At 60.4% G+C, this 115,343-nt stretch carries 98 protein-coding genes and 1 pseudogene (1 of these 99 running past the window's edge); 46 read left to right on the top strand and 53 right to left on the bottom strand.

The window, feature by feature from the left end; translation table 11 throughout:
- Positions 1–2,631, top strand: the 3' portion of a protein-coding gene (locus tag J1777_RS01445) for a bifunctional diguanylate cyclase/phosphodiesterase (RefSeq protein ID WP_207574052.1). The gene continues 513 nt to the left of window position 1, outside the view; 2,631 of the gene's 3,144 nt are visible here — the last part of the coding sequence; its start codon lies off the left edge, out of view; its stop codon occupies positions 2,629–2,631.
- A gap of 26 nt (positions 2,632–2,657) precedes the next feature.
- Here J1777_RS01445 and gatB read toward each other — a convergent pair whose 3' ends face one another.
- The 3 genes from gatB to gatC form a co-directional block, all read right to left on the bottom strand.
- A complete protein-coding gene (gene gatB, locus J1777_RS01440) occupies positions 2,658–4,106 on the bottom strand; it encodes an Asp-tRNA(Asn)/Glu-tRNA(Gln) amidotransferase subunit GatB (RefSeq protein ID WP_207574051.1) in 1,449 nt (482 codons plus the stop codon).
- Positions 4,107–4,205: 99 nt separating this feature from the next.
- Positions 4,206–5,696, bottom strand: a complete 1,491-nt coding sequence (gatA, locus tag J1777_RS01435; protein ID WP_207574050.1) for an Asp-tRNA(Asn)/Glu-tRNA(Gln) amidotransferase subunit GatA — start codon at positions 5,694–5,696, stop codon at positions 4,206–4,208.
- Positions 5,697–5,715: 19 nt separating this feature from the next.
- Entirely contained in the window at positions 5,716–6,015 is a 300-nt protein-coding gene (gene gatC / locus J1777_RS01430; protein WP_207574049.1) for an Asp-tRNA(Asn)/Glu-tRNA(Gln) amidotransferase subunit GatC, read from the bottom strand.
- 224 nt (positions 6,016–6,239) lie between these two features.
- Between gatC and J1777_RS01425 the strand changes: the two genes are divergently transcribed.
- Genes J1777_RS01425 through mrdA form a run of 4 tightly spaced genes read left to right on the top strand, consistent with a single transcriptional unit; the run spans position 6,240 to position 10,911 of the window.
- Positions 6,240–7,286: a rod shape-determining protein gene (locus J1777_RS01425; protein WP_207574048.1), complete on the top strand. Its 1,047-nt coding sequence runs from the start codon at positions 6,240–6,242 to the stop codon at positions 7,284–7,286.
- A complete protein-coding gene (mreC, locus tag J1777_RS01420; protein WP_207574047.1) occupies positions 7,283–8,287 on the top strand; it encodes a rod shape-determining protein MreC in 1,005 nt (334 codons plus the stop codon). Before J1777_RS01425 ends, mreC begins: the two co-directional genes overlap by 4 nt.
- The gene (mreD, locus tag J1777_RS01415; protein ID WP_207574046.1) at positions 8,284–8,802 is read left to right on the top strand and encodes a rod shape-determining protein MreD; all 519 of its coding nucleotides are present in this window, start codon (positions 8,284–8,286) and stop codon (positions 8,800–8,802) included. The genes mreC and mreD overlap by 4 nt, the downstream gene beginning before the upstream one ends.
- Positions 8,803–8,838: 36 nt before the next feature.
- Positions 8,839–10,911 (top strand): penicillin-binding protein 2, encoded by a 2,073-nt coding sequence (gene mrdA, locus J1777_RS01410; protein WP_207574045.1) that lies wholly within the window; start codon positions 8,839–8,841, stop codon positions 10,909–10,911.
- 15 nt (positions 10,912–10,926) lie between these two features.
- On the opposite strand, the gene J1777_RS01405 is transcribed toward mrdA, so the two are convergent.
- Positions 10,927–11,862 (bottom strand): DMT family transporter, encoded by a 936-nt coding sequence (locus tag J1777_RS01405; RefSeq protein WP_207574044.1) that lies wholly within the window; start codon positions 11,860–11,862, stop codon positions 10,927–10,929.
- Positions 11,863–11,967: 105 nt separating this feature from the next.
- A complete protein-coding gene (locus J1777_RS01400) occupies positions 11,968–12,720 on the bottom strand; it encodes a sulfite exporter TauE/SafE family protein (protein ID WP_207574043.1) in 753 nt (250 codons plus the stop codon).
- Positions 12,721–13,008: 288 nt separating this feature from the next.
- Between J1777_RS01400 and J1777_RS01395 the strand changes: the two genes are divergently transcribed.
- The 7 genes from J1777_RS01395 (at position 13,009) to metH (ending at position 20,668) form a co-directional block, all read left to right on the top strand.
- The gene (locus J1777_RS01395; RefSeq protein WP_207574042.1) at positions 13,009–14,130 is read left to right on the top strand and encodes an MlaE family ABC transporter permease; all 1,122 of its coding nucleotides are present in this window, start codon (positions 13,009–13,011) and stop codon (positions 14,128–14,130) included.
- 2 nt (positions 14,131–14,132) lie between these two features.
- Entirely contained in the window at positions 14,133–14,945 is an 813-nt protein-coding gene (locus J1777_RS01390; protein WP_207574041.1) for an ABC transporter ATP-binding protein, read from the top strand.
- Between the two features lie 18 nt (positions 14,946–14,963).
- Positions 14,964–15,902 (top strand): MlaD family protein, encoded by a 939-nt coding sequence (locus J1777_RS01385; protein WP_207574040.1) that lies wholly within the window; start codon positions 14,964–14,966, stop codon positions 15,900–15,902.
- Positions 15,903–15,917: 15 nt separating this feature from the next.
- Positions 15,918–16,556 carry an ABC-type transport auxiliary lipoprotein family protein gene (locus J1777_RS01380; protein WP_207574039.1) on the top strand — a complete coding sequence of 213 codons (639 nt, stop codon included), beginning with the start codon at positions 15,918–15,920 and terminating at the stop codon, positions 16,554–16,556.
- Between the two features lie 42 nt (positions 16,557–16,598).
- Positions 16,599–17,057 (top strand): hemerythrin domain-containing protein, encoded by a 459-nt coding sequence (locus tag J1777_RS01375; RefSeq protein WP_207574038.1) that lies wholly within the window; start codon positions 16,599–16,601, stop codon positions 17,055–17,057.
- A gap of 24 nt (positions 17,058–17,081) precedes the next feature.
- Positions 17,082–17,801, top strand: a complete 720-nt coding sequence (locus J1777_RS01370; protein WP_207574037.1) for a dienelactone hydrolase family protein — start codon at positions 17,082–17,084, stop codon at positions 17,799–17,801.
- A gap of 110 nt (positions 17,802–17,911) precedes the next feature.
- Positions 17,912–20,668, top strand: a complete 2,757-nt coding sequence (gene metH / locus J1777_RS01365; protein ID WP_207574036.1) for a methionine synthase — start codon at positions 17,912–17,914, stop codon at positions 20,666–20,668.
- A 108-nt stretch (positions 20,669–20,776) separates the two neighbouring features.
- Here the strand turns inward: metH and J1777_RS01360 are convergent, their stop codons facing one another.
- Entirely contained in the window at positions 20,777–21,580 is an 804-nt protein-coding gene (locus J1777_RS01360; RefSeq protein WP_207574113.1) for an exodeoxyribonuclease III, read from the bottom strand.
- 16 nt (positions 21,581–21,596) lie between these two features.
- On the opposite strand from J1777_RS01360, the gene pyrE reads away from it, so the two are divergent.
- Positions 21,597–22,301 (top strand): orotate phosphoribosyltransferase, encoded by a 705-nt coding sequence (pyrE, locus tag J1777_RS01355; protein ID WP_207574035.1) that lies wholly within the window; start codon positions 21,597–21,599, stop codon positions 22,299–22,301.
- Between the two features lie 70 nt (positions 22,302–22,371).
- A complete protein-coding gene (locus J1777_RS01350; protein WP_207574034.1) occupies positions 22,372–22,992 on the top strand; it encodes a DUF4124 domain-containing protein in 621 nt (206 codons plus the stop codon).
- Positions 22,993–22,997: 5 nt separating this feature from the next.
- On the opposite strand, the gene J1777_RS01345 is transcribed toward J1777_RS01350, so the two are convergent.
- Both J1777_RS01345 and lplT read right to left on the bottom strand, forming a co-directional pair.
- Complete coding sequence (locus J1777_RS01345; protein WP_207574033.1) at positions 22,998–24,545, bottom strand: sulfatase-like hydrolase/transferase; 1,548 nt, start codon at positions 24,543–24,545, stop codon at positions 22,998–23,000.
- A gap of 77 nt (positions 24,546–24,622) precedes the next feature.
- On the bottom strand, positions 24,623–25,948 hold the full coding sequence (gene lplT / locus J1777_RS01340) for a lysophospholipid transporter LplT (protein ID WP_207574032.1): 1,326 nt from the start codon (positions 25,946–25,948) through the stop codon (positions 24,623–24,625).
- A 109-nt stretch (positions 25,949–26,057) separates the two neighbouring features.
- Here lplT and J1777_RS01335 point away from each other — a divergent pair, with 109 nt between their 5' ends.
- From J1777_RS01335 to J1777_RS01325, 3 genes are all read left to right on the top strand, one after another.
- Positions 26,058–26,720 carry an alanine racemase gene (locus tag J1777_RS01335; RefSeq protein WP_207574031.1) on the top strand — a complete coding sequence of 221 codons (663 nt, stop codon included), beginning with the start codon at positions 26,058–26,060 and terminating at the stop codon, positions 26,718–26,720.
- A gap of 112 nt (positions 26,721–26,832) precedes the next feature.
- Entirely contained in the window at positions 26,833–28,203 is a 1,371-nt protein-coding gene (locus J1777_RS01330) for an FAD-binding oxidoreductase (RefSeq protein ID WP_207574030.1), read from the top strand.
- 401 nt (positions 28,204–28,604) lie between these two features.
- Entirely contained in the window at positions 28,605–29,615 is a 1,011-nt protein-coding gene (locus J1777_RS01325) for an AraC family transcriptional regulator (protein WP_207574029.1), read from the top strand.
- Positions 29,616–29,667: 52 nt separating this feature from the next.
- On the opposite strand, the gene J1777_RS01320 is transcribed toward J1777_RS01325, so the two are convergent.
- From J1777_RS01320 to J1777_RS01280, 9 genes are all read right to left on the bottom strand, one after another.
- Positions 29,668–30,543: an AEC family transporter gene (locus J1777_RS01320; RefSeq protein ID WP_207574028.1), complete on the bottom strand. Its 876-nt coding sequence runs from the start codon at positions 30,541–30,543 to the stop codon at positions 29,668–29,670.
- Between the two features lie 98 nt (positions 30,544–30,641).
- Positions 30,642–31,814 (bottom strand): benzoate/H(+) symporter BenE family transporter, encoded by a 1,173-nt coding sequence (locus tag J1777_RS01315; RefSeq protein ID WP_207574027.1) that lies wholly within the window; start codon positions 31,812–31,814, stop codon positions 30,642–30,644.
- 10 nt (positions 31,815–31,824) lie between these two features.
- Positions 31,825–32,280, bottom strand: coding sequence for a bacteriohemerythrin (locus J1777_RS01310; RefSeq protein WP_341352923.1), 456 nt, complete (start codon positions 32,278–32,280; stop codon positions 31,825–31,827).
- Positions 32,277–32,855, bottom strand: coding sequence for a hemerythrin domain-containing protein (locus tag J1777_RS01305; protein WP_207574026.1), 579 nt, complete (start codon positions 32,853–32,855; stop codon positions 32,277–32,279). The genes J1777_RS01310 and J1777_RS01305 overlap by 4 nt, the downstream gene beginning before the upstream one ends.
- Before the next feature lie 27 nt (positions 32,856–32,882).
- Positions 32,883–33,596 carry an ABC transporter ATP-binding protein gene (locus tag J1777_RS01300; protein WP_207574025.1) on the bottom strand — a complete coding sequence of 238 codons (714 nt, stop codon included), beginning with the start codon at positions 33,594–33,596 and terminating at the stop codon, positions 32,883–32,885.
- Complete coding sequence (locus tag J1777_RS01295; protein ID WP_207574024.1) at positions 33,589–34,365, bottom strand: ABC transporter ATP-binding protein; 777 nt, start codon at positions 34,363–34,365, stop codon at positions 33,589–33,591. The genes J1777_RS01300 and J1777_RS01295 overlap by 8 nt, the downstream gene beginning before the upstream one ends.
- Positions 34,362–35,330, bottom strand: coding sequence for a branched-chain amino acid ABC transporter permease (locus J1777_RS01290; RefSeq protein ID WP_207574023.1), 969 nt, complete (start codon positions 35,328–35,330; stop codon positions 34,362–34,364). The genes J1777_RS01295 and J1777_RS01290 overlap by 4 nt, the downstream gene beginning before the upstream one ends.
- Positions 35,331–35,334: 4 nt before the next feature.
- Positions 35,335–36,201: a branched-chain amino acid ABC transporter permease gene (locus tag J1777_RS01285; RefSeq protein WP_207574022.1), complete on the bottom strand. Its 867-nt coding sequence runs from the start codon at positions 36,199–36,201 to the stop codon at positions 35,335–35,337.
- An 83-nt stretch (positions 36,202–36,284) separates the two neighbouring features.
- On the bottom strand, positions 36,285–37,445 hold the full coding sequence (locus J1777_RS01280) for an ABC transporter substrate-binding protein (RefSeq protein ID WP_207574021.1): 1,161 nt from the start codon (positions 37,443–37,445) through the stop codon (positions 36,285–36,287).
- 217 nt (positions 37,446–37,662) lie between these two features.
- On the opposite strand from J1777_RS01280, the gene benA reads away from it, so the two are divergent.
- The 5 genes from benA to J1777_RS01255 all read left to right on the top strand — a co-directional run bounded on the left by benA (position 37,663) and on the right by J1777_RS01255 (position 42,615).
- Positions 37,663–39,015, top strand: a complete 1,353-nt coding sequence (gene benA, locus J1777_RS01275; RefSeq protein ID WP_207574020.1) for a benzoate 1,2-dioxygenase large subunit — start codon at positions 37,663–37,665, stop codon at positions 39,013–39,015.
- Positions 39,016–39,041: 26 nt separating this feature from the next.
- Positions 39,042–39,530, top strand: coding sequence for a benzoate 1,2-dioxygenase small subunit (gene benB, locus J1777_RS01270; RefSeq protein ID WP_207574019.1), 489 nt, complete (start codon positions 39,042–39,044; stop codon positions 39,528–39,530).
- 120 nt (positions 39,531–39,650) lie between these two features.
- Positions 39,651–40,661, top strand: coding sequence for a benzoate 1,2-dioxygenase electron transfer component BenC (gene benC, locus J1777_RS01265; protein WP_207574018.1), 1,011 nt, complete (start codon positions 39,651–39,653; stop codon positions 40,659–40,661).
- Positions 40,662–40,713: 52 nt separating this feature from the next.
- Positions 40,714–41,799 carry a porin gene (locus J1777_RS01260; RefSeq protein WP_207574017.1) on the top strand — a complete coding sequence of 362 codons (1,086 nt, stop codon included), beginning with the start codon at positions 40,714–40,716 and terminating at the stop codon, positions 41,797–41,799.
- 33 nt (positions 41,800–41,832) lie between these two features.
- A complete protein-coding gene (locus tag J1777_RS01255; protein WP_207574016.1) occupies positions 41,833–42,615 on the top strand; it encodes a 1,6-dihydroxycyclohexa-2,4-diene-1-carboxylate dehydrogenase in 783 nt (260 codons plus the stop codon).
- 81 nt (positions 42,616–42,696) lie between these two features.
- On the opposite strand, the gene J1777_RS01250 is transcribed toward J1777_RS01255, so the two are convergent.
- The 5 genes from J1777_RS01250 to recQ form a co-directional block, all read right to left on the bottom strand.
- A complete protein-coding gene (locus J1777_RS01250) occupies positions 42,697–45,870 on the bottom strand; it encodes a tetrathionate reductase subunit A (RefSeq protein ID WP_207574015.1) in 3,174 nt (1,057 codons plus the stop codon).
- Between the two features lie 84 nt (positions 45,871–45,954).
- A complete protein-coding gene (gene nrfD / locus J1777_RS01245; protein ID WP_207574014.1) occupies positions 45,955–46,998 on the bottom strand; it encodes an NrfD/PsrC family molybdoenzyme membrane anchor subunit in 1,044 nt (347 codons plus the stop codon).
- 10 nt (positions 46,999–47,008) lie between these two features.
- Positions 47,009–47,806: a sulfate reduction electron transfer complex DsrMKJOP subunit DsrO gene (gene dsrO / locus J1777_RS01240; RefSeq protein WP_207574013.1), complete on the bottom strand. Its 798-nt coding sequence runs from the start codon at positions 47,804–47,806 to the stop codon at positions 47,009–47,011.
- A gap of 483 nt (positions 47,807–48,289) precedes the next feature.
- A complete protein-coding gene (locus J1777_RS01235) occupies positions 48,290–48,949 on the bottom strand; it encodes a DUF2799 domain-containing protein (protein ID WP_207574012.1) in 660 nt (219 codons plus the stop codon).
- A gap of 49 nt (positions 48,950–48,998) precedes the next feature.
- Positions 48,999–50,870, bottom strand: coding sequence for a DNA helicase RecQ (gene recQ / locus J1777_RS01230; RefSeq protein WP_207574011.1), 1,872 nt, complete (start codon positions 50,868–50,870; stop codon positions 48,999–49,001).
- A gap of 98 nt (positions 50,871–50,968) precedes the next feature.
- Between recQ and J1777_RS01225 the strand changes: the two genes are divergently transcribed.
- The 7 genes from J1777_RS01225 to J1777_RS01195 all read left to right on the top strand — a co-directional run bounded on the left by J1777_RS01225 (position 50,969) and on the right by J1777_RS01195 (position 57,424).
- Positions 50,969–51,514, top strand: coding sequence for an acyloxyacyl hydrolase (locus tag J1777_RS01225; RefSeq protein WP_207574010.1), 546 nt, complete (start codon positions 50,969–50,971; stop codon positions 51,512–51,514).
- Positions 51,515–51,803: 289 nt separating this feature from the next.
- Positions 51,804–53,189, top strand: a complete 1,386-nt coding sequence (gene radA, locus J1777_RS01220) for a DNA repair protein RadA (protein ID WP_207574009.1) — start codon at positions 51,804–51,806, stop codon at positions 53,187–53,189.
- Positions 53,190–53,274: 85 nt separating this feature from the next.
- Entirely contained in the window at positions 53,275–53,487 is a 213-nt protein-coding gene (locus tag J1777_RS01215) for a zinc-finger domain-containing protein (protein ID WP_207574008.1), read from the top strand.
- Positions 53,488–53,649: 162 nt separating this feature from the next.
- Positions 53,650–54,636, top strand: a complete 987-nt coding sequence (locus tag J1777_RS01210) for a Stealth CR1 domain-containing protein (protein ID WP_207574111.1) — start codon at positions 53,650–53,652, stop codon at positions 54,634–54,636.
- A complete protein-coding gene (locus J1777_RS01205; protein ID WP_207574007.1) occupies positions 54,626–55,393 on the top strand; it encodes a glycosyltransferase family 25 protein in 768 nt (255 codons plus the stop codon). The genes J1777_RS01210 and J1777_RS01205 overlap by 11 nt, the downstream gene beginning before the upstream one ends.
- Positions 55,393–56,181: a glycosyltransferase family 25 protein gene (locus J1777_RS01200; RefSeq protein ID WP_207574006.1), complete on the top strand. Its 789-nt coding sequence runs from the start codon at positions 55,393–55,395 to the stop codon at positions 56,179–56,181. Before J1777_RS01205 ends, J1777_RS01200 begins: the two co-directional genes overlap by 1 nt.
- Entirely contained in the window at positions 56,159–57,424 is a 1,266-nt protein-coding gene (locus J1777_RS01195; protein ID WP_207574005.1) for an O-antigen ligase family protein, read from the top strand. The genes J1777_RS01200 and J1777_RS01195 overlap by 23 nt, the downstream gene beginning before the upstream one ends.
- Positions 57,425–57,527: 103 nt before the next feature.
- On the opposite strand, the gene J1777_RS01190 is transcribed toward J1777_RS01195, so the two are convergent.
- Positions 57,528–57,953 (bottom strand): universal stress protein, encoded by a 426-nt coding sequence (locus J1777_RS01190; protein ID WP_207574004.1) that lies wholly within the window; start codon positions 57,951–57,953, stop codon positions 57,528–57,530.
- Between the two features lie 255 nt (positions 57,954–58,208).
- Here J1777_RS01190 and J1777_RS01185 point away from each other — a divergent pair, with 255 nt between their 5' ends.
- The 4 genes from J1777_RS01185 to J1777_RS01170 all read left to right on the top strand — a co-directional run bounded on the left by J1777_RS01185 (position 58,209) and on the right by J1777_RS01170 (position 65,494).
- Positions 58,209–60,185, top strand: coding sequence for a TonB-dependent receptor plug domain-containing protein (locus tag J1777_RS01185; protein ID WP_207574003.1), 1,977 nt, complete (start codon positions 58,209–58,211; stop codon positions 60,183–60,185).
- A 125-nt stretch (positions 60,186–60,310) separates the two neighbouring features.
- Entirely contained in the window at positions 60,311–64,432 is a 4,122-nt protein-coding gene (gene cobN, locus J1777_RS01180; RefSeq protein ID WP_207574002.1) for a cobaltochelatase subunit CobN, read from the top strand.
- A 127-nt stretch (positions 64,433–64,559) separates the two neighbouring features.
- Positions 64,560–65,105, top strand: a complete 546-nt coding sequence (locus tag J1777_RS01175) for a MotA/TolQ/ExbB proton channel family protein (RefSeq protein WP_207574001.1) — start codon at positions 64,560–64,562, stop codon at positions 65,103–65,105.
- A complete protein-coding gene (locus tag J1777_RS01170; RefSeq protein ID WP_207574000.1) occupies positions 65,102–65,494 on the top strand; it encodes a DUF2149 domain-containing protein in 393 nt (130 codons plus the stop codon). Before J1777_RS01175 ends, J1777_RS01170 begins: the two co-directional genes overlap by 4 nt.
- Positions 65,495–65,514: 20 nt before the next feature.
- Here J1777_RS01170 and J1777_RS01165 read toward each other — a convergent pair whose 3' ends face one another.
- The 7 genes from J1777_RS01165 to rpmH form a co-directional block, all read right to left on the bottom strand.
- On the bottom strand, positions 65,515–67,368 hold the full coding sequence (locus J1777_RS01165; protein ID WP_207573999.1) for a phosphoenolpyruvate carboxykinase (GTP): 1,854 nt from the start codon (positions 67,366–67,368) through the stop codon (positions 65,515–65,517).
- Between the two features lie 154 nt (positions 67,369–67,522).
- Positions 67,523–68,698, bottom strand: coding sequence for a flagellin N-terminal helical domain-containing protein (locus J1777_RS01160; protein ID WP_207573998.1), 1,176 nt, complete (start codon positions 68,696–68,698; stop codon positions 67,523–67,525).
- A gap of 132 nt (positions 68,699–68,830) precedes the next feature.
- Complete coding sequence (gene mnmE, locus J1777_RS01155; protein WP_207573997.1) at positions 68,831–70,246, bottom strand: tRNA uridine-5-carboxymethylaminomethyl(34) synthesis GTPase MnmE; 1,416 nt, start codon at positions 70,244–70,246, stop codon at positions 68,831–68,833.
- A gap of 99 nt (positions 70,247–70,345) precedes the next feature.
- Positions 70,346–72,043, bottom strand: coding sequence for a membrane protein insertase YidC (yidC, locus tag J1777_RS01150; protein ID WP_207573996.1), 1,698 nt, complete (start codon positions 72,041–72,043; stop codon positions 70,346–70,348).
- Positions 72,040–72,327, bottom strand: coding sequence for a membrane protein insertion efficiency factor YidD (yidD, locus tag J1777_RS01145; protein ID WP_207573995.1), 288 nt, complete (start codon positions 72,325–72,327; stop codon positions 72,040–72,042). Before yidD ends, yidC begins: the two co-directional genes overlap by 4 nt.
- Entirely contained in the window at positions 72,324–72,854 is a 531-nt protein-coding gene (locus J1777_RS01140; protein ID WP_423220527.1) for a ribonuclease P protein component, read from the bottom strand. Before J1777_RS01140 ends, yidD begins: the two co-directional genes overlap by 4 nt.
- 52 nt (positions 72,855–72,906) lie before the next feature.
- Entirely contained in the window at positions 72,907–73,041 is a 135-nt protein-coding gene (gene rpmH / locus J1777_RS01135) for a 50S ribosomal protein L34 (RefSeq protein ID WP_003060014.1), read from the bottom strand.
- Positions 73,042–73,312: 271 nt separating this feature from the next.
- On the opposite strand from rpmH, the gene dnaA reads away from it, so the two are divergent.
- The 5 genes and pseudogenes from dnaA (at position 73,313) to galE (ending at position 80,970) form a co-directional block, all read left to right on the top strand.
- Positions 73,313–74,731 (top strand): chromosomal replication initiator protein DnaA, encoded by a 1,419-nt coding sequence (gene dnaA, locus J1777_RS01130; protein WP_207573994.1) that lies wholly within the window; start codon positions 73,313–73,315, stop codon positions 74,729–74,731.
- A gap of 76 nt (positions 74,732–74,807) precedes the next feature.
- A complete protein-coding gene (gene dnaN, locus J1777_RS01125; protein ID WP_207573993.1) occupies positions 74,808–75,929 on the top strand; it encodes a DNA polymerase III subunit beta in 1,122 nt (373 codons plus the stop codon).
- A gap of 162 nt (positions 75,930–76,091) precedes the next feature.
- Positions 76,092–78,617: pseudogene (gene gyrB, locus J1777_RS01120) on the top strand (DNA topoisomerase (ATP-hydrolyzing) subunit B); the annotation flags it as partial.
- Between the two features lie 117 nt (positions 78,618–78,734).
- Positions 78,735–79,856 (top strand): Fic family protein, encoded by a 1,122-nt coding sequence (locus J1777_RS01115; RefSeq protein ID WP_207573991.1) that lies wholly within the window; start codon positions 78,735–78,737, stop codon positions 79,854–79,856.
- A 94-nt stretch (positions 79,857–79,950) separates the two neighbouring features.
- A complete protein-coding gene (gene galE, locus J1777_RS01110; protein ID WP_207573990.1) occupies positions 79,951–80,970 on the top strand; it encodes a UDP-glucose 4-epimerase GalE in 1,020 nt (339 codons plus the stop codon).
- Positions 80,971–81,047: 77 nt separating this feature from the next.
- Here galE and J1777_RS01105 read toward each other — a convergent pair whose 3' ends face one another.
- The 5 genes from J1777_RS01105 to J1777_RS01085 form a co-directional block, all read right to left on the bottom strand.
- On the bottom strand, positions 81,048–81,335 hold the full coding sequence (locus J1777_RS01105; protein WP_207573989.1) for a BrnA antitoxin family protein: 288 nt from the start codon (positions 81,333–81,335) through the stop codon (positions 81,048–81,050).
- On the bottom strand, positions 81,313–81,639 hold the full coding sequence (locus J1777_RS01100) for a type II toxin-antitoxin system RelE/ParE family toxin (protein ID WP_207573988.1): 327 nt from the start codon (positions 81,637–81,639) through the stop codon (positions 81,313–81,315). The genes J1777_RS01105 and J1777_RS01100 overlap by 23 nt, the downstream gene beginning before the upstream one ends.
- A 216-nt stretch (positions 81,640–81,855) precedes the next feature.
- Positions 81,856–82,542, bottom strand: coding sequence for a pilus assembly protein (locus J1777_RS01095; protein WP_242700326.1), 687 nt, complete (start codon positions 82,540–82,542; stop codon positions 81,856–81,858).
- Positions 82,543–82,622: 80 nt separating this feature from the next.
- A complete protein-coding gene (locus tag J1777_RS01090) occupies positions 82,623–84,122 on the bottom strand; it encodes a sulfatase-like hydrolase/transferase (RefSeq protein ID WP_207573987.1) in 1,500 nt (499 codons plus the stop codon).
- A gap of 98 nt (positions 84,123–84,220) precedes the next feature.
- Entirely contained in the window at positions 84,221–84,715 is a 495-nt protein-coding gene (locus J1777_RS01085; protein WP_278253426.1) for a pilin, read from the bottom strand.
- 242 nt (positions 84,716–84,957) lie between these two features.
- Here J1777_RS01085 and J1777_RS01080 point away from each other — a divergent pair, with 242 nt between their 5' ends.
- The 4 genes from J1777_RS01080 to J1777_RS01065 all read left to right on the top strand — a co-directional run bounded on the left by J1777_RS01080 (position 84,958) and on the right by J1777_RS01065 (position 89,160).
- Positions 84,958–85,560, top strand: coding sequence for an SEL1-like repeat protein (locus J1777_RS01080; RefSeq protein ID WP_207573986.1), 603 nt, complete (start codon positions 84,958–84,960; stop codon positions 85,558–85,560).
- Positions 85,561–85,619: 59 nt separating this feature from the next.
- Positions 85,620–86,444, top strand: a complete 825-nt coding sequence (pyrF, locus tag J1777_RS01075) for an orotidine-5'-phosphate decarboxylase (RefSeq protein WP_207573985.1) — start codon at positions 85,620–85,622, stop codon at positions 86,442–86,444.
- Between the two features lie 170 nt (positions 86,445–86,614).
- A complete protein-coding gene (locus J1777_RS01070) occupies positions 86,615–88,294 on the top strand; it encodes a long-chain-fatty-acid--CoA ligase (RefSeq protein ID WP_207573984.1) in 1,680 nt (559 codons plus the stop codon).
- A 116-nt stretch (positions 88,295–88,410) separates the two neighbouring features.
- Positions 88,411–89,160 carry a 5'-methylthioadenosine/adenosylhomocysteine nucleosidase gene (locus tag J1777_RS01065; protein ID WP_207573983.1) on the top strand — a complete coding sequence of 250 codons (750 nt, stop codon included), beginning with the start codon at positions 88,411–88,413 and terminating at the stop codon, positions 89,158–89,160.
- A gap of 75 nt (positions 89,161–89,235) precedes the next feature.
- Here the strand turns inward: J1777_RS01065 and J1777_RS01060 are convergent, their stop codons facing one another.
- The 13 genes from J1777_RS01060 to J1777_RS01000 all read right to left on the bottom strand — a co-directional run bounded on the left by J1777_RS01060 (position 89,236) and on the right by J1777_RS01000 (position 105,028).
- Complete coding sequence (locus J1777_RS01060) at positions 89,236–91,206, bottom strand: methyl-accepting chemotaxis protein (RefSeq protein ID WP_242700325.1); 1,971 nt, start codon at positions 91,204–91,206, stop codon at positions 89,236–89,238.
- 126 nt (positions 91,207–91,332) lie between these two features.
- A complete protein-coding gene (locus tag J1777_RS01055) occupies positions 91,333–92,847 on the bottom strand; it encodes an acetyl-CoA hydrolase/transferase family protein (protein ID WP_207573982.1) in 1,515 nt (504 codons plus the stop codon).
- Positions 92,848–93,004: 157 nt separating this feature from the next.
- Complete coding sequence (locus tag J1777_RS01050; protein ID WP_207573981.1) at positions 93,005–94,615, bottom strand: type I restriction-modification system subunit M; 1,611 nt, start codon at positions 94,613–94,615, stop codon at positions 93,005–93,007.
- A 120-nt stretch (positions 94,616–94,735) separates the two neighbouring features.
- Positions 94,736–94,954, bottom strand: coding sequence for a hypothetical protein (locus tag J1777_RS01045; protein ID WP_207573980.1), 219 nt, complete (start codon positions 94,952–94,954; stop codon positions 94,736–94,738).
- Positions 94,955–95,039: 85 nt separating this feature from the next.
- Positions 95,040–95,213: a hypothetical protein gene (locus tag J1777_RS01040; RefSeq protein WP_423220526.1), complete on the bottom strand. Its 174-nt coding sequence runs from the start codon at positions 95,211–95,213 to the stop codon at positions 95,040–95,042.
- Between the two features lie 6 nt (positions 95,214–95,219).
- Entirely contained in the window at positions 95,220–96,299 is a 1,080-nt protein-coding gene (locus tag J1777_RS01035) for an AAA family ATPase (RefSeq protein ID WP_207573979.1), read from the bottom strand.
- Positions 96,296–97,561: a restriction endonuclease subunit S gene (locus J1777_RS01030; protein ID WP_207573978.1), complete on the bottom strand. Its 1,266-nt coding sequence runs from the start codon at positions 97,559–97,561 to the stop codon at positions 96,296–96,298. The genes J1777_RS01035 and J1777_RS01030 overlap by 4 nt, the downstream gene beginning before the upstream one ends.
- 65 nt (positions 97,562–97,626) lie before the next feature.
- Positions 97,627–98,475 carry a DNA damage-inducible protein D gene (gene dinD / locus J1777_RS01025; RefSeq protein ID WP_207573977.1) on the bottom strand — a complete coding sequence of 283 codons (849 nt, stop codon included), beginning with the start codon at positions 98,473–98,475 and terminating at the stop codon, positions 97,627–97,629.
- A 106-nt stretch (positions 98,476–98,581) separates the two neighbouring features.
- Positions 98,582–101,590: a type I restriction endonuclease subunit R gene (locus J1777_RS01020; RefSeq protein WP_207573976.1), complete on the bottom strand. Its 3,009-nt coding sequence runs from the start codon at positions 101,588–101,590 to the stop codon at positions 98,582–98,584.
- A gap of 141 nt (positions 101,591–101,731) precedes the next feature.
- Positions 101,732–103,024 carry a solute carrier family 23 protein gene (locus J1777_RS01015; protein ID WP_207573975.1) on the bottom strand — a complete coding sequence of 431 codons (1,293 nt, stop codon included), beginning with the start codon at positions 103,022–103,024 and terminating at the stop codon, positions 101,732–101,734.
- Positions 103,025–103,217: 193 nt separating this feature from the next.
- On the bottom strand, positions 103,218–103,787 hold the full coding sequence (locus tag J1777_RS01010; RefSeq protein WP_423220528.1) for a YceI family protein: 570 nt from the start codon (positions 103,785–103,787) through the stop codon (positions 103,218–103,220).
- A gap of 62 nt (positions 103,788–103,849) precedes the next feature.
- Positions 103,850–104,422 (bottom strand): YceI family protein, encoded by a 573-nt coding sequence (locus tag J1777_RS01005; RefSeq protein WP_207573973.1) that lies wholly within the window; start codon positions 104,420–104,422, stop codon positions 103,850–103,852.
- A gap of 60 nt (positions 104,423–104,482) precedes the next feature.
- Positions 104,483–105,028 carry a cytochrome b gene (locus J1777_RS01000; protein ID WP_207573972.1) on the bottom strand — a complete coding sequence of 182 codons (546 nt, stop codon included), beginning with the start codon at positions 105,026–105,028 and terminating at the stop codon, positions 104,483–104,485.
- A gap of 125 nt (positions 105,029–105,153) precedes the next feature.
- Here J1777_RS01000 and J1777_RS00995 point away from each other — a divergent pair, with 125 nt between their 5' ends.
- Entirely contained in the window at positions 105,154–106,035 is an 882-nt protein-coding gene (locus J1777_RS00995) for a LysR family transcriptional regulator (RefSeq protein WP_242700324.1), read from the top strand.
- 180 nt (positions 106,036–106,215) lie between these two features.
- Positions 106,216–107,202, top strand: coding sequence for a magnesium/cobalt transporter CorA (corA, locus tag J1777_RS00990; RefSeq protein WP_207573970.1), 987 nt, complete (start codon positions 106,216–106,218; stop codon positions 107,200–107,202).
- 76 nt (positions 107,203–107,278) lie between these two features.
- Here the strand turns inward: corA and J1777_RS00985 are convergent, their stop codons facing one another.
- The 3 genes from J1777_RS00985 to J1777_RS00975 form a co-directional block, all read right to left on the bottom strand.
- Positions 107,279–108,817 carry a TerC family protein gene (locus J1777_RS00985; protein WP_207574106.1) on the bottom strand — a complete coding sequence of 513 codons (1,539 nt, stop codon included), beginning with the start codon at positions 108,815–108,817 and terminating at the stop codon, positions 107,279–107,281.
- Positions 108,818–109,012: 195 nt separating this feature from the next.
- Positions 109,013–110,227, bottom strand: a complete 1,215-nt coding sequence (gene dprA, locus J1777_RS00980) for a DNA-processing protein DprA (protein ID WP_207573969.1) — start codon at positions 110,225–110,227, stop codon at positions 109,013–109,015.
- 24 nt (positions 110,228–110,251) lie between these two features.
- A complete protein-coding gene (locus J1777_RS00975; RefSeq protein ID WP_207573968.1) occupies positions 110,252–111,457 on the bottom strand; it encodes a LysM peptidoglycan-binding domain-containing protein in 1,206 nt (401 codons plus the stop codon).
- 185 nt (positions 111,458–111,642) lie between these two features.
- Between J1777_RS00975 and def the strand changes: the two genes are divergently transcribed.
- Together def and fmt are read left to right on the top strand one after the other, a co-directional pair.
- The gene (gene def / locus J1777_RS00970) at positions 111,643–112,155 is read left to right on the top strand and encodes a peptide deformylase (RefSeq protein ID WP_207573967.1); all 513 of its coding nucleotides are present in this window, start codon (positions 111,643–111,645) and stop codon (positions 112,153–112,155) included.
- On the top strand, positions 112,152–113,111 hold the full coding sequence (fmt, locus tag J1777_RS00965; protein WP_207573966.1) for a methionyl-tRNA formyltransferase: 960 nt from the start codon (positions 112,152–112,154) through the stop codon (positions 113,109–113,111). The genes def and fmt overlap by 4 nt, the downstream gene beginning before the upstream one ends.
- 56 nt (positions 113,112–113,167) lie before the next feature.
- On the opposite strand, the gene J1777_RS00960 is transcribed toward fmt, so the two are convergent.
- Positions 113,168–113,896, bottom strand: coding sequence for a 16S rRNA (uracil(1498)-N(3))-methyltransferase (locus J1777_RS00960; protein ID WP_207573965.1), 729 nt, complete (start codon positions 113,894–113,896; stop codon positions 113,168–113,170).
- A gap of 93 nt (positions 113,897–113,989) precedes the next feature.
- Positions 113,990–115,102 (bottom strand): aminoglycoside phosphotransferase family protein, encoded by a 1,113-nt coding sequence (locus tag J1777_RS00955; protein ID WP_207573964.1) that lies wholly within the window; start codon positions 115,100–115,102, stop codon positions 113,990–113,992.
- Positions 115,103–115,343: the final 241 nt, after the last annotated feature.

Genomic DNA, 115,343 nt, shown 5'->3' with positions numbered 1-115,343 from the left:
CTGGCTGGGCGGGCCAGCGGCCAGCCGACAATTTCCGCCCCTTTTATCCTGAAGCAAGACAAAGAGCGCTCGGGGTTCATGCTGCGCTTGCCGGTTTTTCTGGAAAACCCCCAGCCCTGGGGCACTGCGCAAGAGCGCGAGTTCCTCGGCTCGGTCGGCTCCGCCGTCGATGTGACAGCAATGCTGGGCAGCCTGGCAGCACAAGGATTTTTCCGGGGTGTGGCCGTGCAGATGCACGATATCGGCCCGCTGCCCCAGAAGCCGGCCACGGCCCCCTTGCTGCTGGGCCAATCCAGCGGTTTTACCTCTGCCCTGCAGATGCGGCACCTGCCACCGCAGGTGCGCATTGTCCAAATCCTTGACCGGCGTTGGCGCTTGGAGTTTTTACCCACCCAACCGCTGCTGTCTGCGGCCGAGCGCATGCAGCCTTGGTGGCTGGGCGCAGGCGGCGGCTTGCTGTCGTTGTTGCTGGGGGGCTTTGTCAGCTGGCTGGTGCGCCGCCATGCGCGGGCCTTGAAGACCAGCGAGGCCAACTTCCAAGCCATCTTTAACCAAGCCACCGTGGGCATCGCGCTGGCCGATACGCAAACTGGGCACTTGCTGCAAACCAACGCCCGCTGCGCCCACATTTTGGGCTACACCGCGCAGGAGCTGGCCACCCGGACTTTCCAAGAATTGGTCGATCCCCAGGACTTGTCCCAGGCCATGGCCCAACAGCAGCGTCTGCTCAAAGGGGAAATTCATGAATACCGCATCGAACAACGCATGCGCCACAAGGATGGGCACACCATCTGGGTCGATGTAAACATCTCCCCCATGTGGCCCACCGGCCAGGCCCCCACCTACCATTTGGCCGTGTTGCAAGACATTACCGCCAAGCACCAAATCCAAGAGATGCTGTGCCAGCGTGAGGCCCAGCAACGCAACATCTTGAACCACATGCCGGTGGGCATTCATTGGGTCGAGAAAAACAACGCCATCACCTTCCGCAATGCACGCTTCATTCAAATTACAGGCTTTGATGCCGCCACCGTTCCGGATCTGCCCACCTGGTGGGCCAGCGCCTACCCCGACCCCGTGCTGCGCGAACAAGTACACACCCAGTGGGATGCGGCCTTGGCACATGCCCGGGACGGGGATGGCTTGATTCCTCCTGCGGAGTACCACATCACCCGGGCCGACGGCAGCCCCTGCATCTTGGAAATTTCCGGCGTGCTGTTGGGCGATGCCCAGCTGGTCATGACCCAGGACCTGACCCAGCGCAAAGCGGCCGAGGAAAAAATCACCTACTTGGAGTACTACGACCCCCTTACCCAACTGCCCAACCGCCGCCAGCTTTTAATGACCTTGCGGCACACCTTGAACGCCAGCGCCGAAGAAAAAACCTATGGTGCGGTTCTGCTGCTGGACATTGACCACTTTAAAACCGTCAATGAAATCAAAGGCCATGAATCGGGCGACACCTTGCTGCAGCAAGTGGCCGAACGTCTGCGCAGTTGCGTGCAAAAAGGCCCCACCGTCGCCCGCCATGGGGATGATGAGTTTGTGGTGCTGCTGGACCATCTCTCCCCCCTGCCGGGCGAGGCCGTCACCCTGGCCGAGCGCATGGGCCAGCGTATTTTGGAAGTCTTTCGCGCCCCCTTTATCTTGAAAGGCGAGCCTTATCACACCACCGCCAGCGTGGGCATCACCTTGTTCCAAGGAACCCAACCATCGGCTGACGAGCTGCTCAAACGCGCCGATCTGGCCATGTACCAAGCCAAAACCGCTGGCCGCAATACGCTGCAGTTCTACTCCCCCAATATGCACATGGCCATTCAAGAGCGTGTGCAAATGGAAGCCGAAATGCGCACCGGCCTGGAGCAAGGGCATTTCGAGCTGTTCTTCCAACCGCAGGTGCATGCCCACCAGGTCATCGGTTGCGAGGCGCTCATTCGCTGGCGCCACCCCGAGCGCGGGTTCATCGCCCCCAGCCTGTTCATTCCCCTGGCCGAAGACAGTGGTCAAATTCTGGCCCTCGGGCAGTGGGTGCTGCACACGGCCTGCGCCCAGCTGGCCGCTTGGGCCAGCAACCCGCACATGGCGCACCTGAGCATCGCCATCAACGTCAGCCCCCGGCAGTTTCACCAGCCCAATTTTGTCGAACAAGTCATTGCTGCCATTACCCAAACCGGGGCCGATCCGCGCGCCCTGGAGTTGGAGCTGACCGAAGGTCTGCTGCTGCACGATGTGGAAGACACCATCGAGAAAATGCTGCAACTCAAACGCCACGGCATCGCGTTTTCACTCGATGACTTTGGCACCGGCTACTCTTCGCTCGCTTATTTGAAGCGCTTACCGCTGGACCAGCTAAAGATTGACCAGGGTTTTGTCCGCGATGTCCTTACAGACGCGAACGATGCTGCTATCGCCCGCACCGTGGTGGCCCTGGGCACCAGCCTGGGCCTGCGCGTGATTGCCGAAGGGGTAGAAACCGCCGCCCAACGCGACTTTTTGCAGCACAACGGCTGCACCACCTGGCAAGGCTACTACTTCAGCCGCCCACTGCCCGTGGCCGAGTTTGCCGAGTGGGTGGCGCAATTTAGCAGCGCGCATCGGCCCTCCAGCGCCCCCACCACCCCACACCGCTAGCCAGCGCACGCGCCAGCCGCGTGCGCTTAGCCGTCGAGCTTGGCTTTCAGCAGCGCATTCACCTGGGCCGGATTGGCCTTGCCCTTGCTCGCCTTCATCACCTGGCCGACCAGGGCGTTAAACGCCTTGTCTTTGCCCGCGCGGTACTGCTCCACGTTGGCGGCATTGGCCGCCACCACCTCGGCAATGATGGCCTCCAGTGCGCCGGTGTCGTTCATCTGTTTCAGGCCCTTGGCGGCGATCACGGCATCCACCTCGCTGCCCTCGCCCACCCACAGCGCCTCAAACACCTGTTTGGCGGCGTTGTTGCTGATGGTGTTGTCGCTGATGCGGCCAATCAGCGCGGCCAGCTGCGCGCTGCTGACTTTGACGGCGTCCATGCCGATTTCTTCGTTGTTCAGACGGCGCGAGATTTCGCCCATCACCCAGTTGCTGGCCAGTTTGGGCTGGCCGCAGGCTTGGGCCGCCTCTTCAAAGTAGGCGGCCATGGCTTGCGACTGGGTCAGCGTGGTCGCGTCGTACTCGGGCAGGCCGTACTGCTGGACAAAGCGCTCGGCCATGGCGCGGGGCAGCTCGGGCATGGCGGCCTTGACCTGCTCAATCCATTCGGGGGCAATGACCAGCGGCGGCAGGTCGGGGTCAGGAAAGTAGCGGTAATCGGCCGCATCTTCCTTGGTGCGCATGGCGCGGGTTTCGCCCGTGTCTGGGTTGAACAGCACGGTGGCCTGCTCGATGGCGTAGCCGTCTTCGAGTTGCTCGATTTGCCAGCGGATTTCGTAATCAATGGCCTGCTGCATGTTGCGAAACGAGTTCAAATTTTTGATCTCGCGGCGCGTGCCCAGCGGCTGGCCCGGCTTGCGCACGCTGACGTTGGCATCGCAGCGAAACGAGCCTTCTTGCATGTTGCCGTCGCAAATGCCGATCCAGGTGACGATTTTGTGCAGCTCTTTGGCGTAGGCCACGGCCTCCAGCGAGGAGCGCATGTCCGGCTCGGTGACAATTTCCAACAGCGGCGTACCGGCGCGGTTCAGGTCAATGCCCGATTCGTTGGGGAACAGGTCGTGGACGGATTTGCCCGCGTCTTCTTCCAGGTGGGCGCGCACCAGGCGCACGGTTTTTTTCTCGTCGCCCAAATAAAAGCTGACCTCGCCGCCCTGCACCACGGGGATTTCAAACTGGCTGATCTGGTAGCCCTTGGGCAGGTCGGGGTAGAAATAATTTTTGCGGGCAAAAATGCTGCGCGGGGCCACGTGCGAGCCCAGGGCCAGGCCCAGCTGGATGGCGCATTCGACCGCCTTTTTGTTCATCACCGGCAGCGTGCCGGGCAAGGCCAGGCAGACGGCGCTGGCCTGGGTGTTGGGCTCGGCGCCAAAGGCGGTGCTGGTGCGGCTGAAGATTTTGCTGGCCGTGGCCAGTTGGGCGTGGGTTTCAAAGCCGATGACGACTTCGTAACCGTTGATCAAAGGGGCAGTCATGGTGTGCAATCTTTAAAGGAGCTGCTGGCGTTTGTTTTTCAATGTTTTCAAACGTTTTTATATTAAAAACAACGAGTATCAAGCGCAAACAGCTATAAATTAAATACTCTTGGGCTCGGCCTGGTGAAAATCGGTGACCTGCTGGAAGCGGTGCGCCACATTCAGCAAGCGGCCCTCTTGCAGGTAGTTGCCAATCAGCTGCAGGCCCACCGGCATCTGGTGGGCCCCCCAACCGACCGGCAGGCTCATGGCCGGCAGCCCGGCCAACGAGGCCGGCAGGGTGAACACATCGGCCAGGTAGCTGGCCAGCGGGTCGGCCTTGTCGCCCAACTGCCAGGCCACGCTGGGGGCCACCGGCCCGGCAATCACGTCGCAATCCTTGAAGGCGGCCTGGAAATCATTGGCAATCAAACGGCGGATTTTTTGCGCCTGCAGGTAGTACGCGTCGTAATAGCCTTCAGACAGCACATAGGCACCAATCATGATGCGCCGCTGCACCTCATCGCCAAAGGCTTCAGCGCGCGATTTTTTGTACAAATCCTGCAAATCCACGGGGTTGGCCGTGCGGTGGCCGTAGCGCACGCCGTCAAAGCGCGAGAGGTTGGAGCTGGCCTCGGCCGGGCTGATGATGTAGTAGGCCGGCACCGACAGCTGGGTGCGCGGCAGTTGCACCGGCACCAGCGTGGCACCGAGTTTTTCGTATTCTTTCAGCGCTGCGTCGATGGCCGTGCGCACATCGTCGGCCAGGCCGTCGGCAAAGAACTGGGCGGGCACACCAATGCGCAGCCCTTCGATGCTGTCACCCAGTTGGCGGGTGAAGTTCTCGGCCGGCACGTCCAGGCTGGTGGCATCGCGCTCGGTATCGGGGCCGCACATCACCGACAGCAGCAGGGCGCAGTCTTCGGCGCTGTGCGCCATGGGGCCGGCCTGGTCGAGGCTGGAGGCGTAAGCAATCATGCCGTAGCGGCTGGCACGGCCATAGGTGGGTTTGATGCCGGTAATGCCGCAAAAGCTGGCCGGCTGGCGGATCGAGCCGCCGGTGTCGGTGCCCGTGGCCGCCGCCACCATGCGGGCGGCCACCGCAGCGGCGCTGCCGCCGGACGAGCCACCGGGCACGCGCTGGGTGTCCCAGGGGTTGCGCACCGGGGCGGGTGCGTCCATGCCCACGGGGGCGATGGCGGCGCTTTCGTTGCCGTTGCCCATGGCAAATTCATCGCAGCTCAATTTGCCCAGCGTGACGCAACCGGCCTCGGCCAGGCGGGTCACCACCGTGGCATCAAACGGTGAGCGGTAACCGGCCAGCATGCGGCTGGAGGCGGTGGTGGGAAAGTCGCGGGTGACAAACACATCTTTGTGCCCAATGGGCACGCCCGCCAGGGGGCCGGCTTGGCCAGCGGCCAAGGCGGCATCTTGCGCCTGGGCTTGGGCCAAGGTGATGTCTTCATCCAGCGCCAAAAATGCGCCCAAGGCCTGCTGGGCTTTGGCGCGCTGCAAAAAGTGCTGGGCCACCTCGGTGGCGCTGGTGTGGCGGTTGCGAATCTGCGCGGCCAGGGCCGCAATGCTTAAATGGTGCAAATCTTGGGTGCTCATAAAACTAGCCAGGCGCTTGTTATTCGATGACTTTGGGAACCAGGAACAGGCCTTGCTCGGCCGCCGGGGCGTTGCGCAAATAGGCATCGCGCTGATTGGTCTCGGTGACCACATCGTCCTGCAGGCGCAGCTGCACGTCCTGCAGCACGGCCACGGGGTGGGTCAGCGGCTCGATGCCCGCCGTATCAACGGTTTGCATCTGCGCAACCATGCCGAAAAAATCATTCAACTGGGTGCGCATTTGCTCGCTTTTTTGCGGGGAGAGTTCCAATCGCGCCAGATGGGCAATGCGGTCAATGTCGTGAGGGGTGAGGGCCATAGTGCAATTCAAAATAAAACGGGCGTGCAACGGGACGTAACGTCTGCTGCAGCAATGCCATTGGGCCTGAGCTGTTCACAGGCGATGCGGTATTATCTTGCCTTTGCGCAAAAAGCCCCTTCTTTGTGCGCGCAAATGCGTAAAACTCCTCCCTCTCTCTCTGACTCTCATGACCCGGCGATGGCAAGCCGAAGCGCGTGCCGTGCCGAAAAGGAACTTTCTCAATGTTCGGAGCTTTCCGCCGATATTTCTCCACCGATTTGGCCATTGACCTCGGTACCGCCAACACCTTGATTTACGCCCGCGACAAAGGCGTGGTGCTCAACGAACCCTCGGTCGTGGCCATCCGCCACGAGGGTGGCCCCCACGGCAAAAAAGTGATTCAAGCCGTGGGCCGCGATGCCAAGGCCATGCTGGGCAAGGTGCCCGGCAACATCGAAGCCATTCGCCCCATGAAAGACGGCGTGATTGCCGACTTTGTCATCACAGAGCAGATGATCAAGCAGTTCATCAAAATGGTGCACCCGCGCAACGTCTTGGCCCCCAGCCCGCGCATCATCATCTGCGTGCCCTGCGGCTCCACCCAGGTGGAGCGCCGCGCCATCAAAGATGCCGCTGAGGCCGCAGGGGCCGCAGGGGTCTTTTTGATTGAAGAGCCCATGGCCGCCGGCATTGGCGCCGGGCTGCCGGTGTCCGAAGCCTCGGGCTCGATGGTGGTCGATATTGGCGGCGGCACCACCGAGGTGGGCGTGATCTCGCTGGGTGGCATGGTCTACAAAGGCAGCGTGCGCGTGGGCGGCGACAAATTTGACGAATCCATCATCAGCTACATCCGCCGCAACTACGGCATGCTGATTGGCGAGCCCACGGCCGAGATGATTAAAAAAGAAATTGGTAGCGCCTTCCCCGGTACCGAGGTCAAAGAAATTGAAGTACGCGGGCGCAACCTGTCTGAAGGCGTGCCGCGCAGCTTCACTATTTCTAGCAACGAAGTGCTCGAAGCCCTGAACGAGCCGCTCAACCAAATCGTCAGCGCGGTCAAAAATGCGCTGGAGCAAACCCCCCCGGAACTGGGCGCGGACATTGCCGAGCGCGGCATGATGCTGACCGGCGGTGGGGCGCTGCTGCGCGATTTGGACCGCTTGCTGTCCGAGGAAACCGGACTGCCCGTACTGGTGGCCGAAGACCCCCTGTCCTGCGTGGTGCGCGGCTGTGGCATGGCGCTGGACCACCTCGATCGCCAAGGCGGCATCTTCACCAGCGAACCATGAGCCTGCGCACCCTGGAAAGGGATGCACCCTCGCTGTTTAAAAACCGCCTGCCTGCGCCTACGCAGTTGGCGGTTTTTTGCGCTCTTTCCCTCGCCCTTATGGTGGCTGATGCCCGGCTACGGATCACGGCCCCGTTGCGCCAGGCGCTGGCCACGGTGCTCTACCCGGTGCAATTGGCACTGCTGCAGCCGCTGCGCTGGATCAGCGACAGCGCCGACTACCTGGAAAAACTGGAAACGGCCCAAAGAGCCGCCCACGAGGCCGAGGCCAAAATCACCGCCATCAGCCTGCAAGCCCACCAAGCCCAACTGCTCGCACAAGAAAACCGGCAGTTGCGCGGCCTGCTCAACCTGCGTGAGCGCTTGCCAGTACCGGCCCAAGCCGCCGAAGTGGTGTACGAATCGCCCGATCGGTATTCCCGCCGCATTATTTTGGACCAGGGCCAAATGGCGGGCATCGTGCCCGGCAGCCCCGTGATGGATGCCGCTGGCGTGTTGGGCCAGGTGGTGCGGGTGCAACCCTTTACCAGCGAAGTGCGCTTGCTGGTGGACCGCGACCAGGCCATCCCGACCGAAGTCAGCCGCACCGGGGTGCGGGGGGTGATGTATGGCCTGGCCTCCAACCTGACCAGCGACACCGTGGAGCTGCGCTACATGCCCAGCGACAGTGATGTGCAGCCTGGCGATGCCTTGGTCACCAGCGGCCTTGATGGCATTTACCCCCCGGGCCTGCCTGTGGCGGTGGTCACGGCGGTCGAGCGCCAAGGTGCCACCGCCTTTTTACGCATTGACAGCCAGCCCCTGGCCAAAATGCAGGGCACCCGCCATGTGCTGGTACTGACCCCGCGCAACAGCGTCTTGGCTGCCGAGCGGCCCATTGCCCAGGAATTGGCCACGCTGAGCCAGTCCAACGCCGATGCCAAGAAAAAAGCCCGCGACGACAAATCCGCCCAGCGCCGGGCCACCCCCGCAGCCCCCCCAGGGCAGGAGAGACAGCCATGATCATGCCGCGTGGCGAGCAGCTTTTGCTCCCAGCCAGCCCTTGGTTTATTGGCCTGAGCTTGTTTTTGGCGCTGGTGGTGAATTTGCTGCCCACCAGCAACTGGATTTGGATGCCGGATCTGTTGCTGCTGGTGCTGGCTTTTTGGGGCATCCACCAGCCCCAGCGCGTGGGCATGGGCGTGGCATTTTTTCTGGGCTTGCTGATCGATGTCCAGCAAACGGCTTTGCTGGGCCAGCATGCGCTGGTGTATGCGCTGGTGGTGTTTGTCGGGCAAAACAGCAGTCGCCGGTTGCTGTGGTTTTCCAGCTGGAAGCAAGCCTTGCAAATGCTGCCCGTATTTTTTGGGGCCCATTTGCTGCAAGTGCTGATTCGCCTGGCCGCTGGCGGAATCTTTCCGGGTTTTGGCCTGGCCTGGGCACCGGTGCTCGAAAGCTTGCTGTGGCCTGTGGCCGTGGCGGTTTTGCTCGCCCCCCAGCGCCGCGCCCCCGTGCACGACAATGAACGGCCTTTGTAAGCTGCGCACAGGACGCGAAGGGATGGGAGCGCCGCCATGGCCAGTCGTTTAAATTTTCGCAGCCTCTACACCCAAGCCGAAACACAAAGCTTTCGCCTGCGGGTGTTTGTGCTGGGGCTGGTCGTCTTGCTGCTGTTTGCGCTACTGGCCTACCGTTTGTCTGTGCTGCAAGTGCAACGCTACGCGGCTTTTTCCGAGCGGGCCGAGAGCAACCGCACCGCCGTGGTGCCCATCGTGCCCAATCGCGGGCGCATTGTGGATCGCAATGGCATTGTGCTGGCCACCAACTACTCGGCCTACACGCTGGAGATCACCCGCTCCCAGGTCGAAGACCTGGAGGCCACCATCCAGGCCATCTCTGAAATCGTCCCCATCAGCGCCCGCGACCGCCGCCAGTTCAAGCGCTTGATGGCCGATAGCAAAAGCTTCGAATCCATCCCCCTGCGCAGCCGGCTGACCGACGAGGAAGTGGCCCGCTTCACCGCCCAGCGCTGGCGCTTTCCCGGGGTGGATGTCAAAGCCCGCTTGTTTCGCACCTACCCCTTGGGGGAAGTGGCTGGCCATGTGGTGGGCTACATCGGCCGCATCAACACCAAAGAGCAGGAGCTGATCGACGAATCCGACGATGCCGCCAACTACCGTGGCACCGAAGTCATCGGCAAACTGGGCATTGAGCAAAGCTACGAAAAACAACTGCACGGCCAAACCGGCTGGGAGCAACTAGAGACCACCGCCGGCGGCTTTGCCGTGCGCCGCCTGAACAGCCGCGATGCCATACCGGGCGACACCTTGGTGCTGAGCCTGGACGTGGGCCTGCAAAAGCTGGTTGAGGACCTGTTTGGCGAGCGCCGGGGGGCCTTGGTCGCCATCGACCCGCGCAATGGCGAAGTGCTGGCCATGGTAAGCAAGCCGGGTTACGACATCAACTTGTTCATTGGCGGCATTGACCAGGAAAACTGGGACCTGCTCAACACCTCCATCGACCGCCCCTTGCTCAACCGGGCCCTGCGGGGCACCTACCCGCCCGGCTCCACCTACAAACCCTTCATGGGCTTGGCGGGGCTGGAATCGGGCAAGCGCAAGATCGACACCACCATCCAGGACAACGGCAGCTGGACCTTTGGTGGCCACACCTTCCGCTCGGGCCACCCCAATGGGCCGACCAATTTGCGCCGCTCCATCATCAAATCGTCCAACGTGTACTACTACATGCTGGCCAACGACATGGGCGTGGACTTGATCCACGACTACCTCTCGCCCATGGGCTTTGGCCGGCCCACCGGCATTGACCTGGAGGGCGAATCCCCCGGCGTGCTGCCCAGCATGCAGTGGAAGCGCAACACCTACAAACGCCCGGAACAAAAACGCTGGTACGCCGGCGAAACCATTTCCCTGGGCATTGGCCAGGGCTACAACCACTTCACCATGCTGCAACTGGCCTACGCCACGGCCATGCTGGCCAACCGGGGCGTGCAACACCAGCCACATTTGGGCCTGGGGCGCATTGATGCCGTCACGCGGCAATACCACGCCTTGCCGCAGCCGCCGGGCCTGTCCCTGGGCTACAAGCCCGAAAACATCGAGGCCGTGCGTGAAGCCACCCAAGCCGTCACGGTAGAAGGCACGGCACGGGGCATTTTTGCCGGCGCACCGTACACCTCGGCGGGCAAAACCGGCACCGCCCAGGCCGTGACTATCGGCCAAAAAGAGCGCTACAACGCCGCCAAACTGGCCGAGCGCCAGCGCGACCATTCGCTGTACATCGCCTATGCCCCCGCAGACCAGCCCGAAATCGCCCTGGCCGTGATTGTGGAAAACGCGGGTTTCGGGGCCACCGCCGCCACCCCCATCGCCCGGCGCGTGTTCGATTACTGGCTGCTGGGCCACTACCCCAGCGAGCAAGACTTGGCCGCCAGCCGCCAAGGCCTGGCCCGCACCCCCATCGGTACCCCACGCCGCGCCGCCGACATGCTCAACCACTACGAGCGCATCAGCGTTCCGGGCCTGTCACCGCGCGCCATCCCCTGGGTGCCCCCTGCGGCTGCGGCCAAGGCACCGCCAGCCCCTGCCCCCGAAGAGGTCGCCCAAGATGGCGCTGCCGAGGACTAAGAACGTATTCACGTTCTAATGGGGGGCCACCGCCGCGCGCCCCCTGGGCTTGGCGGCCTGGGGCGCACTGGCAGGCGCACTCCCCCACTGACTGACCATCAAGGCGCTGACCAACAACGCCGCCCCCAGCATGGCCTGCGCGTGCATGCGCTCACCAATCCACCACCAGGCGGTGATGGCGGCAAACACCGGCTCCAGCCCATAAATAATGGCGCTGCGCGTGGCATCCACCCGCTGCTGGCCCCAGGCTTGCAGCACCACCACGCCCACGCTGGCGACCACCGCCAAATACCCCAGCGAGAGCCAGCTGCCCCAGGGCAAACTGCGGGCCACGCCGAGCAAAGGCTGTGCTTCCATCCCCAGGGCCACCAGCACACTGCAGGCGCACATGGTCAGCGACACCACGGCCGCCAACCGCGTGGCGCGCAGCGGCTGCTGGCGGTTGCGCAGGGCGCACAGCTCCAGCGTCAAAATAAACAAGGCAAAAAACACGGCGCTGGACAGGGTCAGCGTATCGCCCCAGCTCCAGGCGCTGTCCTCAAAAAACATCAGCTGCAAACCGCCCAGCGCCAAGGCACAGGCCAGCGCAATGGCCCAGCCCATCGGGCGGCGCAACACCACCCAGGCCAGCAGCGGCACGATCAACACATTCAAGCCGGTAATAAACGCATTGCGGTTGCTGCTGATCAGCGCCAAGCCCTCGGTCTGCAACCAAAAGGCGATGAAATTAAGCAGCCCCAGCACCAGCCCCCAGCGCCACTCCGCCCCCCGCAGCCGCACAAACAGCGGCAGCAACACCACGCTGGCCAAGCCAAAGCGCAGGGCCAAAATGTGCAACGCCGGCACATCGTTGGCCAGCAATTTCATGGCTGGAAAGGTTGTCCCCCACACCAAGGTCACGCCCAGCAAGGCCAGCACCCCGGCGTAGCGAAAAGAGGCAGTAGCAGTCATACAAGTGGCCAAAATCATCATAAACAATAGCTTTAACCGCTTATTAAATGTCATTTTTTATACAAAACTCAAATAAAACGACTATATACAAGCGGTACCAGCTATTTAAATTGCATCCATCCCCGTTTTCACAATCAGGCCACCGACCACCACAATAAAGATCACCCGCACAAACCCCGTGCCATGGCGCAGGGCCAGCCAACTGCCCAGCACACTGCCCAGCACATTGGCCAGCGCCAAGGGCACGGCAAAGTGCCACCAAATATGGCCCTTGGCGGCAAACAGCAGCAGGGCGGCAATATTGGTCGATAAATTGAGCAACTTGGCACTCACCGAGGCATTGAGAAAGTCATACCCCAAGGTGCGCACCAACAAAAAAACAAAAAAGCTGCCCGTACCCGGCCCAAAAAAGCCATCGTAAAACCCAATCACCGCCCCAATGGCCGCCGTGCGCCACTGCTCTTGGCGGCCCTGAAACAGCGGCGCATGGGTGCGCCCCAGCTCTTTTTTGGCCAGGGTATAGACCAGCAAAACCAGCAAAATCAGCGGCAGCAACTTGCGCAGAAAGCTCGGGTCAATCAGCGTCACGCTCCAGGCCCCGGCAAAGGCCCCGGCAAAGGCCGCCGCAATGCCCGGCCACAGCGCCGGCCAGCGCACCGCAACGCGGCGGCTGTACTGCCACGAGGCCACCGCCGTGCCCCAAATGGCGGCACTTTTATTCGTGCCAAACAACGTCGCTGGTGCCGCCCCCGGAAAAACCGCAAACAACGCCGGCAGCAAAATCAGCCCGCCGCCGCCCACGATGGCATCGACCATGCCCGCCAGGGCCGAGGCCAGGGTAACAACTATCCACTCCATCACGCACCAAAAAGAAAAGCGCCGGATAAACCGGCGCTATGGAAAAAATCTACACCTCATGACGGGCGCTTGGATAAAAATTTCTAGTTATGGATCGAGTTGTCTCCTCGGGCCCTCCACGCGCTGTTGTCTCGCAGCGCTAGAAGTGCCGCCAATGTAACCGCAGACAAGTCTTCTATAAGACAGAGTTTTCCCTAGGGTACAATCGTCAGTAACGATGCCCCAGATCGTCAGCCAGCCAACGGCCAGGTCAGCCCCGCAACAATTTGTGCTAAAACCACTCCCCTGATGACCGACCCCACCCCCCGCCTTGAGCCCCAAACACACGCCGCAGGCCAGCACATTGTGCTGCTGGGCCGCTGGGGGGCCGCCGAATTGGGCCAGCGCGGTCAATGGCAACGCCTGCAGCGCCAGCTGGCCGGGCATGGCACGGCGGCCGTGTGGGATTTGACGCAGCTGGCCTGGCTGGACCACCTCGGGGCCCAGTTGCTGTGGCAGCACTGGCAGGGCCAGTGGCCCGCGCAATTGCACACCCACCCCAGCCAACGCGCCATGCTCGAGCGCGTGGCCCGCTTTGCCAGCGCCACCCCCCCGGCGCAGCGCCCGTATTACTTTGGCCGTTCGATTGAGCATTTGGGCACCTTGGTGCTGGCCGCCTTGGGCCATGGCCGCGACATCTTGCTGCTGATCGGGGGCTTGTGGCTGGATGCCCTGCGCCTGTTGCGGGCCCCCCACAAGGGGCCGTGGCGTGATTTTTCTGGCCACCTGTTCAACATGGGGGCCACGGCCCTGCCAATTACCGCCTTGGTTGGTTTTTTGATTGGCGTGGTGCTGGCCTATTTGATGGCGCTGCAGCTGCGCCAGTTTGGGGCCGAAGCCTTTATCGTAAATATTTTGGGCATCTCGCTGATTCGGGAGCTGGGGCCCCTGCTGGCCGCCATCTTGGTGGCTGGGCGCTCGGGCTCGGCCATCACGGCGCAAATTGGCGTGATGCGCGTCACCGAAGAATTGGATGCCATGCAAGTCATGGGCATTTCGCACGGCTACCGCTTGGTGCTGCCCCGGGCCATGGCCCTGGCACTGGCCATGCCCCTGGTTAGTTTGTGGACCACGCTGGCGACCTTGCTTGGCGGCATTGTGGCGGCCGACCTGACCATGGGCATCTCCCCGGCCTACTTCTGGCAAGCCCTGCCCAGCGCCGTAGAGGTCAGCAACCTGTGGCTGGCCAGCACCAAGGCCATGGTGTTTGGGGTGTGGATTGCGCTGATCGGCTGCCACTGGGGCCTGCGCGTGCAGCCCAACACGCAAAGCCTGGGGGCGGGCACGACCGCCTCGGTGGTCAGCTCGATCACCATGGTGATCATCGTCGATGCGATTTTTGCCGTGGCCTTCAAGGATGTGGGGTTCTAAGCATGACCAGCCCGTCCGACGTGATGATCGACATCGACCAGCTGTGGAGCATTTTTGGCCAAGGCGAGCAGGCCTTTGCCGTCCACCAAGATTTAAACCTGCAGGTACACCGGGGCGAAATGCTGTCCATCGTTGGCGGCTCGGGCACCGGCAAAACCGTGTTGCTGCGGCAAATTTTGGGGCTGCTGCAACCGGGCAAAGGCCGGGTCACCACCTTGGGCCGCCCCGCCGCCGAGTTGTGCCGCGCCGGGGCCTCGGCCCGCGTGGGCATGTTGTTTCAGCACGGGGCGCTGTACTCGGCGTTCAGCGTCCTGGACAACATCGCCTTTGCCCTGCGCGAGCAAGGCGGCCTGCCCGATGCCGTGGTGCGCCAAGCGGCCATGATCAAGCTGCAAATGGTGGGCCTCAAGCCCGAGCACGCCAGCCGCAACCCGGCCGATCTGTCCGGCGGCATGATCAAGCGCGTAGCGCTGGCGCGGGCGCTGATCATGGACCCGCCACTGCTGCTGCTGGATGAACCCACCGCCGGCCTGGACCCCACCAGCTCGGACGAATTTTGCGCACTGCTGCGCCAACTGCAGGCTGATTTGGGCCTAACCGTGGTCATGGTCACCCACGATCTGGACACCCTGTTTGCCCTGTCCAGCCGCGTGGCCGTGCTGGCCGAAAAGCGCGTGTTGGTCAGCGGCACGGCGCAGGAAGTGGCACAGTTTGACCACCCCTTTACCACCACTTTCTTCCAGGGCGAGCGGGGCCGCCGGGCCATGGCCCCAGCGCCCAGCGCCACCCCCCTTGCCGCCCCGGCATCCGCCTAACAAAGGAGCAACTGCCCCATGGAAAACAAATCCCACGCCATGGCCGCCGGCATCTTCATGCTGGTGCTGGCCAGCATGCTGGTTGGCCTGGCCCTGTGGCTCACGCGTGACCAGCGCCAGTACACCAGCTACGAGCTGTCCACCACCGATGCCATCAGCGGCCTGCAGCCCCAGGCCACCGTGCGCTACAAGGGCGTGGCCGTGGGCAAAGTCACCCACATTGGCTTTGACCACGAGCGCAATGGCCACCTGCTCATTCGCATCGCGGTTGATAGCCAAGCCCCCGTCCAGCCCGGCTACACCTACGCCCAACTGGGCTACCAAGGGGTCACCGGCATTGCCCATGTGCAGCTGGACGACGAGCCCGGCCCCTCGCCCATCCAGCCCATCGGCCCCAGCGGACTGCCGCGCCTGCCCATGAAGTCGTCACCGCTGAACGTGCTGGCCGACCAGGGCATGATGATTTTGAGCCGTGCCGACGAAGCCGCCGAACGCATCAATCGCCTGCTGGGCGATGCCAACCAAGAGCGCTTTAGCCTGCTGCTGGACAACCTCAACCACACCAACCGCACGCTGCAACAGCTGGGCGAGCGCGTCGATCCGATCTTGCAAGAGCTGCCCGCCTTGGTGCAGGACAGCCGCAGCGGCATCCGCACCTTGACCAGCACCGGAGAAAAATTTGGCCAACTGGCCGACCGGCTGCAAGCCCCCGATGGGGTGCTGCAGCACCTGCAAACCGGCAGCCAATCGCTGGTGCAATCGGCCCAGCGCTTTGAGCGCTACACCCTGCCAGGCATCCAACGCGCCAGCAGCGATTTGGGCCTGGCATCGCGCCAAATGGGCCACACCATGGCCAATATTGATGCCAACCCGCAGTCCCTGATCTACGGCAATGGCACCGTGCGCCCCGGCCCGGGCGAGCCCGGTTTTGCCCCCCCAGCGCCCGCCACCCCTTAACCTTGCGAGATTGCCATGCTGCTGCGCCTATCCCCCCTGGTTTTGACGGTTTTGCTGACCGCCTGCCAAAGCCTGCCCACCCCGCCGCAAGAGCCCGAACGCTTTGATTTGGGCCTGGCCACCTGGGCCGAAATGCCCGCCGCGCTCCCCCCTGCCGTGGTACTGGCCGATATTCAGGCCCCCTGGCAAGCCGAGGGCAGCACCACCGCCATGCACTACCGCCTGGCCTACGCCCAACCCCACCACCGGCACGCTTATAGCCAAGCCCACTGGAGCCTGCCGCCCGAGCTGCTGGTGCAAGAGCGCCTGCGCCAATGGCTCAGCCAAGGCCAGCGCGTGGTGCTCAGCGCCGAAGGCGGGCGCATCCCGCCCAGCGTGGCCGGGCAAGCGCCCCCCGTGCTGCTGCTGGCGCTGGAGCAGTTTGAGCAAGTGTTTGACCAGTCCGCACACAGCAGCGCCAACATTCGCCTGCGGGCCACCTTGATGGGCTACCAAGCGGCCGGTGAAGTGCTGCTGGGCCAACAGCTGTTTACCGCCACCATCCCCGCCCCCAGCGCCAATGCGGCCGGCGGTGCGGCCGCCCTGAGCCAGGCCACCGATGCCGTGGGCCAGCAACTGATCCAATGGCTACAAACCACCGCCACCGCCCGTTAAGCTTGTTTTTTTCATCCACTTTCTCCAAAGAGAGACCCCTTTATGGCCACCTTGCAATGGGACGACAAACTGCAGCTGGACTTACCAGAGCTGGACACCGTCCACCGTGAATTTGTCGATTTACTCACCCACGCCGAAAGCGCCGACGATGCCGCCTTGCTGGCGCTGTGGCACACCATCGTCAGCCACACCGAGGAGCACTTCGCCATGGAAAACCGCTGGATGCTGGCCACCGGTTTTGCCCCGGACAACTGCCACTTTCACCAACACCAAGCGGTGCTGGACATCCTGCGCGACGGCGCGGCCAAAGGGGCGCAAGGCGATCTGGCCGCCATCCGGGCGATGATTCCCGACTTGGCCCACTGGTTCAGCTACCACGCCAAAACCATGGATGCCGCCTTGGTTTACCACCTGCAAAGCACCGGGTTTGACATCCATGCCCAGCCCGTGGCGGCCGCGCCCACCCCAGCAGCGGCCAGCACAGGTTGCGGTTGCCACTAAAAAAAAGAGCCCAGGAGACATGCGATGGGACAGTGGATTGACCTGCAGGCCGCCGATGGCACCCCCTTTTCGGCCTGGGCCGCCCACCCGCCGGGCGCTTTGCGTGGCGCGGTCATCGTGGGGCAAGAAATTTTTGGCGTAAACAGCCACATCCGGGCCGTCACCGACCGCATGGCCACCCGGGGATTTTTGGCCATCGCGCCTGATTTATTCGCCCGCTTTACCCCGCGCCTGGACCTGGGCTACAGCGAGGCCGACGTGGCCCAAGGCCGCCGGTACAAAGCCCAGGCCGAAGCCATGCCCGATGCCATCTTGCAACAGGTGCAAGCCAGCGCCCAATGGGCCTTGGCCCAGGCCCCGTGCAAAGTGGGCATGGTCGGCTTTTGCTGGGGCGGCCTGGTCACGTGGCGGGCCGCTGCCCAGGTGCCCGAGCTGTCGGCGGCCGTCACCTACTACGGCGGCGGCATGACCAGCCAGCGCGAACGCACGCGCCGCCCCCGCTGCCCGGTGCAAGCGCACTTTGGCCGGCGCGACACCATCATCCCCCTGCAAGAAGTGCTGGCCTTTGCCCACGCCACACAAGCCCAAGCGGCCCACCAGCCGTCCGTGCAAACGCATATCTATGAGGCCGAGCACGGCTTTAACTGCGACCTGCGCGCCAGCTACGACCACGACAGCGCCATCCAGGCCAAAGACCGCACCTTGCTATTCTTTGACCAGCACCTTGCGCTTTCACTACCTTGAATTTGGGCATAAAACCGCTTTAAACACACTATTTTCAAGCGGTTAAAGCTATCTATTTACAAAGGTAAAATCGCGGCCCTGTTTGCCTTTTATTCGATGAAGTGAGTTCTATGTCCACCGTGCCCCCTGTTCAGACCATTCCCCCCATGAAGCTTTCGGGCCTGGAGCCGGTGTTTATCGGTGAGGGCTCTTTGTTCGTGAACGTGGGCGAGCGCACCAACGTCACCGGCTCCAAAGCCTTCGCGCGGATGATTCTGAACGAGCAGTACGAAGAAGCCCTGTCCGTGGCGCGCCAGCAGGTGGAAAACGGCGCCCAGGTGATCGACGTGAACATGGACGAGGCCATGCTCGACAGCAAGGCCGCCATGGTGCGCTTTTTGAACCTGATCGGCTCGGAGCCGGACATCGCCAAAGTGCCGGTGATGGTCGATAGCTCCAAGTGGGAAGTGATCGAAGCGGGCCTGCGCTGCCTGCAGGGCAAGGGCATTGTCAATTCCATCTCGATGAAAGAAGGGGTGGACAAATTCAAGCACGAGGCGCGGCTCATCAAACGCTACGGCGCGGCCGCCGTGGTCATGGCCTTTGACGAAAAAGGCCAGGCCGACACCTTTGAGCGCAAGATCGAAATCTGCGAACGCGCCTACCGCATCCTGGTCGATGAGGTGGGGTTTCCGCCCGAAGACATCATCTTCGACCCCAACATCTTCGCCATTGCCACCGGCATCGAAGAGCACGCCAACTACGCCGTCGATTTCATCAACGCCGTGCGCTGGATCAAGGCCAACCTGCCGGGGGCCAAAATCAGCGGCGGGGTCTCCAACGTGAGCTTTAGCTTTCGGGGCAACGAGCCGGTGCGCGAAGCGATTCACACCGTCTTTCTGTACCACGCCATCCAGGCCGGGATGGACATGGGCATCGTCAATGCCGGCATGGTCGGGGTGTACGACGACCTGGACCCCGAGCTGCGCGAGCGCGTGGAAGACGTGGTCTTGAACCGCCGCGACGATGCCGCCGAACGCCTCTTGGAAATTGCCGAAGCCGCCAAAGGCGCGGCCAAGGACGAGAGCAAAAAACTCGAATGGCGCGGCACGCCCGACAACCCCAAAACCGTGGGCGAGCGCCTGTCGCACGCGCTGGTACACGGCATTACCGACTTCATCACCGAAGACACCGAAGAGGCCTACCAGCAACTCGTGGTGCAACAAGGCGGCCGCCCGCTGCACGTGATTGAAGGGCCGCTGATGGACGGCATGAACATCGTCGGCGACCTGTTTGGCGCGGGCAAAATGTTTTTGCCCCAGGTGGTGAAAAGCGCGCGCGTGATGAAGCAGGCCGTGGCCCACCTCATTCCCTACATCGAGGAAGAAAAGCGCCAGCAAGAGGCGGCAGGCATCGACGTCTCCAGCAAAGGCAAGATCGTGATTGCCACCGTCAAGGGCGACGTACACGACATTGGCAAAAACATCGTCACCGTGGTGCTGCAGTGCAACAACTTTGACGTTATCAACATGGGCGTGATGGTGCCCTGCCACGAAATCCTGGCCAAGGCCAAAGAGGTGAACGCCGACATGGTGGGCCTGTCGGGCCTGATCACCCCCAGCCTGGAAGAAATGCAGTACGTGGCCGGCGAAATGGACAAAGACGAGTACTTCCGCAGCCGCCAGACCCCACTCTTGATCGGCGGGGCCACCTGCTCGCGCGTGCACACCGCCGTGAAAATCGCCCCGCAGTACAACGGCCCGGTCATCTACGTGCCCGATGCCTCGCGCAGCGTGGGCGTGGCGCAAAACCTGCTGGGCGAGAACCGCGCCACCTACTTGGCCGAAGTGGCCGCCGATTACGAACACGTGCGCCAACTGCACGCCAAGCGCAAAAAGCAACCCCTGTGGCCCCTGGCCAAAGCCCGCGCCAATCTGCCGCAGCTGGACTTTGCCAACCCGCCCCCCGTGGCCCCCCGCGCCCTGGGGCGACGCGTGTTCAAAAACTTCGATCTGGCCGAAATCGCCCAGTACATCGACTGGGGCCCCTTCTTTCAGACCTGGGATTTGGCCGGCCCCTACCCCGCCATCCTGGACGATGAAATCGTCGGCACAGAAGCCCGCAAAGTCTTGGCCGACGGGCAGGCCATGCTGAAAAAAATCGTCGAAGGCCGCTGGCTGCAAGCCAACGGTGTGCTGGGCCTGTACCCGGCCAACCGCGTGGGCGACGACATCGAGTTCTACACCGACGAAAGCCGCAGCCAGGTGCTGATGACTTGGTACGGCCTGCGCCAGCAAACCGAAAAACAGGTGGATGCCGAAGGCAAGTTGCGCCCCAGCCGCTGCCTGGCCGACTTTGTCGCCCCAAAGGACAGCGGCATTGCCGACTACGCCGGCCTGTTTGCCGTCACCGCCGGGATTGGCAGCGAGAAAAAAGAAAAAGAATTTCTCGACGCGCTGGACGACTACAGCAGCATCATGTTCAAAAGCCTGGCCGACCGCCTGGCCGAAGCCTTTGCCGAATGCCTGCACCAGCGCGTGCGCAAAGATTTGTGGGGCTATGCCGCCGATGAAGCCCTGGACAACGAGGCACTCATCAAAGAGCAATACCAAGGCATCCGCCCCGCCCCCGGCTACCCGGCCTGCCCCGATCACACGCCCAAGATCGACCTGTTCAAAGCCCTGCGCACCGACGAAATCGGCATGCAGCTGACCGAGAGCCTGGCCATGCACCCGGCCTCCAGCGTCAGCGGCTTTTACCTGGCCCACCCGCAGGCCAGCTACTTCAGCGTGGGCACGATTGGCGACGATCAGGTGCAAGACATGGCCCAGCGCCGGGGCATGGACGTGGAAGAACTGCGCCGCCGCCTGGCCCCCAACCTGGGGTGATGGGCGAGGTTTGCTCTGATTTTAAAAGCTGTTTGCGTTGATTAAATCAAGGTTTCATGCATTTTTATGCATGAAACCTTTTATCTGCGTGCGTAAACAGCTCATCTATTAAAACGCCCAGTCGTAGCCGACCGTCAGCGGCGCGTGGTCAGAAAACTTTTCCCCCTTGTAGATGCTGCTGCTGCGCGCCAAAGCGGCCAGCGCCGGGGTGGCCAGGTGGTAATCAATGCGCCAGCCCACGTTGTTGGCATAGGCCTGGCCCCGGTTGCTCCACCAGGTGTAGCCTGCGTCGGTGGCCTCAGGCTCCAGCTGGCGGTACACATCGCGCAAGCCGCCACGGGCCGGATCGTCGCTGAGCAGCTGGTCCATCCAGGCGCGCTCTTCGGGGGTAAAACCGCTGTTTTTTTGGTTGCTGCGCCAGTTTTTAATGTCTTTTTGCGTGTGCGCGATATTGATGTCGCCGCACAAAATAAAGTCCCGCTCCTCTTTCAGCGCCATCAGGTGGGCATGCATGGCATCCAGAAAGCGAAACTTGGCCGCCTGCCGCTCTTCCCCCGAAGAACCACTGGGAAAGTAGCTGCTGATGATGGAGCGCTTGCGCTGCAGCGTGTCAAAGCGCGCTTCGATGTAGCGACCCTCGGCATCAAACTCGGGGTTGCCAAAGCCAACAATCACGTCACTGGGCGCGTGGCGGCTGTAAATGCCCACGCCGGAATAGCCCTTTTTTTCAGCGCAGTGAAACCAGCCCGGCAGCCCGGCCAGGGCCTCAAAGCGCCCAGCAATGTCGGTTTGCTGGGCTTTTAACTCTTGCACACAAATACAATCGGGCCGCATGGTGGCCAGCCAAGCCTCCAGCCCCTTGGTGGTTGCAGAGCGGATGCCGTTCAAATTCAGGCTGGTCAGTTGAAACAGGGAAGAAGTAGTTGTCATGTCGAATCAAGAAGTCACGCAGCCAGTAGATGCTGCAGGTTTGGCCCAAGCGTTTGTGGCCTTTGCGGTGGAAGCGGGCGTGTTGCGCTTTGGTGAATTCAAAACCAAAGCCGGGCGCATGAGTCCCTACTTTTTTAACGCCGGTCTGTTTGATGACGGTGCCAAGCTGGCCCGCCTGGCCCAATTTTATGCACAGGCCATTGTGGCCAGCGGCATCGAGTTTGACATGGTGTTTGGCCCCGCCTACAAAGGCATTCCGCTGGCCGCCACGGTGGCTGTGGAACTGGCCCACATGGGCAAAAACGTGCCCTTTGCCTACAACCGCAAAGAAGCCAAAGACCACGGCGAAGGCGGCACCCTGGTTGGGGCCCCGCTGCAGGGCCGCGTGCTCATCATCGACGACGTGATGAGCGCCGGCACCGCAGCGCGCGAATCGATTGCCCTCATCCAGGCCGCCGGGGCCACCCCGCATGCGGTGGCCATTGCCTTGGACCGCCAGGAAATGGCCACCGAAAACGGCCAGGACGTTGCGCACAGCGCCGTGCAATACGTGCGCCAGCAACTGGGGCTGCAGGTTTGCGCTATTGCTACACTGGCCGATTTACTGGCCTACTTGGGCCAACAAGCCGATGGCGAAGCCACCATGGCCGAGCACTACCAGCGCGTCACCGCGTACCGCCAGCGGTACGGGGTCGCCGGGTAAGCGCGCCAGCAAATACACCACAACGACACCAAGGGCTCCACAGCGCAGGGGACACAGGCGGAACCAGGATATGCGTCATTATTTTTCAGGAGGGATCGCCGCAGGGCTGGTGCTGGTGTGCGCCAGCGGGTGGGCGCAAAGTTCTGCGGTGTACTCCTGTGTGGATGATCGGGGCCGCCGCCTGGTATCCGATCGCCCCATCCCGGAATGCCTCGACCGGGAGCAGCGCGTGCTGGGCCCCAGCGGCGTAGAGCGCCAGCCGCACCCTCCTGTTTTAACCAAAAGCGAGCGCGAGCAAGCCGCCCGCGAGCGCGAGCACCAACAGCGCGAGCGCGAGCGCATCGCCGAGCAACGGCGCTTAAACCAGGCCCTCTTGCTGCGCTACCCCGATCGCGATGCCCATGAGGCCGCGCGCCTGCAGCAAGCGCAGCAACTCGACGAGGTGCAGGCCATGGCCCGGGCACGGCTGGCCAGCTTGGATGAGCTGTACCTGCAAGCACAAAAAGATTTGGCCGCGCAGGGCAGCAACCCCACACCAGAAGCCCAAAGGGCCGTGAAAGCCGCCCAAATGGCCGTAGCGGCACAAAAACAGTCCATCGAGACCAATGAGCTCAACCGCCAGCGCACCATGCTGCGCTTTGACGATGAAGGGCGGCGGCTGGAAAAGCTCTGGGCCGGGGAGCAGCCCTAGCTTTTTTATTGCAGCGTGCAGGCATTGCGCTGGCGCAGCGTTGCCCACGCAATGCCATTAAAGCCAGGCTGGGCGCTGCCGGGCCAGTCCGCTTGCTCCAGCAAGGCACCATACCCCACCGCCCGCATCGCCGTTTCGGCCAACAGGGCGTTGGAGTGTTCGGGGGCTTGGCCCGGCCCGCCGGCCTGGGGGGCTTGGGCAAAGATCGGCAACACCGGCGCATGCTGGGCATGGGTCACCGGGTTGGCCCAGACCAGCATGGGCACCTCCAGGCTGCTCAGGCCGGCCCCGTGGCGGTAATCATCGGCACAGGGCGGCAGCAGCACGCCGTGGTCACTGGTGTACAGCAGCAAGGCGCTGCGGTGGGGGCTGCTGGCCTGCTCCAACAACCCAATCCACTGCGCCAGCAAATGGCTGCTGTAGTGGGTGTTGTTGTCGTAGGCATCGGCCACGGCGCGGTAGCTGGACGGTGTGCGCTCTTGCAGCTGTGGGTGGCTGCCATAGGTGTGCAGCACGATCAGCTTGCGCGGGGCCGGATCGGCCAAGGCCGTGCGCAGGCTGCGCGTTAGCACCTCATCCAAATCGCCATTGCCCACTTTTTGATACACCGCACTGGCACGGCGCAAGGCGTAGCTGAAAAAGTCTTCGTGCAAGCTGAAAAAACGCGAATTGCTGAACGCAAAGGTTTTATAGCCAGCGTGCTGGGCCAGATCGAGAAACGATGGTGCGCGGCGGGCGGTACTGTCCAGGGCCGACATGCCCGTCAGCATGTAGGGCAGCGCGGCCGCCGTATTCCACCCCTGGGCCAGCACGGTGGTGGCGGCGATGCCGGGCACGCTGGCCAGCGGGGCATTGGTAGGGGCCCCCTGGTAACCCAGCAACGACCAGCGGTGGGCGGTAGCGCTTTCGCCCAATACCACCACGATGGTATCGACTTGGCTGCTGGCATTGGGGGCGCTGCTGGGCAGCAGGGGTGGCAGAAACAGCCCGGCCGCAATCTCTTGCTGGCGCATGGCGGCCCGCACCACATGCAGGGGATACAGGCTCTTGGCCTTGCGCATAAAGGTATTGGCATTGAGCTGCTGAATCAGCGCATACACCAGCACCAACGCCCAAAACAGCCCGGCCCCCTGCCACACCCTGCGCAGCAGCAAGGAGGTGCCGCGCAGCGCTGGCAGGGTGCGCCACAGCGTGCGCCCGGCCCAGGCACAGGCCAGCAGCCACAGGGCCAGCGTGGCCCAGGCCCGGCCGGGCACCGTGGGCACAAACTCTAGGGATTCTGTCGGCGTGGTGCGCAGCAAGGTGGCCAAGAAAAACTCATCCACCAAAGCGCCAAAAAAACTGGCATGCACAATGTTGGCGCAGCCCAAGAGCGCCAGCCCCCCCAGCACCAGCGGCAGCAGCGGGCGCACCAACAGCACGGGCGCAAAACACCAGGCCGCCAACAGCAGGTGGCCCAGGGCCGAGGCAGACAGGCCCGGCAGCAAAGCGGGCGTAAAAAACAACAGCCAAGCGGCAATGACCCGCCAAGTTTGAGTATGGATAGAACGCATATTTTTAAAAAATACGGCTTAACGCCTTATTAAATAAGCGCTAATAGCTATGAATTTTTATATTTATTCGCTGCTACTTATTCGCTTTTATCGCTGCGGGCAATGGTCAGCAGCTTGCGCATCTCGCCGCCGTGGTTGCGGCAGTTAAAGACATACCAGCGCCCAATCAGCCACATGCTGATGGCCACCAGCAGGCCACAGGCGGTAATCGCCCCGTAGGCCGTCAGCCCCCCCCACGAGGCCAGGCTGTACAGCGCCCCCAGCGCCAAAATGGCAATTTGCTCGTTAAAGTTTTGCACCGCAATCGATCGGCCCGCGCCCATCAGGCAATGGCCACGGTGCTGCAGCAAGGCATTCATGGGCACGACCAAATAGCCGCCCAGCCCCCCCAACAAAATCAAAAACGGCACCGCCAGCCACAGCTCGTTGATGAAGTTCATCGCCAGCACCAACAACCCCATGCCAATGCCCAGCGGAATGGTGCGGGTGGCGTACTGCAAACGCATGCGCATGGCCGCCAAAATGGCTCCGGCCGCGGTGCCCAGGGCCACCACGCCCACCAGGGCAGAGGCCTTGGTCGTGTCATACCCCAGCGCCACGGCGGCCCAGGCCAGCACGATGTAGCGCAGATTGCCCGATACGCCCCAAAACAAGGTGGTGGCCGACAGCGAGATTTGCCCCAGCTTGTCGCCCCACAGGCTGGCGTTGCAGCGCCAAAAATCTTGGAGCAAGCCCCACACCCCCGCACTGCGGCGGCCGCTGCCTGGGTCGGCGCAGGGGCTGCTGGCGTGGTGGCTGCTTTGCCAAAATGGCACCAAGCGGGCGCTGGTGCGCGGAATGCCCAGGTTGAACAAAGCGGCCAGGGCATACACCAGCACCAGCACGGCAATGGCGGCCTGGGGGGCACTGTCCACACCGGGCAGGTGCAGCCCCATGAGCAGGGGCGCAACCACCGGGCCAACCAATTGGCCGCCCAGCAACACCCCCAGGATGATGGAGCTGATCGTCAGCCCCTCAATCCAGCCATTGGCGCGCACCAGTTGAGAGGAGGGCAGCAACTCGGTCAGGATGCCGTACTTGGCCGGGGAATACGCCGCCGCCCCCAGGCCCACGATGGAGTAGGCCAGCAGCGGATGCGCCCCCCACAGCATCAGCAGGCAGCCCAGCACCTTGATGGTGTTGCTGATCAGCATGACCCGCCCTTTGGGCATGGCATCGGCAAACGCCCCGACAAAAGGGGCCAGCACCACGTAAAACAGGGCAAACATGGGCACCAAAGCCGCTTGCTGCCACTCGTGCGCCCCCGCGCTGCGCAGAAGTGCGATCGCGGTAACGAACAAGGCATTGTCGGCCAGCGAGCTGAAAAACTGCGCCGCCATGATGGTGTAGAAACCGCGCTTCATGCAATTCAAAATCACTAGGCCAGCGGGGTCGCTGGCCTGTAACAAATAAGACAAGGTTTATATCACGTGCCCCAGTGTCAGAATCGCACGCACGTTGAGAGAACTTGTAATGATGCCCACCCCTGCCCCCGATGATTTTGTAACCACCGCCTTGGCCAGCTTGGCGGCCACCTTGCCAACCGCCCGCCTGTGGGCTGCCGTGGCGCCGCAGGAGCCAGCAGGGCAAGGGACGGGGGCTGACCGCATCGCCACACAATTTGCCCTGCTGCAGGCAGCCGAAGGCTTTATCGCCCCCGATACGGCCAGCGCCACACGCTTGCGCCGCCTGGGCTGGCGCGGCCCCCTGGCCCTGCTGCCCGGGGTGGCCGATGCGCGCGGGCTGGAGGCGTGCTCGCGCCTGGGGCTGTGGCACGGCATTGGCCAGGCCGCGCAAATCGACTGGCTGGCCGCGCACAAAAGCCAGCAGCCCCAGCCCGTGCTGCTGCTGGCCGGGGCGCACGGCATGGCCGCCCAGCACCTGCGCAGTCGCTACGCCCGGCTGGCCGCCTTGCCCCAGGTGGAAGATGTCACCCTGTGGGCCCAGGCCAGCGATGGCGCGGCGGCCACGGCACTCATGGCGGCCTTGCAGCCCGTGGCCCAAGACTGGATTGGCCTGCGCAGCATCGCCGTGCCCGTGCATTTACAGGCCGCCCTGCCCTGGCCCAGCCTGCACCGCTTGGCCCAGCAGGCCGAGCAGCACGGCTGGGATGTGGAATTCATGTGCTGCATGTAAAGCACATATTTGCAGCACATCCCGCTTTATTGATAACGAAATTTCAATAAAACATTAAAAATTGTCTTTATTTAAAGCGCTAACAGCTATTATTTTTAAAAAGGAACCCCGCATGTCCCCCGATTTTCTTCCCACCCTGCGCCAGCGTTTTGGCCAGCAATGCTCCACCGCAGCGGCCCTGTGCGAGCAGCATGGCAGCGATGAAGGATCCATCACCGCACCGCCGCCCATGGCGGTGGTCTTTGCCGAAAGCACCCAGGACGTGCAAGATGCCGTGCGCCTGTGCGCCCAGCATGGCGTGCCCATCATTGCCTACGGCGCGGGCACCTCATTAGAAGGGCATTTGCTGGCCGTACACGGCGGCATCAGCCTGGATGTGAGCCGCATGAACCAGGTGCTGCAGGTGCATGCCGAGGACATGACGGTGACCGTACAGCCGGGCATTCGGCGCAAAGCGCTCAATGAAGCCATCAAAGACCTGGGCCTGTTCTTCCCCATCGACCCCGGCGCGGATGCCACCATCGGCGGCATGACCGCCACCCGCGCCAGCGGCACCAACGCCGTGCGCTACGGCACCATGCGCGAGAACGTGCTGGCGCTGCAGGCCGTCACCGCCAGCGGCGACCTCATCCGCACCGGCAACCGCGCCAAGAAAAGCGCCGCCGGTTACGACCTCACGCGCCTGCTGGTCGGCAGCGAAGGCACACTGGGCATCTTCACCGAAATCACCCTGCGCCTGCACCCCCTGCCCGAGGCCGTGCGCGCCGCCACCTGCACCTTTGCCAGCATCGCCGATGCCGTACACACCGTGATTGAAACCATCCAAATGGGCGTGCCCATTGCGCGGGTCGAACTGCTGGATGCCGCCACCGTGGGCATGGTCAATCGCTACAGCCAACTGAGCTTGCGCGAAGCGCCCATGCTGCTGATGGAATTTCACGGCTCCCCAGCGGGCGTGCAGGAACAGGTCGAGCAAGTGCAGGCCATTGCCGCCGAGCACCGGGCGCAAGACTTTGAATGGGCCGAAACGCCTGAAGAGCGCACCCGCTTGTTCACCGCCCGGCACAACGCCTACTTTGCCGGGGTGCAAAGCCGCCCGGGCAGCCGCTGCATCACCACCGATGCCTGCGTGCCCATCTCGCGCCTGGCCGATGCGCTGTTGGAGTCGGTGCAGGACGCGCAAGACAGCGCCATCCCCTTCTTCTTGGTGGGCCACGTGGGCGACGGCAACTTTCACTTTGGCTACCTGATCGACCCCGACGACGCAACCGAGCGCGACCGTGCCGAGCAGCTCAACCACCGCCTGGTCAGCCGCGCCATCGCCATGGACGGCACCTGCACCGGCGAGCACGGCATAGGCATCCACAAACAAGATTTTTTGCGCGAAGAATGCGGCGACGGCGCCATTGCCATGATGCGGGCGATCAAGGCTGCGCTCGATCCCTTGGGGATTTTGAATCCGGGCAAGGTGTTTGCGGCTTAGATTGTCTTAGCGCCTGCGCTGCTTATCCGCTAGGGAGTTGCTGCACAGAAATGGTTAAATTATCGACATTTTTATAAAACAGAGCTTTTTTCGTTCTGATTTAATGGGTTTAAAGTATTTAATACATTTAATTTGTTTATTCATAAGCGGATAAAGCTCTCTTTTTTGAAATTATTCTCTGTAGATGCCTTGGTCGTGCTGATCAATTTTTACAAGGGAGTAGGGCCGGTTTTTGTATTTTTTGTGCTATTTTTCAGCAGGCTGGAGTTGTCTGGAGACGGTTTTCCGAGGGTTTCCCTCTGTATCAAAATCGATAAAATTTTTTAGAATCGCTAAATTTCAATGGTCTACGCACTTGGATGCGTCGGCCTGTTGTGCCCTTTTAAAGGGGCGTTGAAGTTATGCAAACGATCTCTATTGCGCCCGCCTCCTCGTGCGCCAGCCGACCCATTCGCTGCTTCTCGTTCCTGAAAGAGACGAGCACGGTTTTTCACCAAGCAGATCCTTTTGCCGTGTCGGAATATGTCAATGAGCATGTCGGCAACCATGGCCTGAGTCTGCAACGGGGGGGGAGTGGCAAAGCCGCTTTGGCCCACCGCAAGTTTGGCAACATCGACCTGTGCCGCCTGGCCTATGGCAGCCAGGCGCGGATTGTTTCAGAGCGGTTGCACGACATCTACCACCTGCAATTCATTTTGCGCGGTCAGTGCCGTTACGAGCTGGGCCATGACAGCATCAACCTGTCGGCGGGGCAGTTGATGCTCATTAACCCCGATGACCCGGTTGATCTGACGTATTCCGAGGATTGCGAAAAATTTATCTTGCGCCTGCCCACGCACCTGCTACACAACACCTGCACCGAGCACCAGTGGCACCCCCCCCAGGAGGGCATTCGCTTCCAACCCATGCCCTACCGGTTTGATTCCCTTGAAAGCCTGCTGTACCTGCTCACCCTGATCTGCCAGGAGGCCGAAGCGGAGGCCGAGAGCCTCCAGCCGCAGCTGCTCAACCATTACAGCCGCGTGATCGCCACCAAGTTGATGACCATGCTGAACCACAACGTGTCATTGGAAAAGCCAGCGCTGCTGGATGTCTCCTTTGAGCGCCTGGTGCATTACATCGACGAAAACATCACGAGCGACCTGTGCGTGGAAAACCTGGCTGCCCAGGCACGCATGAGCACACGGTCGATCTACCACCTGTTCGAGCGGCACGCCAAAACCACGCCCAAGCACTTCATTCGGCAAAGAAAACTGCAGGCCGTGCACAACGCGCTGATGGATCCGGGCAGCCAGTTCGCCAACATCACTGCGTTGGCACTGGAGTACGGTTTTACCCACCTGGGCCGCTTTGCCGAAACCTACCGCGAGACGTTTGGCCGCCTGCCTTCCGAGGTGCTCAAGCAGCGCTAGGCACCTGGGTACGGGGCCGCGACAGCCCCGTCGAAGGCTACAAATCAAGGCTTTAATTCAAGACCAAGGCCAGTGCAAGCGACAGAAACAGCACCGAGGCGAGGTTGCCGATCAGCACCATGGAGGCGACCTTTTCCGGCTCCTGGTGGTAGCGCTCGGCGAACATGAAGTTGAGCACGGCTGGCGGCAAAGCACCAAACACCAGCAGCAGCGCCTGCTCGGTGCGCGGCAGCGTGATCAGCTGCAGGATGAGCCAGGCCAGGCCCATGCCAATGGCCGGGCGCAGTACCGCGCCAAACAAGCCGAAGCCGATCGATTCAATGCGTGAGCTGGCAATGCGCACCCCAAGGCCAAAGAGCATCAGCGGAATGGAAATTTCCCCAAGCATGCGAATCGAAGTCAGCAGCGGTGGCCAGACCTCGAACTGGGTGATGCTGACCAGCAGGCCCAGGAACGCGGCGACCACCGTAGGGACTTTCCACACCGTGAACCAGCGAACCCGACGGTCAAACAGCCAGACACCAAAAGAGTAGTGCAGCAGGTTGGAGACCATGAACAACACCACCATGGGGGCCAGCGCCTGCTCGCCGAATGCCAGCACGACCAGCGGCAGCCCCAGGTTGCCGCAGTTGTTGAACATGATGGGGGGCACCAAGGTCTTGACGGCGATGCCTGCCCCCCGTGCAACGGCCCAAGCCAGAATGCCGGAGCCAACCACGGCCAGCGTGCCGGCCAGCACCAGCGGCAGGTAGGCGCTGATATCCAACGCCTTGTTGGCCAGGGCTGCAAACACCAGTGCCGGCACGAAAACATCCATGTTCAGCTTGTTGGCGTGCGACAGGTCGGGCTGGAGGGTGCGTCCGACACCGTAGCCGAGTGCGGTGATGGCAAACATCGGAAACAGGATTTCAATGATTCGAAGCAGCATGGGGCTTACACGGCATAAATATAAGAAGAAGGGCTGTCCCTAAGAACCGGTTCACGCTTTCGGGTGCGAAGGGGTGCAGGCTGTGGGGCAGCTGGATGCTACTGTTTATGCCGGGGGCGCAAGAGAAAGTGGGCCACCAGGCCGATGACGATGCCCCAGAAGGCCGAACCCAGGCCCAGCCAACTCATGCCGGAGGCGGTGGCGACAAAGGTGATGACGGCGGCCTCGCGCTGGTCGGCCTCGGCCAGGGTGCCCGCCAGGTTGGCAGCAATGGCCCCCAGCAGCGCCAGACCGGCCAGCACGGCGATGAAGGCGGCAGGCAGGGCCGCAAACAGCCCGATGATGGCACCACTGAAGCAGCCGCCCACCAGGTAGAACACGCCGTTGGCAATCCCGGCGATATAGCGTTTGCTCGGGTCATCGTGGGCTTCCTTGCCGGTACACAGGGCGGCGGTGATGGCAGCAATCACGATGCTGATCCCCCCCACCATCGCCACGCCCAGCGATGCCAGGCTGGTAATGGCCACGATGGGTTTGGCCGGGGTGGTGTAGCCCGCACCGCGCAAAATGGCCATGCCGGGTAGAAACTGCCCGGTCAGGCTGACCAGCACCAGTGGCAGTGCCAGGCTGAGGATGGCTCCGCCATGCCATTCGGGTGCGATGAAGATAGGCCAGGTGGGTGACAGGTCAATCTCGCCCACCGCCAGGCCGCCGGTGCTGATTGCACTCAAGGCCACCCCGGTGAGCAGCACCAGCACGAGGAAGTAGCGTGGGAACAAGCGTTTCCACAGCAGGTAGGCCAGCACCATTCCGAAAGTCAGCAACGGCATGCTGGCGGCTGGCTTGAAGGCCCCGGTACCAAACTGGAACAGGATGCCGGCCATCATGCCGAAGGCGATGCCTTTGGGGATGCGCTGCATCAGCCAGTCAAAGCTGCCGGACAAGCCAATCGCCAGCAAGATGGCACCCGCCACCAGATACGCCCCGACGGCCTGGTGGATATTGATGTCCGGGAACAGCGTGATCAGCAGCGCCGTGCCAGGGGCCGACCAGGCCGTGACCACGGGCACCCTGAGCCACCAGCTCAAGACGATGCCCGAGATGGCCGCGCCAATCGAGATGCCCCAGACCCAGGAGGCCATCATCGCGGGCGACACGCCCGCCGATTGCCCGGCCTGAAAGAAGATCAGCAGCGGCCCGGAGTAGGAGATCAGGACGGCCAGAAAACCCGCCGTCAGTGCCGACACGGAAACGTCGCGCGTCCAGGACATAGGGGGCACTTTAGGCGCAGACCGATTTGCGCCGCAACACCAGCGGCCGCCCACCGTGGGTGCGGTGCACCAGCCAGGTGGCCAGGGCCGAGTCCAGGTGTTGGACATGGCTTGGGAACCAGTCCTGCAAGGCCTGGGCCAGTTCCCGGCACCAGGCCGCATTGCCCTCCGGGTCTTCGCGCAGGGCTTCGCGCACGGCGCTGACCGAGGCCAGCACCTTGGCGTGCTCATCCAGGTGGCAGTCGGCCGGTGGGAAGTTGGTGCTGCGCATCCAGTGGTCTTCCTCGTCGAAATGCGCTTGTGCATGGGCAGCAAAGGCATCGAGGGCGGCGAGCAAGCCATCGTCCGGGGCTTGCAGCACAGCGTTCAGGCATTCCACGAATTCTCGGTGGGTGTCGTCCATGGCGCTGTGCCCGACCAAATAGCCATCGTCCCAGGCGAAGGGTGCTGGCAGTGCCGTATTCACACCGATCCTCCTAGGCCGACGGGGGCCGGTGCCGTGTTCACAATTTGCGAAAAAAGCGCCTCGTATTCCCCGCGCTTTCCCTGCCACGGGTTGTCGTTGGCCAGAAAGGCGGCCTCAATCGCCGCCCAGTCTTCTGGCAGCAGGTGCTGGCGTGCCAGGGGGAAGATTTCGTGCTCTTCGGTGTTCATGTGCTGCCACTCATCGGCCACGTAGTCGTTGAGGGCGGCAAAGAACGCCGCAAAGCCGGCCTCACCCGCCGTTTGGTAGCTTTCCAGCGCTGTGCGCAGGGCGTGGATGCGTTTGCCGCCGGCTTGGTGCTCGGCTTCCAGCCGCGCGAGGATGGGGTTGGCCGCATCGGTGCGCAGGCGCAGCAGAGCAAACAGGTATTCGTTTTCCTTGGGGTGGTGGAGCTTTTCGGGCACTTCCTCCATGTAGCGAATCATGGCGGCGTAGAGCGCAAAGTCCACTTTCATCCGTCCGTCCCGGATGCCGGTGGCGATGGTGCGCATACCGTTGAGCATGGCGGCCAGCGCCCGGTGCTCATCGTGAATCATGTCCAGGGCTTTGTATTGCATGTCGATCTCCTTGTAGCGCGGCGCGGCTCAGACCCCGAGGTGGGTTTGAATCAGGGTGGGATTGTTCTGCACCTCGGCGCTGGTGCCGTCAAACACGATCTGGCCTTTCACCAGAATCATTGCCCGGTCGCAGATGCTGGTGACCGCGCCATGGTTTTTGTCCACGATCACGGTGGCGATGCCGGTCTTGCGGATCTCTTTGATGATGCGCCAGATCTCCATGGCGATCAGCGGGGCCAGGCCCTCGGTGGCCTCGTCCAGAATCAGCAGGTCGGGATTGGTCATCAGCGCCCGGCCAATGGTGAGCATTTGCTGCTCGCCACCTGACAGCTGCCAGCCGCCGTTGTTGATGCGCTCGCCCAGGCGCGGGAAGGTGGCCATCACGCGGTCAAATGTCCACTCGCGCCGCCCATCGACACCGGCACGGGCCGACATCTGCAGGTTTTCACGCACGGTCAGGCTCTTGAAAATGCCGCGCCCCTCGGGCACATAGGCAATCCCTTGCTGGGCGATCTGGTAGGTGCGCGCCTTGCTGCGATCATCGCCACGCACCAGCACGCGGCCATGGCGCGGACGCACCACGCCCAGCATGCTCTTGATGAGCGTGGACTTGCCCATGCCGTTGCGCCCCATCAGGGCAATGCCCTCGCCTTCGCGGATGTGGAAGTCGATGCCGTGCAGGATGTGGCTGGCACCGTAGTAGGTGTGGATTTCCTTGGCTTCAAGCAGCATGTTAGACATGGAAACTCTCCTCCGTCCCCAGATAGGCCTGTTGCACGGCCACGCTGGCCTTGATTTGTGCCGGTGGCCCGCATTCGAGCAACAGACCGTTGACCATCACGGTGATCATGTCGGCCACGGCAAACACGGCATCCATGTCGTGCTCGACGAGCAGGATGCCACGTGTCTTTCGCAGGCGTTTGAGCACCTCGACCATGCTCGCCGATTCTTCCGAGCCCATGCCCGCCAGCGGTTCATCGAGCAGCAGCACCTGCGCATCGGTGGCCAGCACCATGGCGATTTCCAGCTGACGCTGCTCGCCGTGGCTCAGCACCCCTGAGACCCAGTCCACGCGCTTGCCGAGACCAGCCTCTTCGATGCAGGCGCGTGCTTTTTCCAGCGCCCACTGCTGCTGCATGGCCTTACTGAAAATGCGCCAGGGCTGCTGGCGGCGCGACTGCGCGGCCAGGCGCACGTTCTCCAGCACGGTGAACTGCGGGAAGATGTTGGTGCGCTGGTAGCTGCGCCCGATACCGACCTGCGAGCGTTGTGCGGCCGTCAGGTGCGTGATGTCGCGGCCCATGAACTCGATCTTGCCCTCGCTGGGCGGCAGATCGCCCGAGAGCATGTTGATGCAGGTCGATTTGCCCGCCCCGTTGGGGCCGAGCAGCACATGGATCATGCCGCGTTCCAGCGTCACATCCAGGTCTTGGTTGGCCACCAGCCCGCCAAAGCGGCGCGTCAGTTTGGTTGCTTGGAGCAACACTTCTTGGCTTGCATTCGTGCTCATTTGGCTTCTCCCCCTTGCAGGGCACGCTGGATGCGGCCTGGCACACCGGACAGACCGCCGGGCAGGAACAGCACCACGCCCACAATCACCCCACCCAGCAACAGTTGCCAGTATTTGGTCAGATCGGTAAAGATTTCGCGCATGGCTTCCAGGGCAAAGGCCCCGACGATGGCCCCGCCCAGGTTGCCCATGCCCCCCAGGATTACCATCATCAACACGTTGCCCGACTCATGCCAGGACAGCAGCTCCGGCGTAACAAAGCCCAGCAGCGCGGCGTACAGGAAACCGGCCAGTCCCCCCAGGGCACCGGCCAGCGTAAAGGCCCCCAACTTGTAGCGAAAGGTGGTGTAGCCCAGTGACTGCATCCGGTGTTCGTTGCTTTTGATGCCAATCAGCACACGGCCAAAGGGCGACTGCAACACGCGGTGCAGGAAGAGGTACACCAGCACCAGCATCCCCAGGATGAAATAGAACATGTGCACCTCGTTGTTGAGGTCAAAGGGTTCCCAGCCGAAGATGGACGTTGAAGGCTTGTTGCTCAGATACATCCCGTCCGAGCCACCGCCCAGCGGCGTGTCGTGGAAGATGAAGTACGCCATCTGTGCAAAGGCCAGCGTCACCATGATGAAGTAGATGCCCTTGGTGCGTAGCACAAACAGGCCAATCACCAGGGCTGCCAAGGCAGCGATTGCGACCGAGGCGGGCAGGGCCAGCCACAGGTTGGCCGTTTCATAGCGCACGGTCAGCAGCGCGGCGGCGTAGGCCGCAATGCCGAAATAGGCCGCATGGCCAAAGCTGACCAAACCGGTAAAGCCCACCAGCAGGTCCAGACTCATGGCGAAGATGGCCATGATCAGCACCTTGCCGATGATCTCGATGTAGAAGGATTCTCCCGACAGCGGCACGCAGGCAATGGCGGCCAGGGCGAGCAGTTTGACGATCAGCGAAGCGTGTATGTTTTTCATGGCATCAACCTTTCTTCAGGATGCCTTCGGGGCGCCAGAGCAGCACCACCGCCATCACCACATAGACCACGATGCCCGAGAATTCGGGAATCAGCACTTTGCCGAAGGTGTCGGCAAACCCGACGATCAGCGCTGCCACCAAAGCGCCCCAGATCGAGCCGATGCCACCGATGACCACGATCACAAACGAAATGATCAGCACATGGCTGCCCATATTGGGGAAGACGGAAGAAATCGGCGCAGCCAGCATCCCCGCCAGTGCAGCCATGGCCACGCCCAGCGCAAACACCACGCGGTAAATCATGTCGATGTTGATGCCCAGTGACTCGACCATGCCCCGGTCGTCGTTCCCAGCCCGGATCATCATGCCCAGGCGAGTGCGCCGAATCAGGTAGTACAAAGCCACAGCCAGCACGATGCACACCAGCGAGATGGCCAGGCGATAGACCGGGTAGCTCAACACCTCTGTCAGCGGGATGGAGGCATCCAAGAAGGCCGGAATGGCCACCCCATGCACATCGTCGCCCACCAACAGGCTGCGCAGCTGTTCAAAAATCAGAATCAAGCCGTAGGTCAGCAGCACTTGTTCCAGATGGTCACGCTTGTACAGGTGCGAGAACAGCGCCCACTCCAGAAAAGCGCCAAAAATCAGTGCCAGCGGTATGCCCAGCACCATGGCCATGACAAGGCTGCCCGTGGCGCTGGTCAGCACAAAAGCCAGGTAAGCGCCGATCATGTAGAAGCTACCGTGCGCCAGATTGATGATCCCCATGATGCCGAACACCAGCGTCAGCCCGCTTGCCACCAAGAAAAGTAGCAAACCGTACTGCAGCGAGTTCAGCGTCTGGATCAGGAAGTTTGCGAAATCCATGACTATCCCCCGCCCGGCAGGGCGCAGCCTGCCGGGGCGACAAAAACTTTAGGTATTAAAGGTGTGGAGAGAAAGCCAGTGGCTTACAGCTTGCAGCCGCGTGCCGGGTCTTCCAGCTTTGGGGATACCACTTCCAGCATGATGTTGCCGCCGCTCTTGACCTGGCGCATGTAGATGTCCTGCACCGGGTTATGCGCGCGCGACAGGGTGAACTTGCCGCGTGGGCTGTCGATGGTGGCCGACTCCATGCCCTTGATGACCACGTCTTTTTTGGCCGGGTCGCCAGCAGCAGCACGCAGGCCGGCTTCGTACATCTGCGCCGCGTCGTAGCCCTGCATGGCGTACACGTCGGGCTGCATCTTGTATTTGGCGACGTACTTGGAGCGGAAGGCCACATCCTTCTCGTTGGTCAGGCCGTCAGCGTAGTGCAGCGTGGTCAGCAGACCCTCGCCCGCTGCGCCCATGGCATCCAGGTTGCCATCGGTCAGGAAGCCGGGGCCGTACAGCGGGATGCTGCTCTTCAGGCCGGCTGCCGCGTAGTCGCTGACAAACTTGGCCGCACCCGCACCCGCAAAGAAGACAAACACCGCATCGGGCTTGAGCGAGGCAATCTCGGTCAGGAAGGGCTGAAACTCCACGTTCGGGAAGGGTAGGGTCATCTCCTTGACCACCTTGCCGCCACCTTTTTCAAAGGCTTCCTTGAAACCTGCCACCGATTCCTCGCCGAAAGAGTATTTCCAGGTCACGGTGGCGATGTTCTTCAGTCCCTTTTTGGCCAGTGCCTCGCCCATGGCGTAGGACGGCTGCCAGGCCGAGAACGACGAACGGAAGATGTAGGGTGAGCACAGCGATCCGGTCAGATCGTTGGCCCCTGCGTTGGAGACGATCATGATCGTCTTGCTGTCACGCGCCACCTTGGCCATGGCCAGTGCCACGCCCGAGTGGGCCGTGCCGACCAGCACATCCACCTTCTCGCGCGAGACCAGCTTTTTGGCATTCTCGGTGGCCTTGGCCGGGTTGGACTCGTCGTCCACCACGGCGTATTCCACCTCGCGGCCGCCCAGCTTGCCGCCGTTTTCTTCCACGTACTGCTTAAAGCCATTGGTCATGGCCGTGCCCAGTGCGGCGTAGGTGCCGGTGTAGGGCAGCATCAGGCCCACTTTGACCTTGTCGCTGACCGCGTGGGCTGCGCTGGCCAAGCAGGCCAATGTGAGTAGTGCAGTGGTCTTCAGTTTGAATGCCATGGGGTGTGTCTCCTAACGTTGTTGGTATTGCAGGCGTAGGTTAGGGGCACCCTGTCCCAGCGGAATATCCAGTTCCTGCACAACTCGTATCCATTTCATGCAAAACCGCAATTTCTGCACAGAACGGATAGTTATCGTGCAGAAAACGGATATTTAGCAACTTTTCCCCCGCCTACCATGACCGCTCCATACCACCAGAAACAAGGAGACCGCGACCATGGGCATCACCAAGGAATATCTCGACTCACTGCTCGAGAAAGACAAAGCCAAAGGCAAATTCCGCTGCAAACGCGAAATGTTCACCAGCTCAGAGTTGTTCGAGTTGGAGATGAAACACATCTTTGAAGGCAACTGGGTGTATTTGGCCCACGAGAGCCAGCTGCCCAAGATCAACGATTACTACACCACCAAAATTGGTCGCCAGCCGGTCTTCATCACGCGCAACAAGGACAACCAGCTCAACTGCTTCATCAACTCTTGTGCACACCGGGGCGCCACGCTCACGCGCTTCAAGCATGGCAACAAGGGCAGTTTCACCTGCCCCTTCCACGGCTGGACGTTCAACAACTCGGGCAAGCTGCTCAAGATCAAAGACCCCACCGAAACCGGCTACCCCGCCAGCTTTAATTGCGAAGGCTCGCACGACCTGAAAAAAGTCGCACGCTTTGCGTCCTACCGCGGTTTTCTGTTTGCCAGCCTGAACCCGGACGTGCAATCGCTGGAAGACTTTCTGGGTGAGTCCAAGGTCATCATCGACATGATCGTGAACCAGTCACCCGAAGGCCTGGAAGTGCTGCGCGGCTCTTCCTCGTACGTGTACGAAGGCAACTGGAAACTGCAGGCCGAAAACGGTGCCGATGGCTACCACGTCACCGCCACGCACTGGAACTACGCCGCCACGCAAGCACAGCGCAAGAGCCGCGACAGCGGCGACGACATCAACGCCATGAGCGCGGGCGGCTGGGCCAAAAAGGGCGGCGGCTCCTACTCGTTCGAGAACGGCCACCTGCTGCTGTGGACGCGCTGGGACAACCCCGAAGACCGCCCGCTGATGGAGCAGCGCGAGCGCTTGGTCAAGGAATTCGGCGAAGCCAAGGCCGAGTGGATGATCAACAACTCGCGCAACCTGTGCGTGTACCCCAACGTGTACCTGATGGACCAGTTCAGCTCGCAAATCCGCGTGTTCCGCCCGCTGTCCGTCGATCGCACGGAAGTCACCATCTACTGCATCGCTCCCAAGGGCGAATCGGCCGAAGCACGCGCCCACCGCATTCGCCAGTACGAAGACTTCTTTAACGCCACTGGCATGGCCACGCCGGACGACCTGGAAGAATTCCGCGCCTGCCAAGAAGGCTTCATGGGCCGGGCGCTGGAGTGGAACGACATGTCACGTGGTGCCGAGCATTGGGTGGAAGGCCCCGATGCCGAAGCCGACAAGATCGGCCTCAAGCCCATCCTGTCGGGTGTCAAGACCGAAGACGAAGGCCTCTACGTGGCCCAGCACAGCTACTGGCTGGAGCAAATGCGTGCCGCCATTGCTGCCGAGTCTGACGAATCTGCCGCCCAGTAAGCCCAAGCCCCAAGGAGACCATTGATATGTCGATTTCTTACGAAAACCTGTGCGCCTTCCTGTACCGCGAAGCCCGCTACCTGGACGAGCGCGATTGGGACAGCTGGCTGGCCCTGTACGCTGAAAACTGCACCTTCTGGGTGCCTGCCTGGGATGACGATGGCGAGCTGACCGAAGACCCGCAAAGCGAAATCTCGCTCATCTGGTACGGCCGCCGCGCCGGGCTGGAAGACCGAGTGTTTCGCATCCGCACCGAGCGCTCCAGCGCCACCATCCCGGACACCCGCACCAACCACCACATCAGCAACATCGAGGTGCTGGAGCAGGACGACAAAACCGTCAAGCTGCGCTTTAACTGGCACACCATGAGCGTGCGCTACAACCACACCGACCACTTCTGTGGCACCAGCTTCTACACCCTGGACGTGACTGGCGAGCAGCCCATCATTCAGGACAAGAAAGTGGTCCTCAAGACCGACTACGTTCGCCACGTTCTGGACGTGTACCACATCTAGGAGCCGACCCTAACCCTGTCCCGACCTCTGGGCGGCCCCTTGAAGCGGGCCGCCATGCGGCCTGCGCCCCCTGATTTCAAAAGGCGTGGTGCGGGCCGGTTTTCCCTCTTGGAGACGAACATGACTTTCAAAATCGCCCTGAACTTCGAGGACGGCGTAACCCGCTTCATCGACTGCAATGCTACGGAAACGGTGGCCGATGCCGCCTACCGCCAGGGTGTCAATGTGCCCATCGACTGCCGCGATGGCGCGTGTGGCGCTTGCAAATGCCAGGCCGAATCGGGCCAATACGAACTGGGCTTCTACATTGAAGATGCCATGAGCGAGGAAGAAGCCCGCCTGGGCCAGGTGCTCACCTGCCAAATGTTCCCCAAGAGCGACTGCGTGGTGAACGTGCCCGTCTCGTCTGAGGTGTGCAAGATCAAGCAAGCCACCCTGACCGCCACCATTGAAGCAGTTCACCAGCTCTCGCCCAGCACCATCAGCCTGGTGCTACAAGGCCCCAGCCTGAACAAACTGTCTTTCCTGCCCGGCCAATATGCCAACCTGGAAGTGCCCGGCACCACCCAAACGCGTGCCTATTCCTTCAGCTCTATGCCGCACGATGGCAAGGTGAGCTTTCTGATTCGCAACGTGCCCGACGGCCTGATGAGTGGCTACCTGACCGGTCGCACCCAGCCCGGTGACACCATCAAGCTGGCCGGCCCCATCGGCAGCTTCTACCTGCGCGATGTCGTGCGCCCCGTGCTGATGCTGGCGGGCGGCACCGGTCTGGCCCCTTTCCTGTCAATGCTGGACAAGCTGGTCGCACAAGGCGATAGCGACCAGCCCATCCACCTGATCTACGGCGTGAACACCGATGCCGACGTGGTCGCCCTGGAGCGCCTGGACAGCTTCAAAGCGGCCCTGCCCAACTTCAGCTACGCCGTGTGCGTGGTCGCCGACGACAGCCGCTGGCCTAAGAAAGGCTACGTCACCCACCACCTGGAGCCGACCCAATTGCACCACGGCAACGTCGATATCTACCTGTGTGGCCCCCCGCCCATGGTCGATGCCGTGGCACAGCACCTGCGTGCGCAGGCCATAGAACCGGCCAGCTTTCACTACGAAAAATTTGCTGCCAGTGTCTAAGTCATCACTCTCACTTTTCTGAATTCCAAACCAAAACCCTAGGAGATCTTGCATGCAACGCATCGCTACAAGCCTGACGACCACCTTGCTCCTGTGCGCCGGAGCCATCACCTCCGCCCAGGCCCAGAACGTCACCCTCTACGGCCTGGTGGACACCGGCATCGAACGCCTGGACAACACCAGCACCGGCGGCAGCATCACGCGGATGCCCAGCATTGCCGGCTCTGCCGCCTCGCGCTGGGGCCTGCGTGGCAGCGAAGACCTGGGCAACGGCCTCAAGGCCGTGTTCACCCTGGAATCGGGCTTTGGCCTAGACACCGGCGAAACCCAGCAAGGGGGCCGCGCCTTCGGCCGCCAGGCGTTTGTCGGCCTCTCCGGCCAATGGGGCACGCTGTCGCTGGGCCGCCAGTATTCGATGCTGTTCCCGGGCGCTGCCAATACCGATATCTTCCTGGCGCAGATCTACGGCGCCGGTGCGTTCGATACCTACCTGGCCGGCCCGCGCCTGGACAACTCCATTGCCTACCTGGGCAAATTCAGCGGAGTCACCGCCGGCGTGCTCTACAGCCTGGGCAAGGATGCGCAAAACTGCGCGGGCGAAAGCAGCAACAGCAGCGAGTGCCGCTCCTGGTCTGCCGTGCTGAAATACGATGCCCCCACCTGGGGCGTGGGCACCTGGGTCGATGAGCAGAACGGGCGCGACAACCGCCCCGCCGGTGGCGCCGACCTGAGCGACAAGTCCGATCGCCGCTTGGCACTGAACGGCTACGTCCTGCTGGGCAAGACCAAGCTGGTCGCCAACTACATGCAGCGCAGGAACGAAGCCGCCGTCCAGGCCCAGCGCAAGAGCACCCTGTGGTCACTGGGCGTGTCCCACCCCCTGAGCACCGCCGTGATGCTGGAAGCCCAGTACTACGACTTTGACTACAAAGACAGTACCGACGGTGCCCAGATGCTGGTGCTGCGTGGCACCTATGCCTTCTCCAAGCGCACGGCGGCCTACACCACGCTCGGCTTCATGCGCAACGATGGCAAGGCCCGCTTCTCGCCCTCGGTGGGGGCCAGCAACACGGCACTGGCCCCACTGGCCGGACGCAACCAGACCGGTCTGATGGTCGGCCTGCGCCACGCGTTCTGAGAACCTGTTCAGACCCTTTCTTCCGGAGCAAACATGAGCAACCGTTTCAAGAAAAAAGTGGCCGTCATCACTGGTGCCGCGCAAGGGATTGGCAAGCGCGTGGCCGAAAAAATGGCCAAGGAAAAAGGCACCCTGGTGCTAGTGGATCGTTCAGAACTGGTTCACGACGTGGCCAAAGACATCGCCAGCAGCACCAAGGTAGAGGTGCTCAGCCTGACCGCCGACCTAGAAAAGTTTGCCGAATGCCAGCGCATCATGAACGCGGCCGTGGAAAAGTTTGGCCACATCGACATCCTTATCAACAACGTCGGCGGCACCATCTGGACCAAGCCCTTCGAGCACTACCAAGAAGCGGAAATCGAGGCCGAAGTGCGCCGCTCGCTCTTCCCCACCCTGTGGTGCTGCCACGCAGCCATCACACACATGCTGACCAACGGCAAGGGGAGCATCGTCAATGTCTCGTCCATCGCCACGCGCGGTATCAATCGCGTGCCCTACGGCGCGGCCAAGGGCGGTGTCAATGCCCTGACCGCCTGCCTGGCCTTTGAAAACGGCGAGCGCGGCATCCGCGTCAATGCCACCGCGCCCGGTGCCACCGAAGCACCCCCGCGTCTCATCCCGCGCAACACCCAGGCACAGTGCGAGCAGGAAAAAGCCTGGTACCAGCAGATCTACACCCAGTCGGTCGACAGCAGCCTGATGAAGCGCTACGGCACACTGGACGAGCAAGCCGATCCGATCCTGTTCCTAGCCTCGGACGATGCCTCCTACATCACTGGCACCGTGCTGCCCGTGGGCGGCGGAGACCAGGGCTAAGCAACGCCATACCAGACCGTGTGTGGGGTGGCTCGTGCCATAGCGCCAAAGACGGGTGTGCCCCACGATCCACCCCCAGCTTTAGGCCAGCTTGCGCACCCGCACTGGCAGGCCCTGGCGCACCACGGCACCCGAGACCCAGTCGATCCACACGTTGTCCTGCTCCGGCCGGGTCGGGTCGGTGAAGCCCAGCGCGTTCAGGTTCACTCCCTGCCCATGCTGCGGGTTGTGCGCGGTGGGCTTGCCGTCAATCAGGTGCGCCACCGCCCCCAGCTGCCGGTGCCCATAGCCGTACTCGATGGCCACGGTGCCGCGTGCCACGCCGCTTCTCACCAGTGCCACGCCTTGCACCTTGGCCCCTGGGGTGCTCACTTCGATGGCATCGCCGTTGGCAATGCCAAAGCGTGCCGCATCTTCCTTGTGCAGGCTGATGGGGTTGTGCGGGTGGACCTGGCGCAGGCGCTTGACACCGATCGACATGCTGCTCATCAGGTTGGATTTGTACGAGCTCATGGTCAGCGGCCACTCAGACTCGGGGTAGTGCTCGCGCATGCTGGAGCCATCGGCAAAGCGCGTCGGGAACCAGCTGGGGCAGCCCATATAGCGCTCACCGGTCATGGAATGGCGCATCTTGGCCAGACCCTCGTGCCAGATTTGCACCGGGAACTTGTAAGCCGCTTTGATGTGGTCGTCTTTCCACGACTCGTCCACGGTGTCAAAGCGCCCGCCACGGCTCATGACCATGGCCACGCGGCGCACTTCCTCGTCTTTGAGGCGCTTTTGCACTTCGGGCATCCAGCGCGACAGGCCGGTGATCTCGATGTCGTCGTCGCTGGCCTCGGGCACGGGGCGGCCCGCTTGGTAGGCGATGTTGGAGATGCCGCGCACGTAGAAATCCTCGGCGCATTCCAGATCAACGGGCTCGCCGTCGCGGGTAGCCATGCCGCCCTTGCCAAAGCCGGGCAGCTGCAGCTCTTTGGCGATGGCAAACAGGAAGGATTCCAGGTTCACCGGCTGGCCGTCGGCGGTGCGGGCTGTGGCCGGTTCCACCACCGGCCAGCGCACGGTGGAGGTTTTGGCAATCACGTCGGCCCAGGGTGCGCCGATGCCCCAGCTCTCGTAGGTCACGGTGTCGGGCACGATGTAGTCGGCCAGGGCCGAGGTTTCGTTGATAAACGGATCGACCGAGATGAACAGCGGCAGCTTTTTCACATCCTTGATGGACGGCACCACGGCGTGCTCAAAGCCGGCGATGGCGTACACCGGGTTGGACATGTGGTTGATCCAGGCCTTGATCGGGTAGGGGTAGCCCAGCAGGCCGGCGGCCACCATCTCACTGCTCAGGTTGCCGGGCGCGGGGTACCAGGGCGCACGCGCCGGGTAGGGGTTTTGGCCAGCCTCTTTTTTGCGCTTGAACTCGCTGGTTTTTTCGTACGGAAAGCGCGTGCGCGACAGCGCCACACCGGTGGGCTTGACCTGCCCGTCGAACTGGGCGAAGTTGTAGCGCGGGCCGGGGCCAAAAGGGCCGAAGGGGCCGGCATCCAGCACCCAGCCGCCCTTGACGTTGAGGTTGCCAATCAGGTTGTTCAGCATGGCAATGGCATAGGCGGTGTAAAAGCCCGCGCCGCTCATGGTGCCGCCGTGCGAGTTGGCCACTGCGCGTTTGCCGTGGCTGGTGAACTCGCGCGCCAGGTCTTCGATCTCGGCCACGGGCACGCCGCAGATGTCTGAATACTCTTGGATCGTCTTGCGCCGCGCCTCGGTGCGCAGCATGACCAGCGCCGAGCACACGGCCACCGGGGCGGGGTCTTGCGCCGCATCCGGCGCGCGCGGCAGGGTCAAGCTGCGCTCGACAAAGATCTCGGCGGGCTGGGCGGTGGTGTGCGGTGCCAGGCTGCCGTCAGCCAGTTGCACCACGTACACATCTTCGGCCGGGGTTTTTTCATCCACGGGTTCAGGCATGGGCAGGCCAATGTCCGCGCCGCGCAGGAATTGGCCGTGGCGCGGGTGCTGGGGGTCGTTGATGAGCAGGTGCGTGGCGTTGCTCCACGAGGCCTCGCCCGCAGCGGCCATGGCCGCCGGGCCAGGCTGTGCCAAAAACTTCGCGTCGTAGCGCTCGTTGTCGATGATCCAGCGGATCAGCGCCATGGCCAGGGCCAGGTCGGTGGCCGGCTTGACGGGAATCCAGCGGTTGTTGTCGCCCGCAGCGTGGCTGGACGAGGTGGGCAGGATGGGCGAGATGACGACGTATTTGTAGCTGTTGTCCTCGCGCGAGCGGGCCTCGGCCAGTTCGCGGCCCATGCGCTGAAAGGGGTTGCCCGCCTGCGCCGGTGCCGTGCCCAGAAACAGGCCAAAGCGCGAGTTCTTCCAATCGGGCTTGCCGTGCGGCATGCCCGGAATGTTGCCCAGGGCCGCAGCCGTGCCCACGCGGTAGGTCTGGCCACAGTAAGCACCGTGGTTGGCAAAGTTCACCGTACCGAAGGCTGGGCCGGCAAAGCGCCGGATCAGCGGGGTGCGGCCTTCGTTGGAGGCATCGGTAAAGACCAGCTGGTTGGACTTGGGGCCGTACTCGGGATTGGCCTCGTCGATCAGCGTCTTGACATCGCGGATGGCGGCCAGGCCATCCACGTGGCCCTCGCCAAACAGGTCGCCACCGTAGCAGACCTCTTGAATCAGCTGCTCAAACGAGATGCTTTGCCACTGGCCCGAGCCGCGCGGGCCCACGCGCTTGAGTGGGGTGCGCACGCGGTAGGGCGAGGTTTGGTGCTCCAGCATGGCCGAGCCGCGCGCACACGACGTGGCGCGGCCTTCCAGGCCGTTGTCGCCGCCCAGCATGGCGTACACCTCGCGCACAGGGGTGGCCATGGGCGCGGCGTTGGTCGTGGCCAGCGGGTGGTAGGGGTTGCCGGCGATGCGGATGATTTCGCCCTTTTGCGTATCCACGCGCACGCGCACGCCGCACTGCGTCCAGCAGCCCAGGCAGCTGCTGGGGCTGACCACCTGGCCGGGCTGGGTGGTGAGCTGGCCGCTCACCGGGTCGATGCGGAACTCGGGCGTGAGCGAGTTACCGCGCGTGGCGCTGGGCGGGGCCGTGCCAGCGCTGCCGGTGAGCAGGCCCTTGGCACCTTTGGCCAGCACCTCGCCGTAGCCCGCCGCAAACGCGGTCAGGCCCCCGGCGACAGCGCCGCCGCGCAGCAGCATGCGCCGACGGGTTGCGTCAGGGGTTTGGGGAGTGTCGTTTTTTTTGTCGGTCATGGTTCACCTTTCATGGACCGCGCTGCTTTGCTATTTTTGATAGCTGCAAGCGCTGGCCTGGTAAGCGTTATCTACGTTTTTTTCTTAAATTGCAGCCACGGGGTGCTGGCGGGCTGGAAACAGCTCCAGCGCCCAGCTGATCAGCCCCACCAGGGCCACGCACAGGCCAGCCATGCCCAGAATGCCCAGCAGACCATCGCCACCCAGCGGCATGGTGTAAAGGTACAGCCCCGCGCCAAACTTGGGCACGCCCTGCACGCTCATGAACAGCGCCCAGCGGAAGGCCCAGGCGCTGCCCGCCAGCAAGGCCCCCAGTACCAGGCGGTAGTACGGGCAGGCCATGCGCGTTTTGCCGGCCAGGAGCACGGCCAGCACCGCCGCGCCGCCCAGGGCCGAGAGCACCATGCCCCAGCGCCACACCGGAAAGTCTTGCCACAACCGCGCCGCCGCCAGCAGCGAGGGCGCTTGCGCCATCCAGCCCAGCGCGACCCAGCCCAGTGTGGCCAGGGCCAATGCGCCGGCCAGCGCCAGGGCGATGCTGCGCAACAGCTGCAGTGCCGCCTCGTGCGGGCGCAAGGGCGCTGGCAAAAAGCGCTCGATGATGAACATGGCACCAATCGCCGCCAGCCAGCCCGTCAGCGCCAGGTTCACGGGCAGCCAGGCGGTATTCCACAGCGGGCGGGCCCGCACCACCATCACTTCGGCACCGGTGTAGGCCACGATGGTCAGCAGCGAGAGCAGCAACAGCGGCGCAATGGCCCGCATCCAGGCGGGTTTGCCCAGCCACCAGCTGGCGCACAGCGACAGCGACAGCGTGACAAAGGCCGGCAGCAGCAGTGCGCCGACCGACATCCACGACCAGGGCGTGAAGTGGGCATAGAAATGCCAAAAACGCGCCGGTTGGTGCAAATCGGCCAGCAGCGACACGGGCGCGGCAATGGCCGCAATCGCCAGCGTGACCACGGCCAGCGGGGTCAGCCGCGCCAGGGGGCTGCCCGCCGACGCAAACGCACAGGCTGCCGCCAGCAGCGCGGCACCGGTGGCCACGGCGACCAAAAAGAAATACTGCACGGCCCAGGGCAGCCAGGCGACTTCGTAAGCGGGGGTCAGGAGTTCGATGATTTCCATGGTTTTCTCCTTAATGCTCGGCCACCAGGCGCACGCTGGCCTGGCCGTCCACACCATTGACAAACTCATCGGGCAAGCCGATGTAGAACACGCGCGGCTGGGTTTTCATATCGGGCTTTAAGACCTTGATGCCGTCCGAGTGCGCTTGGTTGTGCGCCTGCATGCGGCGGTTGATTTCGCTGCCCGGATCGTTCAAATCGCCAATCACGCGCGCGCCGCCCACGCAGCTTTCCACGCAGGCGGGCAGCAGGCCCACCTCCAGGCGGTGCTCGCAGAAGGTGCACTTGTCGGCCGTTTGCGTCTCGTGGTTGATAAAGCGCGCGTCGTAGGGGCAGGCCTGCACACAGTAGCCGCAGCCCACACAGCGCTCGTTGTCCACCAGCACGATGCCATCTTCGCGCTGGAAGGTGGCCTGCACCGGGCACACCGGCACGCAGGGCGGCTCCTCGCAGTGGTTGCACAGGCGCGGCAGGCTGACCATGGCGGGCATCGAGCCGTCGGGCTTGTCAATTTCGTACTGCAGCACCGTGGTGCGGAACTGGCCGATGGGCGGCTGGTTCTCCACCGAGCAGCTCACCGTGCAGGCCTGGCAGCCGATGCACTTGCGGATATCGACCAGCATGCCAAAACGCTTGCCCGGCATGCCCGGGCGGCGCGGGGGCTGGTGGTGGGGATCGGGCAAGGCGCTGGCCTGGGCGGTACTGGCCAAGCCAAAACCGGTGGCCATGGCCAGCAGATCGTGAAGAAACCCGCGCTTGCCCATCTCGGGCAGGCGCACATCGCGGGCAGGAGTTTCTGGGATTTTCATGGCGATTCCTTGATATTTGTTTCAGGCAAATTTGCATCACCTACGCTGCCGCACAACCCGGTGGATGTGGCATGACGGCATCCATCGCTGCACTACCGCTATGGTTGCGCCATGAACCCTCCTTGGCTTGATGGGCACTGCAGCGGGCCGTCAAAAAGCGCCCAAAAGCGGCGTTGGCGGCGGTTCAGTCCTTTTTTCACTGGCTATTTAGAGTGAATACCTTCAATATTAATAAAATATTTGATTGACTATTTTTATCAAGTGCTTCAATAAATTATTGCTACAACTTTTGAGTATTAATAGCCAATAATTCATTTCAAAACACAGCTTGTGCGAAAGCCAAGGGGCCCAACCTGCACGTGACACGCCCACCCGGCAGGCAGGCAGGGTGCTGTGGTATCAATACAAGAGCTGTTCTCGCTGATAAAAAAAGGGTTTCAGGTGCTTTTGTTCCTGAAACCCTTTTTTTATCAGCGGTTGAAGCTATTGGTGTTGTCGGCCCCGGCGCTCTGCATCGTATTGCTGGTCGCGGGCGCGGTACAGCTGGCGGTCCAGTTGCTCGATCTCAGAGCGCAGCCGGTGGTGGCGCTGCTCAAAATCGCGCTGGATGCGGCGGCGTTCGTCGGCGTTTTTCGGGTCGCGCAGCTTGCGTTCCTCGTCCTTGTGGGTCTGGGTCAGTTCGCGCTCTTTGTCGTTGATGCGCTCTTGCAGGCGTTTGACTTCCTGCCGGGTGTCATAGATCGCACGACCCGCATCAAAGCGGCGACGAAACTGCGGGTCGATGGCCGCAGGGCACACGCCCTTGTACTGGCCCCCATTGGCACCAAGCGAGAAGGCGTTTTCAACCACGCAATACTGCTGCAGCCCCTGGGCATAGCCTTGCGCGTAGCGGCCCGTGTCGGCAGTCACCTGTGCTTTCGCACAGACGCTGATGCGCTCCTGCAGGTACTGCCGGTCGCGGCCCTTGGCGCCGTCTGCTTGGCCCAGGGCGTACCAGTCGGCATGGGTGCATTCTTCAGCGCTCATGACGGCGCAGCCGTTGAGCAGCAGGCTGCCCAGCAAGGCTACGCCCACCAGTGGCAGGCGCATGTGGCGCAAGGGGTGCTGCTTGCGGGTGGGGAGGCGGGAGGATAAGAACTTCACGGACGCTCCTTTTGGGACACAGTGGATGGATGGTGGGCCGCGGCCATTTTTATAGTTTGGTGCCCGGTTGAATCACGCGCAACACTTCCGCGCCATAGGCTTCGAGCTTTTTGGCACCAATGCCGCTGATGCCGTGCAAATCGGCCAGGGTTTGCGGGTTGCGCTGGGCAATGCCCACCAGCGTGGCATCGTTGAAGATGACGTAGGCGGGCAGGTCGTGCGCCTTGGCCACTTCGCTGCGCCAGGCTTTGAGGTTGATAAAGCGCGCCTGTGCGTCCGGCCCCAGGTCTTGGGCGGCGACGTTGGCCGGGGTGGCTTTGGGGCGGCGCGTGCGGGTGGCGGCCAGGCTTTCGCGCAGCAGCACCTGCACCTGGCCTTGCAGCACGGCGCGGGAGGCATCGGTGAGCGTGAGCGTGTCAAACACATGGCCGCTGTTTTCGCTGGTCACCTTGTGCAGGCCCAGTGCGCCGGTGGCCAGCAGCTGGCGCATGATGGCTTTGAGCTGCGCCTCGGAGTACTGTGCGCCCACGCCAAAGGTGGAAATGCTCTCGTGCCCGTACTGGCGCACTTTGTCTGAATCTTTGCCGCGCAGCACGTCGATGATGTGGCCCGCGCCAAAGGTCAGGGCGCTTTTTTGGTGTACGCGGTAGATGGTGGAGAGCAGCTTGCGCGCCGCATCCGTGCCATCCCACAGCGCGGGCGGCTGCAGGCAGTTGTCGCAGTTGCCGCACGGGCCGCTGGCTTCGCCAAAGTAGGCCAGCAGGCGCTGGCGGCGGCAGTCGGTGGCCTCGGCCAGAGCGAGCAGGGCATCGAGCTTGCCGCGCAGGATGGCTTTGAAGGCTTGCTCGGCCTCGCCCTCGTCAATCATGCGCCGCTGGTTCACCACGTCGGCCAGGCCGTAGGCCATCCACGCCTGCGCGGGCAGCCCATCGCGCCCGGCGCGGCCGGTTTCCTGGTAGTAGCTTTCGATGTTTTTGGGCATATCGACGTGGGCCACAAAGCGCACATCGGGCTTGTCGATGCCCATGCCAAAGGCGATGGTGGCGACCATCACCACGCCTTCTTCGCGCAAAAAGCGGTGCTGGTTGCCCGCCCGCACCTCGGGCGGCAGCCCGGCGTGGTAGGGCAAGGCGTGGATGCCGGACTGCTGCAGCTTCTCGGCCAGCTCTTCGACACGGCGGCGCGACTGGGCATAGACCACGCCGGCATCGCCCGCGTGCTCGTGCTGGATAAAGCGCTGCAGCTGCGCAAAGGCATCTTTTTTTTCGACGATGCGGTAACGGATGTTGGGCCGGTCAAAGCTGCTGATGAACTGCTGCGCGTTTTGCAGGTGCAGGCCCTGCACCATGTCGGCACGGGTCAGGTCGTCGGCGGTGGCGGTCAGGGCGATGCGCGGCACGCCCGCATAGCGCTCGTGCAGCAGGGCCAGTTGGCGGTATTCGGGGCGAAAGTCGTGCCCCCATTGGCTGACGCAATGCGCCTCGTCAATGGCAAACAGCGCCAGTTGCCCCTGGGCGTACAAGGCATCGAGCAGGCCCAGAAAGCGCGGCGTGACCAGCCGCTCAGGGGCCACGTACAGCAGCGTAATCTGCCCACTTTGCAAGCGCCATTCGACCTCTTGCGCCTGCTCGTAAGATTGCGATGAGTTGAGGAATGCGGCATCCACCCCGGCCTCGTGCAGCGCCCCCACCTGGTCGTGCATCAGCGCAATCAGCGGCGAGACGACGATGCTGCAGCCCAGCCCCTGCTGCTGGCGCACGATGGCCGGAATCTGGTAGCACAGGCTTTTGCCGCCGCCGGTGGGCATCAGCACCAGCGCATCGCCCCCGGCGGTGACGTGCTCGACAATGCCCTGCTGTGGCCCGCGAAAGCTGTCGTAGCCAAAAATATCGTGTAGAACGGAGTGCGGGGTGGGTGCCAAAAAGTATCCTCCAGGGTTTGCCAGAAGGGTATTTTCCCCTCAGCGGTTCACGATGGTGCTGAACGCGGTGGCGTTCTGTTTGAGAAAGGAGTGCTGAAATGAAAAACATCACCTCTGCATTCGGCTTCGCCCTGTTGCTGGCCTCGCCATGGGCAGCGGCGCAAAGCCAAGACAGCCCCAGCCTGTACCTGCAAGCGGGCAGCGGCAGGCATGGTGCTTATACCGCAACGCTGGGGGTGACCCTGCCCTGGAACTGGGCGCATGCCCTGGGCAGCGGGCAGCTGACGGGGGCGTGGGATCTGGGGCTGGGCACCCTCTCGGCCCGCCCTGAAGGGGCCCAGCGCCGCAGCGTGACCGCCTTGGGTGCGGGCATCAATCTGCGCTGGCGGCCCGCCCAGGGCGCATCGCGCTGGTTTGTGGAAGCGGGCACGGGCCTGGTCTGGCACAACCGCCACTACGCCAACGGCGATAAATACTTCAGCACCCGCTACAACTTTGCCTCGCACCTGGGCGTGGGGCGCAACTTCGGCCCCCAGGGCCGCCATGCCTTGGCGCTGCGGGTGCAGCACCAGTCCAATGCTGGGCTGAAAAAACCCAACCCTGGCGATAATTTCCTGCTGCTTCGCTATGCCGTGGCTTTTTAGAACGTGTTCATGATCTCCACGCGAAGGGGTGCGGGATGCGGATCGGGATGGGCTGCAAGGCGCAAACCACAGACATAGCGGTAGCTATGGCGAGGATTTGCAACGCCGCAGACCGCCCGAGGCCGCGACTGCACACCCGCGAGGAGGTTGTGAACACGTTCTTAGAACGTGACAGACCCCGTAATTTAAACTTTTACAAATAGCTGCTTGCGCTTTAAAAACAAGCAATTTCATAAAAAACAAGCTTGAAATTGTTGAATTTAAAGCGCAAGCAGCTCCTTTTTTTATTGTGGCCAAAGAAAAAACCCTTTTTACCTGCAACGCCTGCGGCGGCACCTCGCCGCGCTGGTTGGGCAAATGCCCCAGCTGCGGCGCGTGGAACAGCCTGGTGGAAACCGTGGCCGAATCGGCCAGCGGTGGCAAAAACCGCCTGGGCACGCCCCAAGGCTATGCCGGGCTGGCCAACGCCCAGCCGGTCACCCCGCTGGCAGCCATCGAGGCGCAGGATGTCGCCCGCACCCCCAGCGGCCTGAGCGAGCTGGACCGCGTGCTGGGCGGCGGCGTGGTCGAGGGCGGCGTGGTGCTGATCGGTGGCGACCCCGGCATTGGCAAATCCACCCTGCTGCTGCAGGCCATGGATGCGCTGCAGCGCAGCGGCTTGCCCACGCTGTACGTCACCGGCGAAGAAAGCGGGGCGCAGGTGGCGCTGCGCTCGCGCCGTTTGGGCATTGAGGGCAGCCAGGTCAATTTGCTGGCTGAAATTCAACTCGAAAAAATCCTGGCCACCATTGATGCCGTGCAACCGGCGGTGGCGGTGATTGACTCGATCCAAACCGTGTACTCCGACCAACTGAGCAGCGCCCCCGGCTCGGTGGCCCAGGTGCGCGAGTGCGCCGCCCACCTCACCCGCATGGCCAAAAGCACGGGCATCACCGTCATCTTGGTCGGCCACGTGACCAAAGAGGGCGCCCTGGCCGGGCCACGCGTGCTGGAGCACATGGTCGATACGGTGCTGTACTTTGAGGGCGACACGCACAGCCCGCACCGCCTGATTCGCGCCATCAAAAACCGCTTTGGCGCGGTGAACGAAATCGGCGTGTTCGCCATGACGGAAAAAGGCCTCAAAGGCGTTTCCAACCCCAGCGCTATTTTCTTGAGCCAGCACAGCGAGCCGGTACCCGGCAGCTGCGTGCTGGTCACGCTGGAAGGCACGCGCCCGCTGCTGGTCGAAATTCAAGCCCTGGTCGATGGCGGCAGCCCCGCGCCCCGGCGCCTGTCGGTGGGCCTAGAGCGCGACCGCCTGGCGATGCTGCTGGCCGTGCTCAGCCGCCACGCCGGTGTGGCCTGTGCCGATCAGGATGTGTTTGTGAATGCCGTCGGTGGCGTGCGCATCAGCGAACCGGCAGCGGATTTAGCGGTGATGCTGGCCATCACCAGCAGCCTGCGCGGCAAACCACTGCCGCGCGGCTTTATCGCCTTTGGCGAAGTGGGCCTGGCCGGCGAAATCCGCCCCGCCCCGCGCGGCCAAGAGCGCCTGAAGGAAGCGGCCAAGCTGGGCTTTACCACCGCCATCGTGCCCAAGGCCAACGCCCCAAAACGCGCCATCCCCGGCCTGAGCATTCACGCGGTGGAGCGCGTGGATGAGGCGATGGACACCTTGCGCGGCTTGGAGTAAGGGCTGCGCACCCCCGGCGTAAAATCCGCCGCGTGAGTGCCCTATCCCATAAATTCGATTGATTTGACCGAAAGAGACCGTCCCCATGACCACCACCACGGCCCCCGTTGAACTGACCGCCCACGACCTGAACCCCGCAGGCGATTTTTACTGCCCCCACCCCAAGGCCGACATGAAGCTGTGGAACAGCCACCCCCGCGTCTATATCGACGTGGGCCACGATGGCCAAGGCAAGTGCCCGTACTGCGGCACCGTGTACCAGCTCAAAGCGGGTGAAGTGTTTAAGGGCGGGCACTGAACCTGATGGGTGGGCAAGCCTGTGCAGGGTGTGTGTCACGCCCTTAAGCGCACAAGCACGACACCACAGAAAAAAACGCACACCTCGTGCTGTATGACGTGCATGACGTGCATGACGGGGGTGCGGTTTTCTTTTTTCTAGCCAGTGCAGGAGGGCGCGGCAATGCAAAAAATGGACATCGTGATTGCCTGGGTTGATGGCAGTGATCCCGTATGGCAGCGCCGACGTGCCCAGTATGCGGGCGAAAGTGAGACGGCAGCCGCTGCTGAAGCAACGCGATTTGCCAGCAACCATGAGATTTATTTTTGTATTGCTTCGATCCTGAAGTACGTTCCATTTTGTGGAACTATTTTTGTAGTGACCGATGGACAGACTCCGGCGTATGTGCATGAGTTTTCTGCACAAGGGTTGTGCGCTCAAGGACAAATAAAAATAATTGATCACAAAGAGATATTTGAAGGATACGAGGAGTTTTACCCCACCTTTAATTCACTTTCGATTGAAAGTCTATTATGGAAAATAAAGGACTTATCTAAATATTTTTTGTATTTGAACGATGATTTTTTCTTCAATGCGCCAGCCAGCATAGAAGACTTTATCAGAAGAGAAAAAGTAGTGCTCCGAGGTCATTGGGAAAATAACTTTACCATCAAAATAAAAACAGGACTCAGGCGGGCGATTGCAAATATTTTTGCAAAAAAACCAGCGGCCAAACATACCGTGTCGCAAATGTTGGGCGCAGAAGCGGTGGGCTTGAGAAAATTTTTCAAAGTCCACCACCACCCACACATCCTAGACAAGGACTCGCTGGCCCAATTTTTTCAGCAATTCCCCGATGTATTACACCGCCAGATCCGACATCGATTTAGAAGCATTGATCAACTGAACCCCGTAGCGCTCTCGGTACATCTCAAAATAACACGGCACGAAGCGCTACTACAGCCCGATGTGCCTTTAGCATATTTGAAGAATCTGCAAGGGGTACCGGATTTTTTGAAAAAAATAAAAGATGAAGAAATCAAGTATGGTTGCATGCAAAGTTTAGATCAGCTACCTACATCTCAGGCGCAAGAGATAAATTTTGCAATGTGTGAGAAATTCAAAGAATTTTTGCCCCTTGCCATGATTGAAAGTCATCATGAAGATTGAAACTTATCTGATTAACCTAGACGGTAGCACGGCCAGGCTTGCCAGCGCCAAAGAGCAGCTGGATGCTGCAGGTTGGGCATTTAAGCGTTATGCAGCATACGATGGTCGTGGAAAAAATATCCGTGACTTTACCAACTATGACGACCGCCAGGCCAAAAAAATATTGGGCCGCAGTCTGCTTAATTCAGAGTTGGGTTGCTATCTCAGTCACTACGGCTGTGTGGAAAAATTCTTGCAAACGGATGCAGATTATCTAGTGGTGCTGGAAGATGATCTGCGTATAGATAACAATTTTTCATCTACTCTGCAAGAGATTCTGCATTATTTGCACTCTCAAAAAAATATAGAGTGGAGCTTGATCAATATTGCCGCAAAAAAAAATAAGATAAGCCGAGAAATTTTTCGTACCCATGATTACTCTTTGGTGCGCGCCTACTATTTTCCTATTCGTGGCGTGGGGTTGGTTTGGAGCCGGCAGGGCGCACATGATTTTTTGAAGATGGCCCAAAATCCCTGTCTTCCGGTAGATATTTTTTTCCAAAATTGGCTGATCAAAAATGGTAAAGGTTTGAGTATATGGCCGCCATTGGTCAGACCTGCGGGGCTAGATAGCGATATTTTGGGAACCGTAGCCACGGAAAGGGTCAGGCGTAAACAAAAAGAGAATAGAGATTTTTCATTTTTTATGAAAAAGCAACTACGTCTATTAAAAAATAATATTTTAGCCTATATTAATTTTCTGTCGTTTAAATCCTAATGTCACAAAATTTTGAAATTCATGTCATTTCTCTGAAAAACCAAACGCATCGCCGAAAAAAAATAGAAGCGATTCTTGAGGGGCAGTGCCTCAAATGGTCATTTTTTGATGCGATTGCTGGCGAGGATATCTCTAATTACTTAGGAATGTACAATCGTGAAAAAAGACTAAGAAATCTGGGTTATGACTTGAGAATCAACGAGATCGCCTGTTTTATTTCGCACCGCACGCTCTGGGAAGAGTGTGCGCGCAAAGGTATTCCATTTCTCATACTGGAGGATGATATAAAAATAAAATACTATGTTGGAGACTTTGCTCAGGCAGCTCAAATTGTTCATTTGATCATTGAAAAAATAAAAGCAGAATATCTTTTTGTAAGGCTTGGAAACCTATTTGATAGAAAATTTCAGATCTTACAAAAAATTTCTGATGATTTCAATATCGTGAGGTATCAGCGCGACCCGTCCACGGCCATGGGCTACATTATTTCCCCCCAAGTTGCGGAGATTTTGGCAGCGCAGAGCGAAAAGTTTTTTTGTGCTGTGGATAACTATATGTGGCGTGGCTGGGATCATGGTTGCTGTCTGCTGGACGTGTCACCTGCTGTGTTTTTTACTTCAGATGCCGATACGCCATCCAGCATTGGGGATCGTTCTAAGCCAGCCATCGGATTTTTAAAAAAAATAAAACGAGAGTATTTCCGCGCTTTGGATGCTGCACAACGCTCTCGGTATGAGAAAAAAATAATTAAAGAATTGCTAAATTATGAATCCAAGCTTTTTAACTGAAGACCGCTACCGAGATGCAGTATCCTTTCTGGTTAATGCTTCAGTTTTTTTATTTTTTTCACTTTTACTTGCAACAAAATATGGGCATTCGCTAGCGATGGTACTTATGCTGGTGGCAACGCTTCTGGCTATACCTTTGAAGCGCAATAGCAAAATACCCAAAGAGATAAAATTTGCCTCTGGATTTTTGTTGTTTCTTGGATTTTTTTGGAGCCACACCTTTGATGATCTTTTTTCTTTGAGTCTCAAAGGTGATTATCTGGTCAGATATATTCTGGGTGCTTGGCTGATGGTGGTTTTAAGCAAAGTGCCAATCAATCCCCACGCTGTGCTCTATGGACTTTCTGCAGGCGGTATTGCTGCAGGAATCTTGGCCACCATGCAATATGAGGAAATGGGCCGTGCTGAAGGTTTTACCAATGCCATTCGGTTTGGTGATCTTGCTATCTTGATGGGTATTATTTCATTAAGCGCCGCAATGCTCAAATTTTTCTCAACAAAAGAGCGCACGTTTTTTGCGATAGCAAGTTTTTTTGGATTGCTAGCGTCTATTCTTTCTCTTTCTCGGGGCGGATGGCCTGCTTTAATCGCCATCCCAGTTATATTTTTTTTCATTTTTCGAGAAAGTAAAAAAATAGCATTATTTTTTACGCTATCTCTACTACCAATTTTTTTAATTTTTATTAATCTACCTCCAGTAGAATCCAGAATACAAGAAGCTACTAAGCAGATAAATGGCTATTTTGATGAGCACGAGCAGTATGTGCAAACATCGCTGGGAGCTCGCTTAGAGATGTGGAAAACCGCTTTGCTAATGGGTAAAGAAAAACCATTTACTGGATGGGGTGATAAAAATATTCAAAACAAACGGCTGGAGTATGTTGAAAAATCAATTTCAAATCCTGTCATTATGGAATACAACCATGCCCACAATGACTTTCTTGAGATGTGGGCACGCAGAGGAATCATTGGCATCATTGCTTTAATCGGCATCTATCTTATACCAATTTTATTAATAATATCTTTTTATAGAAAAAACAATTACATCATAAAAAATAACGAAAGATTAATATCTATTAATAAATTTCTGGTGATCTCAGGAGTTTTAATTTATTTCGGATACTTTATATTCGGCTTGTCTGATGTGTTCTTCACATTTGTTATAGGACATAATTTTTATTTATTTTCTTTGATATTTATATTGTCTTCCATGCAATGGATTCAAAAGGAAAATTCAAAATAACAAACTGCCGGATTTGCAAAGTATGCATCCGTGCCACAGAAAAAAATAATCCATAAAAAAAGGCCACTGATCGTGGCCTTTTTTATTTTCAGGATGAAAACGCTTACCGAATCAACATCACCGGAACGCTGCAATTGGCCAGCACCTGGGTACTGACCGAGCCCATCACCAGCCGCCCCAGCGCCCCGTGGCCGTGGGTGCCCATGATGATGAGGTCGTACTTTTCGTCCTCGGCAATGCTGGCAATGATATCGCCGGGGTGGCCAACTTCGAGCCGCTCTTTCGGGAAGATGCAGCTTTGCTCCAAGTACTTGCGCACGGGATCGAGCACTTTGGCTCCTTCCTCGCGGTAGTACTCATCCACCATTTCCTTGCTCAACACCGCACGGGCGCGCGGGGGGATGGCGGGCAGCACCGTCAGGGCGGTAAAGGTGTTGCGCCCGGCGTTGATCAGCTCATCGTGAGCGCACAGGTAGGCCAACATTTTTTTGGAGTAGGGGCTACCGTCAATGGCCAGCAAAATTTTCATGGTCAATCTCCCAAAATTCTAAAGTGAGGGGTAAAGGGTACCGGGTGCAGGCCAGCAGACTGTGCCTGCCCAGTGGTGAATGGGTGCCAATAGCGCACGATCATAAAGCTTGCGCCAGCCCTTGCTGCGCTGGCGCAAGGGGCAAGCGCAGCGGCACCCGCATGCTGGCGCTTGCTTGGGTGAAAAAACAAGGAAAGCACCAAAAAAACCATGTCATAATTTTAATGAGAATTATTCTTGTTTACATTTATTGTCATGAAACCATCCTCTCTCACCCCGGCGCACCCGCCCCATCCCGTGGCCTTGGCCACTTTTTTAGTGTTCGGTCTGGCCCAGGCCGCCACGGCGGCTGACGATGCCCTGCTGGCCGCCGCACCAGCTGGGCAGCACACCTTGCAAGCCGTCACGGTGACGGCCACCATGACCGAGCAAGAGGCCCGCACCGCGCCCGCCAGTGTGACGGTGGTGACCGAGGAGGAGCTGGCCCAGCGCAATGCGGCCAACCTGCTCGATGCCGTGCGCGGCACGCCGGGGGTGACCTTTCAGGGGCGGCAGGTGGGCGGGCGCAAGACGCTGGCGCTGCGCGGCATGGAGGGCAAGCACACGCTGACGCTGATTGATGGGCGGCGCATCAGCGCCAGCGATGACGTGATTGGCCACTCCGACTACCAATACGGCTGGCTGCCCATGGCGGCGGTGGAGCGGGTGGAGATCATCCGTGGCCCGCTGTCGGCGCTGTACGGCTCCGAGGCGCTGGGCGGGGTCATCAACCTGATCACGAAAAAGCCGAAAGACCGCTGGATGGCCTCGATCAGCCTGTCTGGCGCGACGGGGCTGGATTCGGACACGGCGGCAGATGCCTTGCGCACCTCGGTGTATGCCGCTGGCCCGCTGGGCGAGCAATTCAACCTGGCCATCAACGCCGAAAAGTCTTACCAGGGCAGCACCGTGCTGCCGGAAGACCGCGCCCAGTCTGAAATCGAGGGCAACCGCACACGCAGCCTGGGGCTGACCGCCAGCTGGCAGCCCGTGGCCGGGCATGAGGTGGAATTTGGCGTGCAAGACGGCCTGGAAAAGCGCGATTCCGATGACATCAACCGCACCCCCACGTACTACCACAACCGCTACGAGTTAGATCGCACGCAAAAGCACGCCAGCTGGAATGCCGATTGGGGCAATGGCTGGCGCAGCCAGTTGCGGGCCTACCGCAGCGACATCAGCATCCGCAACTTCCGCAACAACGGCGTGGCCGCCACACGTCCGCAGGACATGCGCGACAGCGTGGTGGACGGCCACGCCAGCACGCGCTGGGGCAGCCACCAAATCACCGTGGGCGGCGAATGGCGCAAGGAAGAGCTGGTCAATGCCGGGCTGAAAAACGGCCAGGACGAAGCCACGCACAAAGCCCTGTTCGTGCAGGACGAGTTCGCCCTGGGCCAGAACCTGATGGCCACCCTGGGCCTGCGTGGCGACCACCACGAGATTTTTGGCTCAGAAGTCAGCCCCCGCGCCTACTTGGTGTGGGAGGCCAGCCCGAACTTGGTCGTCAAGGGCGGTTATGGCCACGCCTTCAAAGCGCCCACGCTCAAGCAGATTTCGCCCAACTACGTCGGGGCCGAGGGGCCGCACTCCTTCCTGGGCAACGGCAACATCCAGCCGGAAACCTCCAACGCCTTTGAGCTGGGCGCCAACTGGCAGGCCGCGCCGCAGCTGGCGCTGCGGGCCACGGTGTTCCATACCGAAGTCAAGCAGCTCATCACCTACCGCCTGCTGCAAAAAATCGGCCCGCGCAGCATTTACCAGTACGACAACGTGGATGCCGCCCGCATCCAGGGGCTGGAAGCGGGCTTCACCTGGGACATCACCCCGCGCCTGCAGTGGAACAACGATGCCACCTGGCTGCACACCCGCGACAAAACCACGGGCCAGCAGTTGAACGACCGCCCGCGCGTAGCGTGGAACTCCACCCTGGTGTGGCAGGTGCAGCAATGGCGCACCCAGCTGGGCGCGGAAACCACGGGCAAGCAGCAAAGCGCCAGCGGCAAGCTGCCCACCTACACGCTGTGGAACGCCAGCGTGGGCCGCGCCTGGAAGCTGGGTGGCGAGCGCCAGTTGCACCTAAGCACCGGCATTCAGAACCTGGGCAATGTGCGCATGCAGGAGGAGTCGCCCAACTTCGGCTGGGCCGAACAGGGGCGGCGCTTCTTTGTGAATGCGCGGATGGATTTTTAATCTAAAAACAATAGCTTTTTCCGCTTTATAAATATTGATTTCAGATATAAAACTATCTGAAATCTATTATTTATTTGCGGAACCAGCTCTTGATAACTACCCCCTGCGGGGTTGGTCTGGCTGCAATGAAAAAAATTTTCCAATTCTGGTGTGCCTGGCTGCTGGCACTGGGCTGCAGCGCGGCCTGGGCGCAGCCGCCCGGTGCGGTGCCCTCGGCCTCTGCGCAACAGCCGCCGCTGTCGGTGCTGTTCATTGCCACCGGCAACGTGCCGGCAGGCAAGTTCCGCCAACTGGCCGCGATTGCCGCGCCCTACGGCGTGGCGGTGCAGGTGCGTTACCTGCACCGCATTGCCAAGAACAGCGACGGCGGGCTGTGGCAGGGGCACGACGCGGTGTTTTTTGACAGTTACCTGGTCGACGAAGTGCGCGAGCACCTCGCCCCCGCCCTGCCCCACCTCACGCAGCCGCACATGTGGCTGTACGGCCCGCAGGCCCAGGCCAGCGGCCTGCCCGATGCCGTAGCCCAGCGCCTGCACCCGTTTTACGTGAATGGCGGGCGGCAAAACTTCGAGGGCTTTTTCGCCACCTTAAGCGCCCACCTGCGCGGCCAGCCTGCGCCAGCGGTGGCTGATCCGGTGCTCTACCCCAAAGCGGCGATTTACCACCCCAAAGCAGCGCAGCAGGTGTTTGCCACCGCGCAGGAGTATTTCGCCTGGAAGGGCGTGAACCCTGCCGCGCCGCGCGGCCAGCGCCCGGCCATCGTTGGGCTGGCGCTGCACCAGCAGTACATCGCCTCCATCCAGACGGCGTTTATCGACGACCTGATCGAACGCATCGAGGCCAGCGGCGCCATCGCCCTGCCGTTCTACACGCCCATGATGGAGCCCAAGGGCTTCACCCGGATGTTGCAAGACGCGGCGGGCCACCCGCTGGTGGATGTGCTGATCACCACGCAAATCATGCTCAACGCCGAAGACCGGCGCACCGAGTTTGCCGCCCTGGGCGTGCCCGTGCTGCAGGCCATGCCCTACCGGCGCGGCGAGCCGGCCGACTGGGAGCACGACCCGCACGGCGTGGCGCTGATGGACGTGCCCTTCTACCTGGCCCAGCCCGAATACGCGGGCGTGACCGACATCCAGGTGGCCGCTGCCACGCGCAAAAGCGATGAGCAAATCGTTGCCATCGCCCCGCAGGCCCAGGCCGTGGTGAACAAGGCCGTGCGCCTGGCCAAACTGCAAAGCACGCCCAACGCCGACAAGCAGGTGGCGGTAATGTTCTGGAACTACCCGCCGGGGGAGAAAAACCTCTCCGCCTCGTTCCTGAACGTGCCGCGCAGCCTGCGCCACGTGCTGGACGGCATGCAGGCCGCCGGTTACGACACCACCACGCCGCAAGAAGACGCGCTGATCGAGCAGCTGCAGCACCTGCTGGCCCCGGCCTACCGCGCAGGCCGCTTGCAGCCCCTGTTGCAAGCCAATCTGGCCGAGCTGCTGCCGCTGGCCGACTACCGCGCCTGGCTGAAGCAGCTGCCCGAGGCCACGCAGGCCGCGCTGCATCAAGCCTGGGGCGACCCGGCGCAGTCGCGCATGGTGGTGCGCCGGGGCGGGCAGGACTTTTTCGTTATCCCGCGCCTGCAACTGGGCAAGGTGCTCATCCTGCCGCAGCCGCCGCGCTCCGACGGGCAGGTGAGCAAGGAAAAAGCCATCTACCACTCCACCACCGCCCTGCCCTCGCACTACTACTTCGCCACCTATTTGTGGACGCGCCAGCGCGCCGATGCGCTGATCCACTTTGGCACCCACGGCACGCAGGAATGGCTACCGGGCAAGGAGCGCGGCCTGTCCGTGTACGACCCGCCCCTGCTGGCGCTGGGCGACATCCCCGTGGCCTACCCCTACATTGCCGACAACATCGGCGAAGCCACCCAGGCCAAGCGCCGGGGCCGCGCCACCATCATCAGCCACCAAACGCCGCCCTTTGCCCCTGGCGGCCTGCACGCGGCGCTGACGCACATGCACGACCTGCTGCACCAATGGCTGGCGCAGGACGAAGGCGCGGTGAAAGAACGCACCGCCATCGACCTGCTGGCCGCCGCACAAAAAGAGCGCGTGGTGGCCGACCTGGGCCTGACCGTGCCCCAGGTGCAGGCCGACTTTGCCGGTTTTGTGCGCCAGTTGCACGACCACCTGCACGAGCTGGCACAAACCGCCCAGCCGCAAGGGCTGCACTCCTTTGGCAAAGCACCTGAGGAGCTGCACCGCCTAGGCACCGTGCTGCTGATGCTGGGCCAGCCCTTTTGGGATGCCGCCGCTATCCACGCTGGCGTGCCGCCGGAAGATGCCGATGAAGCCCTGGTCGGCCCCTGGGAACAACTGGCGCAGACCGTGCCCTACCAACTCTTACAGCGCCACGTGGTGCAAGGCGAACCCGTGGACGACCTGCCCGAGGCGCTGCAAAAATCTTTGCAGCAGGCCCGCACCGCCTACGCCAACCTGGGTGCCCAGGGCGAGCTAACCGGCCTGCTGGCTGTGCTGGATGGCAAGTACCTGCCCACCTCCTACGGCGGCGACCCCATCAAGAACCCCGATGCCTACCCCACGGGGCGCAACCTCTACGGCTTTGACCCCTCGCGCGTGCCCACCAAGCAGGCGTGGGAGGCAGGCAAGCAGGCCGCCGAAAACCTGATCGCCGAACACATCCAACTGCACGGCAAGGCCCCGGAAAAACTCACCTTCAGCCTGTGGTCGGTCGAGACCATGCGCCACTTCGGCCTGCTGGAAGCGCAAGCGCTGTGGCTGCTGGGCGTGGAGCCGGTGTGGGATGCGGGCGGGCGCGTCACCGGCGTGCAGTTGGTGCCGCGCGAACAACTGGGCCGCCCGCGCGTGGACGTGGTGCTGTCGGCCACCGGCCTGTACCGCGACCACTTCCCCAACGTTATGAAGCAACTGGCCCAGGCCGCGCTGCTGGCCAGCCAGGCCAGGGACGAAGCCGACAACCCCGTGGCCCGCAACGCCCAGCGCATCGCCCAGCAGCTCATCGCCCAGGGGGCCGCCCCCGAAGTGGCCGCGCAGGCCGGGGCCACGCGCATCTTTGCCTCGGCCAGCGGCAACTACGGCACTGGCCTGGACGATGCCGTGCTGGCCAGTGATACCTGGAGCGGCAAAGAGGAAGGCGACCGCAAGCTGGCCCAGCTTTACCTGTCGAAAATGCAATACGCCTATGGCCCCGATGAAAAACAATGGGGCCAGGCCGGCGTGGCCGGGCTAGAGGGCCGCCAGGGCGTGAACCTGTACGCCGAGCACCTCAAGGGCACGCAGGGCGCTGTGCTCTCGCGCAGCTCCAACCTGTACGGCATGCTGACCACGGACGACCCCTTCCAGTACCTGGGCGGCATCGCCCTGGCCGTGCGCCATCTCGATGGCAAAGCGCCCGCGCTGTACATCAGCAACCTGCGCGGCGCAGGCAGCGGCCGGGTGGAAGGCGCGGCGCAGTTCCTGGCCAAAGAGCTGGCCACGCGCCAGTTCCACCCCGGCTACATCCAGGGCTTGATGCAAGAAGGCTACGCCGGCACGCTGCAAGTGCTGGATGCGACCAACAACTTCTGGGGCTGGACAGCGGTGGCCCGCGAAATTGTGCGCGACGACCAATGGCAGGAAATGGTCGATGTCTACGTGCGCGACAAGCACAACCTGGGCCTGACAACGTGGTTTGAACAGCAAAACCCGCACGCCCTAGCGCAAACCATGGAACGCATGCTGGAAGCCGCCCGCCAGGGCTACTGGCAGGCCGACGCGGCCACCGTGCAAGAGCTCAAAGCGCGCTGGCAGGATTTGTCGCAACGCTTTGACGTGCGCACCGACAACGCCGCCTTTGCCGCCATGGTTGGGGCCAGCGCCCAGCCGGGCATCGGCTTTGGCATGGCCGCGCCCAGCGCCACACCCACCGCCGCCGCGCCCCAGGGGGCCCGCGCTTTGCCTGCACCACCGGCGGCCGCAGCGCCAACACCCAAGCGGCCCGAACCGCCCGCCGCAGAACCGCCGCCCGCGCCACCACCGGAGCCAGCGCCCGAACCGCCGCCACCAGAAACGGAGCAAGCGCCCCCGCCCATCAGCGGCGTACTGCTGCAGCCCGTTACTGCGCCCGATGCGCCCGACAACCCGCCCTGGCGCCATCTGGCCCTGGGGCTGGGCCTGGCCACCATCACGGCAGGCGGCGCATGGCGGCAGCGGCGCAAGGCAATGCTATAAATAAAAATAGCTGTTTGCGAATTAAATAAAACAATTTCAAAGCTATTTATTCATGAAATTGTTTAAATACAAGCGGAAACAGCTCCTAAATTAACCAAACCAACCGATTTCACAAGGAGCTTGAACCATGACCAACCCCATCGAAATGGCGATGTACGACATCAGCCAGTTCTTCCTCTACCCCGTGCTGCTGGCCATTGCCGCGCTGTTCGTCCACGCCTTCTACGCGCTGGGCGCGTTTGCCTGGCAGGCGTGGCAACGCACCCAGGGCAAACCGGCGGGCTTTGAGCTACACGCCCTGCGCCGCGCCGACCCCGGCTGCGACCTGGTGGCGCTGGAGACCGTGGCCGTCAAACGCCTGGAATTTGCCCGCATTGCCACCCGCGTTGCACCCATGCTGGGGCTGGTGGCCACCATGATTCCCATGGGCCCGGCGCTCAAAGCCCTGGCCGACGGGGCGCTGCAAGATGTCTCGCGCAGCCTGATGATTGCTTTTTCTGCCGTCATCCTGGCTCTGCTGGCGGCGGCCATCAGCTTTACCGTGGTGAACGTGCGCAAGCGCTGGTATGCCGTCGATCTGGCCGCCATCGAGGCCGAGCTGGCCGGCCAAGCCGCCCCCCAAGCGCCGCCCGCCACCGTCATGCCCCTGAAAAAGCAAGAGGCCGCCGCATGAGTGCCGCCCATCCCCCCGCCCCCGCAGCGCCCATCGCGCACAGCGCCAGCGCCCAAAGCACCCGCCGCCGCCTGCTGGAGGACAGCGACGAGGACGACCCCATCCTCTCGGTCGTGAACCTGATCGACGTGTTCCTGGTCATCATCGCCGCCTTGCTGCTGGCCGTGGCGCAAAGCCCGACCAACCCGTTCACCGCCGAGCAGGTCACGGTTATCAAAAACCCCGGCAAAGAGAACATGGAAGTCATCATCAAGGACGGTGCCAAGATCGAGCACTACAAAGCCAGCGGCGAAATCGGTGAAGGCCAGGGGGCCAAAGCCGGCGTGGCCTACAAGATGAAGGATGGCTCGATGGTCTACGTGCCCGAGGCGGGGATGGCACAGGAGTAGGCGCCTGCGCCACCGCAGACTCAGCCCGCCAGCCGCTGCGCCAGCGCCTGGCGCACCTGCTCCAGCGCCACCGGCAGGCGCGGCCCCAGCTGGGCGAAATGCTCGGCGTGCGATTGCAGCTCTTGCGCCCACATTGCGCGATCCAGCGTGGTCACACTGGCAAATTGCGCTTGGCTAAACGGCAAGCTCTGCCAATGCAAATCGCCATAACGCGGGGCGATGCCAAAGGCGGTTTCCTCGCCCTCGGCCTGGCCCTGCAGGCGTTGTAGCAGCCAGTGCAGCACGCGCATGTTTTCGCCGTAGCCGGGCCAGACGAACTGGCCGTCCGCCCCTTTGCGAAACCAGTTCACGCAGTAAATGCGCGGCAGGGTGGCACCCTGGGCCTGCAGTTTTTCGCCCAGCTCGAGCCAGTGCCGAAAGTAGTCGCCCATGTGGTAGCCGCAAAACGGCAGCATGGCAAACGGGTCCCGGCGCACCACGCCTTGCTGGCCAAAGGCGGCGGCGGTGGTTTCGCTGCCCATGGTGGCGGCCATGTACACGCCTTCGACCCAGTTGCGCGCTTCGGTGACCAGCGGCACGGTGCTGGAGCGGCGGCCGCCGAAGATGAAGGCATCAATCTTCACGCCCTGGGGGTCGTCCCAGGCCGGGTCGAGCACCGGGTTGTTCGTCGCCGCCACGGTAAAACGGGCGTTGGGGTGGGCGGCCTTGGCCCCGGTTTCCTTGGCAATGGCCGGGGTCCAATGCCGGCCCTGCCAGTCGATCAAATGCGCCGGCAGCTGGCCGCCGTGGTCGGCCTCCAGCCCTTCCCACCACACGTCGCCATCGTCGGTCAGCGCCACGTTGGTGAAGATCACGTCGCGGTGCAGGCTGGCCATGCAGTTGGGGTTGGTTTGCAGGTTGGTGCCCGGTGCCACGCCAAAGTAACCGGCCTCGGGGTTGATGGCCCGCAGGCTGCCGTCGGCCTGCGGCTGAATCCAAGCGATGTCGTCGCCCACAGTGGTCACGCTCCAGCCCGCAAACCCTGCCGGCGGCACCAGCATGGAAAAGTTGGTCTTGCCGCAGGCGCTGGGGAAGGCCGCTGCAATGTGGTGCTTCACCCCTTCGGGGCTGGTCACGCCCAAAATCAGCATGTGCTCGGCCAGCCAGCCCTGGTCTTGCCCCATCTTGGAAGCGATGCGCAGCGCCAGACATTTTTTGCCCAGCAAGGCGTTGCCGCCGTAGCCCGAGCCATAGCTCCAGATTTCGCGCGTTTCAGGGAAGTGGACGATGTATTTCGTCGTCGGGTTGCAGGGCCAGACGGTGGCATCGGTGGCACCCTGGGCCAGCGGTGCGCCCACGGTGTGCATGCAGGGCACGAAAGCGCCATCGGCCCCCAGCACATCCCACACTTTGCGGCCCATGCGCGTCATCAGCCGCATGTTCACGGCCACGTAGGCGCTATCGCTTAGCTCCACACCGATTTGCGCAATGGGGCTGCCCAGCGGCCCCATCGAGAAGGGAATCACGTACAGGGTGCGCCCGCGCATACACCCGGCAAACAGCGGCTGCAAGGTGGAGCGCATGGCATCCGGGGCCATCCAGTTGTTGGTGGGGCCGGCATCCTCCTGGCGCTCGCTGCAGATAAAGGTGCGGTCTTCCACCCGCGCCACGTCGGAGGGGTCGGTGCGCGCCAGGTAGCTGTCCGGGCGCTTCAACGGGTTGAGGCGGGTAAACGTACCGGCATCGACCAGCTGCTGGCACAGCGCGTCGTACTCTTCTTGGCTGCCATCGCACCAGTGGATGTATTTGGGTTCACACAAGGCCGCCATATCGGCCACCCAGGCAATGAGGCCGGTGTGTTGAACATACGACGGAACGTTTAAATCCAAAGGCATAGCGCCACTCTCCTGATTGTTGAATGTGGCTGCCATCCTAGAAACCCCAACCCAATACCGCTAGCGGGCTTTCCGCAATAAAAAAGCAGCTCTGGTGCAGAGCTGCTTGAACTTTTGCGTTGCAATCGCGGTGGCCAAAGCAGCCACACAAGGCCTAGCGCAGCAGGGCCAGCGTCCAGCGGCTGGACTGGTTGGCCTGGGCCTGCATGGCAAAACCCATCTCCTGCAAGATCATGGCGCGGCTTTGGTTGGAGATTTCTTTGGCAAAGTTGGCATCCACCATCCGCCCACGGGACTGCACGGCGTTTTCGTTTTGAATGCTGATGTTGGCAATGGCGCTTTCAAAGCGATTTTGCACCGTCCCCAACGTCGCACGGGAGCGGCTCACGGTGTCGATCGCGCTGTCAATGCGCTGCAAGCCCTCCCACGCCCCGGCTTGGCTGCTTAAATCAATGCCGCGCAGGCCCTGGGTTTGCTGGGCCTGACCGCTTGCAGCAAAGCCGTTGCTGCCCGAGGCGGCAATGGCCACATTGGTCGGGTCTTGGCCAGGATCAACGCTGGCGCGGTATTCAAGGCTGCTGCCGTCCTGGCTTAAAAAAGCGGTCACGCCCGTGTCGGCGCTGCGCTGGTTCACCGTGGCGACGAATTTGCCCAGCGCCTCATCGGCGCTCAAGCTGCTGTCTTGCTGCATGACGCTGGTGTAGTTTTTGCCATCGGCCCCGGTGATGGTCAGCGTGACATCGCCAGCGGCCAAGTCGGCTTGCAGGCTGTCTTTTTTGGCCGCATCCACGGCCACCTGGGCACTGGCGTAAGCGCTTTGTCCCAGGCTATCGACCTGGGTGTTGGCCATGCCCCCCACGGTCACGTTGTCGCCCGCACTGGGGCCGACTTGAAAAGTCGCCGCGCTAAAGCTGCCATCAAGCAGTTTTTGGCCATTGAACGCGGTGCTTTTGGCCACCCGATCGACCTCGCCGCTCAACTGGTCAAACTCTTTTTGCAGCGCTTGGCGGTCGGCGCTGCTCAAGGTGCCGTTGCCCGCCTGCACCGCCAGTTCGCGCATGCGCTGCAGGCTGTCGTTGGTGGCAGAAAGCGCCCCCTGGGCAGTTTGCGCCAGCGAGACACCGTCCGAGGTATCGCGGGCCACCTGGCTCAGGCCGCGGATATTGCTCAAAAAACGTTCTGCAATGGCAAAGCCTGCCGCATCGTCTTTGGCGCTGTTGATGCGCAGCCCCGAGGACAGGCGCTCAATGGCCGTGCCCAGGGCACTTTGGGATTTTTGCAGGTGGCTCTGGGAAACCAGGGCCAGGTAATTGGTATTGATCACCGACATCGTGCCTCTCCTTGGCGTGGTGCGCAGCATCGAATGCCGCACTGTGCCTAGTATTTAAGCACCCAAGCTCGTTTTCTTCAAGGTCTTTCTACCCAGCCGCCCCATCCGGCCAGACCCGCTCGGACAGTGCCATCACTTGCCAATGCAAAAGCTGCTGAAGATCACCCCCAGCAAATCATCCGAGGTGAATTCGCCCGTGATGGCGCCCAGGTGGTGCTGGGCCAGGCGCAGTTCTTCGGCCAGCAAATCGAGGGCCGGGTCCGCGGTTTGCAGCAGGGCATGGGCTTGCGCTAAGTGCTCGCCCGTGGCTTGCAGCGCCTGCACGTGCCGAGCGCGGGCGATGTACAGGCCTTCAGGGGCCGATTGCCACCCGGCAATCTCCAGCAGGCGCTGGCGCAGCGCATCCAGCCCCTGGCCGTGTTTGGCCGACAGGCGCAGCCCCGCAGTGGCCTCTGGCACTGCCGTTGCGGTGTTTGCTATATCTTCTTTATTCCAGATGTGCAGCACTGGAACGTTTTTTGGAAGTTTTTGCGCTAAAACTGTTGCAATGTCTGCGTCAGCAGCTTCGTATTCAGGAGCATTGCTGCGCGTTAAATCGTGCAAAAACAGCACGGCATCGGCCTGGGCGATTTCTTCCCAGGCGCGGGCAATGCCGATACGCTCAACCTCGTCGCTGCTCTGGCGCAAGCCGGCCGTGTCGATCACGTGCAGCGGCACGCCGTTGATCTGGATGGTTTCCTGCACCTTGTCGCGCGTGGTGCCGGCAATGGGGGTGACGATGGCCAGCTCGGCCCCGGCCAGGGCGTTGAGCAGCGAGCTTTTGCCCGCATTGGGCTGCCCGGCAATCACCACCTTGATGCCTTCGCGCAGCAGCGCCCCTTGCTGGGTGCGGGCCAGCACCTGGGCCAGCTGGCCTTGCAAGGTGTGCAATTGGCCCCAGGCATCGGCTTTTTGCAGAAAGTCGATCTCTTCTTCGGGGAAATCCAGCGTCGCCTCAACCAGCATACGCAGGTGGATCAGGGCATCGCGCAGCACGGAGATTTCCTGCGAGAATGCGCCCGACAGCGAACGGCTGGCGCTGCGGGCGGCCACGGCGGTGCTGGCATCGATCAGGTCGGCAATGGCCTCGGCCTGGGCCAGGTCGATTTTGTCGTTGAAGAAGGCCCGTTGGGTAAATTCGCCCGGCTCGGCCAGGCGCAGATGGGGCAGCACGGGCAGGCCCTCGGGGGCCACCGTTTGCGCCACTTCCAGGCAGCGCTGCAGCAGCAGCTGCAACACGACCGGGCCGCCGTGGGCTTGCAGCTCCAGCACGTCTTCGCCGGTGTAGCTGTGCGGGCCGGGGAAAAACAGCGCCAGGCCGTGGTCCAGGGGCTGGCCCTGGCCATCGTTAAACGGCAGGTAATGGGCTTGCCGGGGCTGTAAATCGCGCCCAAGCAGTTGGCGAACAAAGCCGACCAACTGCTGGCCCGAGACGCGCACAATGCCGACCGCCCCGCGCCCGGGTGCTGTGGCGATGGCAACAATGGGATCGTGGCGGCGTGCAAGCATGGGGCAATCTTTCAAAAAAATAGGGCAAGGGCCAGAGGGTAGCAAGAACAAAAATGGCCGCTTGCGCGACCATTGTTTGTAGCGGAAAGGGGCTGGGCCTTACTTGGCCGCCGCCGGCTGCTTTTTGAACGGGTGGTTGAACTGCGGGGGTACGCCCATGCGCACGTTAATCACCCACTGCTGCGCAATCGACAACACGTTGTTGGTCAGCCAGTACAGCACCAGGCCCGCCGGGAACATGAAGAACATGAAGCTGAAGATCAGCGGCATGAACCACATCATCTTGGCCTGCATCGGGTCAGGCGGCACGGGGTTGAGCGCCGTTTGCAGCAGCGAGGACAGCGTCATCAAGATGGGCAGGATGAACAGCGGGTCTTTGGCCGACAGGTCGGTGATCCACAAAATCCATGGGGCCTGGCGAATTTCCACGCTGGAAAGCAGCACCCAGTACAGCGCAATAAACACCGGAATCTGGATCATGATGGGCAGGCAGCCGCCCAGGGGATTGACCTTTTCCTCGCGGTAGATGCGCATCATCTCTTGCTGCATCTGCTGGGGTTTGTCTTTCAGGCGCTCGCGCATCTCGGTGATGCGGGGGTTGAGCGCCTTCATCTTGGCCATGCTGGCATAGGCCTTGGCGTTGAGCCAGTAGAAGGCAATTTTCAAGAGCAGCACCAGGCCAATGATCGACCAGCCCCAGTTGCCCAGCACGCTGTGGATTTTGTCCAGCAGCCAGTACAGCGGCTTGGCCAAAATGGTGAACATGCCATAGTCCTTGACCAGCACCAGGCCGGGGCTCAAGGTTTCGAGCATTTTTTCTTGCTGCGGGCCGGCGAAGAAACGGGCGTTCAGGGTTTTGCTTTGGCCCGGCTCAATTTGGCCCAGGGTGGTGATGGCCCCGGCGGTGTAGAAGTTGGCATCGACTTTGCGCACAAAGTTCTCGCGCTCAATGCCATCGTTCAGCAACCAGGCGCTGGCAAAGTAGTGCTGCACCATGGCCACATAGCCGTTGTCGGCCTGCTTTTCAAAGCTGGCCTTGCCTTTGTCCACATCTTTGAATTCCACTTTTTGGTATTTACCGGCTTCGCTGTAGAAGGCCGGGCCGGTGAAGGTGGAATAAAACGCGTTGCCGCCATCAATCGGCAGGTTGTCACGCAACAGCTGCAGGTACAGCTGGGGGTTGATGCTTTGGTTGCCGGTATTGATCACATCGTGCTGCACCGCCACATCGTAAGCGCCGCGCTTGAAGGTCAAGGTTTTGACCAGTTTCACGCCATCCATCTCGGGCGACTCCAGGCGCACGGTCAAGCTGTCTTGCCCGTCTTGCAGGGTGCGCTCGCCCGGCTGCAACTGCATCACGGTCTTGTGCGTGGGGTAGTTACCGCCAATCAGGCCGGTTTGCGCCACATAGCTGTGCTGGGGCGTTTCGTCCAGCAGCACCACGGGCTGGCTGCGGTCGGCATCTTGTTTGTAGTTGAGCAGCTCGGTGCGCACCACGGTGCCACCTTCGGTGCTCAAGGTCAGGCGCAACACGTCGGTGGTGATCACCACGGTTTCGCCCACGGGGGCCGCTTCGGCAGCAGCACCCGTGGCATCCACTGCTGTATTTACAGTAGCTGCTGGCGTTGCATTGGCGCTATTTTCAGCACCATTAGTGCTTGAATTTTGCGCTGTTACTGGGGAAGCAGCTGGGAAAAATGTGGCAGGGTTGCCATTGTGGATTTGCCATTTGTCCCACAACATGATGAGGGAGAAAGCAAACACCACCCACAAGATAGTGCGGCGAATATCGGTCATGAGGACTTCTTTTCAGAGGAGGCGGAAGGTGCGGAAGGGCGCAGCAAGCGGCTGAACAAGCGCGGCGCTTGCGCCGGCACAGGGTCGTGCCCGCCCTCGCACCAAGGATGGCAACGCAGCAAGCGGTGCACGGTCATGTAGCTGCCAACGGCAGCGCCATATTGCTCCAGGGCTTGCAAACTGTAGGCCGAGCAGGTGGGCTCAAACCGGCAGGACGAACCCAGCCAGGGACTGAGCAACAGCCGATAGCCTTTGACCAGCGCCATGAGCAGTTTTTGCATCATGCCAAAACTCCTGGAGCGGCCAGATTGGCCGCGGCCGTAGGGCCAGCGCCACCCAATTTGCGCACTGCGTAGCCAAACAGTTGCTGCAATTCGCTGCGCACGGCCTGGCGCAAAGGCTCCGAGCTGGCGCTGACAAAGCGCTTGGGGTCAAACGCGGCGCGCAGCCGCACCACATACGCCCCGTTAGGCGGCAACTGGGCCGCAAAATCTTGGGCCACAGCATAAATTTGCCGACGCAGCAAATGCCGCGTCACCGAGCGCTTGGCCCAGCGTTTGGGCACCAGCGGCCCCAGCCAAGGCTGCGCCGGTGCTTGCCTGGACGGCGCACCAACAACGGCAAACAGGGCCTGCGATGCTGGCTGGGTCAGCGCAACATCGGGCCCTGAAAGGGATGCGGTGGCAGGCTCTGCCGCAGTTGCCGTTGTTTCTAGCACCAAACGGTGCAACACAAAATGCGGCGTACGGGCGCAAACCCCGGCGGCCATCACCGCCTGAAACTGCGCCCGGGTTTTGAGCCTTTGCATCATTGCCTGCCCCATGGCAAGCAGGTGCACTGCCAGCGGCCAGCCAAGCGCGGCCTTAAACGGCCAGGCGCTTGCGGCCTTTGGCGCGGCGTGCGTTGATCACGGCACGGCCACCTTTGGTTTTCATGCGCACCAGGAAACCGTGGGTGCGGGCGCGGCGGATTTTGGAGGGTTGGTAAGTACGTTTCATGGTGCAGTTCCTTGAGAAGGTTCAGTATTTTGGCGGCGCCAGCTTCCTATAAGCCATGCGCTACGCAAGGACGATTGCCCTGAACACATTCAGGGAAACCCGCGATTATCACAGCGTTAAGACCAGCTTGCAATGACCTTGCGCATTTAGGCCACAATAGCGCCCCTTATCTCCCCCTTAGAGAATGCGCCGCGCATGTGGATAACCATTTGAAAAGCTACAATCTACCTCCTTTGCCGTCAATTTCTATCCACATACCGAGCGCTTGCGAATGACCGAAGATGCCCTGCACAACGCGGGTCAGGGGCTGTGGTTGGCCTGTGTTGAACAGCTCAGCCACGACCTGCCAGAACAACAGTACAACACCTGGATCAAGCCACTGACGGCCAGCGTCAGCGAAGACTTCGCCAAGGTCACCGTGTACGCGCCCAACCGCTTCAAACTCGATTGGATTCGCACGCAATACGCCGGGCGCATCGTGACTTTGCTGGAAGCCCTGTGCGGCCACAGCGTGACCCTGGAATTGGCGGTGGCCCAGCGTGAATCGGTCACCCGCACCTATGTGCGCCCTGCGGCTGCGGCCGACCAGGGTGCCCCAGCAAGCCATGCCAGCGCAGGGCCCGCGCACGCCCCCACGGCGCAGGAGGCCGCCCCGGCCACCCCCGTTTTTCGCACCCGTTTAAACCCAGCTTTGACCTTTGAAACCTTGGTTGAAGGCACGGCCAACCGCATGGCCCGCGCGGCCGCGCTGCATGTGGCCGGTGCGCCGGGGCAGCTGTACAACCCGCTGTTTATTTATGGTGGCGTGGGCTTGGGTAAAACCCACTTGATGCATGCTGTGGGTAACAAATTGCTTGAGGACAAACCCGATGCCAAAGTGCTTTACATCCATGCCGAGCAATTTGTCTCGGATGTGGTGAAAGCCTACCAGCGCAAGACGTTTGACGAGTTCAAGCACCACTACCACTCGCTGGATTTGCTGCTGATTGACGATGTGCAGTTTTTCGCCAACAAAGACCGCACGCAAGAGGAATTTTTCAACGCCTTTGAAGCGCTGCTGGCCAAAAAAAGCCACATCGTCATGACCAGCGACACCTACCCCAAGGGGCTGGCCGACATTCACGAGCGCCTGGTCTCGCGCTTTGACTCGGGGCTGACGGTGGCCATTGAGCCGCCCGAGCTGGAAATGCGCGTGGCCATTTTGATCAATAAGGCGCGCGCCGAAGGCTCAGAAATGCCCGAAGACGTGGCGTTTTTTGTCGCCAAAAACGTGCGCTCCAACGTGCGCGAGCTGGAAGGGGCGCTGCGCAAAATTTTGGCCTACTCGCGCTTTAACCAAAAGGAAGTGTCCATCCAGCTGGCCCGCGAGGCGCTGCGCGATTTGCTGTCGATTCAAAACCGCCAGATCAGCGTGGAAAACATCCAAAAAACCGTGGCCGATTTTTACAAAATCAAAGTGGCCGACATGTACAGCAAGAAGCGCCCGGCCAGCATTGCCCGGCCCCGCCAAATTGCCATGTATTTGGCCAAAGAGCTGACGCAAAAAAGCCTGCCTGAAATTGGCGAGCTGTTTGGCGGGCGCGACCACACCACGGTGCTGCACGCGGTGCGAAAGATTTCGGCCGAGCGCCAGACCAACACCGAACTCAACCAACAACTGCACGTGCTGGAGCAGACCCTCAAGGGCTAGCCCCATCCAGGTTTGCAGCCCCCGCAGAGCACGGCAAAATCACCCCTTTTTATCTGACGACCCCATCGAGGCAGACATGATTCTTTTCAAAACCACACAAGACAAAGTCCTGGCCGTACTGCAATCTGTCTGCGGCATCGTCGAGCGGCGCCACACCATGCCGATTCTGGCCAACGTGCTGCTGCACAAGGTGGGCAACGCGGTGCAGCTGACCACCAGCGATCTGGAAATTCAAATCCGCACCACCGCCGAGCTGGGCGGCGACGAGGGCGACTTTGCCACCACCATCGGCGCGCGCAAGCTGATGGACATCTTGAAAACCATGCCCGCCGACCAGACGGTGACGCTGGAGGCCAACGCCGACAAAATCTTGCTCAAAGGCGGCAAAAGCCGCTTTACCCTGCAGTCGCTGCCCGCGCCAGACTTCCCGCTGGTGCAAGAGGCCCCCAGCTTTGGCCCCACCTTCAGCGTGCCGCAAAAAACGCTCAAAGACCTGATGCACCAAGTCTCGTTTGCCATGGCGGTGCAGGATATTCGCTACTACCTGAACGGCATTTTGTTCGTGGCCGAGGGCAACACCCTGAGCCTGGTGGCCACCGACGGCCACCGCCTGGCCTGGGCCAGCGCCGAGCTGGATGTGCAGGTCGAGCCCAAGCAAGAAGTCATCCTGCCGCGCAAAACCGTCCTAGAGCTGCAACGCCTGCTGTCCGATGCCAGCGGCGACAACGCGCCGCGCATCACGCTGCAATTTGCCAACAACCAGGCCAAATTCAGCTTTGGTGGCATGGAATTTGTCACCAAACTGGTCGAGGGCAAATTCCCCGATTACCAGCGCGTCATCCCCGCCAACCACCACCAGCAAATCGTGCTGGGCCGCGCGGCGCTGCTGGCCAGCTTGCAGCGCACCGCCATCATGACCAGCGACAAATTCAAGGGCGTGAGCCTGACGGTGCAACCCGGCGTGCTGCGCGTGGCCAGCAACAACGCCGAGCAGGAAGAGGCCGTCGATGAGCTGGACATTGCCTACGACGGCCCGCAGATCGACATCGGCTTTAACGTCAGCTACCTGATTGATGTGCTGGCCAACATGGGCCAGGAGATGGTGCAAATCAACCTGCTGGACAGCAACAGCTCGGCCCTGATCACCGTGCCCGAGAGCGCACGGTTTAAATACGTCGTCATGCCCATGCGGCTTTGATAGCTACAAAACAAATAGCTTTTTGCGCTTGCAATAAGCTATTTTCTATACTATTTATTCTCCAGATTCAATTTATTCAAGCGCAATCCGCTCTTGAATTATGAGCAAAGGCTTTGTATGAGCGAGCAGCACAGCGACACCCTTCCCCTCCCCGAGAACCCCAGCGACGGCTACGGCGCGGGGGCCATCCAAATCCTGGAAGGGCTGGAAGCCGTGCGCAAACGCCCCGGCATGTACATCGGTGACACCAGCGACGGCACCGGCCTGCACCATTTGGTGTTTGAGGTGGTGGACAACTCCATCGACGAGGCGCTGGCCGGGCACTGCGACGACATTCTGGTCACCATCCATGCCGACGGTTCGCTGTCGGTCATCGACAACGGCCGGGGCATTCCCACGGCAGTGAAGATGGACGACAAGCACGAGCCCAAGCGCAGCGCGGCCGAAATCGCCCTGACCGAACTGCACGCAGGCGGCAAGTTCAACCAAAACAGCTACAAAGTATCGGGCGGCCTGCACGGCGTGGGCGTGTCCTGCGTGAATGCGCTGTCCAGCTGGCTGAAGCTGACCGTGCGGCGCAATGGCAAAGCGTATGAAATTGATTTTTCGCGCGGCTTTGTGCAAAACCGGCTGATTGAAGTGGTCGATGGCTTTGAGACCTCGCCCATGCGCGTGCTGGGCGACAGCGACAAGCGCGGCACCAAAGTCCACTTTCTGCCCGACACCGAAATCTTTAAAGAAAACAACGAATTTCGCTACGAAATTCTGGCCAAGCGCCTGCGTGAACTGAGCTTTTTGAACAACGGCGTGCGCATCCGCCTGAAAGACGAGCGCGACGGCAAGGAAGATGATTTCTCGGGCGCTGGCGGCGTGAAGGGCTTTGTCCAATTCATCAACGGCACCAAAAAAGTGCTGCACCCCACCACCTTTTATGCCGAGGGCCATCGCCCGGCAGAAAGCTACGGCGGCATTCCCGGCACCGAAATCGGCGTGGAAGTGGCCATGCAGTGGAACGACAGCTACGCCGAACAGGTGCTGTGCTTTACCAACAACATCCCCCAGCGCGACGGCGGCACCCACCTGACCGGCCTGCGGGCGGCCATGACGCGGGTGATTGGCAAATACATCGAGCAAAACGAGCTGGCCAAAAAAGCCAAGGTCGATGTCACCGGCGACGACATGCGCGAAGGCCTGTGCTGCGTGCTCTCGGTGAAAGTGCCCGAGCCCAAATTCAGCAGCCAAACCAAGGACAAGCTGGTGTCCAGCGAAGTGCGCGCGCCGGTGGAAGACATCGTCGGCAAGCTGCTGACCGAGTACCTGGAAGAAAACCCCAACGATGCCAAGGTGCTGTGCAACAAAATCATCGACGCCGCCCGCGCCCGTGAAGCCGCCCGCAAAGCCCGCGAAATGACGCGCCGCAAAGGCGTTTTGGACGGCATGGGCCTGCCCGGCAAACTGGCCGACTGCCAGGAAAAAGACCCGGCGCTGTGCGAAATCTACATTGTGGAGGGCGACTCGGCCGGCGGCTCGGCCAAACAAGGGCGCGACCGCAAATTCCAAGCCATCCTGCCCCTGCGCGGCAAGATTTTGAACGTGGAAAAAGCCCGCTACGAAAAACTGCTCTCCAGCCAGGAAATCATCACCCTGATCACCGCGCTGGGCACGGGCATTGGCAAGGTCAGCGAAGACTCCAACAAAAGCAGCAGCGACGACTACAACCCCGACAAGCTGCGCTACCACCGCATCATCATCATGACCGACGCGGACGTGGACGGTGCGCACATCCGCACCCTGCTGCTGACCTTCTTCTACCGCCAGATGCCCGATCTGGTCGAGCGCGGCCACATCTACATCGCCCAGCCGCCGCTGTACAAGGTGAAAAACGGCAAGGAAGAGCTGTACCTGAAAGACGGCCCGGCGCTGAACCGCTACCTGCTCAAAATCGCCCTGCGCGATGCCAGCGTCAGCACCGGCGGCAGCGCCCCCCGCACCATTGCTGGCGAAGAGCTGCAGCGCCTGGCCGACATGCACCTGGCCGCCGAAAACGTGATTGAGCGCCTGTCTAACTTTATGGATGCTGAAGCCCTGCGGGCCATCGCCGATGGGGTGCAAATTCACCTGGAAACGCTCGCCGATGCTGCGGCATGCGCTCCCATTCTGGAAGCAAAACTGCGCGAGCTGACCACCACCGGCGTACCCGCCGCCGTCACCGCCGAGATCGACCCGCAAAGCGACAACCCCATCCTGCGCATCAGCCGCCACCACCACGGCAACATCAAAAGCTCCATCCTCACGCAAGAATTTGTGCGCAGCAGCGACTACGCCGCCCTGAGCGCCGAAGCGCAAAGCTTCAACGGCCTGCTGCAAGACGGTGCCAAAGTCACGCGTGGCGAAGGCGACAAAGCCCGCACAGAAAAAGTCACCGACTTCCGCCAAGCCATGCAATGGCTGATTCGCGAAGCCGAGCGCACCACCGGCCGCCAGCGCTACAAAGGCCTGGGCGAAATGAACCCCGAACAGCTGTGGGAAACCACCATGGACCCCAACGTGCGCAGCCTGCTGCAAGTGCAGGTGGGCGACGCCATCGAGGCCGACCGCGTATTCACCATGCTCATGGGCGACGAGGTCGAACCCCGCCGCGATTTCATCGAAACCAACGCCCTGCGGGCAGGCAATATTGACGTGTAGGGCATTGCACACTTTGAAAAAATAACCGCCTCCAACTGGCTTCCAGCCCTTTTACAGCAAGGGCTGGAAGCTCTTTTTTTATGCAGTGCCCGCCCAAACGATACCGCCGTGATAGCCATGCACCTTGAAGAACTCCAGCACCTCCTGGCCGGTGGTGAAGAAATGCAGCGCATGTTCTTGAACGCCGGGCTGATCCAGGCCGACACCCTGCCCGTGCCGGGCACCAGCGTGGCCGATGTGGATTGGGCCGCTTTTGATGCCTACTACCGCAAACGCTTTAACCAACCCTGCCCCGAAGCCGAGCACACCGCCAGCCTTGCCAGCCTGGGCCTGCTCAAAGACCAGCAACTGACCTTGGCCGGAGTGCTACTGTTTGGCCTGCAGCCCCAGCGCTGGTTGCCCGTGTGCATGGTCAAAGCCGTGGCGTTCTATGGCAACTCGATTGGCGATACCCAGTACCAAGACAGCGAAGACATTGACGGCACCCTGAGCGCGCAGTTTCAGCGCAGCTTTGCCTTTATCAAGCGCAACTTGCACCACGTGCAAAACGGCAGGGGCTTTAACACCCTGGGCGAGCTGGAAGTGCCGCCCATCGCACTGGAAGAGCTGCTGGTCAACGCCCTGATGCACCGCGATTACTTTGACAGCGCCTCCATTCGCATCCTGGTGTTTCGTGACCGCATTGAAATCATCAGCCCCGGCCACCTGCCCGGCAACCTGAGCACCGAGGACATCCAGCACGGCAAAACCAAGCGCCGCAACCCCATCTTGAGCGAACACGCCGCCCACCTGCTGCCCTACCGGGGGCTGGGCAGCGGCATTCACCGGGCGCGCCAAGCCTGGCCGCAGATCGAGTTGCAAGACCACCGCAGCGGCAATGAATTTAGGGCCGTGGTGGCGCGGCCCAAGCCCACCACGCAAGTGATTGCACCCGCAGGCATAGGCGCAGAGGGGACTCGCCCACCAGCCACCCCCGAAGTCACCGACCCAGTCACCGACCTAGTCGCCGACCCAGTCGTGCGGTTGCTGCGGGTTTTGGTGGATGGCGCACTGCCACCTTCTGAAATACAACACCGCCTTGGTCTCAAACATCGCCCCACCTTCCGTGCCAACTATTTGCATCCCGCGCTGGCGGCAGGCTGGGTAGAAATGACCCTCCCCGACAAACCCACCAGCCGCCTGCAGCGCTATCGGCTGACCGAAGCGGGGCAAGCGCTGGTGCAGCAGAAGCGCCCATGACCCAGCCCTGCATCCTGCACATCACACGCAACTTGCCACCGCTGGTGGGTGGCATGGAGCGGCTGAACTGGCACATTGCCGTGAAATCAACCCTATGAAATCCAAAATTTTGATCGTCGGCGGAGCCGGCTATATCGGCTCTCACATGGTGCTGCGACTTGCCCAGGCGGGATACGACGTTGTGGTGTTCGACAACCTGAGCCATGGCCACCGGGATGCCGTGCTGGCTGGAGAGCTGGTCGTGGGCGATCTGGCCGACCGGGCCATGCTGGCGCGCCTGTTCGCCGCCCACCGCTTTGGTGCGGTGATGCACTTTGCGTCCTCCATCCAAGTGGGGGAATCTGTGCAGCAGCCTGCCCGCTACTACGCCAACAACGTGGGCAACACCATCCACCTGGTAGAGGCCATGATCGAACACGGCGTGCAGCGCCTGATCTTTTCTTCGACTGCCGCCATTTTTGGTGATCCGATCCGCATCCCCATCGATGAGGCGCACCCACGCCAGCCGGTCAATCCCTATGGCTGGAGCAAATCCATGGTGGAGCAGATACTGGCCGATTGCGACTGCGCGCACGGTTTGCGCTCTGTGGCATTGCGCTATTTCAACGCTGCGGGCGCACACCCCGATGGCCTACTGGGGGAGCGCCACGACCCCGAGACACACCTGATCCCACTGGTGCTGCAGGCGGCATCCGGGCGAAGAACACATATTGGCGTGTTTGGCACCGATTACGACACCCCCGACGGCACCTGCATCCGCGACTACATCCACGTGCAAGACTTGGTCGAGGCACACCTGCTGGCGCTGGATTGGCTGCTGCAGGGAAAAGCCTCCACCGCTTTCAACTTAGGCAATGGACACGGCTTTTCGATTCGTGAAGTGATCCATGCCGTAGAAACCGTCACCGGCCAGCGTGTGGCCGTGCAAGATTTACCTCGCCGCGCCGGCGACCCCGCCATCCTGGTGGCCGACAGCACCCGCGCCCGCGCTGCGCTGGGCTGGCAACCGCAATACACCGATTTGCACGACATCGTGCGGCATGCGTGGATGTGGGAAAGCCAACGACTCAGCCCCACCTTGCAGCCTTTGGATGGGGCTAAAACTCAAAATTAATAGCTCTTTGCGCTTACTGAATAAGGGCTAAATGCCAATTTGAAGCTTAAAACGTATGCGCTAGGTGCTGCTATTACTCAGGCAGTCAGCTTTCCTCGGCGCACGGCTTCGCGCAGCACCTCGTTGACGCGGGTTTGCCAGCCAGCACCGGTGGCTTTAAGGGCGGCCAACAGGTCGGGATCAAAGCGGATGGTTGTCGAAACTTTGGCTCCGGTTTTGACCGTGCCCGCAGGACGCCCACGCTTGCGGGCCGCGATTTGTGGGGGCGTATGAACGGCTGCGTATTCGCCGCGCAGCGCCTGATCGACACTGCGCAGCAGGGCAGCTTCAAATTCCTGCATTTCAGCGTCTTTGGTCTTGGGCATCAAATTTCTCCTTCAGTGCCTTCAATACATCGGCTCCAATGTTGTCGAACTTGGCTTTCGCATACACCAATAGCAACACCACTTCGCCATGCGCAGTGCGGGTGAAATAAATCACCCGAACGCCACCGCGTTTCCCCATCCCTGCGCGAGACCAGCGCACTTTGCGCAGGCCACCAGAGCCAGAAATGACATCGCCAGCCTCAGTGTTCTCAGCAATCCAGCCAATAAATTCAGCACGCTCGTCATCAGACCAAACTTTGGCAGACCAAACGATGAATTCTGGCGTTTCAATCACAGTGAACATGAATTCATTGTAGTAACAAATAATTTATATCGCAAGGAAAAACCTGGACATCGCCACCCGCAGGTTGGGTTACACACACCCCATCTACAACCCACAATTCGCTCACTTTATACAAGCATCTTCCGCTTTAAAATAAAAGGTTTCAAGCACTTTTCATGCTGAAACCCTTATTTATAAAGCGCAAGCAGCTTAATTTTCAGAAGCACATTGGCCGCGCTAAAACGAATCCAGCGCGACAAAACCCACGGGCTTGGCTGTTTGCGCGTCGATCAGCACCGTCCAGGCGGTTTTGCGCGAGAGCAGGGGCAAGGTGCGCAATTGATCTAATGGAAGGCCTGTGCGGGCCACGCCTTGGTCGATGGTGTCAGCGTGCTGAGGGAAGCGCTCTTTCAGCTGCGCAGCCGGGCGCGACTCGCGCAGGATGTCAGCGCGGGCGGCATCGTAGGGCTGCCATAGGTTGGGTTGCGCTGCCTGGGCGATACCCCCTACTGCTTGCAGCACCGATTCAATCACCTCGCCGCCTTGCAGTGGTCGCAACGAAAGCAGCGTGGGGCCACGCCAAGGCAAGGTTTGCAAATCGGGTGGGGCTTGGGAGAGCAGACTTGGCTCTATATCGACGGCATGAACGACGGCCATTCGGTTGTACTCAAAAACCAAATGCACAGGCCGGGCGACAAATACCGTCCACAGCCCATACGCTAATGCAGCCACTTGAAGCAGGCCAATCACTGAAAAATCCATCAGCAAATGGCGGCGGGTTTTGGTGGTGTTGAAAATCACCAGCGTAATCAGTGGGCCCAGCACCACATCCACCGCCACCACCAAAGTAAATAACTCACGCCCGCCCGACAGCTCGCGGTACGGGTACGGATACCACCAGCCAAACACCAGCCATGCGGCCAAGGTGGCAATGCTCAGGCTGATGGCAAGGTGAATGGCGCTGGCACGCAGGCGGAGTTACAAAAATGACATATTTTTATTATTTATTTTTCAATCCAAGTTTTCCAAAGATTCAGCCGCCAATTTTTTAGCGAATTGAAAAAATTTTCCTCACCATATTTTTCAACTAAAGTTAACTCTTCACTAAGTAAATTTCTACCAAAAGCAAAATTATTTATATCCCAACCCATAATCGACATTACAGTTGGTGCTATATCTAGGGTAGAAGAAGGTTTACTCACAATTTTAGGTGCCTTACCTTTTTCCAAAATCATGAAAAGATTAGTTCTTGCAGTCTCATGCTCTGTCAAAATAAAAGATGCATCATTGTTCATTTGCAAATGATCAGACCCCAATACAAAAATAACATCTTGTTCTGTTTTCACAGACATTATCTTTGATAAAAATTTATCAATTAAAAAATCAGCACACTTTACTGCATTAAGCATTTTAACATCGCCATTTTTATATTTTATACTTTTGCACTCAGGGGTTTCGTGTCCACTAGGCCCATGTGTATCAGCCGTCAAAATAAATAATACAAATGGATCTTTTTGTAATGCAAGTGATTTATATTTTTCATATGAAAAATCAAAAAGCGCATCATCATAGATACCCCATTTTGATGTGGGTAATGAATTTTCATATATAGATTGAATTTCTTTAAGACCAAATATTTCATCAAAACCATGACTCTTATAGAAATTTCCTTTTCCTGCAAAATTCAAATCAGCACCACCAATATAAAAATTTTTGTAGCCTGCAGATTTAAAAATATCTCCCATACAAGTAGCTCCAGGCACAAAATTATCTATGCCAGAAAAATCATTTCTATTTGATTTAAAAGTTGCCAAAGGAACGCCACATTGACTAGAAACCATTCCAGCAATAGTCCAATCTGTCATTGGGGCTTGCCGAACCCCTTGAAAAGAAATAGATTTTTTTTCTAAATTTTTCAAATTTATTACCAGCTCTGGAAATATTTTTTCATCAAAAAAAGTTCTCTCCAGACTTTCTGCATATATATATACTAAGCTTTTTTTATTTTTTGAGTTATTTATTAAATATTGATAATCGCCTAGATCTTGGTTTAATTTTATAGAATTTTGTGAAGCAAAAAAACTTTCAACTATCAACCCTATATCAAGAGTTGCTGGATGAACCGCTATAGAGAAACATGAACAAGCAAATAAAATTGTTAACTCAATAAGCAGTCTTGGCTTACGCTTAATTTGAACTATTTTTTTTCTAGCAAAAAATATCAAAAAAACAAAAAAACAAATACAGAAAAATATTAAAAAGATTTCTATCTTATAATTAAAGATATTAATTCCATTAAACCCATAAATTATATGAAAAAATACAGCCTCATTAATACCTTCTCCAGTAAATGAATTTACCACATAATAAAATAAACTCAAAAACAGACTAAATACCGCTATTAATATGGAAAAAAAAGCCGTAGATTTTGAGCCAAACAAATAAAAAGCAGAAATTAATAGTAAAAAAGTTGATATTATGGGATAAAAAAGCAAATCGTACATGATTCATGCTTAAATTAAAAAAACACCCCAAGGGGTGTTTTTTATCAACAGTAGTACCTGTATCTCCACAAAATCACTTAGGAGATAAAGTCGAACAATTACTTACAAGACCCAGGTGCGTATTTAGCCATATCACCACTCGATGTGCAGCGCCACTCAGTAATCTGAGCGCCGCGGTGAGCCGCATTGGTGCTGGGTGCTAGCACTGTACTGGCATCAAAGTAAGGAGTTAAGACGAGCGTTCCGGAAGGAGAGGCACCCGAAATGCCAAGGTTGGTAAAGTTAGGTGTCACAGTGATAGCGCCGTTTGCACTCGTTGTGATAGAAGCAACCATTTTTGTCGGATTAGAAGAATTCTCACATCCCCAACCGTTGGCAGTAGGCACGTAGTCGGCACGCATCGTCTGTACGGCCTCGCTAATGGTGGTGCGGCACTGGGATGCGGCCAGAACAACTTCCGCTGCACGCGCTTTGATGGTGTAGTCTTTGTAAGCCGGCAAAGCCACAGCAGCCAAAATACCAATAATCGCCACAACGATCATCAGTTCGATCAGGGTAAAACCCTTTTGCACGGAACGCATAGTACGTTTCATAACAAGCTCCTTAGAGTGAGTAAAAAATGAAAACGCAAAGGTTTAAGCAAAGACCGTGCCAACTTTGCTCGCACTGGGCAAGCCCTGGCGATAAGGCAGTGTGTCGCAGGGCCAAAGGACAAAAACCCATGGCTTTGTCGCCAAAAATTAGCGACACGCTGGTTTGTCGCGCAAAAATAACGACACGCGCGCGCTGGTAACACCATGCTGTGGGCCCAGCGCCCGCTCTCTACAATGCCGCTATGTCTGCGCTGCCCTGCCCCCACCTTTCGATTAGCCTGCACACCGCCGCCATCTTGACGGGCCGCAGCGTGCGCACTTGGCAGCGGCGCATTGAAGAGGGCTTGGTGCCGCGCCTGGGCGATGGGGTGCGGGCATTGGTGCCGTTTGAGGCGGTGCAGCAATCCATGGAGGGTGTGCCAGGCGAGGCAGCCAACGCATGGAGTGCGCAGGATGTGCAAACCCTGGTGCGGGCCGACCTGGGCGAGGCGCTGGCCCAGGCGCAGATGGGCAGCCAATTTGCATTGCTGGCCTTGCGCGGTGCTGCGCCAGCCACCCCGCCCGCGCCGGGGCACGACGCGGGGCGCATTGCCCACTATTTTTTGGAGCGGGCGGCCGAGCAGGCGCAGGCCGATGCCATGCATTGGCTGGGCCTGTTGTATGCGGCGGGGCTGGGGCCGACCGGCGATGCCAGCGATGGCGATGCCAATGCGGATACCAGCAACAACGCCATGGCGCTGATGTGGATTGCCAAGGCCGCCGCGCATGGGCATGCGATTGCCCGCCAGCAGTTGGCGGCTTTGGTGCCAAATTTGCCCAACTTGCCCGCTGGCGGCCAGGCTTAAAACGGTTGGGCAGTCCGGGCCTTCTCTTTTCCGGGCGTTCTCTTTTTTACAATCTAGCCATGACCTTTCTTGACATGCTGCGCGATGCCACGGCTCGCAACCATTCCTTGCTGTGCGTGGGCCTTGACCCCGAGCCGGCCAAATTCCCCACCCACTGGCGCGGCGATGCTTCCAAAATTTTTGATTTTTGTGCTGCCATGGTGGATGCCACCGCCGATGTGGTGTGCGCCTTTAAGCCGCAAATTGCCTACTTTGCCGCCCATGGGGCGGAGGCGCAGTTAGAAAAACTCATGGCCCATATGCGCAGCGTTGCGCCGCAGGTGCCGGTGATTTTGGACAGCAAGCGCGGCGATATTGGCTCTACCGCCGAGCAGTACGCGAAAGAGGCGTTTGAGCGCTACGGGGCGGATGCGGTGACGCTTTCGCCCTTTATGGGCCTGGATTCGGTGCTGCCTTATTTGCAGTACGAGGGCAAAGGGGCCTTTTTGCTGTGCCGCACCTCCAACCCCGGCGGGGACGATTTTCAGGCGCAAACTTTGGCGAATGTGCCCGGCCAACCTACGCTGTTTGAGCACATTGCCCAGCTGGCGCAGGGGCCGTGGAACACCAATGGCCAGCTGGGCCTGGTGGTGGGGGCCACGCGCCCGCAAGAGATTGAGCGCGTGCGGGCGGTTGCGCCAACGCTGCCGCTGCTGATTCCTGGCGTGGGCGCACAGGGGGGCGATGCGGTGGCCACGGTGCAAGCGGCGCAAGGCGGGCCGATGGTGATTAATTCCTCACGGGCGATTCTTTACGCCAGCGCGGGAATGGACTTTGCGACAGCGGCCCGGGCGGTTGCCCTGGAGACGCGCATTGCGTTGAACCACGCGGCGTTGCAGGCCTAAGTCACCGTTTTTAAGGGTTTTTCCTAGGAAAAAAAGTCCATGTTGCTGACAAAGCACCATGGACTTTTTTAACGACCTTGGATAAAAATAGAACTATCGTTCGTTTTTATCGTCGGCTTGAGAATTGCCTTTTGCAAGCCTCCTAGCAGACATCTGAAAGAGAGTTTTTCATGCAAGAGCGCGCCTGGCTGGCCCACTACCCCGAAGGCATCCCTGCCGAGATTGATCTGAGCCGCTACACCTCCTTGGTGGCGTTGATGGAGCAGGCTTTTGCCCAGCATGCGGGCCGGGTGGCGTTTAACTTTATGGGCAAGGACATGAGCTTTGCCGAGCTTGATCGTTTCAGCCAGGCGTTTGCCGCCTATTTGCAATCGCTGGGCTTGGCCCAAGGCGATCGTGTGGCTCTGATGATGCCCAACGTGCCCCAGTACCCGGTGGCCGTGGCAGCAGTGCTGCGGGCCGGGTTGGTGATTGTGAACGTCAATCCGCTGTACACCGCCCGCGAGCTGGAGCACCAGTTGAAGGATTCGGGGGCCAAGGCCATCGTCATCATCGAAAACTTTGCCAGCACTTTGCAGCAATGCATTGCCAACACGCAAGTTCAGCACATCGTGCTGTGCAGCATGGGCGACACCCTGGGCTGGTTCAAGGGCAAGCTGGTCAATCACGTGGTGCGCAACGTCAAAAAGCTGGTGCCGCCGTTTGCACTGCCCCAGGCCGTGGCCTACAAAGACGCACTGCACAAAGGCGAAAGCGCCCCCTTTACCCGCCCCCAGATTGGGCCGGACGATATCGCCGTGCTGCAGTACACGGGCGGCACCACCGGGGTATCCAAGGGCGCAGTGCTGCTGCACCGCAACGTGATTGCCAACGTGCTGCAGGCCGAGGCCTGGTACGGCCCCATGCTCAAGGGCTTGCTGGCCGGTGGCGAACAAATCATCAGTGTGTGCGCCCTGCCGCTGTACCACATCTTCGCGTTTACGGTGAACATGATGCTGTCGATGCACATTGGCGGCAAAAACATCTTGATCCCCAATCCGCGCGATTTGAAAGCGACGCTCAAAGAGCTGTCCAAGCAGCGCTTTCACACCTTCCCGGCGGTCAATACCCTGTTCAACGGCTTGGCCCACCACCCGGATTTTGACTCGGTCGATTGGAGCCACCTGAAGGTATCGGTCGGCGGCGGCATGGCCGTGCAAAGCGCGGTGGCCAAGCTGTGGCTGGAGAAAACCGGTTGCCCCATTTGCGAAGGCTATGGCTTGTCAGAGACCAGCCCCATCGTTTCGTGCAACCCGGTGGCGGGCAAAGCGTTTACCGGCACCATTGGCTTGCCGGTGCCCAGCACGGATGTAATTTTGGTGGATGACGATGGCTTTGCCGTCCACGGCCAGTCCGGCGAAATTGCCGTCAAAGGCCCGCAGGTGATGGCCGGTTACTGGCAGCGCCCCGATGAAACCGCCCGCGTCATGACCCCGGATGGCTATTTCCGCACTGGCGACATTGGCACCATGGATGAGCGCGGTTACTTCACCATCATTGACCGCAAAAAGGACATGGTGCTGGTCAGCGGCTTTAACGTCTATCCCAACGAGGTCGAAGAGGTGATTGCGCAAATGCCCGGTGTGCTGGAATGCGCTGTGGTCGGCGTGCCAGACGAAAAAACCGGCGAGGCCGTCAAACTGGTTGTCGTGGTGAACAATCCGCAGATTACCGAGCAAGCCATTCGCGACTTCTGCAAAGGCAAGCTGACCAATTACAAGCACCCCAAGCTGATCGAGTTTCGCCAGGAGCTGCCCAAAACCCCCGTCGGCAAGGTGCTGCGCCGCGAGCTGCGCCAAAGCCAAGCGTAAGCGCCGGCTAAGGCGGCAGCCAAGCCACAATCAGGGACAATCCGGGCCGGGCCTCTCGTTGCGGGAGGCCCGGTTTTTTGATTCTGCCCTGCGCCTTTTTTTCTGCCTCTCTTACCATGCCCCTTGCCATTGTTAGCGCCCTGCCTGAAGAACAACAGGGCCTGCAGCTGCTGCTGACCCACACCACCACCGAACGCCATGCGGGGCGCACCTTTACCCGGGGCATGTTCCATGGGCAAGAAGTGGTGCTGGCCTTAAGCGGCATCGGCAAAGTGGCCGCTGCCACCACCACAGCGGTGTTGATGGAGCGTTTTGCCATTCAGCGTTTGGTTTTTACCGGTGTGGCCGGTGGGCTGGCCCCGCACGTGCGGGTGGGCGATGTGGTCGTGGCCACGCAGTTTGTGCAGCACGATATGGATGTGCGCCCCTTGTTTACCCGCTGGCAGGTGCCCGGCTACGCCGCGCCGCATTTTGATTGCGATGCGCAGCTCACCCAGGCGCTGGCGCATGCGGCAGCGCAGTGCATCAGCGCCGCCCAGCAGTGGCAGTTGCCTTTGCTGGCAGGCCATGCGCCACAAGTCCACCACGGGCTGATTGCCAGCGGCGACCAATTTATTGTGGCGGCCAACACCTCGCAGCGCATTCACAGCGAGTTGCAGGCGGCCGGCTACCCGGTGCTGGCGGTAGAGATGGAGGGCGCAGCCATTGCCCAAACCTGTGCCGATTACGGCCTGCCCTTTGCGGCGGTGCGCACTATTTCTGACCGGGCGGACGACAGCGCCCACTTGGATTTCCCCTCGTTTGTGCAGTCGGTGGCCAGCCGCTATGCGCTGGAGATGATGCAGGCGTTGCTTAAAAATAAATAGCTGCTTGCGCTTTAATTTAAAGCGTTAAGCAGCTATTTTTATCTAAATTAAAGCAAATACGTGCGTAAAGCGCTCTTATTTTAATAAGGTTGGTGGGGCTTGCGTGCGCCCGCTGGCCCCCTCCACCTGAAAGATGGAGATGGCTTGCACCAGCTCTTGACTTTGGCTGTTTAAGCTGGTGGCAGCCGCCGCCATTTCTTCGACCAGCGCGGCGTTTTGCTGGGTGACTTGGTCCATTTGCGTAATCGCCTCGCCCACTTGGATGACCCCTTCGGCCTGCTCGCGGCTGGCGTTGCTGATGGCGCTGACGATGGTGTTCACCTTGCCAATTGCGCCCACCATTTCTTGCATCGTCTCGCCCGTTTGCTGGGCCAAGGCATTGCCCGCGCCCACGCGCTGCACGCTGTCATCAATCAGGCGTTTGATCTCTTTGGCCGCCTCGGCACTGCGCCCGGCCAGGCTGCGCACTTCGCTGGCCACCACGGCAAAGCCCCGGCCTTGCTCGCCCGCGCGGGCCGCTTCAACGGCTGCGTTCAGCGCCAAGATGTTGGTTTGGAAGGCAATGCTGTCAATCACGCCAATGATGTCGCCCATCTTGCGGCTGCTGTCATGAATGCCCTGCATGGTTTGCACCATTTGCCCCACCATCTGGCCGCCTTGGCTGGCAATGCTGTGGGCTGTTTGTGTCAGCTGGCTGGCCTGCTGGGCGCTGTCGGCGTTGTGGCGCACGGTGGCGCTGAGTTCTTCCATGGAGGCGGCCGTTTGCTCCAGCGCACTGGCTTGGCTTTCGGTGCGGGCCGACAGGTCTTGGTTGCCCTGGGCGATTTCGGCACTGGCCAAGGCCACCGCATCCGAGCCCTGGCGCACCTGCTGCACGATGGGGCGCAGGCGGGCACGCATTTGCTGCTGCGCGGCAATGAGCTCGCCAATCTCGTTGCGGTCGGGGGTCTCATCGGCCCCTTGCAAATTGCCATCGGCCACCGCCAAGGCCAAATCCACCGCCCGGCGCAACGGCTGGGTGATGGAGCGCACGAACAGCAGCGCCAGCCACACGGCCGCGATGAGTAAGACCGTTTGCAGCACGGACAGGGTGATCAACACATTGCGCTGCTTGTCGGCATTGGCATCCAGCACCTGTGCCAGCCGATCGGCCCCGCTGATGCGCACCGCGTTGATGGCATCGATGGTTTGCGTCAGTTGGTTGAAGTAATCGCTGGCCGGGTATTGCAGCAGATCGATTTCGAGCACCTCGGTGCGGGCCAAATGGTTGCTTTCATTGAGTAATTCTGTTGCTGTTTTGACCAATCCACCCAGTTCTTGCTCATAAGCCGGGTTCAAGGTCATGGCCCGCTGAATAAAGCGCCCGACTTGCTTTTGGAACGTCGTGGTTTGGCTGATCAAGGCCCGAAACGCGCCCCGATCGTCCACACTTAAAAACGCCTGGGTCAAAAACCCCGTGCCCATGGCCCGCATTTGCCCCACCCCTTCGGTGAGCTGCGGCGCTTGCACCAAGGCGGCCTGCAGCAGCGCCACATTGGCCGGGTCTTCGTTGGACTGCAGGCGGTAGGCCACCAGCAGTTCTTCGTTGATCATCATCAGCTCGGCGATCAAATCGGTATGGCGGGCAAAGCTATCGGCCACCTCAACCTTGTTGGCGGCCACCGCCTGCTCCAGCGCCTGCCAGGTGGTCTGCCATTTTTGCAAGCGCTGCTGCTCTTGCACCGGCGCATTGCTTTGCACCAGTATCGCTGCGGCATTGCCCAGGGCCTGGTTCACGGCCTCTTTGGCCGTTACGCGCCGCTGCTGCATGCCCTCATTGCCACTGAGCACCCCGGCCGACAGCCCCCGATGCACCTGGGTGTGCTGTATGACCATGTTCAGCGCCATGAGCACCGGCACCCCCTCAGCCTGGCGGTGGGCCTGGCGCACGTCGGTGATGGTTTGTTTTAAATACAGCACCGAAGGAAAGGCCAGCATCGCCAAGGTGAGTAACCCCAGCAAAGTAAATTTTTGTGCCAACCGCAGTTGAGTGAGCCAGTGCAACATAAAGCGTCGCTCCCAAAGAAATAATTCCAATCCTTAAGTATAGAGAGGGCGGTGCCAAAGCCCCCTACAAACAAAAGCGGGTCGGTATTATTTGCTAGGTATAAAAAGAGCCAGCAGGCTCTAGGCTCAGACGCGCATATCGCCCGTATCCAGGAAGCGCTGGTGCCAGGAGAGCGCCTCGGTCAGGATGTGCGGCGTGTGCAGCGCCCCTTTGGCGCAGGCGCGGTCAAAGTAGTCCTGCAGCATGGGGCGGTAGCTGGGGTGGGCGCATTTTTCAATCACCACCTTGGCGCGTTGCTTGGGGGAGAGGCCGCGCAGGTCGGCCAGGCCCTGTTCGGTGACGATGATTTGCGTGTCGTGCTCGGTGTGATCGACGTGCGAGCACATGGGCACGATGCAGCTGATCTTGCCGCCCTTGGCCACCGACGGCGTGACGAAGAACGACAAATAGCCGTTGCGCGCAAAGTCGCCGCTGCCGCCGATGCCGTTCATCATGCTGCTGCCCATCAGGTGGGTGGAGTTGATGTTGCCGTAGATGTCGGCCTCGATCATCGAGTTCATCGCGATCACGCCCAGGCGGCGCACCAGCTCGGGGTGGTTCGATATTTCTTGCGGGCGCAAGATAATGCGGCTGCGGTAAAAGTCCAGATTCTTTTCAAAATCCTCAAACGCCTGGGCGGAGAGCGAAATCGCCGTGGCCGAAGCGCGGCTCATCTTGCCGGCGCGCAGCAAATCGAGCATGCCGTCCTGCAGCACCTCGGTAAAGCCCAGCAGCTGCTCGAACGGGCCGTGCAGCAGCCCGGCCAGCACGGCATTGGCGACATTGCCCACGCCGGATTGGATGGGCAGCATCTGCTTGGGCAGGCGGCCGGCCTGCATCTCGTGCGTCAAAAAGTCGATGATGGCGCTGGCAATCAGGTTGGAATCGGCATCGGGCGCGTTGAACACGTTGTTGCGGTCGCTGCCGTGCGTTTCCACCACGGCAATCACTTTGGCCGGATCCACCTTCAGGTAGGGCTCGCCGATGCGGTTGTCGGCGTGCGTCATGGAAATGGGCATGCGCCGGGGCGGGATGGCGGTGCCGTAGTAGATGTCGTGCATGCCTTCCATCGCGCCGGGCAGCTTGGTGTTCACTTCCAAGATCACCTGGTCGGCAATCTCCAGCCAGGTTTTGTTGTTGCCAATCGCCGTGGAGGGGATGAGCAGGCCATCGGCCGTTACGCCCAGCACCTCGATCACCGCCACGTTCATCTTGCCGAAGAAGCCAAACCAGGCGTGCTGGGCGACGTGCGACAGGTGCATGTCGATGAAGTCGATCTCGCCCGCATTGATCTGCTGGCGGGCGAGGGGGTCGGTGTTGAACGGCAGGCGCTGACCAATGGCGTGGGCTTGCGCCAGCGCCCCATCGCACTCGGGCGCGGTGGAGGCCCCCGTCCAAAGGTTGATCTTGTAGGGCCGGCCCTGCGCGTGCTCGGCTTGGGCGCGCTCGGCTATGGCTTGGGGCAGCGCCTTGGGGTAGCCCGCGCCGGTAAAGCCGCTCATGCCAACCGTGGCACCGTGGGGGATGAGGGCGGCTGCCGCAGCAGCGTCCATGATGCGGTTATGAAATTGTGGAAAACGCACGCGCTCAGCGATACCCATAGAAGTCTCCAATCCAAAAAAAGCCAAGCCGCCTTGAAAGGCGGCTTTTATAGGGAGAAATACTATCAGTAGTAACCCGCACCCCCAGAGATTTCAACTCCTTAAGTAACCAGATTGACATGCTTGCGACAGTACATCGGCTTTGGTATTTGCTTTGTCAAGGCAGCGACTTGAGGCCCAACTCCTGCAAAAAGCCATTGTGTTTATGCTTGGCCCATGCAATTTCTGCCTCAATCTTCACCAACTCGGCGTGGACAGCGGCCAGGTCGACTTCCTTCTCCGCCACTGCCGTGCTTACGTAGCGCGAAATGTTCAGGTTGAAGTCGTTCTTCTTCTCGATCTCCTCCATGCCCACCCGTCGCGCGTAGCGTGCTTCCTCCTTGCGGTGCTGGTAGGTGTCGATGATCTTGGCGATGTGCGCCTTCGTCAGGTGGTTCTGGCGCTTACCCTTCTCGAAATGCTCTGCCGCGTTGATGAACAGCACGTCATCGGACTTTTTGCATTTTTTAAGCACCAGGATGCACACCGGAATGCCGGTGGAAAAGAACAGATTGGTGGGCAGGCCGATCACCGTGTCGATGTGTCCATCCTTGAGCAGCTTGGTGCGGATACGCGCTTCCGCCCCGCCACGGAACAGCACGCCGTGCGGCAGGATGATGGCCATCACCCCGTCCTGCTTCAGGTAGTGGAAGCCGTGCAGCAGAAAAGCGAAATCGGCGGCGGACTTGGGCGCGAGGCCATGGTTCTTGAAGCGCACGTCCTCGCCCAGCGCCTCGGTCGGCTCCCAGCGGTAGCTGAACGGCGGGTTGGCCACGATGGCATCAAACTTCGGAAGCTTGGCCGGGTTGGTTTCGCGCAGCATGTCCCACTCGTTGAGCAGCGTGTCGCCGTGGAAAATCTCGAACTCCGAATCCTTCACCCCGTGCAGCAGCATGTTCATGCGTGCCAGGTTGTAGGTGGTGATGTTCTTCTCCTGCCCGTAAATCTTGCCGATGCCGTGCGGCCCCATGCGATGGCGCACGTTCAGCAGCAACGAACCCGAGCCGCAGGCAAAGTCCATCACGCTGTCCAGATGCTCGCGCGGGCCGGTGGTCGGCTCCTGACTGTCCAGCGTCACGATGGCCGAAAGAATGTCCGAAATGCGCTGCGGCGTATAAAACTCACCCGCCCTCTTGCCCGAGCCAGCAGCAAACTCGCCGATCAGGTATTCATAGGCATCGCCCAGGGCATCGCTGTCGGTCGAAAACCTAGCCAAACCCTTGGCGATCTCGCCAATGATCTTGCACAGGCGGTCATTGCGCTCGCCGTAGTTCTTACCCAGCTTGTCCGATGCCAAATTGATCTCCGAGAACAAGCCCCGGAAGGTGCTGGCAAAGGATTCGTTCTCGATGAAATCAAAGCCGTCTTGCAGCGTCTTGAGCAAGTCCCCGCTTTGCATGCGGGCCATCTCGGCAATGTTGTCCCACAGATATTGCGGCTCGATCACGTAATGCACCTTGCGGCGCATCTGCTTCTCGAACGCGGGCACATCGGCGGCATTGTCGGCATACCAGAACGACAAAGGGCTGATACGGTCTTCCGGTTCCAGTTCCGGGTAGTCGGAACCCAGCTCTTTCCTGGCGGCAGCCTCGTAGTTGTCCGATAGGTAACGCAGAAACAGAAAGGCCAGCATGTAGTCGCGGAAGTCGTCCGCGTTCATTGCGCCGCGCAGTTGGTCGGCAATGTTCCAGAGGGTCTTGCCCAATTGTTGCTTTTCGATTTCAGTCATGGGTTAATCCGTTTTGAGGTGACTATTAAGTGCGTTGAGGTTGTGGCACCTAAGCAGGTTGAAATACCAAGGATTTCTCGGTAGTTGTGTGATGCAGTGCGCCATATATGGGCGAAGTCATCATTCACCCTTGGTGGCCCATGTCTTTGCATTTTTTCCATCCGTGCTCTGCCGCAGCTCCTGCGCCGACACATGCACGATCTGCCCATCACGTACGATGACGATGCCGGTATCCGTCTGAATGGCCGTCTTGCGAGCCAGCGCGGCGGCACGCTGCATGGCGGCCATCGAGGCACGCAGGTCAGGGTTCTTGGCGGTGGAAATATCAAGCATCTTCATGTGTTCTCTCCCCATTCAAGCAGCACAGGCGCGGTGTCCGCCTTGGCTTACACGCTCGGCCACGCGGACTATGGCGGCTTCCGCGCTAGGCAGGGTCAAAAGCAACAGCCTCCGGCGCAAAGTGCGACAGCCCCGCCGCGACCAAGTCGGCATTAATGAAGCGCGGGCACTGCGCCTCTTGCGGCAGGAAAGAGCGGGCAAAAGTGGTTTTGCCCACGCCGTTGAGGCCGGCGAGGATGATCTTCTTGTCCATCGACATGCTCTTTCAAGCCGCCCCGGCAGCTTCAAGCTCGGGCAAGGCAAACCGATAGCGCTCCAGAAACGCCGCCAGAATCTGGCGGAAAAGCGCCTTGGTGTCTTCCACCATTTCGCGCGGCTCATAAATGGCGTATTGGCCGTGGCTCAACAGGTTCAGGGCGCGAGCATAGAGCACTTCGTCGTCCACGCCGTGGATACAGGCCGAGAAATCATCGTGGCCGAAGAAGACCGCCGTCTTCTCCAGAATGCTGCGCAGCATGTTGAAGTGGTAGGTGTAGAGCGCATCCGAATCCGCCGCCTTCTTCACCTCGCTGAGCATGGCGACGTGGTGGAAAAACGGCGTGTCGTTCGTCGCGCGCAGCGCATATTCGCTGCCCCGGTTCGGGCGGTGCAGAAAATACTTCTTGTGCCTTTCCTTCTTCAGCTCATTGCACACGACGTTGAAGAACAGCGAATGGTGCGACGAAATCACCACCTTGAGCCTGTCCTTGCCCTTGCGCAGCAGTTGCGCCAAGTCGCTGGCCACGGCAATGGCGTTGTTGTCGTCCAGCGATGAAATCGGGTCGTCGATGTAGAGGTATTTGACCCAGGCATACGAGGGGTGGCCGTCGATCACTCGCTCGCAGATCGCCATGAACAGGCACCAGATGAAGATGTTCTCTTCACCGCGCGACACCTTGATGTGCTCGGCATCGCCCTTGCTGAACGCAATCGTCCAGTTGCTGTAGTCGATATCGAAATCAAAATCGGCATAGCGCCCCAGGTAGGACTGGATGTTTTCTTCGAGCGCCAGCTCCTTGATACCTGAGAAGAACCGCGATACGGAATTGATGCGCATCACCCGCTGGCTGTCGTTGTCGAGGTCGTTGTCCCAATGGAACAGGTCTTCAGTAAAGGCGTTGAAATACAGCGTATCGGGACTGCCGCCGTTCTTGCGTTTGCCTGCTTCCTTGAAATCCATCGACAGGCGTGTCTTGCCGGTGCCGTTGTAGGCGTGGAGCAGGACAAAGTTCTGCCCGCCACCGTTCAGGTCGTCGTGCAGACGTTGGACAAGTCGGTTTATGGATGAATACTTTTGTGTGCTCATGTCTGCATCTCATCCATGACGGGGAAAAGCTGTTGCATAAGTCCGTGCTTATGCGTCTTGAGAGCGTTGACCATTTGATCTTGCGCGGCAATCAACTCCTCAATCGAAGAAAAATGATTAGCAATCCTCACTTGCTCATCCAACGAAGGAAATAAAAACTCTCTTTTCAGCCAATCATTTAGCTTAAACAACATTTTTTCAATAACAATCCCTATGCTGCACTCCAAGAATGATCGACCAACCACAGGTTGCTGACAGAAATACTTAAAGAACTTTATACAAAATCCATTCTTCGCTCGCAACACCGAATATTCGTTGGAAACGATTGCCCCATCAAATTCATCAGGCACAAGACCGCAGGCACAATGAACTATTTGCCTCTTGGAAATAAGAAAGTCATCTTTTTGCAGGAAAAATTGAGATTTGACCTTAATTGATTTTCCTTGAAGCTTCCCTCGGGAGACTATTCCTTCATATCGTCGCTTAACAAGCACCAAAGAATATTCTTCATCATCCTCCATCTCTAATGGGCGAACTGCTTCCATCAAGACATCGCTGATCTTCTTTTTCTTCCACTCTCCCGCATCCCGAAACTCAGGAAAGCGCAGGCGGGGGATGGTTTCGCCTTCGGCGGGGAAAAGCCGCTGCATCAGGCCCTTCTTGTGTACCTTTAGGGCGTCCAGCTTCAGGGCTTCTGCGGAGATCAGTTCGTCGATGGAAGACAGGCAGTCGGCGATTTTTTGTTGTTCAGCACTACTTGGAATAGGCACTGGTATTTCAGCCAAGTCGGATGAATTAATTGCAGGATAACTAGAGCCTGTGCATTTGACGATGACGCGATCAACAAAATCATCTGTCTGTATCGACTGAAAAAGAAAATCCTCCGATTCATTTGCCCGAAGCTGCGCATACCCAGTAGATGCAACGTACTGAATACCATCGTCAATTTTGAAGTGCAGATTGTTGCGTTGATATGGTCTAACAATCTGAAAAATCACATCGCCGTAGCGCAGTAGTCGCTGTGCCCTGCTCGGGGCTTCGTTGCGGCTGAGAACTTTTCGATTCTTTAGCTCCCCTGCCTCGACAGATTCCAGGTCAATGTATGCAAATACTTCAGGAATACCAGGATTTGCTGGGTTGACCTCACAGGTGTCTTTCAGCCTTTTTGTAGTCCATCCCTCAGTCTCACGGAAATCAGGGAATCGCAGCCGTGGAGCGATTGCAAGGTTTTTACTCATTGCACTTACGTCTTCATTCCTCATACGCACTCAACCCCGAAATCTCATGCCCCTGCGCCAGCCGATGCAGCAGCGGCCCCAGCTCTGCTTTATTCATCGCCTTTTAGCTTTTCAGGTTTCTGCACCGATTTCTTCTCCGCCGACGCCAGCCGCCGCTCCACTTTCTTCACATCCTCTGCCGGTGGCAGGCTTTCCGGGCGGATACCGCGACTCAGCAGGGTTTTTCGCACCGCCTCGTTGTTGGTGACGTGCTCGCGGGAGATGGCTGGCTCGCTACCCATTTGGTGCGCGCGGGCGTTGTGGATGGTGATTTCAGCGGCGAAGTCCTTGGCCTTGAGGACGATGGTGGGCGCAAAGTCCGCCAGCGGGCGACTGTCAGGCACTTGCCATTGGGCTTTCATGGCCTGGGTGCTTTTGCCGAACAGGGCATGGTCGCCCTTGCTGCGGATCAGGGCGAAGTTCTGGTTACCGCCAGTCTGTTCGTAGATGACGTTCGACAGCTCTTTTTCGGTGGCCGAGAGTTTTTTGCGTGCCTGCACCCGCTCGGTTTCCAGTAGGCGCTGCTCGATCAGTTCGGCCTTGCGGGTCTGCACGGCGAAATAGGTTTGCGCGAAGGCGATGGGCTGTTTCTTCGGGTCGCCGTTCTGGGCCACGAGGTAGCAGGCATAGCGGGTGAGCATCACGTCGTCGATCTCGCGCTGCCCGCCCTTGCCGAGTTCGATCATTTTCCCGACGTCGGCAAAATGATCGGCGATGGCATGGCCAGACAGTTCGCAGGCTGTCTTGGCCTTGGAGAGCACGCCCTGAAAGTTGTCCCACTTGCCGTAGCCCAAGAGGTGTTGCAGGTCGCGTGCCAGCCAGTATTCAACGCCGCTTTCGGTGCGCTGGGCGTGGCCCTCGAAGGTGGTCGTCAAGGTTTGAATCTGTTGTGGTTCCATGATGGTGTTGCTCTTCCTCTCAGAAAAATATCAGTTAAATTGACCTTTAACGCTTATCTAGCAAGCGTAAAAAGCTATCAAAAAAGAAGTTTTCAGCTCTACCGATTCATTGCTCATAAGCATCCAGCCCCGAAATCTTCTGCCCCTGCGCCAGCCGGTGCAACAGCGGCCCCAGCTCTTCCACCAGCGCCAGCTCCTTCTGCGTACGCGCCCTCCAGCCCAGACCCAGTGGGGTCATCAGGTCGCTCAGGCGTTCGCCATCGAAGATGCGGCGACGCAGCACTTGATCGACGAAGGCTTGCAGCGTATCCAGCGCCAGCCCGTGTTTGGCAGCCATATCGGCCAGTTCGCGGCCCTTTTTCTCGTCCTTGAACTGCTCGTAACCGGCGCGGATTTCTTTTTCACTCAACGGCTGGTCAGTGGGCAGGCTGCGGATGTATTCGGCAATGTCTTCGCGCTCATCGATGAATTTGGCATCGGACTGGATCAGGCGGATCAACTCCTCGCGCCGCATCGTGACCTTGCCGGGCGACTGCTGGGTCATGCGGGCGATCAGGCCCATGATGTAGTCGTAGTCGATGACGGCGCTGGCGAACAGCACGAACTCGAAGTCGAGTTGCTGCACTTCGGGCGGCGCGCTGTCGCCTTGCTTGTCCTGCTGGCGCTTGAGTTCGCTAGCGGTTTCCAGGTAGGCACCCTTGAAGCCTTGCAACTGGTCAGGCGGCACGATCTGCGCAATGGCAGTTTTTTGCTCGTCGCTCAAGTCAGTGTATTGGTCGAGCTGTGTCTTGAGCTTTTGCACCGCCTTGAAGCAGTTGATGAACTCGCTGCGGGCCTTGTCGCCCTTGAGGTTGGGCACCTCTTCGGGCGCACAAGCCAGGCCGTGCGACTGCATGAAGGTTTGCAATTGCGCGGCGGCGGTTTGCAGTTGCTCAATAACCTTGGGCGCGGGATCGACGAGCCAGATTTGGCGTGCCCGATCAGTTTGCTCGCCCGAGAAGGTGGCAATGGCTTGATCCACAGCGGCCTGTTGCTGGCGAAAGTCGTGAATGTTTCCGTTGGGTTTGGTGTCGTTGAGCACGCGGTTGGTGCGCGAGAACGCCTGGATCAGCCCGTGGTATTTGAGCCGCTTGTCCACGTACAGGGTGTTGAAGTACTTGGAGTCGAAGCCGGTGAGCAGCATGTCCACCACGATGGTGATGTCGATCTTCTGCGCGTGCGGCAGGTCGGCGTTGGGGTATTGCTGATCCTTGATGCGCTTTTGCACGTCCTGGTAATACAGGTCGAACTCGCTGATGCGGTGGTTCGTGCCGTACAGGGCGTTGTAATCGTCCACGATGCGCGTGAGCGCAGCTTTCTTGCCCTCGGGGTCTTGCTGGTTGTCGGCTTTTTCTTGCGGCAGGTCTTCCTGGATTTGCTGCACGTCCTTGTCGCCTTCGGCGGGGGGCGAGAACACGCAGGCAATGTTCAGGGGCGTGAAATCCGGGTCATCGCTGCGCCGCTGGGCCTGGATGGCCTTGAACTTGTCGAAGTACTCGATGGCTTCGTTGATGCTTTGCGTCGCCAGCACGGCGTTGAATTTGCGCTCGGCAGTGCTGGCATCGTGTTTGGCAAGGATAGTTTCGATGACCTTTTCCTTCTTCAAGCCTTCGCCGGGTTGGGGCGAGTGCTTGCCCTCGGGTTTGTAGTAGTCGATGCGAAATTGCAGGACGTTCTTGTCTTCGATGGCGTGGGTGATGGTGTAGGCGTGCAACTGGCGCTCAAACAGGTCAGCCGTTGTCCTGAACCGGCCCTGCTCGCCCTCGAACTGCTTGCTGGCGGCGTTCTCGTCAAAGATGGGCGTACCGGTGAAGCCAAAGAGCTGGGCCTTGGGGAAAAACTCCTTGATGGCCTGGTGGTTCTCGCCGAATTGCGAGCGGTGGCATTCGTCGAAGATGAACACCATGCGCTTACCCCGCAACGGTTCCAGGCGCGCCTTGTAGTTGCGTTTGCTGCCGCCGTCGAGCGCCAGACCGAGCTTCTGGATGGTGGTGACGATGACCTTGTCGGCATAGTCGTCGGATAGCAGACGGCGCACCAGGGTTTCGGTGTTGGTGTTTTCCTCGACGCATCCTTCCTGGAAGCGGTTGAATTCCTCGCGGGTCTGGCGGTCGAGGTCTTTGCGATCCACGACGAACAGGCATTTCTCCACGTCGGGGTTGTCCTTGAGCAGGGTGGAGGCCTTGAACGAGGTGAGCGTCTTGCCACTGCCGGTGGTGTGCCAGATGTAGCCGTTGCCGCAGTTGTTGTGGATACAGTCCACGATGGCCTTGACGGCATAGATCTGGTAGGGGCGCATCATCAGCAGCTTTTGCTCACTGGCCACGCGCACCATGTAGCGGCTGATCATCTCGCCCAGCGTGCACTTGGCGAGGAATTTGTCGGCGAACTGGCCCAGGTGGGTGATCTTCTTGTTGTCTTCGCTGGCCCATTGGTAGACGGGCAGAAAGCGCTCGTCGGCATTGAAGCTGAAGTGCCGGGCGTTGTTATTGGCGAAGTACCAAGTGTGGGTCTGATTGCTGACGATAAAGAGCTGGATGAAGCACAGCAGCGTTTTGCCGTAGCCGTTGCCGGGGTCGCTCTTGTATTCGACTATCTGCTGCATGGCCCGGCGCGAGCTGACGGTGAGGGTTTTCAGCTCGATCTGCACGACGGGTACGCCGTTGATGAGCAGGATCACGTCGTAGCGCTGGTGGCTGTTGTCTGTGTTGATGCGCAACTGGCTCACCACCTCGAAGCTGTTCTTGCACCAGTCCTTGATGTTGACCAGGGTGTAGTTCAGTGGCGTGCCATCGTCACGCTCAAAGCTGTCCATCTCGCGCAAGGCGCGAGCGGCAGTGAATACGTCGGGGGTGGTGATTTTTTCCAGCAGGCGCTGGAATTCGGTGTCGGTGAGGTGGACGCGGTTGAGCTCCTCGAACTTCTGGCGGAAGTTGCGCTCCAGCGCGGCGCGGTCGCGGATGTCGAGGCGGGGTGTGTATTTGAGCTGCGTGAGCTTGTCAAGCAGGCCGTACTCGACCTGCTGCTCCCGAACGGTCAGCCTGGCTTGAGGGGGGGCAGAGGAATAAGTGGGCATGGCTGGCTAGGTTTACAAAAGACAAGGCAGAGCACCATGAAAGGTGCTGCCTTGTCTAGAGGTGTGGGGTGTTAGTGCGTTGCAGTGACTGCACGGCGCTGCAACGCAGATTATGGGCCGGTGATTTTGTTTACCGTGCGTTCAAACTGCACGCCCGCGTGACAGCAGCCAATGCAGGATGATCGCCCCGAAGGTTGCCGTGCCGATGCCGCCCAGGGCGAAGTCGCCAAATTTCAGCGTGAACTCCCCGGTGCCCAGAATCAGCGTGATGGCGGCGACGACGAGGTTTTTGGTGTCGGAAAAATTCACCCGGTTGTCCACCCAGATGCGGGCCCCAGCGACGGCGATCAGGCCGAAGACGACAATGGAGACCCCGCCCATCACCGGCAGCGGAATGGCCTGGATCAGCGCCCCAAACTTGGGCGAAAAGCCCAGCAGCAGCGCCAGCAGGGCCGCTACCAAGAACACGGCGGTGGAATAGATGCGCGTGGCCGCCATCACGCCGATGTTTTCGGCATAGGTGGTCACGCCGGTGCCACCGCCCGCACCGCTGACCATGGTGGCGATGCCATCGCCGATGAAGGCGCGGCCCATGTACTGGTCGAGGTTTTTGCCCGTCATGGCGGTGACGGCCTTGATGTGACCCAGGTTCTCGGCCACCAGGATGATTACCACCGGCACGATGAGCAGCATGGCGTTGGCGCTGAACACCGGTGTATGCAGGCTGGGCAAGCCCAGCCACGGGGCGGCAATGACACCGCCCATGTCCACCGGTTTGCCCCAGCCCAGGCCGTTGGTGAACACGGCGTAGAGCAGGCTGGCAACAATCAGCCCCAGCAAGATCAACAGCCGCTGCAGCATGCCGCGCGTAAACACGGCCACCAGCGCCACGCAGGTGAAGGTCATGGCCTGCATCCAGGCCTCGAAGTTGTTGGCGGCCATGTTTTTAATGGGAATGGCTGCCAAGTTCAGGCCAATGATGGCCACGACAGCGCCCGTCACCACCGGCGGCATGAGTTTTTCAATCCAACCGGTGCCGATGGCCTGCACCAGCAGCCCCACCAAGGTATAGACCGCGCCGCAGGCAATGATGCCGCCCAGCGCCAGGCCGATATTGGCGTTGGCCCCCTGGCCTGCGTAGCCGGTGGCGGCAATCACCACGCCAATAAAGGCAAACGACGAGCCCAGGTAGCTGGGCACTTTGCCGCCGGTGATCAAAAAGAAAATTAGCGTACCGATGCCGCTCATCAGCACGGCCAGATTGGGGTCAAACCCCATCAGGATCGGGGCCAGCACGGTGGAGCCAAACATGGCGATGACGTGCTGCACGCCCATCAGGCCGGTTTGTGCCCAGGGCAGGCGCTCATCGGGGCCGATGACCCCACCGCCCTGCAGTGCCGAGGAAGGTTTTTCTGACCAGGTAAACAGGCCCATTGCATTCATCCTTGAAAAAAAGTGGCGCGATATTAAACCGGCAGATGCACTTTTTGGGACTGTGCCACGGGGTGGCCCTGGGTTCCCCAATCTTTCTGAACGCAACGGTCTGAACGCAAACGGGCGCGGCCCTTTGCAGAGCCGCGCCCGCCAGACAGGGCGTGTGGTTACGCCCTGAAAATCAAGTCCGTGCTTACTTGGCCACGGCTTCCAATGCAACGGTGATGGTCACCTCGTCGCCCACGTTGGGGACGTACTTGCTCAGGTTGAAGTCTGAGCGCTTGATCACGGTTGTGGCATTGGCACCCACGGCTTCTTTTTTCATCATGGGGTGCAGCTTGGTGGCGAAGTGCGTCACCTTCAGCGTCACGGGCTTGGTGATGCCTTTGATGGTCAGGTCACCTTCAATGGTGGTGGGCTGGTCGCCTTCAAACACCACTTTGGTCGATTTGAAAGTGGCGGTGGGGTATTTGGCAGTGTCAAAAAAGTCTTCGCCCTGGATGTGGCCGTTGAACACAGTCGAGCCGGTGTTCACAGAGGTGGTGTCAATCACCACATCCACCGAAGCCGTTTTGGCCGCTTTGTCCAAGGTGACCGTGCCGGTGGTTTTGTCAAATTTTGACAACTGCACCGACAAGCCCATGTGCTGGTACGAGAAGTTGGGGAAAGTGTGGCCGCTATCGACGGCGTAAGTCACGGGGGCCGCAATGGCCGAGGTTGCAAAAGCGCCAGCCAGGGACAGGGCAGCGGTCAGTTTTGTCAGATGACGCATGGTTTTCCTTTTCAAAGGGTTGCAAAAAAAGAGAGGGATAAACAACCAGGGGGTTATTTGGCAGTGAGCTGGAAATGCACCACCACATCATTGGCAACGATGTCAAACGCTTTCCACGCCCCCTCGCCAATGGAGAAAGCACCGCGTTGAATGGTCAGCTTGCCTTCAAACACGCCCTGGCCCGCTTTTTCCGTGAAACGGGCGGGCACGGTGACGGTTTGCTTTTGGCCTTTGATGGTCAGGGTGCCCACCACTTCGTACTCGCCGGCCGTGGGCAGGGCTTTGACGCTGGTAGATTCAAACCGGGCTTTGGGAAAGGCGGGGGTGTTGAACCAGGTCTTGGTGGCCAGCTCGTCATTGGCCTCGTCGTTATCGACATCGACGCTGGCCAAATCCACTTCCAGCACGGCGCTGGCTTTGTCGGCATGCGCGGGGTCAAAGCGCAACTGGCCGCTAAAGGCTTTGAACACGCCTTGCATGCCCACACCCATTTGTTGGTAGTCAAAAGTGATTTTGCTGGCCTGGGGCTGCAGCTGGGTGTATTCGGCCGCTTGGGCGCTGGTGGCAAAAAGCAGGCCGGCCGCCCAGGCCAAGCTGACAATACGGAGTGGTTGGCGTGGTTGCATAAAAAAAATCCTGTTCAAAAAGAATCCGCTGGCCGGGCGAGAAAAGCCCAAACATCTGTTTTACGTGCGCCGTGGCAGCATGCGGGTGAGCACATCGTCTTTGTCAAACCAATGGTGCTTAAGCGCTCCGGCAACGTGGGCCAGCAGTACGGCAATTAGCGTCAGATTCAAAACGGCGTGCAAAGTTTGCAAAGCATTGCCAATTTCTTTGTTTTTCTCCAACAGGTCGGGCAGCGGCAGCACGCCAAACCATACCGTCTGGATGCCTTTGGCCGAGCTCATCAGCCAGCCCGACAGCGGAATGGCCACCATCAGCGCGTACAAAGCAAAATGGCCCAGCTTGGCACCCCAACGCTCCAGCGTACTCATGTGGCCAGGCAAGGCCGGCGGTTGGTGGGTGGCCCGCCAGACTAGGCGCAGCAGCGCCAAGAAAAACACCGTCACCCCAGCCCATTTGTGCCAAGAATAAAACTGCAATTTTTGCGGCGACAGCGGCAAGCCTTGCATGTAAAAGCCCAAGCCCAGCAGGCCGAAAATCATCAGCGCCATCAGCCAATGCAAGAGTTTGGCAGTCGCATCGTAATGGGCGGAAGGGGTGTGGAACATAAGCACAGATCGCAACGAAAACAATTAAAAAGAGTTGAAACTATAGAGGATTCAACTTTAAAGAAATAGTGGACAATCGCCAAAACTTTATTGCCAGGGTAGCAACAATGAGCCGCTTTGATGCCATGCAACACTTTATCCGGGTGGCCGATTTGGGCAGCTTTGCCGCCGCCGCTGACCAATTGGGCGTGGCCCGCTCGGTGGTCACCCGGCGCATTGCGGCGCTGGAAGAGCATTTGGGGGTCAAGCTCATTACCCGCACCACGCGCAAACTTACGCTGACCAGCGCCGGGGTGGTGTATTTAGAGCGCTGTCGGCGCATTTTGCAGGCCATCGATGATGCCGAGTCCGAGGTCATGGCCTCCAGCCAAACCCCGCGCGGCCAAGTGCACATGGGCGTGCCGGTCAGCTTTGGCGTGCGCTGCATTGCCCCGCTGCTGGCGCGGTTTCACCAAGCCTACCCGCACATGGTGCTGACGCTGGACTTCAACGACCGCACCAGCGATTTGATCGATGAGGCCATGGACTTGGCCATTCGTGTCAGCACCGAATTGGCCCCCGGCATCGTGGCGCGCAAACTCAGCCAAGGGCGGCTGTTTACGGTCGCCTCGCCGGGGTATTTGGCCCAGCACGGCACCCCTGAGCACCCCGATGATTTGCTGCACCACCGCTGCCTGGGTTACACCGGGCGGGCCCATAACCGGCCCTTGTTGTTCCAAGTCAATGGCCAAGCGCATACGGTGGCCCCGCCCTATGTGCTGCAAGCCAACAATGGCGATGCCCTGGCCTTGGCCGCCGAGCAAGGCATGGGGGTGACCACACAGCCGGACTTTATCGTTGAAGAGGCCCTGGCCAGCGGCACACTGCAGCCCATCTTGCAAGACTTTGCCCCGCCGCCGTTTGGCATTTATGCCGTGCTGCCCAGCAATCGCCTGCTCACCCAGCGCCAGCGGGTGGTGATGGACTTTTTGGCCCAGGCCCTGCGCCCCGCAGGTCACGGGGCATAATTGCGGGTTTACTCGGAAATTGTTCGAGCTTGTTTAGAGAACTCACCATGGATCCCTACCCCAGTTGGTAGCTTCCTAGGCTCTTGGCGCATGGTTGCACGGGGTCTGGGAAGCGCATTCACCTTTTCGCCCCCTTGCCCCTTTTTTCCTCACTCTCTCACAGCCTTGGAGGAGAGCGCCATGCTCAACGTCTTTACCCTGTCCAACGGACGGCTGGTTCAAGTTGAAATCGACCAACTCAGCGATCTGGAGCAGCTGCAGCCCATTTGGGTGGACATGGAGTCGCCCACACGCGAAGAAAAACGCTGGGTCAAGCAGCACTATGGTCTGTCCATTCCCGAAGATGCCACCGGCGAGGACATCGAAGAATCGGCCCGCTTTTACGAAGAAGACAACGGCGAGCAGCACATTCGCAGCGACTTTTTGATCGACGACGAAGACGAAAGCCGCAGCGTGCGCGTGGCGTTCATCTTGAACCAGCGCAACACCGAGCTCAAAAGCTGCGGCGTGCTGTTTTCGATTCGCGATGAAGACATCCCCGTGTTTCGCCTGCTGCGCATGCGCGCGCGGCGCGTGCCCGGCCTGATTGACGATGCCAAGGATGTGCTGCTGGCGCTGTTTGATGCCGACGTGGAATATTCCGCCGATGCGCTGGAAGGCATTTACGACGATCTGAAAAAGGTCAGCGCCCAGGTGCTGGAGGGCAGCATCACCGACACCTATGCCCAAGAAGTGCTGGCCGACATTGCCTGGCAGGAAAACTTGAACGGGCGCGTGCGCCGCAACATGCTGGACACGCGCCGCGCCGTCAGCTTCATGATGCGCAGCAAGATGCTGGATGCCGAGCAGTTCGAGGATGCGCGCCAAATCCTGCGCGACATTGAATCGCTGGACAGCCACACGCAGTTTTTGTTCGACAAGATCAACTTCCTGATGGACGCGCTGGTGGGTTTTTTGAACATCAACCAGAACAAGATCATCAAAATCTTCTCGGTGGCCAGCGTGGCGCTGCTGCCGCCCACGCTGATTGCCAGCGTGTACGGCATGAACTTTCGCTTCATGCCCGAGCTGGAATGGAAATACGGCTACGTGTACGTCCTCTTGCTGATGGTGGCCAGTGCCGTCGGCCCCATGATGTATTTCCGGCGGCGCGGATGGTTGAAATAATATAGCTGCTTGCGCTTGTAATACGCCATATTTTTGGTTAAATATCAAAAATATGGCGTGAATTAAGCGCAATAAGCTATGTAATTCGCCGCACATCCACCAGGGCAATGCGGCGCTTGTCCATTTCCAGCACTTCAAAGCGCAGGCCTTCGGCCTCCACCACCTGGCCCACGGCGGGCAACTGCTCCAGATGGTCCAGCAAAAAGCCCGCCAAGGTGCTGTAGTCCTCGCTGTGCGCCAGGGTGTAGATTTCGGTCGCCGTCTCCAGCGCGTGCAAATCCACCTGGCCATCCACCACCCAGTGACCGGGGGCCTGGGGCTGGATATCGGGCAGTTCACCCTCTTCCGGGAATTCGCCGGCAATGGCTTCGAGCAAGTCGATGGGCGTGACCAGGCCCAAAATAGAGCCAAACTCATCACTGACCAGCGCAATTTGCGCCCGCGAATGGCGCATTTGCTCCACCAGCTTGATCACGTTCACCGAGGTCGGCACCACCAGCGGCTGGCGCAGGCTGCGGCTTAAATCAATCGACCCGGTTGCCAGCACATCGGCCAACAGATCGCGGGCGCGGGCCACGCCGCTGAGCTTGTCCAGCTCTCCGCTGGCCACGGGGAACAGGCCGTGGCGGGCCTGCAGCAATTGCTCGCGCAGGGCCGCGCTGTCTTGCTCCAGGTCGATCCATTCAATGTCGGAACGCGGTGTCATGACCGATTGCACACTGCGCTCGGCCAGCGAGAGCACGCCGCTGACCATGTGGCGCTCTTGCTGGCCAAAGGCCTGCTGTGCCTCTTCGGCACCGACGGGGCCATGGCCATCGCCAGTGGCGCTGGCGCTAGAGCGGCCCCCCAGCATGCGCAAAATGGAGTTGGCGGTGCGCTCGCGTAAGGGAATGCGCGCCTGGTAGCGGCGCAGGTTGCGCTGGGCCCATTGGTTGAAGAACTCGATCATGATCGAGAAGCCAATGGCCGCATACAGGTAGCCCTTGGGCATGTGAAAGCCCAGGCCTTCGGCCAGCAGGCTCAGGCCGATCATGAGCAAAAAGCTCAGGCACAGCACGACCACGGTGGGGTGGGCATTGACAAAATCGGTCAGCGGCTTGGAGGCCAGCAGCATCACGCCCATGGCAATGATGACCGCCGCCACCATCACCGGCAGGTGATCGACCATGCCCACGGCGGTGATGACCGAATCGAGCGAGAACACCGCGTCCAACAGCACGATTTGCGTGACCACAACCGAAAAACTGGCCCAAACGCGGGGCCCATTGTGGGTGTGGCTGACCCCTTCCAGGCGCTCGTGCAGCTCCGTGGTGGCCTTGAACAGCAGGAACAGGCCACCCACCAGCAAGATGAGCGAGCGCCCGGAAAAATCGAGCGCGCCAATCGAGAACAGCGGCGTGGTCAGTGTGACCAACCACGAGACGATGGACAGCAACCCCAGGCGCATGAGCAGGGCCAAGGTCAGGCCAATGACGCGGGCGCGGTCGCGTTGTTCCGGGGGGAGTTTGTCCGCCAAGATGGCGATGAAGACCAGGTTGTCCACCCCCAGGACAATCTCCAGCACGATCAGGGTTAAAAGCCCCAACCAAATCGAAGGGTCAGACACCCAGGCCAGGCTCAGCGCATCCATGCGTGGCCTCCTGCCAAGGGGCTAAAGAAAAGAGGGGGAGTGGCTGCAGTAGCCAAAGAAGGTGAAAAAAAATTAACACGTAGCGCACACGGGCGCGAGGGAGGAGGTTTCATAGGGGGTGTATCTTATCGAAGATGAAAAAATCTTACCGTATGCAACAACGAGAAAACAAAACAAGGGTTACGACTGCGCCATGCGCTGAAACAGGCCGCCTGGCAAGCTGGCGACCAGGCCTTCGAGCTCCAGTTCCAGCAGCTGTGCTTGCAACAGCGCAGCGCTCCAACCCGTGCGGGCGGCCAGGGCATCCAGGCCCACAGGATCAAAGCCCAGCGCCTCCAACAAGCTGGCTTGCTCGGCCGTGCAGCGGGCCACGGCCAAGGACGGTGCCGCTGGCACCGGTGGCGCCAGCGGCAAAGCCGCCGTGTGGGCCAAGGCCTGGGTGCGCGGCAAGCTGGTCAGCTCTTCCAGAATATCTTGGGCGGTTTCGACCAGTTTGGCCCCTTGCCGAATCAAGGCATGGCACCCCTTGGCCTGCGGGGCGTGAATGGAACCAGGAATGGCAAACACCTCGCGCCCTTGCTCGCTGGCCAAGCGGGCGGTAATTAAAGAGCCAGAAGCCAGGGCCGCCTCCACCACCAAGGTGCCGCACGACAGACCCGCGATGATGCGGTTGCGTTTGGGAAAGTTGGCCGCCAGCGGCGGCGTGCCCAAAGGAAATTCGCTCAGAATCAAACCGTGTTGGGCGATGCCTTGCGCCAGTGCTTGGTGCTGACGGGGGTAGATTTGGTCCAAGCCCGTGCCGACCACCGCAATGGTGGCCAAGGCGGTGGTGCCGTGGGGCACCGCTGCCAAGGCACCGGCATGGGCCGCCGCATCAATCCCGGCGGCCAAACCCGAAACCACGGTCCAGCCTTGCTGCACCAGATTGTGGGCAAAGGCATGGGCGTTGCTGCTGCCTTGCGCCGTCGGGTGGCGTGAGCCAACAATGGCCAAGCACTGCGCCATCTGCACCAAGGGGCCACCACGGTGGGCCAACACGCCAGGGTGGCCCTGCACGTACAGCAGCAGCGGCGGGTCTTCAATTTGCAGCAGGCTGGGCGGGTAGCGCGGGTCGGCCAGGGTGATGATGTCGCGCCCCACCCCGGCTGGGGCATTGTGCAGCCAGGCCCACGCTGCAGAGCAGCGTTGGGCAAACTGCTCGGGCAACTGGCCCAGGTGGCTCGCTTGCCGGGCGGTGATGCACGCCTCCCAGGCTGCACGCGGTGCCGCAAAAATCTGCTCGGGCCCGCCAAACCGGGCCAGCAGGCGGCGCGCGCTGGCATTGCCAATGCTGGGGGTCAGCAACAGGCGCAGCCAAGCGGCCAGCTCCTGTGCATCCCATTGCGCAACCACCATGGCCAAGCGCGGCGGGGGCCGGTGTTACTGGGGGTTGATGAGCTTGTCGCCCACCAACACGCCTCGGCGCACGTCCATCACCAAGACGTAGGAGATGCGGTCAAACACGCGAAACACCATGCCCGTGCCGTTGGCCTGGTCGGGCAGTTGCACTTTGTCTTTGCGGCCTTCGGTTTTATCGAGCATCTGGCGGCCTTGCGAGATCAGCGACAGCACCATGCCCGGCTCCATGCCATCGACCTCGCCTTTGTTAATGCTGACCACCTGGTTTTCGGTGCCATAGCGCAAGGCGTTGCTGGTGTACAGGCTGACCACCCGCGCCTCCACGGGGTCTGCGGGCGCGTGCGGGGTAAAGCTGTGGTACTGGCGCGGCGGCTCCGGCAACAGGCGGTCGCCTGGGCGCATTTCTTCTTTCACTTGCGCGACATGCAAGATGGCCGGGGTGTAGGCGAGCTCGGCGGCCTTGGCCGTTTCGGTATTGGCAGCCTCGGGCGTGGCGGCAGCGCTGACGGGGGTTTCCGGCGCTTGCAGCTCGACCTTGCCCAGGTACTGCGCCTCGTAGCCCAGCACTTCTTGGGTGAGCGGGTCTTTGAGCGGCTTGGCATCGCGAAATACGCGGTACAGGCGCTGGTCGTCATCCAGCGCAACAAAGGGCTGGCCCGTCGGGCCACGGGCATAGACCTCATCGCCCGGGCTCATCAAGAGGCGCTCATCCGCGCTGGCAATCAGGCGTGGGGCCTGCTGCAAGGTCAGCTCTTGCACGATCAGGGGTTCGGCCAGGAAGGGCTCGATCAAATGCATCTGGATGGTGGGAATGGCCAGATCGGCCAGACTTTCTGAGCGCACGCGCGGCGACAGCTTGACGGTTTCATTGCCACTGCGGCTGGTGCGCAGGCGGGCGTAGCCACCACTGCGCTCCAGGTACAGGGTTTGGCCAGGGTAAATGCGGTGGGGGTTGGCAATGGCCTGCATATTCATGCCCCACAGCTCGGGCCAGCGCCAAGGCTGGCGCAAAAACAGGCCAGAGATGCGCCACAGCGTATCGCCCTTGCGCACGGTGTAGCTGTCGGGGGCGTTGGCCGCCAAAGCCGAAAGCGGCACCCCTTGTTGCGCCACTTGCTGGGCAATGGCTTGTTGCTGGGCGGTGACCGGGTGGCTTTGCGCCCCGGCGTTGCCGGCGCAGACAGCGGCAACGATGGACAGTGCGCACGTAGAGGCAATGGCTTTCATCGAATTTTCTTTCCTTAGCAAACTCACAACGGCGACAAAAACGCGTGCATACACAGGGTCCGTTGCAACAGAGCAACCGCAGATTCTGTGGGCAAGGCCCAGATAGGGCAATGATTATCCGGGTCAGTTTCTGCATCCTGTGGGGAAAGTGGCCAAAATAACGACAGTATTTGTTTGAAACTGTTATGGCACTGCTCCCTATTCTTTCGTATCCCGATCCGCGCTTGCACAAAGTCGCAACCCCCGTGGCCCAGGTTGATGCGCGCATCCGTGCGCAAATTGCCGACATGTTCGAGACCATGTACGACGCGCACGGCATTGGCTTGGCGGCCACGCAAGTGGATTTTCACGAGCGGCTCATCGTCATCGACGTTTCGCAAGAGCGCGACCAGCCGCTGGTGCTGATCAATCCCGAAATCGTTTGGGCCAGCGATGAAACGCAGATCAATGAAGAAGGCTGCCTGTCCGTGCCCGGCATTTACGACGGGGTCGAGCGCCACAGCGCCGTCACCGTGCGGGCGCTGGACGAAAACGGTGTCAGCCGCGACATTGCCGCCACAGAACTGCTGGCCATTTGCATTCAGCACGAGATGGACCACCTGATGGGCAAGGTGTTTGTCGAATACCTCTCGCCACTCAAGCGCAACCGCATCAAAACCAAGCTGATCAAGCAACAAAAAGAAGCGGCCAAAGCATGAGGGTCGGTTTTGCCGGTACGCCGGAATTTGCCAGCACCGCGCTAGAGCGCATTGTGGCGGCGGGCTTTACCGTGCCCTTGGTGCTCACCCAACCCGATCGCCCGGCCGGGCGCGGCCTGCAGTTGCAAGCCTCGGCCGTGAAGCAAACCGCCATCGCCCACGGTATCCCCGTGGCCCAACCGCGCAGTCTGCGCTTGGATGGCAACTACCCAGACGAGGCCCAAGCGGGCCAAGCCGCCTTGCAGGCCGCCCAGCTCGATGTGCTGGTGGTGGCCGCCTATGGCCTGCTGCTGCCGCAGTGGGTGCTGGATTTGCCCCGGCTGGGCTGCCTGAACATCCACGCCAGCTTGCTGCCGCGCTGGCGCGGTGCCGCGCCCATCCACCGGGCCATTGAAGCGGGCGATGCCCACACCGGCGTGACCATCATGCAAATGGATGCGGGCCTGGATACCGGCGCGATGTGCCTGGTCGAGCGCCTGCCCATCGCCCCCGATGACACCACGGCCAGTCTGCACGACAAACTGGCCGCGCTGGGGGCCGAGATGATTGTGCAAGCCCTCACGCAAGCGCAAACCGCCCCCTTGCCGCAAACGCCCCAGCCCCTGGACGGCATCACCTACGCCCACAAGATTGCCAAGGACGAGGCCTGGCTGGACTGGTCGCACAGCGCCCAGGTGCTGGAACGTAAGCTGCGGGCCTTCACCCCGTTTCCGGGTGGCGCGGCGCAGTACAGCGGAGAGACCTTAAAAATCTGGCAAGCACACGCCCAAGCGCAAGCACACAACGCCCCGCCCGGCCAAGTGCTGGCCGCCGATGCGCACGGCGTGGTCGTGGCCTGTGGCAGCGGCGTTTTGTGCCTGACGCAATTGCAACGCGCCGGGGGCAAGCGCCTGGCGGCGGGCGATTTTTTGCGCGGTTTTAGCCTGCCGGTGGGCAGCCAGCTGCAGCGCCCGTAAGCAGAACAGGTGACGGGGTGGGCCGCTGGCACTGCCCCGCCAGTCCGGGGCGGCGCTTACCCCTGATCGAGCAAGGCCAGCGCCGCCAAGGGCGCAGTTTCGGCCCGCAGCACGCGGGGGCCCAGCGTAATCGGGGCAAAGCCTGCGGCCAAGGCGGCGGCTTCTTCTTGCGGGCTTAAACCGCCTTCGGGGCCAGAGAGCAGCACCACCGGCCCCGCTCCCGCTGGCACCGCTTGCAGCAACGGGCGGCTGCCCGGGGCCAGCGAGAGCACGGCGCGGCTTTCATGCGGCGGCTGCGGGTGATCGGCCAGCCACTGGGCCAGCGTGACCGCTGGGTGAATGACCGGCACCTGGTTGCGCCCGCACTGCTCGCAGGCGGCCACGGCCACGGCCTGCCAATGGTCGCGTTTTTTCTCGCCGCGCTCGCCTTTGAGTTTGAGCACGCTGCGCTCGGCCAGCAGGGGGGTGAGGCTGGCCGCGCCCAGCTCGGTGGCTTTTTCTACCAACCAATCCATGCGCTCGTTGGCGGTGATGCCGGCCAGCAAATGCACCGGGCGGTGGTGTTCGCACTCCAGCGCCTCGTGCGCCACCAGGCGCACTTGCACATGGCTGCGGCCCATTTCGACAATCTGCGCTTGCCATTGGCCGTGGGCAGCAGCGCCGTTGAACAAGATGATGGCATCGCCAGGCTGCAAGCGCAACACTTGCACATGACGGGCGGCACCCGCCGGCAGGTCGAACTGGGCACCAGCGGCCAAAGGCAAGGGGCAATAAAAGCGGGGCATATAAAAAAAGAGCGTTTACCGCTTGTATTTCATCATTTTAATGATGTTTATATAGTTAAATGCTTTATTTACAAGCGCAAATAGCTATTCAATTTAAACCCTGCCGTAAGCGTAGCCCACTTGCGGCTGGATATTTTCAATCTGGTCAATCAAGCGCAGCAGCGGCCCCAGCTCGCGGTAGCGGCTGCAGGTGCTGCGCAGGTAGTGGATAAAGCGCGGCGCATCGGCCAGGTATTTGGGCTTGCCATCGCGCAGCGTCAGCCGGGCAAAAATGCCGGCCACTTTCAGGTGGCGCTGCAGGCCCATCCATTCGACGGCGCGGTAAAACTCGCCAAAGTCTGCGCCCCAGCCGCTGGCACTGGTTGAGCCCACCAGGCCGGCCTTGCGGGCTTTTTCCCAGTAGCGCACGGTGATGTCGATGACGAAATCCTCGTCCCAGCTGATAAAGGCATCGCGCAGCAGGCTGGCAATGTCGTAAGTGATGGGGCCGTACACCGCATCCTGAAAATCAAGCACGGCCAGCGGTTGGGTGCGCGGGTCGGTGGGCACCATGAGGTTGCGCGTCATAAAGTCGCGGTGGACAAATACGCTGGGCGCGGCTAGGTTTTCGGCCACGATGCGATCGAATGCCTGGGCCAGGGTGGCGCTTTGCTTGTCATCCAGCGTGTACTGGCGATGCTGGGCGATGTACCAATCGGGGAACAGTTGCAGCTCGCGACGCAGCAGGGCCTCGTCGTACGCCGGCAAAACATCGGGGCGCGAGGACAGCTGCCAGGGCAAGAGCAAATCGCTGGCGTGGCGGTACCAGGCCTGGGCCTCTTGGGGCTGCTGCTCGTCCAGGATGTCGATCAAGGTCTGCGTGCCCACATCCGAGAGCAACATGAAGCCCTGGGCCTCGTCCCAATCGAAAATTTCGGGCACGCGCAAACCGGCGGCCTGCAGCAGTTGCTGCACCTGCACAAAGGGGCGGCAGTTTTCTTTGTCGGGCGGCGCATCCATGACGATGCGGCTGGTGCCTGCGCCCGTATCAATGCGCAGATAGCGCCGAAAACTGGCATCGGCCGAAGCCGGGCGCAGCGTGTCGGGCCGCAAATCTTGGGCTGGCGCAATGCGCTGCAGCCAAGCCGCAAAAGCGCTGGCGCGTTGCGAATCCGCCCAAACAACGGCGGGGGAGTGATTTTGAAGAGGGAGGGTGGTAGTGCTCATGGATAATCGGCATTCTACAAACCCACTTTGCGCCCTGGGCGCAGCCCGGCCGCCTCCACGATCGCCTCCCACCGTTGTTCACCATTTTCCCCACCGTGCTTGTTCGTCCACGCCCCCAGCCTCCTGAGCATTCTGTGCGCCGCCACCTGCGCCGCACCGCCGTGGCTTGCGCAGCGGCCGCTGCCCTGACCGCCCAGGCCAGCACTTGGGATGCTCCCCTGCCCCCGCCCCAGCTCAAAGC

It is taken from the genome of Comamonas denitrificans (assembly GCF_017368815.1).
Lineage (GTDB): Bacteria > Pseudomonadota > Gammaproteobacteria > Burkholderiales > Burkholderiaceae_C > Comamonas > Comamonas denitrificans.
This window is presented reverse-complemented; position numbering and strand designations above follow the sequence as displayed.

What these genes read in the sequence shown, in the direction of transcription:
- gatB (WP_207574051.1), bottom strand. Translation starts at nt 4,106, where the DNA reads ATGACTGCCCCTTTGATCAACGGTTACGAAGTCGTCATCGGCTTTGAA.
- gatA (WP_207574050.1), bottom strand. Translation starts at nt 5,696, where the DNA reads ATGAGCACCCAAGATTTGCACCATTTAAGCATTGCGGCCCTGGCCGCG.
- gatC (WP_207574049.1), bottom strand. Translation starts at nt 6,015, where the DNA reads ATGGCCCTCACCCCTCACGACATTGACCGCATTGCCCATCTGGCGCGA.
- J1777_RS01425 (WP_207574048.1), top strand. Translation starts at nt 6,240, where the DNA reads ATGTTCGGAGCTTTCCGCCGATATTTCTCCACCGATTTGGCCATTGAC.
- mreC (WP_207574047.1), top strand. Translation starts at nt 7,283, where the DNA reads ATGAGCCTGCGCACCCTGGAAAGGGATGCACCCTCGCTGTTTAAAAAC.
- mreD (WP_207574046.1), top strand. Translation starts at nt 8,284, where the DNA reads ATGATCATGCCGCGTGGCGAGCAGCTTTTGCTCCCAGCCAGCCCTTGG.
- mrdA (WP_207574045.1), top strand. Translation starts at nt 8,839, where the DNA reads ATGGCCAGTCGTTTAAATTTTCGCAGCCTCTACACCCAAGCCGAAACA.
- J1777_RS01405 (WP_207574044.1), bottom strand. Translation starts at nt 11,862, where the DNA reads ATGACTGCTACTGCCTCTTTTCGCTACGCCGGGGTGCTGGCCTTGCTG.
- J1777_RS01400 (WP_207574043.1), bottom strand. Translation starts at nt 12,720, where the DNA reads ATGGAGTGGATAGTTGTTACCCTGGCCTCGGCCCTGGCGGGCATGGTC.
- J1777_RS01395 (WP_207574042.1), top strand. Translation starts at nt 13,009, where the DNA reads ATGACCGACCCCACCCCCCGCCTTGAGCCCCAAACACACGCCGCAGGC.
- J1777_RS01390 (WP_207574041.1), top strand. Translation starts at nt 14,133, where the DNA reads ATGACCAGCCCGTCCGACGTGATGATCGACATCGACCAGCTGTGGAGC.
- J1777_RS01385 (WP_207574040.1), top strand. Translation starts at nt 14,964, where the DNA reads ATGGAAAACAAATCCCACGCCATGGCCGCCGGCATCTTCATGCTGGTG.
- J1777_RS01380 (WP_207574039.1), top strand. Translation starts at nt 15,918, where the DNA reads ATGCTGCTGCGCCTATCCCCCCTGGTTTTGACGGTTTTGCTGACCGCC.
- J1777_RS01375 (WP_207574038.1), top strand. Translation starts at nt 16,599, where the DNA reads ATGGCCACCTTGCAATGGGACGACAAACTGCAGCTGGACTTACCAGAG.
- J1777_RS01370 (WP_207574037.1), top strand. Translation starts at nt 17,082, where the DNA reads ATGGGACAGTGGATTGACCTGCAGGCCGCCGATGGCACCCCCTTTTCG.
- metH (WP_207574036.1), top strand. Translation starts at nt 17,912, where the DNA reads ATGTCCACCGTGCCCCCTGTTCAGACCATTCCCCCCATGAAGCTTTCG.
- pyrE (WP_207574035.1), top strand. Translation starts at nt 21,597, where the DNA reads ATGTCGAATCAAGAAGTCACGCAGCCAGTAGATGCTGCAGGTTTGGCC.
- J1777_RS01350 (WP_207574034.1), top strand. Translation starts at nt 22,372, where the DNA reads ATGCGTCATTATTTTTCAGGAGGGATCGCCGCAGGGCTGGTGCTGGTG.
- J1777_RS01345 (WP_207574033.1), bottom strand. Translation starts at nt 24,545, where the DNA reads ATGCGTTCTATCCATACTCAAACTTGGCGGGTCATTGCCGCTTGGCTG.
- lplT (WP_207574032.1), bottom strand. Translation starts at nt 25,948, where the DNA reads ATGAAGCGCGGTTTCTACACCATCATGGCGGCGCAGTTTTTCAGCTCG.
- J1777_RS01335 (WP_207574031.1), top strand. Translation starts at nt 26,058, where the DNA reads ATGATGCCCACCCCTGCCCCCGATGATTTTGTAACCACCGCCTTGGCC.
- J1777_RS01330 (WP_207574030.1), top strand. Translation starts at nt 26,833, where the DNA reads ATGTCCCCCGATTTTCTTCCCACCCTGCGCCAGCGTTTTGGCCAGCAA.
- J1777_RS01325 (WP_207574029.1), top strand. Translation starts at nt 28,605, where the DNA reads ATGCAAACGATCTCTATTGCGCCCGCCTCCTCGTGCGCCAGCCGACCC.
- J1777_RS01320 (WP_207574028.1), bottom strand. Translation starts at nt 30,543, where the DNA reads ATGCTGCTTCGAATCATTGAAATCCTGTTTCCGATGTTTGCCATCACC.
- J1777_RS01315 (WP_207574027.1), bottom strand. Translation starts at nt 31,814, where the DNA reads ATGTCCTGGACGCGCGACGTTTCCGTGTCGGCACTGACGGCGGGTTTT.
- J1777_RS01305 (WP_207574026.1), bottom strand. Translation starts at nt 32,855, where the DNA reads ATGCAATACAAAGCCCTGGACATGATTCACGATGAGCACCGGGCGCTG.
- J1777_RS01300 (WP_207574025.1), bottom strand. Translation starts at nt 33,596, where the DNA reads ATGTCTAACATGCTGCTTGAAGCCAAGGAAATCCACACCTACTACGGT.
- J1777_RS01295 (WP_207574024.1), bottom strand. Translation starts at nt 34,365, where the DNA reads ATGAGCACGAATGCAAGCCAAGAAGTGTTGCTCCAAGCAACCAAACTG.
- J1777_RS01290 (WP_207574023.1), bottom strand. Translation starts at nt 35,330, where the DNA reads ATGAAAAACATACACGCTTCGCTGATCGTCAAACTGCTCGCCCTGGCC.
- J1777_RS01285 (WP_207574022.1), bottom strand. Translation starts at nt 36,201, where the DNA reads ATGGATTTCGCAAACTTCCTGATCCAGACGCTGAACTCGCTGCAGTAC.
- J1777_RS01280 (WP_207574021.1), bottom strand. Translation starts at nt 37,445, where the DNA reads ATGGCATTCAAACTGAAGACCACTGCACTACTCACATTGGCCTGCTTG.
- benA (WP_207574020.1), top strand. Translation starts at nt 37,663, where the DNA reads ATGGGCATCACCAAGGAATATCTCGACTCACTGCTCGAGAAAGACAAA.
- benB (WP_207574019.1), top strand. Translation starts at nt 39,042, where the DNA reads ATGTCGATTTCTTACGAAAACCTGTGCGCCTTCCTGTACCGCGAAGCC.
- benC (WP_207574018.1), top strand. Translation starts at nt 39,651, where the DNA reads ATGACTTTCAAAATCGCCCTGAACTTCGAGGACGGCGTAACCCGCTTC.
- J1777_RS01260 (WP_207574017.1), top strand. Translation starts at nt 40,714, where the DNA reads ATGCAACGCATCGCTACAAGCCTGACGACCACCTTGCTCCTGTGCGCC.
- J1777_RS01255 (WP_207574016.1), top strand. Translation starts at nt 41,833, where the DNA reads ATGAGCAACCGTTTCAAGAAAAAAGTGGCCGTCATCACTGGTGCCGCG.
- J1777_RS01250 (WP_207574015.1), bottom strand. Translation starts at nt 45,870, where the DNA reads ATGACCGACAAAAAAAACGACACTCCCCAAACCCCTGACGCAACCCGT.
- nrfD (WP_207574014.1), bottom strand. Translation starts at nt 46,998, where the DNA reads ATGGAAATCATCGAACTCCTGACCCCCGCTTACGAAGTCGCCTGGCTG.
- dsrO (WP_207574013.1), bottom strand. Translation starts at nt 47,806, where the DNA reads ATGAAAATCCCAGAAACTCCTGCCCGCGATGTGCGCCTGCCCGAGATG.
- J1777_RS01225 (WP_207574010.1), top strand. Translation starts at nt 50,969, where the DNA reads ATGAAAAACATCACCTCTGCATTCGGCTTCGCCCTGTTGCTGGCCTCG.
- J1777_RS01215 (WP_207574008.1), top strand. Translation starts at nt 53,275, where the DNA reads ATGACCACCACCACGGCCCCCGTTGAACTGACCGCCCACGACCTGAAC.
- J1777_RS01210 (WP_207574111.1), top strand. Translation starts at nt 53,650, where the DNA reads ATGCAAAAAATGGACATCGTGATTGCCTGGGTTGATGGCAGTGATCCC.
- J1777_RS01205 (WP_207574007.1), top strand. Translation starts at nt 54,626, where the DNA reads ATGAAGATTGAAACTTATCTGATTAACCTAGACGGTAGCACGGCCAGG.
- J1777_RS01200 (WP_207574006.1), top strand. Translation starts at nt 55,393, where the DNA reads ATGTCACAAAATTTTGAAATTCATGTCATTTCTCTGAAAAACCAAACG.
- J1777_RS01195 (WP_207574005.1), top strand. Translation starts at nt 56,159, where the DNA reads ATGAATCCAAGCTTTTTAACTGAAGACCGCTACCGAGATGCAGTATCC.
- J1777_RS01190 (WP_207574004.1), bottom strand. Translation starts at nt 57,953, where the DNA reads ATGAAAATTTTGCTGGCCATTGACGGTAGCCCCTACTCCAAAAAAATG.
- J1777_RS01185 (WP_207574003.1), top strand. Translation starts at nt 58,209, where the DNA reads ATGAAACCATCCTCTCTCACCCCGGCGCACCCGCCCCATCCCGTGGCC.
- cobN (WP_207574002.1), top strand. Translation starts at nt 60,311, where the DNA reads ATGAAAAAAATTTTCCAATTCTGGTGTGCCTGGCTGCTGGCACTGGGC.
- J1777_RS01175 (WP_207574001.1), top strand. Translation starts at nt 64,560, where the DNA reads ATGACCAACCCCATCGAAATGGCGATGTACGACATCAGCCAGTTCTTC.
- J1777_RS01170 (WP_207574000.1), top strand. Translation starts at nt 65,102, where the DNA reads ATGAGTGCCGCCCATCCCCCCGCCCCCGCAGCGCCCATCGCGCACAGC.
- J1777_RS01165 (WP_207573999.1), bottom strand. Translation starts at nt 67,368, where the DNA reads ATGCCTTTGGATTTAAACGTTCCGTCGTATGTTCAACACACCGGCCTC.
- J1777_RS01160 (WP_207573998.1), bottom strand. Translation starts at nt 68,698, where the DNA reads ATGTCGGTGATCAATACCAATTACCTGGCCCTGGTTTCCCAGAGCCAC.
- mnmE (WP_207573997.1), bottom strand. Translation starts at nt 70,246, where the DNA reads ATGCTTGCACGCCGCCACGATCCCATTGTTGCCATCGCCACAGCACCC.
- yidC (WP_207573996.1), bottom strand. Translation starts at nt 72,043, where the DNA reads ATGACCGATATTCGCCGCACTATCTTGTGGGTGGTGTTTGCTTTCTCC.
- yidD (WP_207573995.1), bottom strand. Translation starts at nt 72,327, where the DNA reads ATGATGCAAAAACTGCTCATGGCGCTGGTCAAAGGCTATCGGCTGTTG.
- J1777_RS01140 (WP_423220527.1), bottom strand. Translation starts at nt 72,854, where the DNA reads ATGATGCAAAGGCTCAAAACCCGGGCGCAGTTTCAGGCGGTGATGGCC.
- rpmH (WP_003060014.1), bottom strand. Translation starts at nt 73,041, where the DNA reads ATGAAACGTACTTACCAACCCTCCAAAATCCGCCGCGCCCGCACCCAC.
- dnaA (WP_207573994.1), top strand. Translation starts at nt 73,313, where the DNA reads ATGACCGAAGATGCCCTGCACAACGCGGGTCAGGGGCTGTGGTTGGCC.
- dnaN (WP_207573993.1), top strand. Translation starts at nt 74,808, where the DNA reads ATGATTCTTTTCAAAACCACACAAGACAAAGTCCTGGCCGTACTGCAA.
- J1777_RS01115 (WP_207573991.1), top strand. Translation starts at nt 78,735, where the DNA reads ATGCACCTTGAAGAACTCCAGCACCTCCTGGCCGGTGGTGAAGAAATG.
- galE (WP_207573990.1), top strand. Translation starts at nt 79,951, where the DNA reads ATGAAATCCAAAATTTTGATCGTCGGCGGAGCCGGCTATATCGGCTCT.
- J1777_RS01105 (WP_207573989.1), bottom strand. Translation starts at nt 81,335, where the DNA reads ATGCCCAAGACCAAAGACGCTGAAATGCAGGAATTTGAAGCTGCCCTG.
- J1777_RS01100 (WP_207573988.1), bottom strand. Translation starts at nt 81,639, where the DNA reads ATGTTCACTGTGATTGAAACGCCAGAATTCATCGTTTGGTCTGCCAAA.
- J1777_RS01090 (WP_207573987.1), bottom strand. Translation starts at nt 84,122, where the DNA reads ATGTACGATTTGCTTTTTTATCCCATAATATCAACTTTTTTACTATTA.
- J1777_RS01085 (WP_278253426.1), bottom strand. Translation starts at nt 84,715, where the DNA reads ATGAAACGTACTATGCGTTCCGTGCAAAAGGGTTTTACCCTGATCGAA.
- J1777_RS01080 (WP_207573986.1), top strand. Translation starts at nt 84,958, where the DNA reads ATGTCTGCGCTGCCCTGCCCCCACCTTTCGATTAGCCTGCACACCGCC.
- pyrF (WP_207573985.1), top strand. Translation starts at nt 85,620, where the DNA reads ATGACCTTTCTTGACATGCTGCGCGATGCCACGGCTCGCAACCATTCC.
- J1777_RS01070 (WP_207573984.1), top strand. Translation starts at nt 86,615, where the DNA reads ATGCAAGAGCGCGCCTGGCTGGCCCACTACCCCGAAGGCATCCCTGCC.
- J1777_RS01065 (WP_207573983.1), top strand. Translation starts at nt 88,411, where the DNA reads ATGCCCCTTGCCATTGTTAGCGCCCTGCCTGAAGAACAACAGGGCCTG.
- J1777_RS01060 (WP_242700325.1), bottom strand. Translation starts at nt 91,206, where the DNA reads ATGTTGCACTGGCTCACTCAACTGCGGTTGGCACAAAAATTTACTTTG.
- J1777_RS01055 (WP_207573982.1), bottom strand. Translation starts at nt 92,847, where the DNA reads ATGGGTATCGCTGAGCGCGTGCGTTTTCCACAATTTCATAACCGCATC.
- J1777_RS01050 (WP_207573981.1), bottom strand. Translation starts at nt 94,615, where the DNA reads ATGACTGAAATCGAAAAGCAACAATTGGGCAAGACCCTCTGGAACATT.
- J1777_RS01045 (WP_207573980.1), bottom strand. Translation starts at nt 94,954, where the DNA reads ATGAAGATGCTTGATATTTCCACCGCCAAGAACCCTGACCTGCGTGCC.
- J1777_RS01040 (WP_423220526.1), bottom strand. Translation starts at nt 95,213, where the DNA reads ATGTCGATGGACAAGAAGATCATCCTCGCCGGCCTCAACGGCGTGGGC.
- J1777_RS01035 (WP_207573979.1), bottom strand. Translation starts at nt 96,299, where the DNA reads ATGAGCACACAAAAGTATTCATCCATAAACCGACTTGTCCAACGTCTG.
- J1777_RS01030 (WP_207573978.1), bottom strand. Translation starts at nt 97,561, where the DNA reads ATGAGGAATGAAGACGTAAGTGCAATGAGTAAAAACCTTGCAATCGCT.
- dinD (WP_207573977.1), bottom strand. Translation starts at nt 98,475, where the DNA reads ATGGAACCACAACAGATTCAAACCTTGACGACCACCTTCGAGGGCCAC.
- J1777_RS01020 (WP_207573976.1), bottom strand. Translation starts at nt 101,590, where the DNA reads ATGCCCACTTATTCCTCTGCCCCCCCTCAAGCCAGGCTGACCGTTCGG.
- J1777_RS01015 (WP_207573975.1), bottom strand. Translation starts at nt 103,024, where the DNA reads ATGGGCCTGTTTACCTGGTCAGAAAAACCTTCCTCGGCACTGCAGGGC.
- J1777_RS01005 (WP_207573973.1), bottom strand. Translation starts at nt 104,422, where the DNA reads ATGCAACCACGCCAACCACTCCGTATTGTCAGCTTGGCCTGGGCGGCC.
- J1777_RS01000 (WP_207573972.1), bottom strand. Translation starts at nt 105,028, where the DNA reads ATGTTCCACACCCCTTCCGCCCATTACGATGCGACTGCCAAACTCTTG.
- J1777_RS00995 (WP_242700324.1), top strand. Translation starts at nt 105,154, where the DNA reads ATGCAACACTTTATCCGGGTGGCCGATTTGGGCAGCTTTGCCGCCGCC.
- corA (WP_207573970.1), top strand. Translation starts at nt 106,216, where the DNA reads ATGCTCAACGTCTTTACCCTGTCCAACGGACGGCTGGTTCAAGTTGAA.
- dprA (WP_207573969.1), bottom strand. Translation starts at nt 110,227, where the DNA reads ATGGTGGTTGCGCAATGGGATGCACAGGAGCTGGCCGCTTGGCTGCGC.
- J1777_RS00975 (WP_207573968.1), bottom strand. Translation starts at nt 111,457, where the DNA reads ATGAAAGCCATTGCCTCTACGTGCGCACTGTCCATCGTTGCCGCTGTC.
- def (WP_207573967.1), top strand. Translation starts at nt 111,643, where the DNA reads ATGGCACTGCTCCCTATTCTTTCGTATCCCGATCCGCGCTTGCACAAA.
- fmt (WP_207573966.1), top strand. Translation starts at nt 112,152, where the DNA reads ATGAGGGTCGGTTTTGCCGGTACGCCGGAATTTGCCAGCACCGCGCTA.
- J1777_RS00960 (WP_207573965.1), bottom strand. Translation starts at nt 113,896, where the DNA reads ATGCCCCGCTTTTATTGCCCCTTGCCTTTGGCCGCTGGTGCCCAGTTC.
- J1777_RS00955 (WP_207573964.1), bottom strand. Translation starts at nt 115,102, where the DNA reads ATGAGCACTACCACCCTCCCTCTTCAAAATCACTCCCCCGCCGTTGTT.